Source organism: Pseudomonas piscis (assembly GCF_009380155.1).
GTDB classification, from domain to species: domain Bacteria; phylum Pseudomonadota; class Gammaproteobacteria; order Pseudomonadales; family Pseudomonadaceae; genus Aquipseudomonas; species Aquipseudomonas piscis.
Genome location: NZ_WHUV01000001.1, coordinates 1460183 through 1572200 on the forward strand (window position 1 = coordinate 1460183; position 112018 = coordinate 1572200).

At 62.5% G+C, this 112018-nt stretch carries 104 protein-coding genes, 6 tRNA genes and 5 pseudogenes (2 of these 115 cut by a window edge); 86 read left to right on the forward strand and 29 right to left on the reverse strand.

What is annotated here, in order from left to right:
* From odhB to GDH07_RS06975, 6 genes are all read left to right on the forward strand, one after another.
* Window positions 1–788, forward strand: the 3' portion of a protein-coding gene (gene odhB, locus GDH07_RS06950; protein ID WP_152896998.1) for a 2-oxoglutarate dehydrogenase complex dihydrolipoyllysine-residue succinyltransferase. 433 nt of this gene lie to the left of the window's left edge; only the last 788 of its 1221 coding nucleotides appear in the window; its start codon lies beyond the left edge, outside the window; it ends in the stop codon at window positions 786–788.
* A gap of 101 nt (window positions 789–889) precedes the next feature.
* Window positions 890–2326 (forward strand): dihydrolipoyl dehydrogenase, encoded by a 1437-nt coding sequence (lpdA, locus tag GDH07_RS06955; protein ID WP_053135009.1) that lies wholly within the window; start codon window positions 890–892, stop codon window positions 2324–2326.
* A 229-nt stretch (window positions 2327–2555) separates the two neighbouring features.
* Window positions 2556–3722: an ADP-forming succinate--CoA ligase subunit beta gene (gene sucC / locus GDH07_RS06960; protein WP_022643107.1), complete on the forward strand. Its 1167-nt coding sequence runs from the start codon at window positions 2556–2558 to the stop codon at window positions 3720–3722.
* Window positions 3722–4603 (forward strand): succinate--CoA ligase subunit alpha, encoded by an 882-nt coding sequence (gene sucD / locus GDH07_RS06965; RefSeq protein WP_022643108.1) that lies wholly within the window; start codon window positions 3722–3724, stop codon window positions 4601–4603. Before sucC ends, sucD begins: the two co-directional genes overlap by 1 nt.
* Window positions 4604–4955: 352 nt before the next feature.
* Complete coding sequence (brnQ, locus tag GDH07_RS06970; protein ID WP_031321214.1) at window positions 4956–6269, forward strand: branched-chain amino acid transport system II carrier protein; 1314 nt, start codon at window positions 4956–4958, stop codon at window positions 6267–6269.
* A 106-nt stretch (window positions 6270–6375) separates the two neighbouring features.
* A complete protein-coding gene (locus GDH07_RS06975) occupies window positions 6376–7008 on the forward strand; it encodes a TetR/AcrR family transcriptional regulator (RefSeq protein WP_152896999.1) in 633 nt (210 codons plus the stop codon).
* Between the two features lie 51 nt (window positions 7009–7059).
* Here the strand turns inward: GDH07_RS06975 and GDH07_RS06980 are convergent, their stop codons facing one another.
* The 8 genes from GDH07_RS06980 to GDH07_RS07015 all read right to left on the reverse strand — a co-directional run bounded on the left by GDH07_RS06980 (window position 7060) and on the right by GDH07_RS07015 (window position 17061).
* A complete protein-coding gene (locus GDH07_RS06980; RefSeq protein ID WP_152897000.1) occupies window positions 7060–7890 on the reverse strand; it encodes a class I SAM-dependent methyltransferase in 831 nt (276 codons plus the stop codon).
* A gap of 77 nt (window positions 7891–7967) precedes the next feature.
* A complete protein-coding gene (gene maiA / locus GDH07_RS06985; RefSeq protein ID WP_152897001.1) occupies window positions 7968–8609 on the reverse strand; it encodes a maleylacetoacetate isomerase in 642 nt (213 codons plus the stop codon).
* Window positions 8606–10504, reverse strand: a complete 1899-nt coding sequence (locus GDH07_RS06990) for an FAD/NAD(P)-binding protein (RefSeq protein WP_152897002.1) — start codon at window positions 10502–10504, stop codon at window positions 8606–8608. Before GDH07_RS06990 ends, maiA begins: the two co-directional genes overlap by 4 nt.
* 43 nt (window positions 10505–10547) lie before the next feature.
* Window positions 10548–11402 (reverse strand): N-acyl homoserine lactonase family protein, encoded by an 855-nt coding sequence (locus GDH07_RS06995; protein ID WP_152897003.1) that lies wholly within the window; start codon window positions 11400–11402, stop codon window positions 10548–10550.
* Complete coding sequence (locus GDH07_RS07000; protein ID WP_152897004.1) at window positions 11399–12772, reverse strand: KamA family radical SAM protein; 1374 nt, start codon at window positions 12770–12772, stop codon at window positions 11399–11401. Before GDH07_RS07000 ends, GDH07_RS06995 begins: the two co-directional genes overlap by 4 nt.
* A gap of 79 nt (window positions 12773–12851) precedes the next feature.
* Entirely contained in the window at window positions 12852–14705 is a 1854-nt protein-coding gene (gene asnB, locus GDH07_RS07005; RefSeq protein ID WP_152897005.1) for an asparagine synthase (glutamine-hydrolyzing), read from the reverse strand.
* A 114-nt stretch (window positions 14706–14819) separates the two neighbouring features.
* Window positions 14820–16334 (reverse strand): MFS transporter, encoded by a 1515-nt coding sequence (locus GDH07_RS07010; protein WP_343038187.1) that lies wholly within the window; start codon window positions 16332–16334, stop codon window positions 14820–14822.
* A 79-nt stretch (window positions 16335–16413) separates the two neighbouring features.
* Window positions 16414–17061, reverse strand: a complete 648-nt coding sequence (locus GDH07_RS07015; RefSeq protein ID WP_152897006.1) for a cytochrome b family protein — start codon at window positions 17059–17061, stop codon at window positions 16414–16416.
* Between the two features lie 349 nt (window positions 17062–17410).
* Between GDH07_RS07015 and GDH07_RS32800 the strand changes: the two are divergent.
* From GDH07_RS32800 to GDH07_RS07030, 3 genes and pseudogenes are all read left to right on the forward strand, one after another.
* Window positions 17411–18106, forward strand: a pseudogene (locus tag GDH07_RS32800) (transposase); the annotation flags it as partial.
* 106 nt (window positions 18107–18212) lie between these two features.
* Window positions 18213–18950, forward strand: a complete 738-nt coding sequence (locus GDH07_RS07025; protein WP_053135006.1) for a DUF599 domain-containing protein — start codon at window positions 18213–18215, stop codon at window positions 18948–18950.
* Window positions 18950–19351 (forward strand): MAPEG family protein, encoded by a 402-nt coding sequence (locus GDH07_RS07030; protein WP_053135004.1) that lies wholly within the window; start codon window positions 18950–18952, stop codon window positions 19349–19351. Before GDH07_RS07025 ends, GDH07_RS07030 begins: the two co-directional genes overlap by 1 nt.
* A gap of 66 nt (window positions 19352–19417) precedes the next feature.
* Here GDH07_RS07030 and GDH07_RS07035 read toward each other — a convergent pair whose 3' ends face one another.
* Entirely contained in the window at window positions 19418–19669 is a 252-nt protein-coding gene (locus tag GDH07_RS07035) for a hypothetical protein (RefSeq protein WP_011060058.1), read from the reverse strand.
* Between the two features lie 155 nt (window positions 19670–19824).
* Here GDH07_RS07035 and GDH07_RS07040 point away from each other — a divergent pair, with 155 nt between their 5' ends.
* The 4 genes from GDH07_RS07040 to GDH07_RS07055 all read left to right on the forward strand — a co-directional run bounded on the left by GDH07_RS07040 (window position 19825) and on the right by GDH07_RS07055 (window position 23539).
* Window positions 19825–20292 (forward strand): PaaI family thioesterase, encoded by a 468-nt coding sequence (locus tag GDH07_RS07040; RefSeq protein WP_152897007.1) that lies wholly within the window; start codon window positions 19825–19827, stop codon window positions 20290–20292.
* The gene (locus GDH07_RS07045) at window positions 20289–20741 is read left to right on the forward strand and encodes a PaaI family thioesterase (RefSeq protein ID WP_152897008.1); all 453 of its coding nucleotides are present in this window, start codon (window positions 20289–20291) and stop codon (window positions 20739–20741) included. The genes GDH07_RS07040 and GDH07_RS07045 overlap by 4 nt, the downstream gene beginning before the upstream one ends.
* Before the next feature lie 90 nt (window positions 20742–20831).
* A complete protein-coding gene (gene htpG / locus GDH07_RS07050; protein WP_152897009.1) occupies window positions 20832–22736 on the forward strand; it encodes a molecular chaperone HtpG in 1905 nt (634 codons plus the stop codon).
* Window positions 22737–22810: 74 nt separating this feature from the next.
* Window positions 22811–23539, forward strand: a complete 729-nt coding sequence (locus GDH07_RS07055) for a dienelactone hydrolase family protein (protein WP_152897010.1) — start codon at window positions 22811–22813, stop codon at window positions 23537–23539.
* Between the two features lie 55 nt (window positions 23540–23594).
* Here GDH07_RS07055 and GDH07_RS07060 read toward each other — a convergent pair whose 3' ends face one another.
* The gene (locus GDH07_RS07060) at window positions 23595–24467 is read right to left on the reverse strand and encodes a pirin family protein (protein WP_152897011.1); all 873 of its coding nucleotides are present in this window, start codon (window positions 24465–24467) and stop codon (window positions 23595–23597) included.
* A gap of 61 nt (window positions 24468–24528) precedes the next feature.
* A complete protein-coding gene (locus GDH07_RS07065; protein ID WP_053135001.1) occupies window positions 24529–24945 on the reverse strand; it encodes an OsmC family protein in 417 nt (138 codons plus the stop codon).
* 191 nt (window positions 24946–25136) lie between these two features.
* Here GDH07_RS07065 and GDH07_RS07070 point away from each other — a divergent pair, with 191 nt between their 5' ends.
* The 3 genes from GDH07_RS07070 to GDH07_RS07080 all read left to right on the forward strand — a co-directional run bounded on the left by GDH07_RS07070 (window position 25137) and on the right by GDH07_RS07080 (window position 28412).
* Window positions 25137–26105, forward strand: a complete 969-nt coding sequence (locus GDH07_RS07070; protein WP_152897349.1) for an amidohydrolase family protein — start codon at window positions 25137–25139, stop codon at window positions 26103–26105.
* Window positions 26106–26183: 78 nt separating this feature from the next.
* Window positions 26184–26648, forward strand: a complete 465-nt coding sequence (locus tag GDH07_RS07075; protein WP_152897012.1) for a DUF3859 domain-containing protein — start codon at window positions 26184–26186, stop codon at window positions 26646–26648.
* Window positions 26649–26786: 138 nt separating this feature from the next.
* Complete coding sequence (locus tag GDH07_RS07080; protein WP_152897013.1) at window positions 26787–28412, forward strand: methyl-accepting chemotaxis protein; 1626 nt, start codon at window positions 26787–26789, stop codon at window positions 28410–28412.
* A gap of 59 nt (window positions 28413–28471) precedes the next feature.
* Here GDH07_RS07080 and fabB read toward each other — a convergent pair whose 3' ends face one another.
* The 5 genes from fabB to GDH07_RS07105 all read right to left on the reverse strand — a co-directional run bounded on the left by fabB (window position 28472) and on the right by GDH07_RS07105 (window position 35357).
* Window positions 28472–29692 carry a beta-ketoacyl-ACP synthase I gene (fabB, locus tag GDH07_RS07085; protein WP_022643121.1) on the reverse strand — a complete coding sequence of 407 codons (1221 nt, stop codon included), beginning with the start codon at window positions 29690–29692 and terminating at the stop codon, window positions 28472–28474.
* Between the two features lie 11 nt (window positions 29693–29703).
* Window positions 29704–30219 carry a 3-hydroxyacyl-[acyl-carrier-protein] dehydratase FabA gene (gene fabA, locus GDH07_RS07090; RefSeq protein ID WP_022643122.1) on the reverse strand — a complete coding sequence of 172 codons (516 nt, stop codon included), beginning with the start codon at window positions 30217–30219 and terminating at the stop codon, window positions 29704–29706.
* Between the two features lie 248 nt (window positions 30220–30467).
* On the reverse strand, window positions 30468–32369 hold the full coding sequence (locus tag GDH07_RS07095) for an ATP-binding protein (protein WP_022643123.1): 1902 nt from the start codon (window positions 32367–32369) through the stop codon (window positions 30468–30470).
* Window positions 32366–33280, reverse strand: a complete 915-nt coding sequence (locus GDH07_RS07100) for an ABC transporter substrate-binding protein (protein WP_152897014.1) — start codon at window positions 33278–33280, stop codon at window positions 32366–32368. Before GDH07_RS07100 ends, GDH07_RS07095 begins: the two co-directional genes overlap by 4 nt.
* Before the next feature lies 1 nt (window position 33281).
* Complete coding sequence (locus GDH07_RS07105) at window positions 33282–35357, reverse strand: TonB-dependent receptor plug domain-containing protein (RefSeq protein WP_152897350.1); 2076 nt, start codon at window positions 35355–35357, stop codon at window positions 33282–33284.
* 240 nt (window positions 35358–35597) lie between these two features.
* On the opposite strand from GDH07_RS07105, the gene GDH07_RS07110 reads away from it, so the two are divergent.
* The 10 genes from GDH07_RS07110 (at window position 35598) to GDH07_RS07155 (ending at window position 44155) form a co-directional block, all read left to right on the forward strand.
* Window positions 35598–36623, forward strand: coding sequence for an NAD(P)H-dependent glycerol-3-phosphate dehydrogenase (locus tag GDH07_RS07110; protein WP_053134985.1), 1026 nt, complete (start codon window positions 35598–35600; stop codon window positions 36621–36623).
* Between the two features lie 18 nt (window positions 36624–36641).
* Window positions 36642–36989, forward strand: a complete 348-nt coding sequence (locus tag GDH07_RS07115; protein ID WP_022643127.1) for a DUF4389 domain-containing protein — start codon at window positions 36642–36644, stop codon at window positions 36987–36989.
* On the forward strand, window positions 36986–37435 hold the full coding sequence (gene sixA, locus GDH07_RS07120; protein WP_022643128.1) for a phosphohistidine phosphatase SixA: 450 nt from the start codon (window positions 36986–36988) through the stop codon (window positions 37433–37435). The genes GDH07_RS07115 and sixA overlap by 4 nt, the downstream gene beginning before the upstream one ends.
* A gap of 166 nt (window positions 37436–37601) precedes the next feature.
* Window positions 37602–39269, forward strand: coding sequence for an AMP-binding protein (locus GDH07_RS07125; protein WP_152897015.1), 1668 nt, complete (start codon window positions 37602–37604; stop codon window positions 39267–39269).
* 28 nt (window positions 39270–39297) lie between these two features.
* Window positions 39298–39741, forward strand: coding sequence for a hotdog fold thioesterase (locus GDH07_RS07130; RefSeq protein ID WP_022643130.1), 444 nt, complete (start codon window positions 39298–39300; stop codon window positions 39739–39741).
* A gap of 113 nt (window positions 39742–39854) precedes the next feature.
* Window positions 39855–40661 carry an alpha/beta fold hydrolase gene (locus GDH07_RS07135; RefSeq protein WP_152897016.1) on the forward strand — a complete coding sequence of 269 codons (807 nt, stop codon included), beginning with the start codon at window positions 39855–39857 and terminating at the stop codon, window positions 40659–40661.
* Window positions 40658–41512: an alpha/beta hydrolase gene (locus GDH07_RS07140; RefSeq protein WP_152897017.1), complete on the forward strand. Its 855-nt coding sequence runs from the start codon at window positions 40658–40660 to the stop codon at window positions 41510–41512. The genes GDH07_RS07135 and GDH07_RS07140 overlap by 4 nt, the downstream gene beginning before the upstream one ends.
* 50 nt (window positions 41513–41562) lie before the next feature.
* A complete protein-coding gene (locus tag GDH07_RS07145) occupies window positions 41563–42222 on the forward strand; it encodes a glutathione S-transferase family protein (RefSeq protein WP_022643133.1) in 660 nt (219 codons plus the stop codon).
* An 8-nt stretch (window positions 42223–42230) separates the two neighbouring features.
* Window positions 42231–43034 carry a DUF4892 domain-containing protein gene (locus GDH07_RS07150; protein ID WP_152897018.1) on the forward strand — a complete coding sequence of 268 codons (804 nt, stop codon included), beginning with the start codon at window positions 42231–42233 and terminating at the stop codon, window positions 43032–43034.
* 68 nt (window positions 43035–43102) lie between these two features.
* A complete protein-coding gene (locus GDH07_RS07155) occupies window positions 43103–44155 on the forward strand; it encodes an AI-2E family transporter (RefSeq protein WP_022643135.1) in 1053 nt (350 codons plus the stop codon).
* A 2-nt stretch (window positions 44156–44157) separates the two neighbouring features.
* Here GDH07_RS07155 and GDH07_RS07160 read toward each other — a convergent pair whose 3' ends face one another.
* Together GDH07_RS07160 and GDH07_RS07165 are read right to left on the reverse strand one after the other, a co-directional pair.
* Window positions 44158–45210 (reverse strand): sensor histidine kinase, encoded by a 1053-nt coding sequence (locus GDH07_RS07160; RefSeq protein ID WP_152897019.1) that lies wholly within the window; start codon window positions 45208–45210, stop codon window positions 44158–44160.
* Window positions 45210–45974 (reverse strand): response regulator, encoded by a 765-nt coding sequence (locus tag GDH07_RS07165; protein ID WP_022643137.1) that lies wholly within the window; start codon window positions 45972–45974, stop codon window positions 45210–45212. The genes GDH07_RS07160 and GDH07_RS07165 overlap by 1 nt, the downstream gene beginning before the upstream one ends.
* A gap of 293 nt (window positions 45975–46267) precedes the next feature.
* Between GDH07_RS07165 and pyrF the strand changes: the two genes are divergently transcribed.
* Window positions 46268–46969 (forward strand): orotidine-5'-phosphate decarboxylase, encoded by a 702-nt coding sequence (gene pyrF, locus GDH07_RS07170; protein ID WP_022643138.1) that lies wholly within the window; start codon window positions 46268–46270, stop codon window positions 46967–46969.
* Between the two features lie 46 nt (window positions 46970–47015).
* Here the strand turns inward: pyrF and GDH07_RS07175 are convergent, their stop codons facing one another.
* Window positions 47016–48020, reverse strand: coding sequence for an NADP-dependent oxidoreductase (locus GDH07_RS07175; RefSeq protein WP_022643139.1), 1005 nt, complete (start codon window positions 48018–48020; stop codon window positions 47016–47018).
* Between the two features lie 236 nt (window positions 48021–48256).
* Here GDH07_RS07175 and GDH07_RS07180 point away from each other — a divergent pair, with 236 nt between their 5' ends.
* The 3 genes and pseudogenes from GDH07_RS07180 to GDH07_RS32810 all read left to right on the forward strand — a co-directional run bounded on the left by GDH07_RS07180 (window position 48257) and on the right by GDH07_RS32810 (window position 51178).
* Entirely contained in the window at window positions 48257–49018 is a 762-nt protein-coding gene (locus tag GDH07_RS07180; RefSeq protein WP_152897020.1) for an SDR family oxidoreductase, read from the forward strand.
* 1074 nt (window positions 49019–50092) lie between these two features.
* Window positions 50093–50317: pseudogene (locus tag GDH07_RS32805) on the forward strand (HAMP domain-containing protein); the annotation flags it as partial.
* Window positions 50315–51178 carry a methyl-accepting chemotaxis protein gene (locus tag GDH07_RS32810; protein ID WP_371857877.1) on the forward strand — a complete coding sequence of 288 codons (864 nt, stop codon included), beginning with the start codon at window positions 50315–50317 and terminating at the stop codon, window positions 51176–51178. The pseudogene GDH07_RS32805 and the gene GDH07_RS32810, both read left to right, overlap by 3 nt.
* Before the next feature lie 63 nt (window positions 51179–51241).
* Here the strand turns inward: GDH07_RS32810 and GDH07_RS07190 are convergent, their stop codons facing one another.
* Complete coding sequence (locus tag GDH07_RS07190) at window positions 51242–52000, reverse strand: hypothetical protein (RefSeq protein WP_022643141.1); 759 nt, start codon at window positions 51998–52000, stop codon at window positions 51242–51244.
* A 395-nt stretch (window positions 52001–52395) separates the two neighbouring features.
* Here GDH07_RS07190 and GDH07_RS07195 point away from each other — a divergent pair.
* From GDH07_RS07195 to GDH07_RS07225, 7 genes and pseudogenes are all read left to right on the forward strand, one after another.
* Window positions 52396–52471 (forward strand) — tRNA-Glu (locus GDH07_RS07195).
* Between the two features lie 2 nt (window positions 52472–52473).
* Window positions 52474–52549: transfer RNA gene (locus GDH07_RS07200), tRNA-Gly, on the forward strand.
* A gap of 105 nt (window positions 52550–52654) precedes the next feature.
* A tRNA-Glu gene (locus GDH07_RS07205) sits at window positions 52655–52730 on the forward strand.
* A 3-nt stretch (window positions 52731–52733) separates the two neighbouring features.
* A tRNA-Gly gene (locus tag GDH07_RS07210) sits at window positions 52734–52809 on the forward strand.
* Window positions 52810–52914: 105 nt separating this feature from the next.
* Window positions 52915–52990 (forward strand) — tRNA-Glu (locus GDH07_RS07215).
* A 3-nt stretch (window positions 52991–52993) separates the two neighbouring features.
* A tRNA-Gly gene (locus tag GDH07_RS07220) sits at window positions 52994–53069 on the forward strand.
* Window positions 53070–53294: 225 nt separating this feature from the next.
* A pseudogene (locus tag GDH07_RS07225) lies at window positions 53295–53938 on the forward strand (tyrosine-type recombinase/integrase); the annotation flags it as partial.
* Here GDH07_RS07225 and GDH07_RS07230 read toward each other — a convergent pair.
* A pseudogene (locus GDH07_RS07230) lies at window positions 53918–54777 on the reverse strand (IS5 family transposase). The pseudogenes GDH07_RS07225 and GDH07_RS07230 sit on opposite strands and share 21 nt — an antisense overlap.
* Window positions 54778–55020: 243 nt before the next feature.
* Between GDH07_RS07230 and GDH07_RS07235 the strand changes: the two are divergent.
* Genes GDH07_RS07235 through GDH07_RS07260 form a run of 6 tightly spaced genes read left to right on the forward strand, consistent with a single transcriptional unit; the run spans window position 55021 to window position 60868 of the window.
* Complete coding sequence (locus tag GDH07_RS07235; RefSeq protein WP_218584727.1) at window positions 55021–55527, forward strand: Csu type fimbrial protein; 507 nt, start codon at window positions 55021–55023, stop codon at window positions 55525–55527.
* On the forward strand, window positions 55528–56088 hold the full coding sequence (locus tag GDH07_RS07240; RefSeq protein ID WP_152897023.1) for a Csu type fimbrial protein: 561 nt from the start codon (window positions 55528–55530) through the stop codon (window positions 56086–56088).
* Window positions 56088–56636, forward strand: coding sequence for a Csu type fimbrial protein (locus GDH07_RS07245; RefSeq protein ID WP_152897024.1), 549 nt, complete (start codon window positions 56088–56090; stop codon window positions 56634–56636). Before GDH07_RS07240 ends, GDH07_RS07245 begins: the two co-directional genes overlap by 1 nt.
* 10 nt (window positions 56637–56646) lie before the next feature.
* Window positions 56647–57444, forward strand: coding sequence for a fimbrial biogenesis chaperone (locus GDH07_RS07250; protein WP_152897025.1), 798 nt, complete (start codon window positions 56647–56649; stop codon window positions 57442–57444).
* Window positions 57441–59885 (forward strand): fimbria/pilus outer membrane usher protein, encoded by a 2445-nt coding sequence (locus GDH07_RS07255; protein WP_178124012.1) that lies wholly within the window; start codon window positions 57441–57443, stop codon window positions 59883–59885. Before GDH07_RS07250 ends, GDH07_RS07255 begins: the two co-directional genes overlap by 4 nt.
* Window positions 59876–60868: a Csu type fimbrial protein gene (locus GDH07_RS07260; RefSeq protein WP_152897027.1), complete on the forward strand. Its 993-nt coding sequence runs from the start codon at window positions 59876–59878 to the stop codon at window positions 60866–60868. The genes GDH07_RS07255 and GDH07_RS07260 overlap by 10 nt, the downstream gene beginning before the upstream one ends.
* A gap of 68 nt (window positions 60869–60936) precedes the next feature.
* Here GDH07_RS07260 and GDH07_RS32425 read toward each other — a convergent pair.
* A pseudogene (locus GDH07_RS32425) lies at window positions 60937–61602 on the reverse strand (IS66 family transposase); the annotation flags it as partial.
* 443 nt (window positions 61603–62045) lie between these two features.
* Here GDH07_RS32425 and GDH07_RS07270 point away from each other — a divergent pair.
* The 7 genes from GDH07_RS07270 to GDH07_RS07300 all read left to right on the forward strand — a co-directional run bounded on the left by GDH07_RS07270 (window position 62046) and on the right by GDH07_RS07300 (window position 70375).
* Window positions 62046–63539 (forward strand): purine-cytosine permease family protein, encoded by a 1494-nt coding sequence (locus tag GDH07_RS07270; protein WP_152897028.1) that lies wholly within the window; start codon window positions 62046–62048, stop codon window positions 63537–63539.
* Between the two features lie 36 nt (window positions 63540–63575).
* On the forward strand, window positions 63576–64340 hold the full coding sequence (locus GDH07_RS07275) for an SDR family NAD(P)-dependent oxidoreductase (RefSeq protein ID WP_152897029.1): 765 nt from the start codon (window positions 63576–63578) through the stop codon (window positions 64338–64340).
* A 4-nt stretch (window positions 64341–64344) separates the two neighbouring features.
* Window positions 64345–65406, forward strand: a complete 1062-nt coding sequence (locus GDH07_RS07280; protein ID WP_152897030.1) for an aldo/keto reductase — start codon at window positions 64345–64347, stop codon at window positions 65404–65406.
* Window positions 65407–65469: 63 nt separating this feature from the next.
* Window positions 65470–66354: a polysaccharide deacetylase family protein gene (locus tag GDH07_RS07285; RefSeq protein ID WP_152897031.1), complete on the forward strand. Its 885-nt coding sequence runs from the start codon at window positions 65470–65472 to the stop codon at window positions 66352–66354.
* A 58-nt stretch (window positions 66355–66412) separates the two neighbouring features.
* On the forward strand, window positions 66413–67468 hold the full coding sequence (locus tag GDH07_RS07290) for an AraC family transcriptional regulator (protein WP_152897032.1): 1056 nt from the start codon (window positions 66413–66415) through the stop codon (window positions 67466–67468).
* A gap of 110 nt (window positions 67469–67578) precedes the next feature.
* On the forward strand, window positions 67579–69336 hold the full coding sequence (locus tag GDH07_RS07295; RefSeq protein ID WP_152897033.1) for an amidohydrolase: 1758 nt from the start codon (window positions 67579–67581) through the stop codon (window positions 69334–69336).
* A 64-nt stretch (window positions 69337–69400) separates the two neighbouring features.
* On the forward strand, window positions 69401–70375 hold the full coding sequence (locus GDH07_RS07300) for a CobW family GTP-binding protein (RefSeq protein WP_152897034.1): 975 nt from the start codon (window positions 69401–69403) through the stop codon (window positions 70373–70375).
* 18 nt (window positions 70376–70393) lie between these two features.
* Here GDH07_RS07300 and GDH07_RS07305 read toward each other — a convergent pair whose 3' ends face one another.
* Together GDH07_RS07305 and GDH07_RS07310 are read right to left on the reverse strand one after the other, a co-directional pair.
* Entirely contained in the window at window positions 70394–71026 is a 633-nt protein-coding gene (locus GDH07_RS07305; RefSeq protein ID WP_053135761.1) for a LysE family translocator, read from the reverse strand.
* 38 nt (window positions 71027–71064) lie between these two features.
* Window positions 71065–71691 (reverse strand): alanyl-tRNA editing protein, encoded by a 627-nt coding sequence (locus tag GDH07_RS07310; protein WP_152897035.1) that lies wholly within the window; start codon window positions 71689–71691, stop codon window positions 71065–71067.
* 89 nt (window positions 71692–71780) lie between these two features.
* Between GDH07_RS07310 and GDH07_RS07315 the strand changes: the two genes are divergently transcribed.
* Window positions 71781–72725, forward strand: coding sequence for a LysR family transcriptional regulator (locus tag GDH07_RS07315; RefSeq protein ID WP_031321230.1), 945 nt, complete (start codon window positions 71781–71783; stop codon window positions 72723–72725).
* Window positions 72726–72800: 75 nt separating this feature from the next.
* Here the strand turns inward: GDH07_RS07315 and GDH07_RS07320 are convergent, their stop codons facing one another.
* Window positions 72801–73208: a PA2817 family protein gene (locus GDH07_RS07320; protein WP_053135767.1), complete on the reverse strand. Its 408-nt coding sequence runs from the start codon at window positions 73206–73208 to the stop codon at window positions 72801–72803.
* 227 nt (window positions 73209–73435) lie between these two features.
* On the reverse strand, window positions 73436–75883 hold the full coding sequence (locus GDH07_RS07325; RefSeq protein WP_152897036.1) for an acyl-CoA dehydrogenase: 2448 nt from the start codon (window positions 75881–75883) through the stop codon (window positions 73436–73438).
* Window positions 75884–76108: 225 nt separating this feature from the next.
* Between GDH07_RS07325 and GDH07_RS07330 the strand changes: the two genes are divergently transcribed.
* From GDH07_RS07330 to GDH07_RS07345, 4 genes are all read left to right on the forward strand, one after another.
* Entirely contained in the window at window positions 76109–76768 is a 660-nt protein-coding gene (locus GDH07_RS07330) for a transglutaminase-like domain-containing protein (RefSeq protein WP_053135772.1), read from the forward strand.
* Between the two features lie 42 nt (window positions 76769–76810).
* Window positions 76811–77434: a glutathione S-transferase family protein gene (locus tag GDH07_RS07335; protein WP_152897037.1), complete on the forward strand. Its 624-nt coding sequence runs from the start codon at window positions 76811–76813 to the stop codon at window positions 77432–77434.
* Window positions 77435–77566: 132 nt separating this feature from the next.
* Window positions 77567–78499 carry an ABC transporter ATP-binding protein gene (locus tag GDH07_RS07340; RefSeq protein WP_022643151.1) on the forward strand — a complete coding sequence of 311 codons (933 nt, stop codon included), beginning with the start codon at window positions 77567–77569 and terminating at the stop codon, window positions 78497–78499.
* Complete coding sequence (locus GDH07_RS07345) at window positions 78496–79275, forward strand: ABC transporter permease (protein WP_022643152.1); 780 nt, start codon at window positions 78496–78498, stop codon at window positions 79273–79275. Before GDH07_RS07340 ends, GDH07_RS07345 begins: the two co-directional genes overlap by 4 nt.
* Window positions 79276–79326: 51 nt before the next feature.
* Here GDH07_RS07345 and GDH07_RS07350 read toward each other — a convergent pair whose 3' ends face one another.
* Entirely contained in the window at window positions 79327–79842 is a 516-nt protein-coding gene (locus GDH07_RS07350) for a DUF2062 domain-containing protein (RefSeq protein WP_152897038.1), read from the reverse strand.
* Between the two features lie 140 nt (window positions 79843–79982).
* Between GDH07_RS07350 and GDH07_RS07355 the strand changes: the two genes are divergently transcribed.
* The 12 genes from GDH07_RS07355 (at window position 79983) to GDH07_RS07410 (ending at window position 91456) form a co-directional block, all read left to right on the forward strand.
* Window positions 79983–82214 (forward strand): DNA internalization-related competence protein ComEC/Rec2, encoded by a 2232-nt coding sequence (locus GDH07_RS07355; protein ID WP_152897039.1) that lies wholly within the window; start codon window positions 79983–79985, stop codon window positions 82212–82214.
* Between the two features lie 102 nt (window positions 82215–82316).
* On the forward strand, window positions 82317–82952 hold the full coding sequence (locus GDH07_RS07360) for a MotA/TolQ/ExbB proton channel family protein (RefSeq protein ID WP_022643155.1): 636 nt from the start codon (window positions 82317–82319) through the stop codon (window positions 82950–82952).
* Window positions 82949–83377 carry an ExbD/TolR family protein gene (locus tag GDH07_RS07365; RefSeq protein ID WP_022643156.1) on the forward strand — a complete coding sequence of 143 codons (429 nt, stop codon included), beginning with the start codon at window positions 82949–82951 and terminating at the stop codon, window positions 83375–83377. Before GDH07_RS07360 ends, GDH07_RS07365 begins: the two co-directional genes overlap by 4 nt.
* Entirely contained in the window at window positions 83377–84387 is a 1011-nt protein-coding gene (lpxK, locus tag GDH07_RS07370; protein WP_152897041.1) for a tetraacyldisaccharide 4'-kinase, read from the forward strand. The genes GDH07_RS07365 and lpxK overlap by 1 nt, the downstream gene beginning before the upstream one ends.
* A gap of 25 nt (window positions 84388–84412) precedes the next feature.
* Entirely contained in the window at window positions 84413–84598 is a 186-nt protein-coding gene (locus GDH07_RS07375) for a Trm112 family protein (RefSeq protein WP_011060103.1), read from the forward strand.
* Complete coding sequence (kdsB, locus tag GDH07_RS07380; protein ID WP_053135780.1) at window positions 84595–85359, forward strand: 3-deoxy-manno-octulosonate cytidylyltransferase; 765 nt, start codon at window positions 84595–84597, stop codon at window positions 85357–85359. Before GDH07_RS07375 ends, kdsB begins: the two co-directional genes overlap by 4 nt.
* Window positions 85359–85823, forward strand: a complete 465-nt coding sequence (locus tag GDH07_RS07385) for a low molecular weight protein-tyrosine-phosphatase (protein ID WP_152897042.1) — start codon at window positions 85359–85361, stop codon at window positions 85821–85823. Before kdsB ends, GDH07_RS07385 begins: the two co-directional genes overlap by 1 nt.
* On the forward strand, window positions 85820–86845 hold the full coding sequence (gene murB / locus GDH07_RS07390) for a UDP-N-acetylmuramate dehydrogenase (protein ID WP_152897043.1): 1026 nt from the start codon (window positions 85820–85822) through the stop codon (window positions 86843–86845). The genes GDH07_RS07385 and murB overlap by 4 nt, the downstream gene beginning before the upstream one ends.
* A 240-nt stretch (window positions 86846–87085) precedes the next feature.
* Window positions 87086–87556 (forward strand): (2Fe-2S)-binding protein, encoded by a 471-nt coding sequence (locus tag GDH07_RS07395; protein WP_152897044.1) that lies wholly within the window; start codon window positions 87086–87088, stop codon window positions 87554–87556.
* On the forward strand, window positions 87553–89868 hold the full coding sequence (locus GDH07_RS07400; RefSeq protein ID WP_152897045.1) for a xanthine dehydrogenase family protein molybdopterin-binding subunit: 2316 nt from the start codon (window positions 87553–87555) through the stop codon (window positions 89866–89868). The genes GDH07_RS07395 and GDH07_RS07400 overlap by 4 nt, the downstream gene beginning before the upstream one ends.
* A complete protein-coding gene (locus tag GDH07_RS07405) occupies window positions 89868–90863 on the forward strand; it encodes an XdhC family protein (protein ID WP_152897046.1) in 996 nt (331 codons plus the stop codon). Before GDH07_RS07400 ends, GDH07_RS07405 begins: the two co-directional genes overlap by 1 nt.
* Window positions 90860–91456, forward strand: a complete 597-nt coding sequence (locus GDH07_RS07410; RefSeq protein ID WP_152897047.1) for a nucleotidyltransferase family protein — start codon at window positions 90860–90862, stop codon at window positions 91454–91456. The genes GDH07_RS07405 and GDH07_RS07410 overlap by 4 nt, the downstream gene beginning before the upstream one ends.
* A 64-nt stretch (window positions 91457–91520) precedes the next feature.
* Here the strand turns inward: GDH07_RS07410 and rne are convergent, their stop codons facing one another.
* The gene (gene rne / locus GDH07_RS07415; protein WP_152897048.1) at window positions 91521–94733 is read right to left on the reverse strand and encodes a ribonuclease E; all 3213 of its coding nucleotides are present in this window, start codon (window positions 94731–94733) and stop codon (window positions 91521–91523) included.
* 713 nt (window positions 94734–95446) lie between these two features.
* Between rne and rluC the strand changes: the two genes are divergently transcribed.
* From rluC to sppA, 3 genes are read left to right on the forward strand one after another with little or no spacing between them, the layout of a single operon-like run.
* Window positions 95447–96403, forward strand: coding sequence for a 23S rRNA pseudouridine(955/2504/2580) synthase RluC (rluC, locus tag GDH07_RS07420; RefSeq protein WP_085597198.1), 957 nt, complete (start codon window positions 95447–95449; stop codon window positions 96401–96403).
* Window positions 96393–97055 carry an HAD-IA family hydrolase gene (locus tag GDH07_RS07425; protein ID WP_343038189.1) on the forward strand — a complete coding sequence of 221 codons (663 nt, stop codon included), beginning with the start codon at window positions 96393–96395 and terminating at the stop codon, window positions 97053–97055. The genes rluC and GDH07_RS07425 overlap by 11 nt, the downstream gene beginning before the upstream one ends.
* 21 nt (window positions 97056–97076) lie before the next feature.
* Entirely contained in the window at window positions 97077–98066 is a 990-nt protein-coding gene (gene sppA / locus GDH07_RS07430) for a signal peptide peptidase SppA (protein WP_103326503.1), read from the forward strand.
* Between the two features lie 50 nt (window positions 98067–98116).
* On the opposite strand, the gene GDH07_RS07435 is transcribed toward sppA, so the two are convergent.
* The gene (locus GDH07_RS07435; RefSeq protein ID WP_152897049.1) at window positions 98117–98695 is read right to left on the reverse strand and encodes a Maf family protein; all 579 of its coding nucleotides are present in this window, start codon (window positions 98693–98695) and stop codon (window positions 98117–98119) included.
* A 104-nt stretch (window positions 98696–98799) separates the two neighbouring features.
* On the opposite strand from GDH07_RS07435, the gene GDH07_RS07440 reads away from it, so the two are divergent.
* The 16 genes from GDH07_RS07440 to GDH07_RS07515 form a co-directional block, all read left to right on the forward strand.
* The gene (locus tag GDH07_RS07440; RefSeq protein ID WP_053135801.1) at window positions 98800–99327 is read left to right on the forward strand and encodes a YceD family protein; all 528 of its coding nucleotides are present in this window, start codon (window positions 98800–98802) and stop codon (window positions 99325–99327) included.
* A 13-nt stretch (window positions 99328–99340) separates the two neighbouring features.
* On the forward strand, window positions 99341–99523 hold the full coding sequence (gene rpmF / locus GDH07_RS07445) for a 50S ribosomal protein L32 (protein WP_003179396.1): 183 nt from the start codon (window positions 99341–99343) through the stop codon (window positions 99521–99523).
* A gap of 3 nt (window positions 99524–99526) precedes the next feature.
* Complete coding sequence (gene plsX, locus GDH07_RS07450; protein ID WP_085066058.1) at window positions 99527–100537, forward strand: phosphate acyltransferase PlsX; 1011 nt, start codon at window positions 99527–99529, stop codon at window positions 100535–100537.
* A 126-nt stretch (window positions 100538–100663) separates the two neighbouring features.
* Window positions 100664–101602: an ACP S-malonyltransferase gene (gene fabD / locus GDH07_RS07455; protein WP_152897050.1), complete on the forward strand. Its 939-nt coding sequence runs from the start codon at window positions 100664–100666 to the stop codon at window positions 101600–101602.
* Between the two features lie 16 nt (window positions 101603–101618).
* Window positions 101619–102359, forward strand: coding sequence for a 3-oxoacyl-ACP reductase FabG (fabG, locus tag GDH07_RS07460; RefSeq protein WP_152897051.1), 741 nt, complete (start codon window positions 101619–101621; stop codon window positions 102357–102359).
* A gap of 195 nt (window positions 102360–102554) precedes the next feature.
* Entirely contained in the window at window positions 102555–102791 is a 237-nt protein-coding gene (gene acpP, locus GDH07_RS07465; RefSeq protein ID WP_004884578.1) for an acyl carrier protein, read from the forward strand.
* A 113-nt stretch (window positions 102792–102904) separates the two neighbouring features.
* Entirely contained in the window at window positions 102905–104149 is a 1245-nt protein-coding gene (gene fabF, locus GDH07_RS07470) for a beta-ketoacyl-ACP synthase II (RefSeq protein WP_031321260.1), read from the forward strand.
* A complete protein-coding gene (pabC, locus tag GDH07_RS07475) occupies window positions 104149–104964 on the forward strand; it encodes an aminodeoxychorismate lyase (RefSeq protein WP_152897052.1) in 816 nt (271 codons plus the stop codon). The genes fabF and pabC overlap by 1 nt, the downstream gene beginning before the upstream one ends.
* 3 nt (window positions 104965–104967) lie before the next feature.
* Complete coding sequence (gene mltG, locus GDH07_RS07480; protein WP_343038190.1) at window positions 104968–106137, forward strand: endolytic transglycosylase MltG; 1170 nt, start codon at window positions 104968–104970, stop codon at window positions 106135–106137.
* A 19-nt stretch (window positions 106138–106156) separates the two neighbouring features.
* A complete protein-coding gene (gene tmk, locus GDH07_RS07485) occupies window positions 106157–106789 on the forward strand; it encodes a dTMP kinase (RefSeq protein ID WP_053135813.1) in 633 nt (210 codons plus the stop codon).
* On the forward strand, window positions 106782–107768 hold the full coding sequence (locus GDH07_RS07490) for a DNA polymerase III subunit delta' (protein ID WP_343038191.1): 987 nt from the start codon (window positions 106782–106784) through the stop codon (window positions 107766–107768). The genes tmk and GDH07_RS07490 overlap by 8 nt, the downstream gene beginning before the upstream one ends.
* Before the next feature lie 84 nt (window positions 107769–107852).
* Entirely contained in the window at window positions 107853–108644 is a 792-nt protein-coding gene (locus GDH07_RS07495) for a TatD family hydrolase (RefSeq protein ID WP_053135820.1), read from the forward strand.
* 738 nt (window positions 108645–109382) lie between these two features.
* Window positions 109383–110021, forward strand: a complete 639-nt coding sequence (locus GDH07_RS07500) for a TetR/AcrR family transcriptional regulator (RefSeq protein WP_085597189.1) — start codon at window positions 109383–109385, stop codon at window positions 110019–110021.
* A 138-nt stretch (window positions 110022–110159) separates the two neighbouring features.
* Window positions 110160–111128: a GTP 3',8-cyclase MoaA gene (locus tag GDH07_RS07505; protein ID WP_152897054.1), complete on the forward strand. Its 969-nt coding sequence runs from the start codon at window positions 110160–110162 to the stop codon at window positions 111126–111128.
* Window positions 111129–111229: 101 nt separating this feature from the next.
* A complete protein-coding gene (locus tag GDH07_RS07510; protein ID WP_152897055.1) occupies window positions 111230–111832 on the forward strand; it encodes a DUF4823 domain-containing protein in 603 nt (200 codons plus the stop codon).
* A 17-nt stretch (window positions 111833–111849) separates the two neighbouring features.
* On the forward strand, window positions 111850–112018 hold the 5' end (the start) of the coding sequence (locus tag GDH07_RS07515; RefSeq protein WP_152897056.1) for a DUF1285 domain-containing protein. Its footprint extends 395 nt past the window's final position; only the first 169 of its 564 coding nucleotides appear in the window; the start codon lies at window positions 111850–111852; its stop codon lies off the right edge, out of view.

Consider the following 112018-nt stretch of genomic DNA (forward strand, 5'->3'; position numbering starts at 1 on the left):
TCGCCGCCAAGAAAGCCGCTCCGGCTGCCGCGCCTGCCAAGGCTCCGGCTCCGGCCGCTGCTGCTCCGGTCTTCGCTGCCGGCGATCGCGTCGAGAAGCGCGTGCCTATGACCCGCCTGCGTGCCAAGGTTGCCGAGCGTCTGGTCGAAGCCCAGTCGAACATGGCGATGCTGACCACCTTCAACGAAGTCGACATGACCGAAGTCATGGCCCTGCGTTCGAAGTACAAGGACCTGTTCGAGAAGACCCATAACGGCGTGCGCCTGGGCTTCATGTCCTTCTTCGTGAAAGCTGCCACCGAAGCCCTGAAACGCTTCCCGGCGGTCAACGCGTCGATCGACGGTGCGGACATCGTCTACCACGGTTACTCGGACATCGGCGTCGCCGTTTCCAGCGATCGTGGCCTGGTGGTACCGGTGCTGCGCAACGCCGAGCTGATGAGCCTGGCCGAGATCGAGAACGGCATCGCCACCTTCGGCAAGAAGGCTCGCGACGGCAAGCTGTCGATGGAAGAGATGACTGGCGGTACTTTCACCATCACCAACGGTGGTACCTTCGGTTCGATGATGTCGACCCCGATCGTCAACCCGCCGCAAGCGGCCATCCTGGGCATGCACAACATCATCCAGCGTCCTATGGCGATCAACGGCCAAGTGGTCATTCGCCCGATGATGTACCTGGCACTGTCCTACGATCACCGCCTGATCGACGGTAAAGAAGCCGTGTCGTTCCTGGTGACCATCAAGAACCTGCTGGAAGATCCGGCGCGTCTGCTCCTGGACATCTAAAAAGCAGTTGCAGGCTGCAAGCGCCAAGCCACTAGCCCCTTGGGCGGTGGTTTGGAACTTGTGGCTTGCAGCTTCTAGCTTGCCGTTAAAAGGAACCTTTTATGACTCAGAAATTCGACGTGGTAGTGATTGGTGCGGGCCCAGGCGGTTACGTTGCCGCCATCAAGGCCGCACAGCTTGGTCTGACGACTGCCTGCATCGAGAAGTACACCGACAAGGAGGGCAAGCTGGCCCTCGGCGGTACTTGCCTGAACGTCGGTTGCATTCCTTCCAAGGCTCTGCTGGACAGTTCCTGGAAATTCCACGAAGCCCAGGACGGCTTTGCCATCCACGGTATCAGCCACTCCGGCGTGAGCATGGACGTACCGGCCATGGTCGGTCGCAAGGCCAACATCGTCAAAGGCCTGACCAGCGGTGTCGCCACCCTGTTCAAGGCCAACGGCGTCACTTCGATCCAGGGCCACGGCAAGCTGCTGGCCGGCAAGAAAGTCGAAGTCACCAAGCCTGACGGTTCGGTCGAAGTGATCGAAGCCGAAAACGTGATCCTGGCTCCAGGTTCGCGTCCGATCGACATTCCGCCGGCTCCGGTCGACCAGAACGTGATCGTGGACTCCACCGGCGCCCTGGAATTCCAGGCAGTGCCCAAGCGTCTGGGCGTGATCGGCGCTGGCGTCATCGGTCTGGAACTGGGTTCGGTCTGGTCGCGCCTGGGCGCGCAAGTGACCGTCCTGGAAGCCCTGGACACCTTCCTGATGGCCGCTGATACCGCGGTTTCCAAGGAAGCGCTGAAGACCCTGACCAAGCAAGGCCTGGACATCAAGCTGGGCGCTCGCGTGACCGGCTCCAAGGTCAATGGCGAAGAAGTCGCGGTGACCTACACCGACGCCAATGGTGAGCAGAACATCACCTTCGACAAGCTGATCGTTGCCGTTGGTCGTCGTCCGGTGACCACTGATCTGCTGGCTGCCGACTGCGGCGTGACCCTGGACGAGCGCGGTTTCGTGCACGTTGACGATCACTGCGCCACCACCGTACCGGGCGTGTACGCCATCGGTGACGTGGTTCGCGGCATGATGCTGGCGCACAAGGCCTCGGAAGAGGGCATCATGGTTGCCGAGCGCATCAAGGGCCACAAGGCTCAGATGAACTACGACCTGATCCCGTCGGTTATCTATACTCACCCGGAAATCGCGTGGGTCGGTAAAACCGAGCAGGCCTTGAAAGCTGAAGGCGTAGAAGTTAACGTCGGCACCTTCCCGTTTGCCGCCAGCGGCCGTGCCATGGCAGCCAACGACACCGGCGGTTTCGTCAAGGTCATCGCCGATGCCAAGACTGATCGCGTATTGGGCGTCCACGTGATTGGCCCAAGCGCTGCGGAACTGGTTCAGCAAGGTGCGATCGGTATGGAATTCGGCACCAGCGCCGAAGACCTGGGCATGATGGTTTTCTCCCATCCGACCCTGTCCGAAGCCCTGCACGAAGCAGCCCTGGCTGTGAATGGCACCGCCATCCACATTGCCAACCGCAAGAAACGCTAAGCAATAATAAGAAACCACGGCGGTTGGCCCGTCGTGAGCCTTGCGCGCAAGACTCACCGCGGAATATCCGCTGGACTCGACCTCTCAGGGTAGCGCCACACACTGGACCGGGGCCCAGGCTCCGGAACCCAGGTGTGGCGCTGGTTTGAGAGTAGCGGTCACAGGTGGTGCGGCACTCATCTGGAGTGCAGCGCCGAATGCGCAGTACCTAACGAAGACGGTAAAAAGCATGAATCTTCACGAGTATCAGGGTAAGCAGCTGTTCGCTGAATACGGCCTGCCAGTATCCAAAGGCTACGCGGTAGACACCCCGGAAGAAGCAGCAGAAGCTTGCGACAAGATTGGCGGCTCCGAGTGGGTTGTCAAAGCCCAGGTTCACGCCGGTGGTCGCGGTAAAGCGGGCGGCGTCAAGCTGGTTCGCAACAAGGAAGACGCCAAGGCATTCGCACAGCAGTGGCTGGGCAAGCGTCTGGTGACCTATCAGACTGACGCCAATGGCCAGCCTGTCACCAAGATCCTGGTTGAATCGTGCACTGATATCGCTAAAGAGCTGTACCTGGGCGCTGTCGTTGACCGTTCCAGCCGTCGTATCGTGTTCATGGCTTCCACCGAAGGTGGCGTGGACATCGAGAAGATCGCTCACGACACTCCAGAAAAAATTCTCAAGGCCACTATCGATCCACTGGTTGGCGCTCAGCCATTCCAGGGTCGCGAGCTGGCATTCCAACTGGGCCTGGAAGGCAAGCAAGTTGCCCAGTTCGCCAAGATCTTCGTAGGTCTGGCCAAACTGTTCCAGGATCACGATCTGGCCCTGCTGGAAGTGAACCCACTGGTAATCAAGGCCGACGGCGATCTGCACTGCCTGGACGCGAAGATCAACATCGACGCCAACGCCATGTACCGCCAGCCTAAGCTGAAGACCTTCCACGATCCGTCCCAGGACGATCCGCGCGAAGCTCACGCTGCCAAGTTCGAACTGAACTACGTAGCCCTGGACGGCAACATCGGTTGCATGGTCAACGGTGCTGGCCTGGCCATGGGTACCATGGACATCGTCAACCTGCACGGCGGCAAGCCAGCCAACTTCCTCGACGTAGGTGGTGGTGCTACCAAAGAGCGCGTGACCGAAGCCTTCAAGATCATCCTGTCCGACGCCAACGTCGCTGCAGTACTGGTCAACATCTTCGGCGGCATCGTTCGCTGCGACATGATTGCCGAAGGCATCATCGGCGCCGTGAAAGAAGTCGGCGTGAAAATCCCGGTTGTTGTTCGCCTCGAAGGCAACAACGCTGAACTGGGCGCTAAAGTACTGGCAGAAAGCGGTCTGAACATCATCGCTGCTACCAGCCTGACCGACGCTGCTCAACAAGTTGTCAAAGCTGCGGAGGGCAAATAATGAGCGTCCTGATCAATAAAGACACCAAGGTTATCTGCCAAGGTATCACCGGTTCGCAGGGTAGCTTCCACACTCAGCAAGCCATCGAATACGGCACCCAGATGGTGGGTGGCGTAACTCCAGGCAAAGGCGGCACCGAGCACCTGGGCCTGCCAGTGTTCAACACCGTCAAAGACGCTGTAGCTGCCACTGGCGCCACCGCCAGCGTGATCTACGTTCCAGCTCCTTTCTGCAAGGACTCGATCCTGGAAGCGGCTTTCGGCGGCATCAAGCTGATCGTCTGCATCACCGAAGGCATTCCTACCCTGGACATGCTGGACGCTAAAGTTAAGTGCGACGAGCTGGGCGTGACCCTGATCGGCCCTAACTGCCCAGGCGTGATCACTCCGGGCGAATGCAAGATCGGCATCATGCCAGGTCACATTCACTTGCCAGGCAAAGTCGGTATCGTTTCCCGTTCCGGCACCCTGACCTATGAAGCCGTCAAGCAGACCACTGACGCCGGTTTCGGCCAGTCCACCTGCGTCGGCATCGGTGGTGACCCGATCCCAGGCTCCAACTTCATCGACATCCTGAAGCTGTTCCAGGAAGACCCGAAGACCGAGGCGATCGTGATGATCGGCGAGATCGGCGGTTCGGCTGAAGAAGAAGCAGCTGCCTACATCAAGGCCAACGTGACCAAGCCGGTTGTTTCCTACATCGCTGGTGTGACTGCTCCTCCGGGTAAGCGCATGGGCCACGCAGGTGCAATCATCTCCGGCGGCAAAGGTACTGCGGATGAGAAGTTCGCTGCCCTGCAAGACGCTGGCGTGAAAACCGTGCGTTCGCTGGCAGACATCGGCAAGGCCCTGGCCGAGCTGACTGGCTGGACTGTCAAGTAAGCCCCGCGCTTAGCTTGCAGCCCTGCTGACAAAGGCCACCTTCGGGTGGCCTTTGTCCTTTCTGCGAGCCGCAAGCAGCCCAGGTCCAGAGCTGGAGCGAGGAGGGGATTAATACCCGCGGAAATATAGTTTCAAAAAAGCGACATTTGACATGTCGCATATAAGAAAATTCGCACCGTGGCGGTGCGTTCGTCTTACAGATTCGTTACGCTAGCCGCCTCTTTGATGTGTCTGCTACCCACAAGGCTGCGGCACGCTAAACGGGTCAGTCTTATACGGATTGACAGCATTTCCCTCACCCCAAAGGGAAATCCCTCTCTAAATTCCGATTCAGTAGTGTGGTATTTCCTTAATGAAAGTGTTGAAAGGCCAGGACATCCTGGCGCTCGGATTCATGACCTTTGCCCTCTTCGTCGGGGCAGGCAACATCATCTTCCCGCCTATCGTCGGCTTGCAGTCCGGACCCCATGTCTGGATGGCGGCGCTGGGCTTTCTGATCACCGCGGTCGGCCTGCCAGTGATCACCGTGGTGGCCCTGGCCAAGGTCGGTGGCGCCATGGACTCCCTGAGCAGCCCCATCGGCAAGGTTGCCGGCGGCCTGTTGGCTGCAGTGAGCTACCTGGCAGTGGGCCCGCTGTTCGCCACCCCGCGCACGGCCACCGTATCCTTTGAAGTAGGCTTGGCCCCGCTGACTGGCGAAAGCCCGCTGGCGCTGGCGCTCTACAGCACCGCCTACTTCCTGCTGGTGTTCTTCATCTCCCTGTACCCTGGCCGCCTGCTGGATACCGTCGGGCGTTTCCTGGCTCCGCTGAAGATCATCGCCCTGGCGGTCCTGGGCATCGCAGCCTTCGCCCTGCCGGCTGGTGACATCGGCCAGGCCACTCCGGAATACGTGGCGGCGCCGTTCTCCCAAGGTTTCATCAATGGCTACCTGACCATGGATACCCTGGGCGCGCTGGTGTTCGGCATCGTCATCGTCAACGCCATCCGTTCCCGTGGGGTGGAGTCGCCGCAGTTGATCACCCGTTACGCGGTGATCGCCGGCCTGGTCGCCGGTGTCGGCCTGGCGCTGGTCTACGTCAGCCTGTTCCGCCTGGGCTCCGGTAGCCATGAAGTGGCTGTCGGTGCGACCAACGGCGCGGCAGTGCTGCATGCCTACGTGCAGCACACCTTCGGCTCCCTGGGCAGTGGTTTCCTCGCGGTACTGATCTCACTGGCTTGCCTGGTGACCGCCGTAGGCCTGACTTGCGCCTGTGCGGAGTATTTCAGCCGGGTCTTGCCGCTGTCCTACAAGACCCTGGTAGTGATCCTCGCGGGCTTCTCGCTGGTGGTGTCGAACCTGGGCCTGACCAAGCTGATCGCGTTCTCGATCCCTGTGCTGACCGCCATCTATCCACCATGCATCGTCCTGGTGGCCCTGAGCTTCTGCAAGGACTTCTGGCAGGATCAGCGCCGCATCGTTGGTCCGGTGATGCTGGTATCGTTCATCTTCGGCCTGATCGATGCGATCAAGGGCACCGCGTTTGCCGGTCTCATCCCCAGCCAGCTGTCCCACCTGCCACTCAGCGAGCAGGGCCTGGCCTGGCTGGTGCCTTCGGTGATCGTCCTGGCCCTGGCCGTGGTCTGCGATCGCCTGTTGGGCAAGCCCAGCGAGGCTTTGGCCTGAGTCTTCGCCTGGCGATGGTTTGTCGATAGGTAAATGTGCTCCGTGTCGGATGCGATACGGGGCATTTTTTTGCCTTCCTGTGGCTCAGTCGATGTATTATTGCTGCATGTCTAATACTGATCCCTCCAAAAAGAACGCCACTGCTCCGGTGCGCGGACGCCCTCGAGAGTTTGATGTTGGTGCTATTTCCGAGGTTGTGGCCAATGTTTTTTGGGCGCGCGGGTATCGTGGCACCTCATTGGACGAGATTTGCAAAGCGACGGGCTTGATGCGTGGCAGCCTGTATGGTGCATTTGGCGATAAGCATGGGATGTTGCTGGCGGCCATCGAACATTACAGTGATGGTTCTATTGCGCAGTTGGCTGCTCGACTCAACTCCAGCGAGTCGGCTGATTGCTCACTACGCGCAGCGCTCATGCACTACACTCGTTCTGCTTCTGCCCTGGAAGGCTTGGACGGCTGCTTCATCGTCAACACTACTTTGGAAATGATGCCGGAAGATACGCAGTTATACTCGCGGATAGAGTCGTTCATAAGCCGAACCTTGACCTTGTTGACTGCTGCTGTCATTCGTGGTCAAGCTGAAGGGGTTTTCAATTCAGCCCTGGATGAAAAAGCGGTGGGTGACTTTCTGCTCTGCATGATTCAGGGGCTGCGTGTCTTCGGTAAGGTGGTGCACGACGAGGCCCGCTTGACGGCTATTGTCGATATGTCCATGACGACCATTATGAAGCAATGACCACGCCGGTTGGTGTGATCATCGCTGCAGTATCAGGCTCGACTCAACTTATCAGATCTTCTTGAATACGTACTGGTAGACGCTGCTCGATACTTTCAACTCTCCGTCTTGCAGGCAGTACTTCTTAATCAGTTCATGGGCGGTGTCCTTGAGGGAGTCATCGCCGATTTGCTGAGCGATATTCTTGTAGCGCAACGTGCGTGTGTAGAAGTTCAGTACGGCTTCTTCGTCCGGGAAGACCATGGTGCCATCGAACCAGGGTTTTTTGACGAGCGTCAGGGATGCTGGGGCGAATCTCATGATGTTGGCATCGCAGAAGCTATTGGTGCCCGGGCCGATTAAGGCTGGACCGTCGAATGGAAAACCCAATTTGACTAGGGCATGGTCCTGTAGCCGATTCAGCTCGTTCATCCAATCGAAGTCGGCTGTCAGCAGAGAGATATGCCCACCCGGTTTTACCAGTGTGGCAAGTTTTTCGAATGCGACCTTGATGTCTGGTACGTGATGCAGGACAAGATTGGCCAGGATCAGGTCAAAGCTCTCCTTTTCGAATGGAGCTTCTTCGATGGACGATTGAATGAAACGATGGTTGCCTGGCAGGGCTTCCACTCGTTCACGGGTCGCCCGCACCATTTCGGGGGAGATATCGATGGCCGTGATGTTGACATTCTTAGAGCGTGCGACCGCATCGCTGAATCGACCTAGGCCGGCACCTGCATCCAGTACTTCGGTGAACTTCAGCTCTTTGAGCTGTTCGGCATACCACTGGCTGATTGGGTGTTTGGCCAGTGTTTCCCAAGACTCGGATCGCTGCTTGTAGTCTTCTGTCGTTGCGTAGTGTGCTTCCAGGTGCTTGCGATCAAAGTATGTATTGAGACCCATCTTCCACTCTCCTTGCTGGTTATATTTGTAGATAAAGCGTGGTGTAGCCAGGTGTTGCAAAAATGATCAGGCAGACGTCAGGAAGTCCCTTCATGCAGGCTTTCTGGGTGAGCTCGGGCAAATGCGGGCTCAGCTAGACTGTTTTCGACGACTCTGAGCAGATTCGGCCATGGAGTGAGCTTCAACTCCAGGCGTTGGGCTGCGTAAGCCTGTGGAATCAGAGCAATGTCGGCGAGCGTCGGTTGGTTGCCATGGGCGAATCGACCAGGCGGACCGTTGAGCAGCCATGTCTCAACGGCAGTGAAGCTCTCTCGAAGCCAGTGGTGCTGCCACTCCCGGACACTTTGTTCATCCGCATCTAGTTGCGTGCGTAGGTAGATTCCTGCGCGCATGCTGGTGACATGATGAGTATCTGCCGCAATCAGCTGATACAGCGCTCTGACTCGTGCCCTTCCTTGGTGATCTGCTGGTAACAGCGGCGCATTCGGGTAGACCTCGTCCAGATACTCAATAATTGCCTGCGATTGCGTTAGTACCACTCCGTCTGTTTCCAGGGCTGGGACCAGCCCTTGAGGGTTAAGGTGCAGGTAATCAGGCAAGCGATGTTCACCCCGGGTGAGGTCATGTTCTATTGATACATACTCAAGCGCCTTGAGATTCAGGGCGATACGAACCCGGTAGGTTGCTGATGAGCGACGGAAACCATGTAGCTTGATCAAGACCTTCCCCCTGAGCGCAGGGTGGTAGGTATGTTGGAGTCATCATTGGCCGATGCCTGGATGGCAAGTACTTGGCGTTCGCTGATTGACTCCCACAATCCCTGGACGCAACGTTGTGCATCAAGGGTTTGGCGTGAGGCTATTGCGGGTCGAGGCAGTGCGTGAGTATAGAAATGGGCGCCTTCGACGGGATATCCGATGGCCCACAGGCGTTTTTCTGGTTTGCCATGCCGATTTACGGGATGCAGGTTTTCATCTATGTCGATGCCTCCTGGATGATACTCGCCGTTGCGATAGGGCTGAATCAGTCCGTGAGTCATGAGGTTTTTGGTTAGTTCGGATCCGTCGCTCAAGGGGGAATAAGTGTCCAGTCGCGCGATCACCAGCACGTCGGCATGGCGTTGTTCGGTATATTCGGCGTACTGGGTGTCGATCCGGAATCTGGCGCAGTCATGATCCATGAGCACTTGTGCCCCAGGACCTCCAGCAATGTCGATCAATCCCGCTTCGCGCAATGCCAGGTACTCGAAGGCGCGCCGTCTGGGAGGGCCGAAGGAGACGCGGTTCGTTATAGGATTGAAATGCTCCACGAAGTACTTGTGGGAAGAGGGCGTAAGGCCGCTGTATTCGATAGCCGTGCGCAAGGCTTCGCGAGTATCTCTGAGCACGTCGGTGGCTGCTTTTACCGGGCTATCGGTGTTGCCCTTCAGGGCTTGTTCAAGATCTTCGCGAACCAGCGATTCAAAAAAGAGCCCGAAATCTTCCTGGCTCGCGAACGATTGACCATTTAGCGGCCATAGGATCGCGTTGATCGCTGCCAGCTCTTGCGAGGTGGGGTTGAATCCCTCAGTAGCGACCGGTTGGCCTGTTGCGGCTATTCGATAGGCATAGGCCATTTCCTTGATTACCAGTGGCAGCACGTCAAGGCGAAAGTCCAGTTGTGGATTGCCAGTGCTGGACAGCACCTCTTCGCGTCGGCTCGACATGGCGGCTGGGGTAAAGAACTGGCCGATATGCTTGCCAGTCAGGCCTTTCTGGTTGATTCCCCGTGCGGCAAATGGCAAGCAGTTGCGCGAAAATAGTAGTAAGGCGGGTTCTTCGCCGGATGCAACGTACTTGAGTCCCCCTTCGTGTTCGATGTATCGCCCACCTCGTCCAAGGGTCAGAGATGAAATCACATCGTGTGCTGTCAAGCCGAAGCCCTGGATAGCGACGGTTGCAAGAGCAGGGATACGATCCAGGCATTGTGCGGGATAAGGGGTGGGAAAGTAGTCCAGGTATCGGTTTTTGACGACTTGCTGTTTAGCAAACGCCGAAAACTCCAGGTCCTGATCAGTTGGCTGACGATTGCCGTGTCCTGTGGTGATTACGGCGTAGTCCACCGTACAGGTTTCACCTTCTTTCAGGATCACATCGTAGCCCCGCTCCCTGGGGATCAAATCGATAACGTGATGCGGCCTCGCCACAAGTGTGATGTTTGAAGGCATCTGCCGGGCAAGATGGTTGTAGAACCATGACAGATACTCGCCCAGCAGGCTGCGTGGTAGATGATCTGCATCGGTAATGGGCTCGCCAGCATCGGCGTGCGCCCGGCAGTACAGTGCTCCTATCCGGCGATAGCCTTGCTGACGCGCCCACTCTACGAGAGACAGTTCCTGTTCTGCTCCAGCGATGCTCAATGGAGCGAACATCGTGACCTGAGACGACACGGTATTGATCAACAGGTGATCGGGTTGCAGTGAGTCATGAGCCCCCTCGCCGAGGGGGCGGGGGTCGAACATCTCAACCTGTAGCCGTACCCCTGTCGGTAACGTTGAGGCATTTTCCAGCATCCTTTCCAGCACAGTCAGGCCTCTTGGCCCCATGCCTATGATCGCTACTTTCACTGGCTGCATTATTCGAACCTCCAGGTTCGGTGGCCGGCTGCTATGAGCCCGCTCATTCATTTACCCAGGGAGCCGCCCCAAGTGCAGGGGTGGAAGCGGGGTGTTCGTGCAGGGCGACGATGTCCGGTTCATTCCGCCAGGCTGGAAACTTCAGGCGTACTGCCGGGTCGTGGCCAGGAATGATGTGGTTTGGTCCTTCGGCCAAATCCTCGATGCGCTGATGACCTTCGAGCATGTCGGCCACGTTGAGCACGATCGGGAATGGGCGACGTGAGCGCAGGTTGTCCCAGTAATGCGCAGCATCGCTGGCCAGCACGATGAAACCGCGAGCAGTGTGGACCCGGACCACTTGCAGGCCGGCAGTGTGCCCCCCCAGCAAGTGCACGCTGATGCCGGGGGCGATGTTTTTCTCCCCGTTGGCGAATACCATCCGCCCGGCATAGAGGCGCTCGATGGCAGAAGCCACATCGCGAGCTTCGAAGGGTTTTCGCAAGGGGGCGTGACACATGCATCGACCTGTGCAATAGGCCATCTCTGCTTCTTGTATATGCAGTCGGGCGTTGGCAAATGCGTCGATGTTCCCGGCGTGATCGTAGTGCATGTGCGTGATGATGATGTCTTGTACCGCGCTGGCTTCGATATCCAGCCGTTCCAGCAACTGAACTGGGGAGTGCAGGTAGTTGCGTTTACGACGCATGGCCATTTCAGCGCTGAATCCGGTATCCACCAGGATTGTGCGTTGTTCGTTGCGGATGACCCATACGTAGAAATCCAGCGGCATGGAAATATCATCGTGTGGGTCATCACCCAGGTAGTTTTCTGCGCTACGGCGTTCGCCATGGGTGGCGTAGCGCAATGCGAAGACTTCGTACCGGGGAAGGTTGGTATCAGCTGACGGGTGATTCATTCCGTGACTTCCAGCAGGAGTTGGTCTTCATCGATCAACTCCACCGGTATCACGGCGTCGTTGGCGGCAATCTGTTGTTCGAAGAAAAAGCGCTTCTCTCCAAAGGCCGGCACCAGTTCATCGAGCCAGGTGGCTTTGGAGTCGAACTTGGCGAAGAAGGGGCGACGAACCCAGAGGGGATTACGAGCCTGCAGGAACTGCAGGACGAAGACCTTTTCCCCGGCGATTTCGGTGATTCCGTCAATCATGACCTTGCCAGGAAAGGCGCTCATGGACGGTCCTCTCACCGTTCGGGCCAAGCCAGAGATGGTGCGATAAGCCTGGGTGAAAATTTCATAAGCACGCGCCAATGGCAGGTTGAAGTACTCACTGGGGCCCGTATCGCGCTCAACGAACATGTAGTAGGGAATCGCTCCTAACTGCACGCCAGTTTTCCATAGTTCAGCCCAGTCCTTAGGAGACTCGTTCACATGGCGAATCAGCGGGGCCTGGATACGCAGGGTTGCGCCGGTGGCGAGGATGTTGCGTACCGCAGTCTGTGCAATTGGATGCTTTATCTCGCGTGGATGATTGTAGTGCCCCATGATTGCCAGGTTTCGGCCGGAAGCGATGACACTTTTGAATACCCCCAGCAGGTCCTGGGAGTCCTTGTCGCTAATGAACCGCTGTGGCCAATAGGCCACTGACTTGGTACCAATGCGAATGTTCTGGATATGGGCCAGTTCCTCGACCAGCAACGGCTCGATGTAAGCCTTCAAGGCTCGCGCGCTCATGATCAGAGGGTCGCCACCTGTGATCAGGATATCGGTGACCTCGGGGTGTTGCTTCAGATACTCGACCAGCATCTCGGAGCTGCGGGCATTGAATTTCAGATCATCCATGCCGACAAACTGTGGCCAGCGGAAACAGAAGGTACAGTAGGCGTGGCAGGTCTGCCCGGCACTGGGGAAGAACAGTACGGTTTCCTGGTACTTGTGCTGGATCCCGGGCACGGGTTTGCCATGCAGACGAGGCACGTTGTGAGTCATTTGGCCGGCGGGGTGTGGGTTCATCCTCTGGCGAATGGTGTTGACCTGCGCATCTATATCCGCTTGTGGTGCACCGGCTGCGAGCAAATCGCGCAGCGCTGTGTATTCATGCTCGCGTAGCATGTTGCGATGAGGAAAGGTCAGTCGGTAGATGGGGTCATCGGGGATGTTGTCCCAATCGATCAGCTCGTCGAGTACGTAGTTATTGACTCGAAATGGCATGACCAGGGAGACGACCTCAATGACTTCTTTCTGATCTGCTGAGAAGTGTGCCCATTGCGGTGCGTTGCGAATGGTCTGTCGGGTGTAAGGTTTGAATGCCCACACTTGGTTGTCGTCCATGAACCCTCTCCTGAAGGGGAAATCGAAACTGAGTCCCGGTACAAATCGATGTCCGGGGAAGGCGATCCTGTCTTTGGTATCAAATGTCCAAAGTGACGTCGTACTCGTCCAGCCAGGTGTTTAGGCCAATGGCCATTTCCATGCCGATTCGGTTCTGGCGTGGAGACGATGTACCGATTTCCGTGTTCAGTACCTGTTGGATAAGCTTGGTATCTAGCAGCGGTTTGGCAGGTGAGTGCGGATCGTCGAGGATTTGCTTCATGGAAGCCCTCAGTTGTTTCTCGTAGGCGGGGTCCTGGGTCGCGGGGTAGGGGTTTTTGACGCGGTCAAGAATTGAGGTGGGTAGCAGGTCCTTCGCGGCGGCACGAAGAATGCTTTTTTCCCGACCGTCGAAGGCCTTCATTTCCCATGGAATATTGAAGGCATAGTCAATAAGTCGGTGATCGCAGAAGGGCACCCGAACCTCCAGGCCCACCGCCATGCTCATGCGGTCTTTACGGTCCAGCATGATCTGCATGCAGCGTGTCAGGTGCACATAGGTTTCCTGGCGCATACGCTGATTTATGGCACTTTCACCTGGCAGAACGGGAACTTCACTGATCGCCTGGGCGTAGCTGTCTTTAAGAAAGGTCTGTATGTCGAGTTTCTTGACCAGATCGGGAGCGAGCAGGGCCTTGCCGTCGAAGTACTTACCTGTTGCCGAAGTCATCCAGCCGAAGAAGTTTTCTGAGATGGCTTGTGGATCGTGGAACCAGCGATATCCGCCAAACAATTCGTCGGCAGCCTCTCCCGACAGGGCAACGGTGGAGTGCTTGCGTACTTCCTCGAAGAGCCGGTAAAGCGAAGGCCACATGTCGCCCCAGAATGCTGGTGGTAGGTCCAGTGCGCGGACTACCTTGGCATGGAGTTGCGGGTCGGCCATCAACGCGCTCTCGAGAATGACCTCTTCATGAGTAGAGTGGATCTGCTCCACCAAGGCTTTGACAAAAGGGGCGTCGGGGGTGAGGTTGAAGTTGTTGGCGACAAAGTCTTGTCCATGTTCGCGAAATTCGAGGGAAAAAGAACGAATGTTGCCTTTTCCACTTTGTAGCAGCTTCTTCGATGCGAGCGCAGTGATGATCGAAGAGTCCAGTCCACCGGACAACAGGCTGCACAGAGGAACATCAGCGACGACCTGACGACCGACGATGTCTTCCAGCAGGTCGCGCGTGTGGCTGATCGTCTGGTCAAGGTCGTGCTCGTGCTCGCGAGCCTCCAATTGCCAATAGCGGCGAGCGGTGAGCCCCTCCTGGGTTACTCGTATCCATTCACCGGGCAATACTTCACGCATGCCTTCAAAGATTGCATGTCCTGGTGTTTTGACCATTTCCAGAATCTCACGCAGGCCATCGGCTTTGACTCTGCGTGGTACATGCGGGTTGGCAAGCAGTGCTTTGGGTTCAGAACCGAATATCACACCATCACGGGTTGGGTAGTAAAACAGTGGTTTGACGCCTGCACGGTCACGAACCAGTAACAACTGTTGGGTGTGGATATTCCAGATAGCGAAGGCATAGATGCCGTTAAGATGCTCGACAAAAGCTTCACCCCATTCAAGATAGGCTGTCAGTACCACCTCGGTGTCGCTAAGCGTCAGGAAGCGGTGACCGCGCGACCGGAGCTCCGCACGCAACTCCTGGAAGTTGTAGACTTCGCCGCTGTAGGTGATGACTGCTGCTTCTTGCCCTCGCTTATCCTTGGCAAGCATTGGTTGGCGTCCACCTTCTAGATCAATGACCGAGAGGCGGCGGTGGCCGAAACCAACGGGCCCGCTGATCCAGAGGCCTTCAGCATCAGGACCGCGTAGCGCCATAGTGTTGGTCATGTCTTGCAGAACATGGCGTTGAAGACTCAAATCTTGGCCGTACGAAACCCAGCCTGTGATTCCACACATACTTTGCTCCCTAGTTTATTTTTGTTTTGCTTTTATTGTTTTAGCAGGCGCACTTAAAGCGTGCCTCCGCCCGTGGGGGAGGCATTTATTATTTTAATGATTAATTGTGAAGGTTTATTGATTGGTTGCCAGATAACGCTTCGATTGCGGTGCGAATATTACAAGGCTGAGAGTTGCCAGCAGCCAAACGCCAATTCCTCCATACAACATCAATACACCGAAGCCGTAACTGAGAGAGTCATGAATGGCTGCCGATGATACTACGGCGTTGGAAACGGTATTACCGGAAGAAATGGACTCGGCCAGTGTATGCAGTTGTGCATCGTCGATGTTACCGGCAAGGCTTTGCTTCAATTGCATATAGACGGCTTGAGCGAGAATAAGCCCCATCAGTGCAATGTTGATCGCCAGAGAAATCATTCGGGCGCTCATGTCTATGCCTGATGCCATGCCTGCACGACTGCTATCTACCGAACCAGTCGTTGTATTGGTAACCGGAGTGTTGGTGATACCCAGGCCAATACCTGCTATGAGACAGCCGGGAAGCATGGTTAACCAGCTGGCATGCTCCATGCTGCTGCCGTACTTCATCAACATGAAGCCCAGGCCTATGGTAAAGAGCCCGCAAGGGATGATGACGCCAGGACGGTAGCGCAGGGCCAGTCGTTCACCGACAGGTGGAAACACCAGGGTCGGCAAGGTGTAGGCGAGCAGTGCCAGGCCGGCGGTAATAGGGTCGTACCCCAGTCCGCTCTGAAAATAAATGGGCAGATAGATCATGAACGGCCAGAAGCTGAAGTTCATGCCGATCGATCCCAGTAGGGCGCCTGAGAAGTTGCGGATTTTGAATACCGAGAAATCGAACATCGGGTGGGAGTGTTTTTTTTCCGCGTAAAGAAACACCACGAAACTGGCGACTGTCGCGGCCAGAATGCTGAGCGCTTGTGTGCTGCCAAAACCAAGGTCTGGTCCCTGGGTGATGTAGTAGGCCAGGCCGAAAACTGTCAGTGACAAGGTTACGATGCCCAGACTGTCCAGTTTGCGTGCTTGTGGGTCGCGCGACTCCTCAACACCTGCAAAAACCAGAAAAAGGGTCACCACAGCAATCAGCACATGAACCAAGAACACCCACTGCCAACTGGAAACGGCTACGATCAGGCCTCCAATGATCGGGCCGAAGCCCAGGCCCATGCCGAACACGATTCCCCAGGCGCCAAAGGCTTTGCTTCGTTCGCGTCCTTCCTGGAACTGATGTGACAGGATGGCGACCTGCGCGATCAACATGGCACCGCCGGCCAGCCCCTGAAGAAATCGGCTGGCTATCAGCACTGATACATTCTGTGCTAGGCCGCAGATTAGAGAGGTAATGCCAAAGGCTACGATGCTGATGATGAAAACACGGCGGCGACCAAATCGATCAGCTAGGGTTCCAGTGGCCATCATGATGGTTGTGCAGGCAATGGTATAGGCGTTCATGATCCATTGCATTTGTTTGAAGTCAGCCTGCAATACTGTTTCCAGTCCGGGCAGGATAACCGGCACGCTTGATATCTCCAGGCCGAACATTAATGAGGCGAGGCAAATTGCTGCCAATGCAATTCTATTCTTTGAACTGTGAGAAAGAGGCACAGATAAGCTCCTTGCAATTGTTGAATAACGAAAACTAATCCATGGTGCGGGCGAAAACTTGACGGCAACAGGGTGCTATTCAGTGTGCAGCGGTGCCCTGTACTTTAAATTGTGAGCGTTTGATCCGGACGGCTATCCGCAAACCGTAGGCAATAAGTAGCAGTCCCACGCAGAGGATTACATGAAGTTCAATCGTGGGGCGGTGAAGTGTATAGATGGTGAATGCTGAAATGAACATCGACCATAAATAGTAGCTTCCTATCCAGTGAAGTAATTGCCAAAGTTTGCGACCTAGCAAGATGGCGGTGTAATCAAAGGATGTGGCGACCATTGCATACATGAACAAATAGCCAATAGCGCCAAGGATGCTGAAGATAAACGGTGGTTTTGCCGTGTCGAAGAGTGTTGGGGCTTCAATGGCAAAGGCAATTACTGCCGACAGATGCACGGTATGTGCTGTTGCGAAAGCTACCCCCAGATGACGGCGATTGCGTTTGAGCCAATGGGTCAGGGGGGCGGGCCATAGCGCATGAAGTGCGCCGGAGGCAAATGCTGTACAAAATAGAAACAGTGCGCAACGTGCCGAGAACACCGCTACATTGCGTATGCCTGTGATGTCAGGCTGGATAGCTAGGATTGCCAGGGCAGCAACCACTACTACCGTTGTTAGGCTGGCACAGAGATACCAGCCTTCGTGCCATTTTCCATAATAGCTCGAGGTCGTCATGTTGACTGCCTTCAACGAGTGCGCGTCCGTACTCCTTTGGCTAGTCTGCTCAGGGCAGTCAGGCCAAAGACTTTTTGAATCTTATATCCTTTATTTGGCCGATTATCTGACTGGTCATTCAATATGTCAATACGTTTTGAGGGTTGTCTGTACGGTAATGCCTCTGTCGTTTGACGCCGTCAGGTAGCGAAAATGCTCGAAAGTAAAATCTGCAGGTAAAAAGGCTCGCATTCACAGCCTGTATGAAACCTCGCAATCCATTGGTCGGTTAGAAAACACCCGTATCGTGAGATACGGGCATTTTTCTGGTTCTTCACGGAACCCTGGGAAAGGTAGAAAAAATATCGGTTTGATGGATGAGTTCGCGCTGTTCAGAGGGCAACGCTACGCTAGCGTGGTGCTGGATGCCGATACCCACCGGGTGCGGTGGAGTGGCGAAGGGCGTAGCCAAGTCGCTATCAGACGCTTTTTTTGAAGAGCTGGGACCGGAGGGCTGTGCACGGTTCGAAACAGTGGCAAGGAATATGAGCACTGCATTTGATCTGGAAGTGCTTCAACATTGCCCTCAGGCGCCCATGGTCCATGACCTGTTTCATGTGGTTGCCAAGTATGGGCGAGAGGTGATTGACCGGGTCCGGACCGATGAAGCCAGCCGCCTGTGCATGACAAGCTTGCTCGCAAGGTGATCAAGCAACTGCGGTGGCTTCTGCTGCGTAATCCAGAGAGTCTCAGGCGCGAAGATCAGCAAATGCATCTGCGGGATCTCCTGGCGGCTAAGTTGCTGATGATTTATCTGATGAGGACAGAGCTCAAACGCTGTGGCCCCCCCTTGCTACCGCCAGGCGATCATCCTTACGCCAGGATGATGAAGGCGCGATACCAAAGCTGAAACCGTTTGCTAAACACCGGAAAGGATACTGGCGCGGTATTGAGCAGGGTGAGATGGCCGATGCACACGGGACGGTTGGAAGGTATCAACAACCGGATGGCTTACGGCTATCGGAGCAGCGAATTCTTTTTCATGAAGATCAAGAACGACTTCCCGGCAATCTGTGAAGAACCATTTTTATGGGGGCTCGCGCGGTGTCTTTTTCTCTGGCGAGGCGTCGAAACATTGCTCCCAGCTTTCGCCAATGCCCACAGGAATTTGCATGTCGTTCATCCAAGCCAACCAGATCCACCTATTGGCCGCCCTCTGGTTCATCGTTTGCTGGGGCGGCTACACCCGCTATGCCACCTGGAAAGGCCGTGACACACCTTGCCTGGCCAGCGTCCTGCACCTGTATCGCGAAGACTGGATGCGCCGCATGCTGTTGCGGGACAACCGCATCGCCGATGCCAGTGTGATCGGTAACCTGGAGCGCAATGCTTCGTTCTTCGCCTCCAGTACCCTGATCATCCTGGCCGGCATCATCACTGTGCTGGGAGCATCGGAGCGCGCGGTCTCGCTGCTGGCCGACATCCCCATGGTCCAGCAGGCATCCCAGGGCATGTCGGAAATCAAGTTGCTGTGCCTGGCGCTGGTGTTCGTCTATGCCTTCTTCACCTTCAGTTGGTGCATGCGCCAATACAACTTCGCCGCGGTGCTGGTGGGTTCGGCGCCGATGATCGGTGAGCGGCATGTCTCCGAGCAGGAGCGCAAGGCCTTTGCCGCCCGCGCCGCGCGGGTGATTTCCATGGCGGCCAACCAGTTCAACTTTGGCCTGCGCTCGTATTACTTCGGCATGAGCATGCTGGCCTGGTTCGTCAGTCCCTGGTTGTTCATGTTGATGAGCAGTGGGGTGGTGCTGGTGCTCTATCGTCGCGAGTTCCATTCCGACGTTCTGGACGTCATGGTCTATACCCCTACAGAGGCGCCATTGCCCGAGGTGAACAAGGAGAGCAACTGATGACCATTCCGTTCTGGTGCGTGTTTATCAGTGCGTTGTTGATCTTCATTGCGCGGATGCCTGTGGCAAAGGCCATGAAGGAGCAGGGCGGCTACGACAACCATCTGCCGCGCCTGCAACAGGCCCGGTTGAGCGGGCGTGGTGCCCGGGCCCTGGCGGCGCACCAGAACAGTTTCGAAGCGTTCATCCTGTTCGCCGTGGGCGTGTTGATGGCACACACCACGCAGACCCAGGGTTGGTTGATCGATACGCTGGCGATCGTCTTCGTGGTTGCCCGTGTGCTTTATCTGGGGTGTTATCTGGCCGACCTGGCGTGGCAGCGGAGCCTGGCCTGGGGAGTTGGCCTGTCGTGTTCTCTGTTATTGATGCTTAGTCCAACTTTTCGTTGGTTGTTGGCGTAGAAGTTACGCCGAAAAAAATAAAGCCCGCACTTGGCGGGCTTTATTCTGTACTGCGCTAAAACCGACTTAGTTGGTTTTAGGTGCTGCTTCCTTGGCGCTTTCTTCAGCAGCGGCCTTGTTGGATTCAGCCTGATCTTTGGCAGCTTCGGCGTTTTCCTTGGCTGCGTCGTTCACCTTATCCTGAGCTTCGTTCATTTTCTGTTGGGCTTGCTCAGCATGTTGGTTGGCATCTTGAGCTTTGTCCTCGGATTTCTTGTCGCAGGCAGCCAGACCGAGGGAAGCGGTCAGCATCAGGGCAATAGCTAAAGTCTTACGCATGGGGTGTTTCTCCTGAGTGAAGATATCTACTGGCCTTTCGATCATGGCCTTGTGACTTAAGTTCCTTGGCTGCGCAGATATATTAAAGATTGATGTCACGGAACTTTTTTACTTTATCGAGCGCACATTCCAGACAATAACTAGAGGCATTCGCCATGGCGCAAGATCTAATCTTCGAACGAGCACAGCGCTTTATTTCCGCGCTGCGCCACTGCCAGGTGCTGGGTATCGGTGTCCATAGCGCCTCCCCGGAGGGGCTGACCCTGACCTTGCCCTATAGCCCGCAAATCGTGGGCGACCCCCAGAGCGGGGTCATCCATGGCGGGGCCCTGACCACGCTGATGGACACCGCCTGCGGCCTGGCCACCCTTTGCGTACTGCCGGAGTTCGAGGTGTGCCCGACCCTGGACCTACGCATAGACTATATGCACCCGGCGCAACCGCATCAGGCCGTGCACGGGTTTGCCCAGTGTTACAGGGTCACCACCGATGTGATTTTCACCCGAGGTTTTGCCTACCAGGACGATCCCGAGCGTCCGGTGGCCCATGTGGTAGGAACCTTCATGCGCATGGGCAAGGGCTTGCCGGGCGCTTCCGCTGCCAGCAAGGGAGAGCGGGCATGAGCGAGAATCTCAAGACCCTGCTGGAGCAGGCCCACCGCCAGGGCGAGTACGCAGCCTTGCTGCAGCGGATTCCCTACGCCGCGTTGATCGGTATCGAGTGTTCGCGCCTGGGCGACGAGTTGCTGTTTCGCCTGCCGGCCAACAAGGACAACATCGGCAATCCCTTGTTGCCGGCGCTGCATGGGGGGGTGATCGCCGGCTTCATGGAATTGGCGGCAGCCCTGCACTTGTTGGTCTTCACCGGTTCTCCCGAGGTGCCGAAGATCATCGACTTTTCCCTGGACTACCTGAGCGCCGGGCGTTTTCGCGACACCTTTGCCCGTTGCCAGGTATGCCGCCAGGGGCGGCGGGTGGCCAATGTCGCGATTACGGCGTGGCAGAGCACTGCCGACGAGCCGATCGCCACCGCTCGTGCACATTTCAAGATCCAGGATCGGATCGGCTCTTGAAATCTGCCGAGTGATCCCCACTTTCATGTCATCCCGCCGTTCACCGCTTCCGGAGTGCGGCCAATGCCATCTGATTGGAGTTTGATGACCATGAGTGTGGAAACTCAAAAGGAAACCCTGGGCTTCCAGACCGAGGTGAAGCAACTGCTGCACCTCATGATCCATTCGTTGTATTCCAACAAGGAAATCTTCCTGCGCGAGCTGATCTCGAACGCCTCCGACGCGGTCGACAAGTTGCGCTTCGAAGCCCTGTCCAAGCCCGAGTTGCTGGAAGGTGGCGCCGAGCTGAAAATCCGCGTGAGCTTCGACAAGGACGCCAAGACCGTCACTCTCGAAGACAACGGCATCGGCATGAGCCGTGAAGATGTGATCACCCACCTGGGGACCATCGCCAAGTCCGGCACCGCCGATTTCATGAAGAACCTCACCGGCGACCAGAAGAAGGATTCGCACCTGATCGGCCAGTTCGGCGTCGGGTTCTACTCCGCGTTTATCGTCGCCGACCAGGTCGAAGTGTTCAGCCGTCGTGCCGGCCTGGCCGCCAGCGAGGGCGTGCACTGGTCCTCCAAGGGTGAAGGCGAGTTCGAAGTCGCTACCATCGACAAGGCCGAGCGCGGTACCCGCATCGTCCTGCACCTGAAGTCCGGCGAAGACGAGTTCGCCGATGGCTGGCGCCTGCGCAACATCATCAAGAAGTACTCCGATCACATTGCCCTGCCGATCGAACTGCCCAAGGAAGCCGCGGCTGCCGAAGGCGAACAGCAGCCGGCGCTGGAGTGGGAAACCGTCAACCGTGCCAGTGCCCTGTGGACCCGTCCGCGTACCGAAATCAAGGACGAGGAATACCAGGAGTTCTACAAGCACATCGCCCATGACTTCGAAAACCCGCTGAGCTGGAGCCACAACAAGGTCGAAGGCAAGCTGGAATACAGCTCGCTGCTGTACGTACCGGCCCGCGCGCCGTTCGACCTGTACCAGCGTGAAGCACCGAAGGGCCTCAAGCTCTACGTGCAGCGCGTGTTCGTCATGGACCAGGCCGAATCCTTCCTGCCGCTGTACCTGCGCTTCATCAAGGGCGTGGTGGACTCCAACGACCTGTCGCTGAACGTCTCCCGCGAGATCCTGCAGAAAGACCCGATCATCGATTCGATGAAGTCGGCGCTGACCAAGCGCGTACTGGACATGCTGGAGAAGCTGGCCAAGAACGAGCCTGAGCAATACAAGGGTTTCTGGAAGAACTTCGGCCAAGTGATGAAGGAAGGCCCGGCCGAGGACTTCGCCAACAAGGAGAAGATCGCCGGCCTGCTGCGCTTCGCTTCCACCCAGGGCGAAGACGGCGAGCAGAACGTTTCCCTGGCCGAGTACCTGGCGCGTGCCAAGGAAGGCCAGGACAAGATCTACTTCCTCACCGGCGAATCCTACGCCCAGGTCAAGAACAGCCCGCACCTGGAAGTCTTCCGCAAGAAAGGCATCGAAGTGCTGCTGCTTACCGACCGGATCGACGAGTGGCTGATGAGCTACCTCAACGAGTTCGACGGCAAGAGCTTTGTCGACGTGGCACGTGGTGACCTGGACCTGGGCAACCTGGACTCCGAAGAGGACAAGAAGGCCGCCGAGGAAGTTGCCAAGAGCAAGGAAGGCCTGGTGGAGCGGATCAAGACCGCCCTGGGCGAGAACGTCAGCGAAGTGCGGGTTTCCCACCGCCTGACCGATTCGCCGGCGATCCTGGCCATCGGTGAACAGGACCTGGGCTTGCAGATGCGCCAGATCCTCGAAGCCAGCGGGCAGAAGGTGCCGGACTCCAAGCCGATCTTCGAGTTCAACCCAAGCCATCCGTTGATCGAGAAGCTCGACGGCGAGCAGAGCGAAGAGCGTTTTGGCGACCTGTCGCACATCCTCTTCGACCAGGCTGCCCTGGCAGCCGGTGATAGCTTGAAAGACCCAGCGGCTTATGTCCGCCGGTTGAACAAGCTCCTGGTCGAGCTGTCGGTTTAATCAAGTAGCAAGAAAAACCCGCCCTAACGGCGGGTTTTTTCATTCTGGTGTCCCTTTGCTGGAGGAGCTGAGTCATGAGTCAAATCACCGTGCGTTCCGTGGTGTATCAGGTCGACGGACAACCCTATGAGGGCCGTCTGGCCTTCGATGCCGCCCACAAGGGGCCCCGCCCGGGCTTGCTGATGGCGCCGAACTGGATGGGGGTTACCGCCGGCGCGCAGAAGATCGCCGAAGCGGTAGCCGCCCAGGGTTATGTGGTGCTGGTCGCCGATCTCTATGGGCAGGCGCTGAGGCCTCGTGACTTCAACGAAGCGGGGGCGGCGATGACTCCGTTGAAGGATGACCGCGCGCTGCTGCGCAAGCGCATGCAGGCCTCGTTCGCGGCCTTGCAGGCCCAAGGGGAGGCGCCAGTCGACACCTCGAAGCTGGCGACCTTCGGTTTCTGCTTCGGTGGCTGCTGTGCTCTGGAGCTGGCTCGCAGCGGCGCACCGGTGAAGGCGGCAGTGTCTTTCCACGGCACCCTGGATACTCCCGAGCCCGCCGATGCACGCAATATCAAGGGCGCGGTGCTGGTACTGCATGGTGCGGCCGATCCGTTCGTGGCCAAGGAGCAACTGCCGGCCTTCGAGGCGGAGATGGATGCCGCCGGGGTGGACTGGCAACTGGTGAGCTACGGTGGTGCGGTGCATTCCTTCACCGATACCCATGCCAATGTGCCGGGCAAGATGATGTACGACGCCAAGGTTTCCGGCCGGGCCTTCGCCACCATGCATCACCTGCTCGAGGAAGTGTTCCGGGGCTGACAACTGCTCCTGCGCCCGCCACGATCCATGCCACGGTCGTGGCGGGCGGGAGGGCTCAGCGTTTGCCCGCTGGCAGCTCGATCCGCTCGCTTTCTCCCGGGACCTGCGGCCAGTCCCCGGCCGCCCAGCGCCGGCGGGCCTCGTCGATCAGGGCCGGATCGCTGGCGACGAAGTTCCAGTTGATCCGGCGTGGCCCGTCCAGGGGCGCGCCACCGATCAACACCGCATGGCAATCGCTTTCGGCGAACAGGGTCGCGGTTTCGCCTTCCGGCAGGATCACCAACGTATTCAGCTCCACCGGCTGGCCATCCAGCTGGGCCTCGCCTGCCAGCACGTACAGTGCGCGTTCCTGATGCTCGGTAGGAATCAGCAGGCTGGTGGCGGTTTGCAGCTGCAGTTCGGCGTACAGCGTCGGGGACAGCACCGGCACTGGCGACTCCAGGCAGAAGCCATGGCCGGCGATCATGCGGATGCTCACGCCGAGGTTGTCGTTCACCGGCAGGCTGGCAGCGGGGTGATGGCTGTAGTGCCCCGGTCCCTGTTCCTGGTCCCGGGGCGAAGCCAGCCATACCTGTAGCCCATGCATGCGCCGCTCCCGGTCCAGTTGCGCCGATGGCGTGCGCTCGACGTGGGCGATGGCGCTGCCGGCGGTCATCCAGCTGACGTCCCCGGCCTCGACGACCTGGTCCGAACCCAGGCTGTCCTTGTGCTGGATCTGTCCGCTGAACAGGTAGGTCAGGGTGGACAGGCCGATATGCGGGTGTTGGCGGATGTTCATGCCCTTGCCCGCCGGATAGGTGGTTTCCAGCATGTGGTCGAAGAACACGAAAGGCCCGACGCTGCGACATTGCGCCGAGGGCAGGGGGCGGAGGATGGGCTGGCCTTCGACGTCCTCGGCACGGGGACGGATCACGAGGGGGGAATTCATGGCGGGCTCCAGGCTGGTCGGGTTATGCCCGGGAGCATAACCCGCTTGCCCAGGCCGCGCGCTACTGGCTGAAGGCGCCTTCGGAGAGGTGGGTCTCGATGCTCACTTCGCTGGTGGTCATCAGCTTGTGGATCGGGCAGCGATCGGCCACTCGATGCAGTTCTTCACGCTGGGCATCGGTGAGCACGCCCTTGAGGGTCAGCTTCACATGCAGGGCGTACTTGCCCTTGGTTTCTTCGCTGTTGTCATGCTTGATCTCCACCGTGACGCCGGTGAGCGGGATGTTCTTCTTCTGGGCATAGAGCTTGAGGGTCAGGGCCTTGCATGCCCCCAGCGCGGCGTCGAAGTAATCATGGGGCTCCGGAGCGGTACCTTCGCCACCTGCCGACTTGGGTAGGTCGGTGAAGAAGTGGTGGTCGTCCACCTGGATGCTGTGGCGGTAACCTTCGCTGGACTCGGTGTTGACGGTGATGGTCATGGCAAACCTCAGGCAGTGATTGATGGAATCAGGCATTAAAAGGTGCTGAAGTTATAGAGCATCGCACGACTCGTGTGTTCCCCATTTTCTGAACCTGCGACCTGGCGCCACGGTCTATCCTGCTTCGATACTCGGGAGCCTGAGCGGTGCACTGGAGCCATTTTCACGCAAGCTGCCTGTCTTTGCTGCTGATGCTGCCCCTGGCGGCAGCACAGGCGCGGGACTACATCTACAGCGATGCACACCTGCACTATGTCGATTTTTTCCAGGAAACCCAGGGCATGCAGGCCTTGCTCGAGGCCATGGCCGACAATCGGATCGAGCAGGCGATGATCTCCGGGATCCCGGTGGCCAAGAAATGGCACGAGGACGAACCCAAGCGTCCGCGCTACTACGCCGGGGACGATGCCGGTGCCTACTGGTACAGCGCCACCGATGTGCTGGTGGCCGCCGCGGTCAAGCAACTACCGGTCGAGCAACGCCGGCGCCTGCATCCGTTCCTTTCGGGGTTCAATCCCAACGACAAGAATTCCGCGGCCCATATCCAGCGCATGCTCGATCTCGATCCGGGGTTGTGGCAGGGCATCGGCGAGGTTTTCACTCGCCATGATGACCTCACCGCGTTGATCGACGGCGATACGCCACGGGCCAACAACGAGGCCATGGCCAAGGTCTATCGCCTGGCGGCGAAGCATGATCTGCCTGTGATGCTGCATTCGAACATCACCTCCAAGCGCGAGCGCAATCCCCTGTACCTGGCAGAGATAGAGGAGCCCCTGGGTCAGCATCCGCAGACCCGGTTCATCTGGGCCCACGCCGGCACCAGTGCCGAAATCCATCGTCACCAGGAGCGCCTGGAGTTCCTGCTGCCGACCCTGGAGCGGTTGCTGGAGCGCTACCCGAACCTCTACATAGACCTGTCCTGGAGCCTGCTCACTCCCTATCTGCTGGACGAGCAGGGCACCCCGCGCCGGGAATGGCTGCGCTTGGTGGAGCGCTATGCGGAGCGCTTCATGCTGGGCTCGGATGTGGTCGGGCGTTTCGACAAGCTGGGGCGGGAGTTGCACGGCTTCGATGGGTTCCTCGATGCCCTGCCGGCCGAGGTGGCCCGCAAGGTGGCCCATGACAATTTCCTGGCCGTGCTCCCGGCTTCTCGCTGAGCCGCTGTCCCGGCGGATTGTCATCAGCTTGTCACCCTTGGTTCATATGCTCGCGCCATCTCAATCAAGGAGCGCGATATGCATTTCACTCGTTCAAGCGTCCTGGCGGCGCTGATGATCGTCAGCGGCCTGGCCAGTGCCGAGGTCCGTGTCGAAGGCCCCGTGGAGTTCGGCGTGTTCGAAGGCCCCAAGGCCGAGCTGCAATCGGGGGAGCGGGTGCTGCGTCGCAGCAACGAGAAGATCCAGCAGACTGCCGTGGTACCGGCCCGATTGGGCACCAAGTTCGGCATGCGCTACCAACTGCTGGGCAAGGTCGCCGACGGCCAGCCGCTGACCCTGTTGTACCTGACGCCGGGTATTCGCACTCCTGATGGCTTGCGCCATGACAAGCTGGAAGTGACCCAGAAGCTGGTGCTCAATGCCCCTCAGGATGTGATGGCCTACGAGTTCACCGAAAGCCACGAAGTGGTGCCGGGTGAATGGCACTTCATGGTGTTCCAGGGCGACCGTTTGTTGGCAGAACAGCGATTTTCGGTGCGCTGAATCGTTTTATGCCCAGGTATCGAAGTACTTGGGCGTTTTGATATCACTTTTTCGTCTTACGCAAATTCCATCTGGCCCGATACCGTCTAAGAGCACCCTGCTGCAAGTCTTGCAGCGCTCTAGGAAGGAGCCAAAGGAATGAGCCTCAGAAGTCTGAATATTGCGCCACGGGCAAGCCTGGGTTTTGGCTTGCTGGCGCTCATGATGTTTATCCTCGGGGCATTCGCCCTGATGCAAATGGCCAACATGCGCCAGCAATCCGATGAGGTAGAGAGCAATTGGTTGCCCAGCGTCATGTCCGTTGGTGACATGAGCCAGGACCTGCTGCGGGTCCGCGCCTTGACCTTGCGCCTGCTGATCAATCGCGATCCTCAGGCGATCGCCCAGAACGAAGCCAAGATCAACGACATAAAGAAGGGCCTGGGCATCGCCCAGGGACGTTATGAGTCGCTGATCGTGCTGCCCCAGGAGCGTGTGCTGTTCGATCGCTTCAAGTCCATCGAGAAGCAGTACCTGGAGCGCCAGGCCCAGGTCATGCAGTACTCCAGCCAGAACCAGGTGGAGGCGGCGGCCAAGGTCGTCAACGGCGAGATGAACCAGTTGGCCGATGAAATGGCCGCCACCCTGCATGACCTGATCGACCTGAACAAGCAGAGCGCCACCCAGGCCACCGACCTGGCCCAGGAGGTGTTCAGCAGGTCGCGGATCTGGGTGGTGGTGATGATCGTGGCGGCGGCGCTGGTGACCGTTGGCCTGGCGTTGCTGCTGACCCGCAGCATCGTCCTGCCCCTGGCGCAATCGTTGAGCGTGGCCGAGGTGGTGGCCGGCGGCGACCTGACCGGCGATATCCGGGTGAGCGGCAAGGACGAGCCGGCGCGCTTGCTCCATGCGCTCAAGGCCATGCAGCACAGCCTGCGGGAAACCATCAAGCGGATCTCCGATTCTTCGAGCCAGCTGGCCTCGGCTTCTGAGGAGCTCAGTAGCGTCACCGAGGATGCGACCCGGGGCTTGTACCAGCAGAATCAGGAAATCGAACAGGCGGCCACGGCGGTGAACCAGATGACCGCGGCAGTGGAGGAGGTGGCCAGCAATGCCGTGGCCACGTCCCAGGCTTCCCGGGAGTCCGACCGGATCGCCAAGCACGGGCGCGAGCAGGTGCAGCAGACGGTGCTGTCCATCGAGTCGCTGGCGGAAGATGTGACGGCCAACGCCAATCAGGTGGAAGATCTGGCCCAGAAGGTCTACGGCATCAGCAAGGTGCTGGAGGTGATCCGTGCCATTGCCGAGCAGACCAACCTGCTGGCGCTGAATGCCGCCATCGAGGCGGCGCGGGCCGGGGATGCCGGACGCGGTTTCGCGGTGGTGGCCGACGAGGTGCGGGCCCTGGCCCATCGGACCCAGCAATCGACCCAGGAAATCGAACAGATGATCGGGGGCATCCAGCAAGGCACCGACCTGGCGGTCAACTCCATGCAGCAGAGTAACAGCCGCGCCCGCTCGACCCTGGAAGTGGCCAAGGCGGCCGGACAGGCCTTGGAGGAAATCGCCTCGGCCTTCACCGAGATCAACGAGCGCAACACCGTCATCGCCAGCGCCTCCGAGCAGCAGGCAGCGGTGGCGCGGGAGGTGGATCGCAATCTGATGAATATCCGCGACCTGGCCCACCAGACTTCGGCGGGGGCCAACCAGACCAGCGCCGCCAGCCAGGAGCTGTCACGCCTGGCGGTGGATCTCAACGCCATGGTGGCGCGTTTCTCGGTGTGAATCCCGGGCAAGAAAAAGCCCCGAACCAGTCGGGGCTTTTTTTCAGGCTACGGCGGGACTTACTTGCCCTGCCAGCGCTTGAGGACCAGGGTGGCATTGGTGCCGCCGAAGCCGAAGCTGTTGCTCATCACGGTGTTGAAGGCAACGTCTTCGCGGGTCTTGGTCAGGATCGGCATGTCGGCCACTTCCGGATCCAGCTCGTCGATGTTGGCCGAGCCGGCCATGAAGTTGCCTTCCATCATCAGCATGCAGTAGATCGCTTCGTGAACGCCGGCGGCGCCCAGGGAGTGACCCGACAGGCTCTTGGTGGAACTGATGGCCGGAGCCTTGGCGCCGAACACTTCACGCACGCCTTTCATTTCGGCGACGTCACCGACCGGAGTCGAAGTGCCGTGGGTGTTCAGGTAGTCGATCGGGGCGTCGACGGTGGACATGGCCATCTGCATGCAGCGGATGGCGCCTTCGCCGCTCGGAGCCACCATGTCGTAGCCATCGGAAGTGGCGCCGTAGCCGACGATTTCCGCGTAGATCTTGGCGCCACGGGCCAGGGCGTGTTCCAGCTCCTCGACCACCACCATGCCGCCACCGCCGGCGATGACGAAACCGTCACGCTGGGCGTCGTAGGCGCGGGAGGCTTTCTCCGGGGTCTCGTTGTACTGGGTGGACAGGGCGCCCATGGCGTCGAACAGGAACGACTGGGTCCAGTGCTCTTCTTCACCGCCGCCGGCGAACACGATGTCCTGCTTGCCCATCTGGATCTGCTCCATGGCGGTGCCGATGCAGTGGGCGCTGGTGGCGCAGGCCGAAGCGATGGAGTAGTTCAGGCCCTTGATCTTGAACGGCGTGGCCAGGCAGGCGGAAACGGTGCTGCTCATGGTCCGGGTGACGCGGTACGGACCAACGCGCTTGACGCCTTTCTCGCGCAGGATGTCCAGCGCTTCCATCTGGTTCAGGGTCGAGGCGCCGCCGGAGCCGGCGATCAGGCCGGTGCGCGGGTTGGATACCTGCTCTTCGGTCAGGCCGGAGTCGGCAATGGCGTCCTTCATGGCCAGGTAGGCATAGGCTGCCGCGTGGCCGACGAAACGGTAGATCTTGCGATCGATCAGTTCTTCGAGGTTCAGGTCAATGGAGCCGGAAACCTGGCTACGCAGACCCATTTCGGCATATTCCGGGTTGAAGCGGATGCCAGGGCGACTTGCACGCAGGTTAGCGGAGACGGTCTCTTTGTCATTGCCCAGGCACGAAACGATGCCCAGACCAGTGATAACGACGCGGCGCATGCGGATAACCCTTAAAAATTGTCAGTGGAGGTGAACACGCCGACCCGCAGGCCTTCGGCAGTGTAGATTTCCTTGCCGTCGACGCTGACCGAACCATCGGCGATGGCCAGGTTCAGCTTGCCCTTCAGGACGCGTTTGATATGGATGTTATAGGTGACCTTCTTGGCGCTTGGCAGCACCTGGCCGAAGAATTTGACTTCTCCCGAGCCCAGGGCGCGACCGCGGCCCGGGAGGCCTTGCCAGCCCAGGAAGAACCCCACCAGCTGCCACATGGCATCCAGGCCCAGGCAGCCTGGCATCACCGGGTCGCCTTCGAAATGGCAGGCGAAGAACCACAGGTCCGGAGTGATATCCAGCTCGGCGACCAACTCACCTTTGCCGTACTTGCCACCTTCGCCGCTGATGTGAGTGATGCGATCGATCATCAGCATGTTGCCGGCGGGCAGTTGCGCATTACCTGGGCCGAACAGCTCACCGCGACTGCAGCGCAGCAGATCTTCCCGAGTAAAGGCGTTTTGTTTGGTCATGCGAGCTCCTCAATAGTCCCGTGCGGCAGGGTTGGGCAAATCTTCCCGGCCGATCGAAGCGTTCATGCCTCGAGCCGGCAGCCTACTCATAGACTATTGCGTTGTAGTGAAAGTCACAGCGCAAAGGGCATGAATGTACACTTGTGCACTGAAATTTTTTTCGGAGGCCTTTTCAGGGCCCCATCGGGTGCCTAAGACTGCCGCACTTTCGCCCGCCACGCCAGTCGCAGATGTTTGAAAATAGCCCGCTATTGCACCCAACGTTGGAGAATTTGCTGTAGATCCGCCCGCTTGAAGGGCTTTGCCAGATAGTCGTTCATGCCGGCCGCAAGGCAGGCCTCACGGTCACCCTGGAGGGCATTGGCGGTCAGCGCGATGATGGGTAGATCGGCACAACCGGGCAGTTGCCGGATCTGCCGGGTGGCCTCGTAGCCGTCGACCAGCGGCAACCGGCAATCCATCAGGATCGCCTCGAAAATCAGGCTTTCGGCACTGCGTACCGCCTGGGCGCCATCGGTGACGATGCTCACGCTGAAGCCCAGGCTGCGCAACATGGCCTGGATCACGGTCTGGTTCACCGGGTTGTCCTCCACCAGCAGCACGTTGCGGCCTGCGCCCTGGTCCGCCGCAGTGCTGGCCCGTGGGGCCGCTACCGGCAGTGTCTGCTGGAACAGCGCCAGGGGGATTTCCAGGGTGAACACCGAGCCCCGGCCTTCCTCGCTCTGGGCCCGCAGGGTGCCGCCCATGCGCTCGGCCAGGGTCCGGGCGATGGGCAGGCCCAGGCCGGTGCCGCCATAGCGCCGAGAGATCGAGCTGTCGGCCTGCTGGAAGGCGTCGAACATCGATTCCAGGCTGGCCGGGTTGATGCCGATGCCACTGTCGCGTACCGCACAGGTGAACCACAGGAGCTCGTGGTCCAGGGCCTGCCACTGGGCTTCGATGGTCACGCTGCCCTGTTCGGTGAACTTCAGCGCGTTGCCGACCAGGTTGACCAGGATCTGGCGGATCCGCGTCGGATCGCCCTTGACCTGCAACGCCTCCAGTCCCGGCGCCAGCCGCAACTTCAGGTCCAGGCCCCGTTGCAGGGCACTGTGCTGGAAGGCCTGGGCCGAACTGGCGATCAGTTCGGCCAGGTTGAACGGAATGTGTTCCAGCTCCAGGGCCGAGCGCTCGATACGCGAGAAGTCGAGAATGTCGTTGATCACCTTGAGCAGGTGCTCGGTGGATTCCGAGGCCAGTGCCGCGTACTCGCGTTGCTCGCGGGTCATCTCGGTGGTTTCAAGCAACTGCAGCATGCCCAGCACACCGTTCATAGGCGTACGCAACTCATGGCTCATCATCGCCAGGAAGTCCGACTTGGCCCTGTTCGCCTGTTCCGCTTCTTCCCGGGTCTGGATCAACTGGGACATGGCCTGCTGCTGTTCGCGGCTGGCCAGTTCCAGGCCGGCCGCGAGGTTGTTGATGTGCCGCGCCAGGTTGCCCAACTCGCCATCGTCGACGATCGGCAACGGGGTCTTGAAGTCGCCTTCCTGGATCGCCTTGACCGCGTTGCTCATGGCCCTGATCGGCTGGGCCAGGCCGGCGGCCAGGCGTCGGGCCAGCAGGAAGGTGAAGAGCAGGGCGAACAGGGCGAGGATCCCGGCCTTGAGGACGATTTCCTGTTGGCGCTGGCTGAAGGCGTCGTTGGACATGCCGACCAGCACGCGCCCCAGGTAGCCGTCGCCCTGGCTGGCCAGGCTGCCCGGATCCTCTTGCAGGAAGTCGTTGTGCACCTGGATCCGCTGCAGCCGCACGGGAGCCTGGAACACTTTGATCTGTTTCGCATGGTCATGGCTGGCCGAAGGCTGCTCGACATACACCAGGATGTTGTTGGCGCTGTCCTGGACCTCCAGGAATTGCACGTGGGGCGTGCTCAGGGTCGCTTGCAACAGGCTTTCCAGGCCCTCGTTGTTGCCGGAGATCACCCCGTACTCGGTGGCCGGGGCCAGTTGGTTGGCGATCAGCTGGCCGGTGTGGTCCAGCTCCTGGTGCAGGTCCTGGATGCGCACGAAAGTGAAGAAGCTGATCAGCAACAGTGTCAGGAGCAGCGCGGGGCCGAGGCTGATCAGCTGAGTACGGGCCTGGATATCCCAACGGCGACGCAATGTCATGGGCGTTTCTCTCCTTCGCTCAACTGGCGGGCGACGGCCTCAGGATCGATTTCCTCGATGCCCAGGGAGCGTGCCACCTGTGGGTTGCTCAATACCTTGAAGGCCGCCGGGTACTGCGAACGGGGCCATTGGGCTGGTGGCCGGTCCAGCAGCTGGTCCAGGGTTTGCAGCCAGTCCTGCTGGTCGCTGTAGGTGCTGGCCAGGCTGCCAGCCCTGACGAAACCGGCGTTGGGCCCGATCAGGGCCTGTTGTCGGGCATAGCTGCTGAGCAGCAGGTTCTTGACGGTCTTGGGGTTGTACAGGCTGGGGTCGTCCAGGCCCAGCAAGACTTCGCTGTTGCGCAGCACTTCCTGCAATGGACGACTGTCGCCGATGTCGTCCCAGGCCTCGGCGACGATCTCCAGCCCCTGGGCGCGCGCCGCCTGGCGCAGTTCCTCGAGCAGGAACCGGCTGTCCTGGCTGTACAGCACGCCCACCCGGCGGACCTGGGGCAACACCTCGTGGATCAGGCGTAGCTGGCGGGTCCCGGGCGGGTCGCTCCACAGCAGGGTGAGCCTGGGCTGCGGCGTACCTGGCAGGCGTTGGGCGGCTTGCAGGCGACTGATGCGCAGCACCAGGGTCGCCGGGCCCTGCGCATCCTGCAGGCGCCAGTCGAGGCTTTGCGGGTCCAGCAGGATCAAGCGCGTGGCCGCCGGCAAGAGGCCCGGTGCGGGCAATTGCCCGAGCGGCTCGAAGCGCACCTGGTCCTGGGGGCGCAGGTCCGCCAGTTCCCGGGCGAAGCTGCGCACGCTGTCGCTGTCTTCGCTGGCGGTCAGCAGCACTTCGGCTGCGCGCAACGGCGCGCACAGCAGCCAGCCCAGCAGCACCAGGCTCCAGCCGAGTCGAGGCAGGCCCTTGCGCGAGCGAGCCATGCTAGAACTCCAGCTCCGCGCTGAAGTACAACGTGTGGCGGGAGTCGTAGCGGTTGTCGGCGAAGGTGACGGGCTGGTGGTCGAGCCGCTGTTGCAAGGTGCCGGCCAGCTCCAGGTCGGCCTTGCCCAGGGACAGGCGCTTGGCGACGCGGGTATCGACCCGCTGGAAACGGTAGCCGTTGAGGGCGCTGTCTCCATAGTAGAAGAGTGCGCTGGACCAGCCCTGGCCCCAGTTGCGCAGCCAGCCGGCCGAGCCGCTGTTGCTGGCGCTCAAGCGCTGGTCCAGGCGGTTGCTGGCCTGGGCATGGACATAGGCGTAGGTCAGGCGCAGGCGGTCGGCGCGGCTCAGTTGCCAATCCAGCTGGCTTTCGCTGCCGGTGAAACGCGCCGAGTTGCTGTTGCTGGCGATGTACTGGTTGTTGCGCAGCGGCTCGCTGACCATCCTGCTGATTTCGTCGTAGAACAGCTTGATATCCAGGTTCAGCCGCTGGTCGACGAAATAGCCGTTGTAGCCCAGCTCCCGGGAGCGCATGCGTTCCTGGTCGAGGTCGCCGGGGCCGCGGGTCTTGACGAAGTACTGGGCGCTGTTCTGGCCGTAGACCGGAGCGCTCAGGCCGGTGACCCGATAGCTCCAGTTGACGTTGTTCTCGAACATGTCCGGGGAACGTATGGCTTCGGAGTACACCGCCCGCAACCCGTGGCGCGGGTTGATCAGGTAGTTGACGGCGATCCGCGGGGTCAGGGAGTTCCCGGTGAGCCGGGCGTCTTCGTACATGGCCCCGCCCTGGATCAGCCAGTGTTCGCTGGCCCGCCATTCCAACTGGCCGAACAGGCGCCAGGTGGTGTCATCCAGCACGCCGTTGAAATAGGTCTCGGAGTCGGCGCGGTCGTAGCGGTAGTTCATGCCGCTGACCAGCCGCAGGTCGTCGGCGAGGCTCAGGGTGTCCTGTATTTCCAGGTCGTAGCGGGTTTCCCGGGTGCTCTGGTCGATATTGCCGCAGACGGGGTTCTTGCCGCCGGCGTTCCATTGACCGATGACCTGCCGCGCCAGTGCTTTTTCTTCCTCGGTTCCTGCCGGTGCCGCGCCGGGGTTATCAGGCATGTTGCGCGCCAGGCGCTCGGTGTAGTTCGGGTTGAGCTGCCACAGGCGCGCCAGTTCGGGACTGAAGGACAGGGCCGCATCGCAAGCCCTCCAGGTCTGCTGGCGATCCCAGTGCTGGGCCGAGCCCTGGACGTAGAGGCTGTGCCGTGGGTCCAGGTCCAGGTTCCAGCGCAGGGAGGTCGCATAGTCCTTGGCGATCACGTCGGAGTTGTAGCCTTTCTCGGCGTAGTCCTTGAACACCGGCCGATAGGTATAAGGCCGCTGGTTGCTGCCTTCCTTGGCATTGAACTGCCAATCGATGCTCTGGCGTTCGTCGAGCATCTGGCCGAGCGCCAGGCTGATGCGGTTCAGGCGCCGGCTGTCGCGATAGTCCGACCCGTCCTGGCGCTTGTCGAAGCCATCGTCCTCCTGGCCCGAAAGCGACAGGCGCAGGTCGCCGCCGTCCCAGCCGGTACCCTGGCTGGCGTACCAGTCGGCCACACCACGCTGGCCACGGGTCACCTTGATCCGCGTGCCATGGCTGTTGGCCGGCGAGCGGGTAATGATGTTGACCACCGCCATCAATGCGTTGGCGCCGTAGCTGACGGTATTGGGGCCGCGGAATACCTCGATGCGCTCGATATCCTCCATGGCCACCGGAATGTCGCTCCAGTCCACGGTGGCCAATCCGGCCCGATACACCGAGCGCCCGTCGATCAGGACCTGCATGCGCCGGGCTTCGCTGGCGCTGGTGCCGTGGTAGTTGACCGTGGCCTGGTTGCCGCTGATGGCGCCGACCATCATCCCCGGGACCAGGCGCAGCAGTTCGCTGATGTCCCGGGCGCCGCTGGCCTTGATCAATTCGTTGTCCAGCACGGTCATGCTGCCGGGCACTGCGGCGGGGGATTGTTTCAAGCGGGTGGCGGTCAATACCTGGGGCAGTGCGCCGTCGTCGACGAACAGATCTTCGGCCAGCGCCGGATGACCGGATAGCATGCCCAGCAGCAATGACAGGCGAAGGGGGGAGGGACCAGCGGGCACGGCGCAGCCTTGAAACGTGAAAGATGGCGCGCATGTTAACCGAGACGGTCGAGTTTTCCATTCGATGGGCCTGCATCTGCCGAGCGCCTGCGCGGGTTTCCGACAGATCGCCCGGACAGTTGACCGGGGCTGGTGGTCGGATGGCCGCCCCGTATAATGCCGCCATCGCCACTGCTATGGAAAAACGGATTGCATATGACACAACAGCGCCCTATTGCGGTCCTGGGAGGCGGAAGTTTCGGTACCGCCGTGGCCAACCTGCTGGCCGAGAACGGCCAGGCGGTGCGGCAGTGGATGCGTGATCCCGAGCAGGCCGAGGCCATTCGGCTCAATCGCGAGAATCCGCGTTATCTCAAGGGCATCAAGATCCACCCGGCGGTGGAGCCGGTCACCGACCTGCTGGCCACCCTCGAGGACAGCGACCTGTGTTTCGTCGCCTTGCCCTCCAGTGCCCTGCGCGCGGTGCTGGCACCCCATGCACAGCGACTCAGCGGCAAGATGCTGGTCAGCCTGACCAAGGGCATCGAGGCCCAGACCTTCAAGCTGATGAGCCAGATCCTCGAGGACATCGCGCCCCAGGCGCGGATCGGCGTGCTTTCTGGCCCCAACCTGGCCCGCGAAGTGGCCGAGCATGCCCTGACCGCCACGGTGGTGGCCAGTGAGGACGAGCAACTGTGCCAAGAAGTCCAGGCGGTGCTGCATGGCCGTACCTTCAGGGTCTACGCCAGTGCCGACCGCTTCGGCGTCGAGCTGGGCGGCGCCTTGAAGAACGTCTACGCAATCATCGCCGGCATGGCGGTGGCCCTGGGCATGGGGGAAAACACCAAGAGCATGTTGATCACCCGGGCCCTGGCGGAAATGACCCGCTTCGCCGTGAGCCAGGGGGCCAACCCCATGACCTTCCTTGGCCTGGCCGGGGTCGGCGACCTGATCGTCACTTGCTCCTCGCCCAAGAGCCGCAACTACCAGGTGGGCTTCGCCCTGGGCCAGGGCCTGAGCCTGGACGAGGCGGTGAGCCGCCTGGGCGAAGTGGCGGAAGGGGTCAACACCCTCAAGGTGCTCAAGGCCAAGGCCCAGGAGCTGGGGGTCTACATGCCGCTGGTAGCCGGGTTGCACGCGATCCTGTTCGAAGGCCGGACGCTCGCCCAGGTGATCGAGCTGTTGATGCGCGGCGAACCGAAAACCGATGTCGACTTTATCTCCACCAGCGGATTCAACTGAGCAGTACAGGAGCGAGACATGAACGATACGAATTCCGAGGCCAAGTACGAATCCATTCTCCTGCGGGTGTTGTGGATGCTGGTATTCGCCCTGGTGTGGCAGGTGGCGCAGTTCCTCCTGGGGGCGCTGGTGGTAGTGCAGCTCATCTACCGATTGGTCTACGGCGCCCCCAATGCCAGCCTGATGAACTTCGGCGACAGCCTGAGCCAGTTCCTGGCGCAGATCGGCCGCTTCGGCAGTTTCCACACCGAACAAAAGCCCTGGCCGTTCGCTGACTGGCCGGCGCCCCGGGCTCCGGAGGGCGAGGCGCCCCACAGCGTGCCCCCGGCGCCGCATCCGGTGCGTGACGAGGAGCCCAAGCTGTGAGGCTCTGGGTATTGCGCCATGGCCAGGCCGAAGCCCATGCGGCCACCGATGCCGAGCGCAACCTGACGGCCCATGGCCGGCAGCAGGTGCTGGCCAGCGCCGCGCAACTGATCGGCCAGCCCATCACCGGGATCCTTGCCAGTCCCTATGTCCGGGCCCAGCAAACTGCGCACCTGGTGCGCGAGGCCCTGGGCTTTGAGGGCGAGGTGCGTACCGTGTCCTGGCTCACCCCGGATACCAATCCACTGAGGGCGCTGGAGCAACTGGACAGCGCCGAGAACCTGTTGCTGGTCAGTCACCAACCCTTGGTGGGCAGCCTGATCGGCCTGTTGCAGCATGGTCACCTGCGTGACCCGCAAGCCATGGACACCGCCAGCCTGGCGGAGTTGGCAGGCGACTGGCCGCTGGCCGGGGCCATGACCCTGGTTCGCGTCGACCATCCCTGATGCCCTCGCCGCCGGGCCCATGGCTCCGGTGGTGGGTGTCGGCAAGGCTGATGCCGGCTACATTTCTTAACTTGCAGCGCTCCCTGGTGCGTGGAATAGTCGACCGAGCAAGTGCTTGGTTGGTTAGCGGCTGTTCCCGAACACAACAAGAACAAAGGAGCGCGTCATGTCTGCTGCTTTTCGTTTGCCGTTGCAAGTGTTCTACCAGCGTGAAGCAAGTCATCCCCAGCAACTTTTCCTGGTCCAGCCCTGCGCCGGTGGCCAGGTGCAGGAACTGAGCTGGGCCGAGGTCGCCCAGCAGGTCCGACGCGCCGCCCAGTGGCTGCGGGAGCGGCAACTGCCGGCGGGCAGCAATATCGCGATCATCGGCAAGAACTCCGCCCACTGGATCATCGCCGACCTGGCGATCTGGATGGCCGGGCATGTCTCGGTGCCGCTGTACCCCAACCTCACCGCCGAGTCGGTGGCCCAGGTGCTGGAGCATTCCGGGTCGGCCCTGGCGTTCATCGGCAAGCTCGATGCCTGGCCGGAAATGTCCCGGGGCATCAGGCCTGGTTTGCCCACCATCAGCCTGCCATTGGCACCGCAGGGCCGCTTCGATTTCAGCTGGGAGGCGCTGCAGCGTTGCCAGCCAATGACCGATAGCCCCTGCCCGGGGCCCGACCAACTGGCCACCATCATCTATACCTCCGGTACCACCGGATCGCCCAAGGGCGTGATGCACAGCTTCGGCAACCTCGGGTTCACCGCCAGCCATGGAGTTCAGATGTTCGGCCTGGGGCCCGGCGACCGGCTGCTGTCCTACCTGCCGTTGTGCCATGTGGCCGAGCGCGTATTCGTCGAGATGGGCGCGCTCTACACCGGACAGACGATCTTTTTTGCCGAGAGCCTCGATACCTTCCTGGCCGACCTGCGGCGTGCCCGGCCCACGGCGATGTTCGGCGTGCCACGGATCTGGACCAAGTTCCAGATGGGGGTCTACGCCAAGATGCCGGCCAGGCGCCTGGACCTGCTCCTGGGCCTGCCGCTGATTGGCAAGTGGGTCGGGCACAAGGTCCTGGCGGGGCTGGGGCTGGATGCGCTGCGCGTGGCCCTGTCCGGAGCCGCGCCAGTGTCTCAGGCCCTGTTGCACTGGTACCAGCGCCTGGGCCTGGATGTGCTGGAGGTCTACGGCATGACCGAGAACTGTGGTTACTCCCATCTGGGCCGCTCGGGAGAATACATCCCGGGTTGGATCGGCCGGCCCTGTCCCGAGGTCCAGGTGCGCATCGCCGTGGACGGCGAGGTCCAGGTCCGCAGCCAGGCGGTGATGCAGGGTTACTACAAGGACCCGCAGAAGACCGCCGAGACCATCACCGAGGATGGTTTTTTACGCACCGGCGACAAGGGCGAGCAGGATGCTGCCGGCAACCTGCGCCTGACCGGTCGGCTCAAGGAAATCTTCAAGACCAGCAAGGGCAAGTACGTGGCGCCGGCGCCCATCGAGATCCGCCTGGCCGAGCATGCGCACATCGAGCAGGTATGCGTGGTCGGCGATGGCCTGAGCGCGCCCTTGGGTTTGTGCGTGTTGTCGGCGGCCGGCCAGCGCGAGGCCGATGGCAGCGCTCGCGAAGGCTTGCACAGCAGCCTGGAAAACCTCCTGGCCCAGGTCAATGGCGGCCTGGACAAGCACGAGCGCCTGCATCGGCTGGTGGTGGTCAAGGGTAGCTGGGCGGTGGAAAACGGTTTCCTGACCCCGACCCTGAAGATCAAGCGCAATGTGATCGAGTCCGCTTATGGCGACAGCTTCCAGGCCTGGAGCGAGCGCGAGGAAGTCGTGCTGTGGCAGGATTGAGCGACCAACCTACAAGAAGGAAGTGGCGATGAGCCTGTGGCGTACCACCCCCAACCTCGAGCAACTGAACGCACTCCAGAAGAACACCATCGGCGAAGTGCTGGATATCCGCTTCGAGGCTTTCGACGAGCAGTCCCTGACCGCCAGCATGGTCATCGACCATCGTACCCACCAGCCCTACGGGCTGCTGCATGGCGGGGCTTCGGTGGTGCTGGCCGAGACCGTCGGCTCCATGGCCAGCTACCTGTGCATCGATGCCAGCAAGTTCTACTGCGTGGGGCTGGAGATCAATGCCAACCACCTGCGGGGCTTGCGCAGCGGGCGGGTCACGGCGGTGGCCAGGGCCATCCATCTCGGGCGCACCACCCATGTCTGGGACATCCGCCTGAGCAGCGACGAGGGCAAGGCCAGCTGTGTATCGCGCCTGACCATGGCGGTGGTGCCGCTGGGGCAGAACCCGCCGGCCGCCTGAACCCGCGGCCATAGGCCGGGCCGGGGTGTCAGTATTCCTGGCGGTTACGGTCATTGCCCTGGCGGCGGAGCTTGCGGAAAATCGCCGTTGATTTGGTAAATGGATGAGTCGGTATGTCGCAACAGGTGTTTTTCGCTCACGCCAATGGGTTTCCCTCCGGCACCTACGGCAAGTTGTTCGCCGCCCTGGCGCCGGAATTCACGGTGACTCATCTGCAACAGCATGCCCATGACCCGCGTTTTCCGGTGGACGATAACTGGCGCAGCCTGGTGGACGAATTGATCCACCACCTGCAACAGCAGTCCCAGCCGGTGTGGGGCGTCGGGCACTCGCTGGGCGGCGTGCTGCACCTGCATGCGGCCCTGCGCTGCCCGGAGCTGTACCGGGGCGTGGTGATGCTCGACTCACCGGTGCTGACCCGGGCCGACCAATGGGTGATCCGTGCGGCCAAACGCTTGGGTTTCATCGATCGACTGACCCCGGCCGGGCGCACCCTGGGGCGGCGCGAGGAGTTCAGCGATATCGAGTCGGCCCGCAGCTACTTTTCGCGCAAGACGCTGTTCCGCGCCTTCGACCCCGATTGCCTGGATGCCTACCTGGAGCATGGCCTGCAACAAGTGGGGGATCGCTTGCGGCTGCGCTTCGACCCGGCCACCGAGATCAGCATCTATCGTGGCGTGCCGCACACCAGCCCGGGCAGCGCCCATCAGCTCAAGGTGCCCCTGGCGGTGGTGCGAGGCCAGCAGAGCAGGGTGGTGATGCGCCATCACACCAGTGCCGTGGGACGCATGTCCCAGGGGGTGTCGCTGACCATGCCCGGCGGGCACATGTTCCCCCTTGAGCGACCCGAGGCCACTGCGCTCTTGCTCAAGGACCTGTTCAACCGCTGGCAGCTCGGCCAGCAGCGGAGCCTTGCATGAGCCAGGGTGTGGAGGAAGTGCGCCTGAGCCTGCCGCATATCGAGCTGGCGGCGCATTTGTTCGGTCCAGAGGATGGCTTGCCGGTGATCGCCCTGCATGGCTGGCTGGACAACGCCAACAGCTTCGCGCGCCTGGCGCCCAAGTTGCGCGGCCTGCGCATCCTGGCCCTGGACCTGGCCGGCCACGGGCACTCCGGGCATCGCCCGGCGGGAGCGGGATACGCCCTGTGGGACTACGTGTACGACGTATTGCAAGTGGCCGAGCAGCTGGGCTGGCGGCGCTTCGCCCTCATGGGCCACTCCCTGGGGGCCATCGTGTCCCTGGTATTGGCGGCGGCCATGCCCGAGCGAGTCAGCCAGCTGGCGCTGATCGACGGCGTCATCCCGCCCACGGCCAGTGGCGAGGGCGCAGCCGAGCGCCTGGGCATGGCCCTGCAAGCGCAACTGGCCTTGCAGGACAAGCGCAAGCCGGTCTACAGCAGCCTGGAGCGCGCCGTCGAGGCGCGGATGAAAGGCCTGGTGGCCGTCAGCCGGGAAGCCGCCGAGCTGTTGGCGCAACGAGGCCTGATGCCGGTGGCCGGTGGCTATACCTGGCGCAGCGACAGCCGCCTGACCCTGGCTTCGCCCCTGCGCCTGACCGAGGAGCAGGCCATGTCCTTCGTCCAGCGGGTGGCCTGCCCGACGCAGCTGGTGGTGGCGGCCGATGGCATGCTGGCCCGGCACCAGGGGTTGCTGCAGCGTCTACCCTTCAACCTTGAACAGCTGCCGGGCGGGCACCATCTGCATTTGAACGATGAAACCGGTGCCACCTTTGTCGCAGACTGTTTCAATCGGTTTTTCGCCGTTCCTTGACTTGACCTGGTCAACTGTCGAGGCTTGGCGGGTTGAAATGGGAGACAACCATGATAGATCTGTACACCGCTGCGACCCCCAATGGCCACAAGGTTTCCATCCTGCTTGAAGAGCTCGGCTTGCCTTATACAGTGCACGCCTTGAGCTTCGACAAGAAGGAACAGAAGGCGCCGGCGTTCCTCAAGATCAATCCCAATGGGCGTATTCCTGCCATCGTCGATCGCGACAATGGCGATTTCCCGGTATTCGAGTCCGGGGCGATCCTTATCTACCTGGCCGAGCGTACCGGTCGCCTGTTGCCTGCCGACGCCAAGGGGCGTTCGCAGGTCATGCAGTGGTTGATGTTCCAGATGGGCGGCATCGGCCCCATGCAAGGCCAGGCCAATGTGTTCTTCCGCTATTTCCCGGAGAAGCTGCAGGGCGCCATCGACCGCTACCAGCATGAGACCCGACGTTTGTACGAGGTGCTCGACACGCGCCTGCAGCAGGTCGACTACCTGGCCGGCGACTACAGCATCGCCGACATCGCCACCTTCCCCTGGGTGCGCGGCCATGACTGGTCGGGAGTTCCGGTCCAGGGGCTGGAAGCGCTACAGCGCTGGATGGCGGCCATGGAGGCGCGCCCCGCGGTCCAGCGCGGCTTGCAGGTTCCGCAACGCAGTGACGACGCCAGCGTCGTCAAGGGCGCCCAGGCCATGCTGATCCGATGAGGGCCCCGATGCGTTCACTCAGTTTCCTGGGCCTGTCCCTGGCCAGCGCACTGGCGGTTGCCGCCGACCTTCCCGGAAGCCAGGACCTGCCCCTGGTGCCCCGTTTGACCGATGCCCAGATCGTCGATTACCGCCCCGAGGTAGAACAGGAGCGGATCTACCCCATGGGCTCGATCCGCAAGATCAGCGGCCAGTTGCGTTTCGACGGCCAGGTCAATGCCCGGGGCAAGCTCACCGCCATCACCTACCAACTGCCGGCCGAGCGCAGCTCCAACGAAGCCTTCACCCTGGCCCGCGAGGCTTTGCAGAAACAGGGTGCCGAGCTGCTGTTCTGGTGCCAGGCGCGGGACTGCGGCGAAAGCAGCCTGTGGGCCAATGAGGTGTTCGGCAACGCCAAGCTGTACGGCGCCGACGAGCAGCAGGCCTACTTGTTGCTACGCCTGGCGGCCCCCCAGGACAACTCCCTGGTGGCCCTGTACAGCATCACCCGCGGCAATCGCCGGGCTTACCTGCATGTGGAGCAGTTCGCCGCCGGTGCTCCACTGGGCGAATTGCTGCCCACTTCCGCGACGTTGCTCCGGCAGTTGAAAGACACCGGCCGGCTGGACCTGGCCAAGCTGGCCGAGCCACAGCCATCCTGGCTCACCTTGCTGTCCCGGGGATTGAACCTGGACACCACGTTGCGGGTCAGTCTTTCCGGCCAGCACGCCGAAGCCTGGCGCCAGGCCCTGATCGGCCAGGGCGTGCGCGCTACGCGGTTGGAAACCGGCGATACCCAGGCCGCCGGCCTGCACTTCGAACTGCTGCGTTAAGCTTTGCAGGCGACCCGCCCTGGCGGGTTCGCCTACTCTTCACTGGTTACTCTTGCGCGAGACATTTCATGCCCAATAACGATCGCCTGCTGGTGCAGATCCTGCTCCTGGTGCTGTTCGGTGCCAGCTTCTGGGTGATGGCGCCCTTTTGGTCGGCCCTGTTCTGGGGGGCGGTTCTGGCCTTTGCCAGCTGGCCGCTGATGCGTTTGCTGACCCGCTGGCTGCATGGTCGCGAATCCCTGGCCGCAGGTCTGCTGACCCTGGGCTGGATGCTGCTGGTGGCGGCGCCGCTGGTCTGGCTGGGTCTCAACCTGGCGGACCATGTACGTGATGCCACTGCCTTCATCAAGGACGTCCAGGTCGATGGCCTGCCCGAGGCGCCAGCCTGGCTGGGCGGCTTGCCGTTGGTGGGCGAGCGCCTGGTGGGCGTCTGGAACAGCATCGACGAACAGGGCGCGGCGCTGATGGTGGCGGTCAAGCCGTACCTGGGGCAGGTGGGCAACTGGTTGCTGGCCCGTAGCGCCCAGGTGGGCGGGGGCATCCTGGAACTGACCCTGAGCCTGGTCTTCGTGTTCTTCTTCTACCGTGACGGCCCGCGCCTGGCGCTGTTCGTGCACAAGCTGCTGGAGCGGCTGATCGGCGATCGTGCCGGCTACTACATCGACCTGGTGGCCGGCACCGTGCAGCGCGTGGTCAACGGCGTGATAGGTACTGCGGCGGCCCAGGGCCTGCTGGCTTTGATCGGCTTCATCATCGCCGGGGTGCCCGGGGCGCTGGTACTGGGGATCGTCACCTTCCTGCTCAGCCTGATCCCCATGGGGCCACCGCTGGTGTGGATCCCGGCCACGGCCTGGCTGGCCTGGAAGGGCGAGTACGGCATGGCGGTGTTCCTGGGAATCTGGGGCACCTTCATCATCAGTGGGGTGGATAACGTGCTCAAGCCCTACCTGATCAGCCGTGGCGGCAACCTGCCACTGGTGATCGTCCTGCTCGGGGTGTTCGGTGGCTTGATCGCCTTCGGTTTCATCGGCTTGTTCATCGGCCCGACCCTGTTGGCAGTGGCCTACAGCCTGTTGCTGGACTGGAGTGCCAGCCAGGCCCGCAACCAGGAACCGCGCTGAGCTCAGGGGCGGGTCAGCCGCAGTACCGCAGTCAGGCCGCCGCCCGGGGTTTCCTCGAGCTGCAGGCTGGCGCCCATGCGCTCCGCGGCCTCGCGGGCTATGGTCATGCCCAGGCCGACCCCGCCGGAATTGCGGTTGCGTGAGCCCTCCAGGCGGAAGAACGGCTCGAACACCGCTTCACGCTGGTCGGCGGCGATGCCCGGGCCGTGGTCGATGACTCGGATCAGCAACTGCTCGCGATTGTCCTCCAGGGCCAGGGTCGCTTGGCCGGCATAGCGCAGGGCATTGTCCAGCAGGTTGTTCAGGCATGACTGCAGCGCCATGGGTTGCACCAGCAGCGGTGCGCAATGCCCCTGGGCCTGGACATCGGCGCCCCGGTCCTGGGCGTTCTCGCACATCGACTCCACCAGCGCTTGCACGTCCATCAGCTGCCAGATCTCGCTGGTGCGTTGCTCGTGCAGGTAGCTGAGGGTGGCGTCGAGCATCTTGATCATGTCGTCCAGGTCCTGGCGCATCTGGCTTTGCAACTTGCTGTCCTCGATCTGCTCCAGGCGCAGCTTGAGGCGCGACAGCGGCGTGCGCAGGTCGTGGGAAACCGCGCCGAGCATGCGCCCACGCTGCTGGACTTGCTCGCGAATGCGCTTTTGCATCTGGTTGAAAGTGTTGGCTGCCTGTCGTGCTTCATGGGGGCCGAGTTCTTCCAGGGGCGGGCTGTCGAGGTTTTCGCTCAGGCGTTCGGCGGCGGCGCTGAGGCGTCGGATGGGCCGCGACAGCAGCTTGGCGCCGTACCAGGCGGCGATGATCAGCGAGATGAACTGGAACGTCAGCGGCACCAGCGGGCCGTTGAACCAGTGGCGTGGCCGCCGGGGAAAATGCGGTGGCGGGCCCGCCGGTCGGCCGTCGTCCATTGCCGTTGCGGTCGGCGGTGGGGGCGGCGGCGGGCGTGGAGGGCCGTAGTGTTGGAACCAGAAGAATGCCAGCAGGTGGGCGAGTACGATCGCAATCAGCAAGACGCCGAACAGGCGGCCGAACAGCGTATCGAAGCGCCCACGCATCAGCCTATGTCCCGGGCGTCGAACAGGTAGCCTTCGCCACGCACGGTCTTGATCAGTTGCGGTGATTTCGGATCGTCGCCGAGCTTCTGCCGCAGGCGCGACACCAGCAAGTCGATGCTGCGATCGAAGGCCTCGATGGAGCGCCCACGGGCGGCATCCAGCAATTGCTCGCGACTCAGCACTCGGCGTGGGCGTTCGAGGAATACCCAGAGCAGGCGGAATTCGGCGTTGGACAGCGGCACCACCAGGCCATCGGCGGATATCAGCTGGCGCAGGACGCTGTTCAGGCGCCAGTTGTCGAAGCGGATGCTGCTCCGCTGCTCGCTGCGGTCGTCGCGTACCCGGCGCAGGATGGTCTGGATCCGCGCCACCAGTTCCCGGGGCTCAAAGGGCTTGGCCATGTAGTCGTCGGCCCCCAGTTCCAGGCCGATGATGCGGTCGGTGGGTTCGCAGCGGGCGGTGAGCATCAGGATCGGGATGTCCGATTCGTTACGTAGCCAGCGGCACAGGGACAGGCCGTCTTCACCCGGGAGCATGAGGTCGAGCACCACCACGTCGAAATGCTCGGTTTGCAAGGCCTGGCGCATTGCGGCGCCATCGGTGACGCCACTGGCGTGGATGTTGAAGCGTGCCAGGTAGCCGATCAGCAGTTCGCGGATCGGTACGTCGTCATCGACGATCAAGGCCCGGGTATTCCAGCGCTTGTCGTCGCCATTGAGCGGGGCTTTGCTGTCGTCGCTGAAGGGGGCTGGGGTGTTGTGCATGGGCGATCATCTGCCAGGTAGGCTGTCGTTGCCGGGCGGCGACGGCGAGGTTATGGCTTCAGCATAGGCGTCCGGCCCGGAGGCTGGAAGTGCTGTTCGAAGGTGTTGCGGCAGGCGAGGGTAGCGGCGGGGGATGTTGCCGACGTGTCGTCAGTGTATCGGGATTGATACACGGGCCGGCCTGATCGTCGGCCCGGCGCCTTGTCGCGGACGAATTAGCGCACAGCGGGTCCCGGAGCGACGCGGCTTGCGCTACAATCCGCGCCGATTTCGACTTGCCTGAGAGCCTTTTCATGTCCGCCTGCCAGACACCTATCATCGTCGCCCTGGATTTCCCCACCCGTGACGCCGCACTGAAACTGGCCGATCAACTGGACCCGAAACTGTGCCGGGTCAAGGTCGGCAAGGAGCTGTTCACCAGCTGCGCCGCCGAGATTGTCGGCACCCTGCGCGACAAGGGTTTCGAAGTGTTCCTGGACCTGAAGTTCCACGACATCCCCAACACCACCGCGATGGCCGTCAAGGCTGCTGCGGAAATGGGCGTCTGGATGGTCAACGTCCACTGCTCCGGCGGCCTGCGCATGATGGCCGCCTGCCGTGAGGAACTGGACAAGCGCAGTGGCCCGCAGCCGCTGCTGATCGGCGTCACCGTGCTCACCAGCATGGAGCGCGAGGACCTGGCTGGCATCGGCCTGGACATCGAGCCCCAGGAACAGGTGTTGCGCCTGGCCGCCCTGGCGCAGAAGGCCGGCATGGATGGCCTGGTGTGCTCGGCCCTGGAAGCCCAGGCGCTCAAGAGCGCCCACCCGTCCCTGCAACTGGTGACCCCGGGGATTCGCCCTGCGGGCAGCGCCCAGGACGACCAGCGGCGGATCCTCACTCCGCGCCAGGCCCTGGATGCCGGTTCCGATTACCTAGTCATCGGCCGTCCCATCAGCCAGGCAGCCGACCCGGCCAAGGCCCTGGCCGACGTCGTGGCCGAACTGGCCCTGTGACACTCACGGGAGCCGGCATGCCGGCTCCCGCAGCTTGACCCTGGGCTCAGACCTTGAGCACCAGCTTGCCGAAGTTCTCGCCGCTGAACAGCTTCGCCAGGGTTTCCGGGAAGGTTTCCAGGCCCTCGACGATGTCCTCCTTGCTCTTGAGCTGCCCCTTGGCCATCCAGCCGGCCATCTCCTGCCCGGCGGCGGCGAACTGCGCCGCATGGTCCATCACCACGAAGCCTTCCATGCGCGCCCGGTTGACCAGCAGCGACAGGTAGTTGGCCGGCCCCTTGACCGCCTCCTTGTTGTTGTACTGGCTGATGGCGCCGCAGATCACCACCCGGGCCTTGAGGTTCAGGCGAGTGAGCACGGCATCGAGGATCTGGCCGCCGACATTGTCGAAATACACGTCGACCCCCTTGGGGCATTCGCGCTTGAGGCCGGCCTGGACGTCTTCGCTCTTGTAGTCGATGGCCCCGTCGAAGCCCAGTTCCTCGACGAGGAAGCGGCACTTGTCCTGGCCGCCGGCGATGCCTATCACCCGGCAGCCCTTGAGCTTGGCGATCTGCCCGGCAATGCTGCCCACCGCGCCGGCGGCCCCGGACAGCACCACGGTTTCCCCGGCCTTGGGCGCACCGACCTCCAGAAGGGCGAAGTAGGCGGTCATGCCGGTCATCCCCAGCACCGACAGGTAGCGTGGCAGTGGCGCCAGCCGTGGGTCGATCTTGTAGAAACCACGGGGCTCGCCAACGAAGTAGTCCTGTACCCCCAGGGCGCCATTGACGTAGTCGCCGACGGCGAAATCCGGGTGCTTGGAGGCGGTCACCTGGCCCACGCCGAGGGCCCGCATCACCTCGCCGATCCCCACTGGTGGGATGTAGGACTTGCCTTCGTTCATCCAGCCACGCATGGCCGGGTCCAGGGACAGGTACTGGTTCTGCACCTGGATCTGGCCGGCACCGGGCTCGGTCACGGCCACTTGCTGGTAGGTGAAGGTATCGCGGCTGGCCGCGCCAACGGGACGCTTGGCGAGCAGGAACTGGCGGTTGGTCAGGCTGGTCATGGCAGGTCCTCGAGAACTGGATGAAACCCTAGTTGATAGACCCTCGGGCCGGCAGCCGCAAGGCGTGCCTGCCCGGCGAATGAGCCGCGATCCAGGGGCGTGATAAATGGCCCGGGGCCTTCATCACCGGGACGCATGGAGTGGCAAACGGATGCCTGATAGTGCTGCCGCGGCGTCTGTGCTCTATGGCTAGATGGGCCAGGGTATTGGGCCCGTACTGGATTGAGGAGCTTTGCATGAGCATGACGTTTTCCGGCCAGGTGGCCCTGGTGACCGGCGCGGCCAACGGGATCGGCCGGGCCACCGCCCAGGCGTTCGCCGCCCAAGGGCTGAAGGTGGTGGTGGCGGACCTGGATGCGGCCGGCGGCGAAGGCACCGTGGCGCTGATCCGCGAGGCCGGTGGCGAAGCGCTGTTCGTGTCCTGCGACGTCACTCGCGAGGCCGATGTACAGCAACTCATGGCCCGCACCATCGAGGCTTACGGTCGCCTGGACTACGCCTTCAACAATGCCGGGATCGAGATCGAGAAGGGCCGTCTGGCCGAGGGCTCGCTGGACGAGTTCGACGCCATCATGGGGGTCAACGTCAAGGGTGTGTGGCTGTGCATGAAGTACCAGCTGCCGCTGCTGCTGGCCCAGGGCGACGGGGCCATCGTCAACACCGCGTCGGTGGCGGGCCTGGGGGCGGCGCCGAAGATGAGCATCTACGCCGCTTCCAAGCATGCGGTGATCGGCCTGACCAAATCGGCGGCCATCGAGTACGCCAAGAAGAAGATCCGAGTCAACGCGGTGTGCCCGGCGGTGATCGACACCGACATGTTCCGCCGGGCCTACGAGGCAGACCCGAAGAAGGCCGAGTTCGCCGCGGCCATGCACCCGGTGGGGCGCATTGGCAAGGTCGAGGAAATCGCCAGCGCCGTGCTCTACCTGTGCAGCGATGGCGCCGCCTTCACCACCGGCCATGCACTGGCCGTCGACGGTGGCGCCACGGCCATCTGATCGATATCGCCGCCCCGGCGACCAAGGCGCCGGGGCGATGATGGAATCGACCTCCAGCGTCCTGAAAACGACCTCTAGCCTGGTTTTTGCCACTATTGCGACACCAGAGGCTTGTGCGTCGGTGCACGCCGTTGCCACCCTTCGAAAAAAAACCATGGCCTTGCAGCCATTGGGGACTTGAGGGGAGTTCGCAGCATGACGACGGCCGCAAGTGGACGCTTTGCCAACCTGGGCATGGCCAGGAAACTGGGGGTGGGCTTCGCCCTGGTGTTGCTGTTGACGGCCCTGGTGGCCGGCATCGGCCTCTGGTCCCTGCAAACCGTCAGCCAGCGCTTCGAGGGCCTCAAGCGCATGTCGCAGCTCAACAGTGGCGTGCTCAAGGTCCGGCTGCTGGAGCAGGGGTATGCGCTGCACGGTGACAACCAGAGCGTCGATAGCCTGCGCGAGAACCTGGATGCGCTGCTGGCCCTGGCCCGCCAACTCGAAGAGCCGGGCAACCCGGCGACCATGGGCCAGGTCGACGGGATGCTGGCGGACTATCGCCAGGCTTTCGATGGATTCGTCGAGCTGACCCAGGCCAAGGACCTGGCGCTGGAGATGGCCAGTTGGTCGGTATCCAGCGTGGCCAACAACCTCGACGTACTGCAAGCCGGCCTGGCGGACGACGGCGCCTATGGCTTGAAAGAGTCCCAGGGCAAGGAGGGCGCCGAGTTCATCGAGCAGGCCAACCAGATCAGCCAGGTCTCGCGCTTGATGCTGCAAGCCATGAACGAGGCCCGGGTGCGCCTGGACCAGAACCGCAAGGGCGGCGACCAGGAGGCGGCCGGGCAGGGCAAGATCGAACAGGCCGAGCAGGCCCTGGCCCTGGTGGAGCAGCTGAAGGCCAGCGTCAAGGATGCCGGTTACCAGACGGTCCTCAACGAGGTCTCGGGGCACATCGGCAATTTCAGCGAGAAACTCAACGAGTACACCGAGCTGCTGGTTCAGGAACAGCAGGTCTACCAGCGGTTGCACGAGCGGGCCGCCCAGGTGATGCAGCAGGTCGACCAGGCCTATGCCGCCCAGGACCAGGCGATGCAGGAGGAGCTTACGAAGAACTCGTTGCTGATCCTCGGTTCCTCGGCCCTGGCGCTATTGGCCGGGTTGCTGGCGGCGCTGGGTATCACCCGGTTGATCGTCCGGCCGCTGCGTAGTGTGATGCAGGTGGCCCAGCAGATTGCCGCCGGTGATCTCAGCGCCACGGTGAGCGTGACCCGGCGCGACGAGATCGGTCAGTTGATGCAAGCCATGCAGCAGATGGGCGGCGGCTTGAGCGGTATCGTCAGCGGCCTGCAATCCGGGATCGAACGCCTGGCCAGCTCGGCACAATCGCTGTCGGCGGTGACTGAGCAGACCAACCTCGAAGTCAGCACCCAGAAAGAAGAGACCGAGCAGGTGGCCACTGCCATGAACCAGATGACCGCCACGGTTCACGATGTGGCGCGCAATGCCGAGGAGGCGGCCCTGGCGGCCCAGGCGGCGGACGACAAGGTCGAGAGCGGCCAGCAGGTGGTGCGCCAGAGCATGCAGCGGATCGAGCAACTGGCCGACTCCGCGAACCAGGCCAGCAGCGGCATCCAGAGCCTGAGCGCGGAAATCGACAACATCGGCAGCGTGCTGGATGTGATCAAGAGCGTGGCCGAGCAGACCAACTTGCTGGCCCTGAATGCCGCCATCGAAGCGGCCAGGGCCGGTGAGCAGGGGCGTGGGTTCGCGGTGGTGGCCGACGAAGTCCGGGCGCTGGCCAAGCGGACCCAGCAGTCCACCGAGGAAATCACCCGCCTGGTGGCGACCCTGCACGCCGCGGCCGATGCTTCGGTGCGACAGATCCAGGGCAGTGGGGAGTTGGTCAAGCAGGCGGTCAGCGATGCGTTGCAGACCGAGAGCGCCCTGGGCAGCATCGCCGCGGCGGTGTCCCTGATCCAGCAGATGAACCAGCAGATCGCCGCGGCCGCCGAGCAGCAGAGTTCGGTGGCCGAAGAGATCAACCGCAGCGTGACCAGCATTCGCGCCAGTGCCGATCAGTCTTCGCAGGCGATGCAGGGCAGTGCGGCCTCGAGCATCGAGCTGGCGCAATTGGGGAGCGAGTTGAAATCCATGGTGGGGCATTTCCGCCTGTAGCGGCGGGGAGGGCGGTGTCGCGCTGCGCAGGTGCCCGGCGCGGGGCCGGGCACCTGCGGTCGATCAGTCGTAGATGACCTTCTTCTTCCAGTCGGCGTCGGCTTCCACTTCCTTCAGGCCCTGGGTCAACTCGTTGACCTCATCCTCGGCTGGCTCCAGGGTCGACAGCACCATGGCGTTGGCGCGGGCCAGGAGCTTGTCCAGGTACTCCAGCTGCTCGCTGTAGGCCTTGGGCTCCGGCTGCTTGCGCAGGTACTGGACGCCGCGTTCGAAGGCCAGGCGGGCCTGGCCGGGCTGGTTCTGCTGCAGTGCGTATTGCCCCAGGTTGTTGAAGAACTCGATGTGCAGCAGGACCAGGATATGGCGGATCTCCTTGATCCAGCGCTTGGCTTCGTTGGGCTGCAGGAAACCGTCGTGGGCGGCGCGGGTCACTTGGCCGTGCATGGCCTCCAGCAGAAAGCGCACGTCCTTGGCCTTGGCTTCGGTCTGGATCGGCGAGGGCGGGTTGTTCACCGGAATCGATTCGCCCTGGCCCACCAGGGTGTTGAGCTCGGCCAGGCGGGCCTTGAGCTTGGCGTCGGATTTGTCGAGGTTGAGCATGCGCTGCACGACGTTGAGTTCCAGGCGAGTCAGCAGCAGCTTGAGGCCTGGCGACATGAACTGACCGGGGAAGGTTTCGGTGATTTCGCCGCAGCGGCGCAGGCGGTCATTGAGTTCGACCTTGGTGCGGGCCTTTTCCAGTTTGTTGTTTTCCACCACATGGTTCATGTAGCCAATGGCGATCAATAGTGCGATCCCGGCTATTACCAGCAGGGTGATCATGAGTGGTGTCACCGTTAAAACCTCGTTATAGGATTTCGCGTGCGAGTGTAGTGGCTTGGCATTTGGGCGCATAGCGCCGCTCGACGAGCCGGGATGGATTGTGCGTGCGCCTTCTACTTCTATTAGGCATAGCAGGGCAGGGCCGGAGGTGGCCACTGGGTTCAAATTGATATCACCGGCTGCGAGGACTATAACGCCTTGGCGGGTGACAGAATATAGGCGTCAAAGCCCGGACGGCATAAAAGCCTGTGGCGACCTGAAAACAGCCTCGAAGTCATTGATTTAAATAAAGTTATATCTGGGGGTTGACGACCTTCCAAAGCATCCATAGAATGCGCGCCACTTTCAGCGGAAAGCAAAACGCGAAACGCTGAAGGGAGTGAATGTTGTAGCGTGTCCCCTTCGTCTAGTGGCCTAGGACACCGCCCTTTCACGGCGGTAACAGGGGTTCGAGTCCCCTAGGGGACGCCAATGCGGGAATAGCTCAGTTGGTAGAGCACGACCTTGCCAAGGTCGGGGTCGCGAGTTCGAGTCTCGTTTCCCGCTCCAATTTTAAACGGTCTGGCCTTCGGGCGAGGCTGAGTGAAACCAGGATCCAAGTCTTCGGATGCGGTTCTGGAGTCCGAAACACACACCATGTGTTCCGGGTAGCGTGTCCCCTTCGTCTAGTGGCCTAGGACACCGCCCTTTCACGGCGGTAACAGGGGTTCGAGTCCCCTAGGGGACGCCATTTGCGGGAATAGCTCAGTTGGTAGAGCACGACCTTGCCAAGGTCGGGGTCGCGAGTTCGAGTCTCGTTTCCCGCTCCAATTTTAAACGGTCTGGCTTTCGGGCGAGGCTGAGTGAAACCAGAATCCAAGTCTTCGGATGCGGTTCTGGAGTCCGAAACACACACCATGTGTTCCGGGTAGCGTGTCCCCTTCGTCTAGTGGCCTAGGACACCGCCCTTTCACGGCGGTAACAGGGGTTCGAGTCCCCTAGGGGACGCCATTTGCGGGAATAGCTCAGTTGGTAGAGCACGACCTTGCCAAGGTCGGGGTCGCGAGTTCGAGTCTCGTTTCCCGCTCCAAATTTTGATCCGCAGACATTTTGGCGATGTCTGCAAGTCATTGAAAAAGGGGCGAAAGCCCCTTTTTTCATTCCGGCAAGCGCCATTGGAATCCACTCACATCCGGGACTTTTTAGTCCAATTTTTAGTCCATCAATACGGTTGTGTGAGGCTCAGCATTCTTGCTGGGCGAAGGCGGCAGGCGAGACCAGGATCCAGTCCTAACTCACGTTAGGAGCTAGAACCATGGCACTTTCAGACATGGCCGCTCGCCAGGCCAAAGCAACCGGCAATCCTTATACCCTCGGTGACATCGACGGCCTATCTTTTGCTGTGAGCGAACAAGGCGGTCGTTCTTGGCACTTTCGCTACGTTTGGGTCGGCAAGCAAAAAGCGCATGTCGCTAGTCACTTATCCTGAAGTCAGCCTTACGCCCATACCACGGCGGAGAAAGTGCGGGCATGGCTCAATCAGTTGTTTCGCTTCGCCATGATCAAGATCGATGACCTTGATATCAATCCGGCCTCCGATCTGAACGTGGTGGCCTTGCCTAAGCCACCAGTACTGCATACCCCCCTTTCCTGCGCTTACCTGAACTGCTCGAATTGCTGCAAAAGGTTCGCCGCTATCGCGGTAAGCCCTCCACGCAACTTGGCATCCGCTTGCTGTTCCTGACTGGAGCCCGAACCGGGGAACTGCGTCTGGCCACGCCCGACCAGTTCGACCTAGATCGGGGCCTCTGGAATATCCCCTCAGAAGTGGTCAAGCAACTCCAGAACGATATGCGCAAGAAGGGTAAGCGGCCACAAGACATTCCGCCGTACATCGCACCGCTGTCCGTTCAGGCAATGGAGATCGTGCGCTACCTACTAGGTTCTGTACGAAAAGCATTGTCGCAAACACCGCATGGCACAGGTCAATGAAACCATCGCCGCAAAACTTGTCGCGAGCTTGTCGAAACGCGTAGCGATGCGGCGGTTTTCCTTCAGCCAGCCGAACATGCGCTCGATGATATTGCGCTGCTGGTATTTGGGCCGATCAAGCAACCTGGGCAGACCTGGTTTGGGCTTGCGCTTCATGTCGCGCAGCGGGATCACCGGTTGCATCCGATAGCGATCACAGTAGCGGTGCAGAGCTTCAGCATCGTATCCCTTGTCAGCCAGCAAGCATCGGCAGCGTCTGCGAGGACGGTCGTGCTGGCTGGGGATACAAGCCTTGTACAGCAGCGGTAGGGCATAGGCAGTATCGCTGGCTTGCCCGCCAGACAGCAGGAAGCGCAGCGGCACACCATTGGCATCTCACAGCATGTGGATTTTGCTCGTTAGGCCGCCCCGGCTGCGCCCGAGCGCATGATCTTGCGGTTCTTCAGGCCCCCCCTTTTTTTTCCGGCGGCTGATGAGGCTCGGGTGGCACTAACGGCAGTGGAGTCGATCAGCCAGGTTTCGAGGTCGATCAAGCCTTGCTCGCTCAATCGGATATGAAGGCGCTTGAGCATCTGATCGAAAGCGCCGCAATTACGCCAATCGCGAAACCGCTGATACACCGTTGACCAAGGGCCAAAACGCTCCGGCATGTTTCGCCAAGCCGCGCCGGGACAGAGTACCCAAAGGACGCCGCTGAGCATCAGGCGGTCATCGGCTCATGGGCACCCGCTGCGGCGGATTTCAGTGAAGAGATCGGCAACCAAATCCCAGGCTGCACCGGGGAGCTCATGCCGTTTTGCCGTCATGGTGTCCTGGCGTTAATGGCGGCGGATTCTACCCAAATCGATATTTCAAAGGATTTCGTACAGAGCCTAGCTGCGTAGCTGAGGTTTTCAGAATCGTCTGATTAAAACCTGCGGCCCCGCTGGGTGTAATACGACTCGCAAGCACAGGCGCAACAACCCAAGAGTTGGGGCGACCCTTGCAAGATCAATCAATCCTCTGAGGCAATCATGAAAAAATCGATAAAAGCGGTGACGATTATTGCGATGTTGAGCGGCGCAAGTTCGGTCTACGCGACAGGCCAGATCCAGGGCGACCTGGACATCCAGCTTGCCATTGGCGACGGCTGCGAAATCAGCAACGGTGCCTCCTCCGGCAGCAGCACCGGCAACTCGTTTGGCAAGATCGATTTCGGTACCCAGTCTTCGCTGGCGACCAGCGTGATCGACGCACAGTCCGTGGCGTCCACCGGCACCGGCACCATCCAGTTGAACTGCACCAAGGACGTGGCCTATACGATCAGCCTGGGCAACGGCCGCAACGCCACTAGCGGCCAGCGCAACATGAAGGCCTCCGGCACTGATCTGGTCGCCTACAACCTCTACCAGGATGCCGCCCGCAGCAAGGCCTGGGGCGACACTCCGAGCAACCAGCTCACCGGCAAGGGCACGGGCGCCCCAATCGACCTGACCGTGTACGGCCGCGTGCCCAAGGCCATGACGCCCCCCGCTGGCGTGTACACCGACTCTGTGCTGGTCACGGTGGCCTGGTAAATGCACCGCGCCTTCATGGGCGACGATCGCATTCGCCGCCCTGCCGCCACGGGAACTCTACTGATCCTCGTTCTCGCGTCGCTGCATGCCAGCGGCCCCGTGCAAGCCGCCAGTAAGAGCGCCACGATCGGCTTCAGGCTGACGGTGGCGCAGGCCTGCGAAGCCGGCGGCAAGACGGGTGCCGCGGCGGTCAACTTCGGTACGCTGGACATGGGCACCGTGCCGTCCCTGCGCAACCAGGTTGAAGCCGCCGGCACCCTGAGCAACGCGGGCGCGATACGGGTGAAGTGCGCGCCGGGCATCGCCTACAAGGTATTCCTCGGCAAGGGTCGCAACGACACCGGCACGCAGCGCCGGATGATCGGACCTCAAGGCGGACTGATCGAGTACGGGCTGTACCAGGACAGCGGCCACAGCCGTCCCTGGGACAGGACGAATGGGGTCAGCGGCCAGGGCTCGGGCGCCGACGCGCTGTTGCCGGTCTATTCCGTGGTCAAGCCGCAACGCACGCCCGTAGCGGGCGTCTATCGCGACACGGTCCAGGTCGTGGTGGAGTGGTGATGCGCATGCCCAGACTGCGCGCGGCCCTGCTTGTACTGGCCATCGCCGCCTCGCCCCTGCCTCGCGCGGCTCATTCCGGTTCAAAGCAACTGACCTTGACGGTCGCCGCCGCCATCACCCCCGGTTGCCGGCTGGGAAGCGGCCAGGCCGATGTCAGCACTTACGGCGTTCTCGACCTTGGCACGGTCGCCAATCTCGAGCAAGCCATATTCGCTTCTTCCAGCGTCGGAGCGGGCACCATCGTCGTCAACTGTACGCCGGGCACCGATTACCGGATTTCTCTCAACGATGGATTGTGGTCCGACAGTGCCGGCGGCGCTGGAAGGCGCTTGAAAAACAGCACGTCCAGCGGCAATGCATTCCTGCCCTACTACTTATTCCAGGACGCGGGCTACTCAAAGATCTGGGCGGACGGCACGTTCGCCAAGTCCGGCCTCGCCAAGGGCGGTCCGGAGGAATTTCCCGTTTACATCCTCGTGGAGGAGGCCAGCATCGCGATTCCGCCGGGCGTCTACACCGATACCGTACTTGTCACGGTCTCCTATTGAGTACCCACACATGAGCTTTCTTGCCCGGACGCTGGGCGTCCTGATCCTCGGCATGGCCTTGCCCGCGGCAACGCAGGCGCAATCGTCGCTGCTGGTCTGGCCTATCGATCCCACGATCGAACACGACCAGAACGGCACCGCCCTCTGGCTGGAAAACAACAGCAAGATGCCGTCTCGGCTGCAGGTCCGCGTGCTGGGCTGGAACCAGGCAGAGGGAGAGGAAGACTATACGCCGCAGGACATCATCGTCGTCAGTCCGCCCGCGGCCGAAGTGCAGCCGGGACAGCGCCAACTGCTGCGATTGATCCGCACCCAACCTGTTCCCGCCGGCACCGAGCGCGCCTTCCGCGTGCTGATCGACGAGATACCCGCTGCCCCATCTCCCGAGGCCGAAGGTCCGGCTGCGGCGCCCGGCAAGCGCTCCGTGGGGCTGGCCCTGCAGATGCGCTATTCGGTTCCGCTGTTCGTCAGCGGCGAAGGCGTCTGGACGCGCCAGGACTATCAGAAACCCCGCGACATGACGAAAGCCACGCAACCACAGCTCAAGTTCCGCGTGGAATCCCGCGACGGCGGCCAGTGGCTGGCCGTGCGCAACGATGGGCAGGCGCATGCGCGGCTGTCGGCGGTGACGTACCAGCAAGGCGGCCGCCCGACCTGGGAAGTGCCGGGCCTGCTGGGCTACGTGCTGGCGCATTCCGAAATGCGCTTCAAGCTCGCCGGCGTCGGCGCGGGCGGCGTATTGAAGGCCAAGGTCAACAGCAACCCGGACGCGCAAGCGATCCCCGCCTGCGGAACATGCCCGCCATGAAACGACGCCTCGCACGATTCCGCAACGTGCCTTGCACGCTGGCTTTCGCGCTGGTGATGGCCGCGAGCGCCCCCGCGCGGGCCAAGGACAAGCTCGGCGATTTCAAGCTGCCTGATTCCACGCTGTACCTGGAGCTGGTCGTCAACGGCAAGACGTCCGGCGAGATCCTGCCCGTGCCCTACCGCGACGGACACTACTATCTGCCGACGGAAAAGTTGCGCGCCATGGGCGTCTCGGTGAGCGCCGAGCAGGAATCGCTGGTGGCGGTGGATCTGATCCAGGGCGTCAAGGCGACGCACGACAACGCCAGGCAGCAATTGCTGATCGAGCTGCCGCCCGACTGGCTGCCCGACCAGATGTTCGGCGGCGAGAGCCAGCGCTACATGCAGGCCCGCAGCAGCGTCGGCCTGCTGATGAACTACGACATCTACGCCAACTTCAACCGCACGCGCGGCCTGCGCAACAACAACCGGCTGTCCGCCTGGAGCGAACAGCGCCTGTTCAGCCCCTACGGCATCTTCTCGAACACCGGCGTCTGGTATGGCGGCACCAGCATGGGCGACGACAACGACCGCTCGCGGTACCAGCGGTATGACACCGGCTGGTCCTACAGCGACCCCTTGTCGATGCGCAAGTACGCGGCGGGCGACCTCGTCACGGATGCCCTGGCGCCCTCCAGCTCGGTGCGCATGGCCGGGTTTCAGATCGGCAGGAACTTCGCCACGCGCCCCGATCTGGTGACCTACCCCCTGCCCAGTTTCGCCGGCCAGACGGCGGTGCCCAGCACGGTGGATCTGTTCATCAACAGCTACAAGATGGACTCCTACCGGGTGGACCCGGGCCCGTTCACCTTGCAGACCATGCCGTACATCAATGGCGCGGGCAGCGCCACGGTGGTGACGCGCGACGCGCTCGGCCGGGAAGTCAGCAAGGAAGTGTCGTTCTACGTCTCCAACGACCTGCTCAAGCCCGGCCTGACCGACTACAGCCTGTCCGCCGGCCTGCTGCGTCAGGACTACGGGCTGGCGTCCGGCCGGTATGCACATCCCGCGGCCTCGGGCGTGTTCCGCCACGGCGTGACGCCGGAGTGGACCGTGTTCGGCTGGGGAGAAGGCGCCAGTGGCCTGCACGATGGCGGGCTGGGCTCGAACGTGCAACTGGGCATGCTGGGAGTGCTGACCGGGTCCTGGGGCGCCAGCAAGACCGACCCGCGCGCCATCGGCCCGCAGCGCGCCTGGCGCAACTCGCGCTGGGACGACCGCTGGCCCTATCGCGACGAGGACATCGACCTGAAGCCCACGGAGGCCGACAGCGGCAGACAGCTTTCCTATGGCTACTCCTACAGCTCGTCGCAGTTCAGCCTGAACGCCAGGCGCACCCAGCGCAGCGCGCACTACGCCAATCTGGGCACGTACCGCAATACCGGTCGGCTGAGCCGGCGGGAAGACGTGGTCACCGCCAGCGTGGCGCTGGGCGACTACGGCACTGTGGGCGCCGGCTGGGTCGACACCCAGGACGCCACCGGACGACAGCTGCGCCTGATCAACCTGTCGCACAGCGTCAGCCTGTGGCGTAGTGCCTTCCTGTACACCAGCGTCAATCGCGAGGTGGGCGGCAACGACGTCAACGCGCAGGTCACCCTGTCCATCCCACTGGGCGAGCGTTCCACGACCAGCGTGTCGCTCATACGCGGCAACGACGGCCGGCGTTCGGGGCAGGTCAACTACAACCATTCCGCGCCGGCCAGCGGCGGCCTGGGCTACAGCCTGGGCCTGAGCGACGGTCAGGACATGGACCAGTACCGACGCGCGGACTTGTCATGGCGCGGCACCCAGTATGAAGTGCGCGGCGGCACCTATGGCACGCGCTCGTCCCAGAACGGCTGGGCGCAGCTCAGCGGTTCGCTGATCGGGCTGGACGGCCAGCTCTACGCCGCCAACAAGGTCAACGATGCCTTCGCGCTGGTGTCCACCGCCGGCTATCCCGACGTTCCTGTGCGCTACGAAAACCAGTACCTGGGCAAGACCAACAACAATGGCTATTTCCTGATCCCGTCCATGACGTCCTGGTACCCGGCGCGCATCCAGATCGATCCGATCGACCTGCCCGTCGACGTGAAGACTCCGGACGTCGAGACCCAGGTGGCGGTGCGCGCGGGCAGCGGCTACGTGGTGGACTTCAAGCTGGAAAAGCTGCGCGCCGCGCTGCTGCAACTGCGCGACAGCAACGGCGAGGCCCTGCCGCGCGGCAGCCAGGTGACCGACATCAGCTCGGGCGCGACTGGCTGGGTGGGCTGGGAAGGCGAGGTCTACCTGGAGAACGTGCGCGACGCGCTGCGTTTGAACGTCGTACGCGCCGACGATGGCAAGGCTTGCCAGGCTTCGGCCGCACTTCCGCCGATGGCTGGCATAACGCGTATCGGTCCTCAAACATGTCAATGATTAAAGTTTCAATCATGATCAGATTTTTTATTCATCGTTTCTCCTGGTTTTTGGCACTGGCTTTGCCGCTACTGACGAATATCGTCCAGGCTCAACCGAGAGCGGGCGAAAACTGTTCGGGGGGGCAGGTCTATATGGTCGATTTCGGACCGACCGACTCGATTCAACTATCCAATCAACGGATGGGACGAGAGTTCGACTCGAGCTTCCGATGCAACAAGTTCACGCTGACTTTCCTGACCCAATCCAAGCTCTGGATCAAGGTGAACAACACGAACGGCTACAAGCTGAACAACGCTGGCTCGGGCAGCATTCCGTATCGCATATTTCTTGACGGCAATATGTCGGACGAAATACGCAGTAACACCGAATTCGAGATTTCGAGCAAGATCAACATCATCCTCAACGGAGAGGCGTTATCGAACAGAAAGCTCTATATCCAGACGCAACCTGCCGGCCCAGGGCTTGTCGCCGGGCGCTACACGGACACCTTGTCCATCACGTACCGTTGGCGCATCTGCACGGTGGGCTTTGTCTTTTGCGCATGGTGGTACGAAGACTCGGCCACCGTAACGGTGAATCTGGCCCTCACCGTCGTCCCGACCTGCGAATTTCGCACCACGCAACCCCGCATCGACTTCGGCGCCCAACCTCTGGTATCCCAATTTGGCGATGCCCGCGCCGATATCGACTTCGTATGCACCAACCAGTCCGTCTACAACGTCCACATCAGCGACGGCGACAACCCATCGGGCTCCTGGCGCCGCATGAAAGGAACAGGCGTAGCCTCGAGCAACAGCTACATCGAGTACCAGTTGTTCGAGTCGGGCGGCAATTCACCGATCAGCGCCAGCAACCGCCAGCGCGGCCAGGGCACGGGCCAGATGCAACGGTTTTCGGTGACGGGCCGGGTAAACCTGAAACAAGCGGATGTCGCCGTCGGCAGCTACATCGACCGGCCAGTCGTCATAATCGAATATTGAACATGCCAGCGGCTGCCGGTCAGAAGAGCAGCAGTGGCTGGCATGGTTGTTCATAGATGCTGGCCCGCGCCCGGCTTGAGCATCTGCACTGGCGTCTCGTCGGCATGTAGCACGGATTTGCCCAGCGCTTCGGCAACCAGCGGTTGCAACCGCTGCCCGCACACGCCGACTCACTCGCCCAGCGTCGAGCGCGTCGGCGCCAGGCCGGAGCGCGTAAAGGTGCCTTCCTAGCGGTATATCGGCAGGTGGTCGGCGAACTTGGCCACCAGCACCTGCGCCAGCAGTACCGCCGTCGGGATACCCTTGTCGATGACCTACGCGGGCACTGGGCGCCTACGTGAGCGTCTCGCAGCGCTCACACACCCATTTTCCGCGGATGTGGCGCTCGACCGTAAAGACGCCCGGCAGGTAGTCCAGCTTCCCGCTGACGTCCTCGCCGATGCGCTTCAAGCCGCAGCGGCACGTCGTGGACTCCGGTTCGTGATGGATGTCGGTGCGTGGCAGTTCGACCGGCAGCCTCATGCGGCGCAGGCTTGGCGGATAACGCCTCGTGCAGCGCGTTGGCTTCCTCTTCGATAGCCGCCATGTCGGTCTTCCAAAGGGCTTGCCTGCGCGGGGGTCAACCGCTCGCTACGCTTGCCATAGCGCCAGCGCTTGTACAGCGACAGCTCCTGCATGAACGGGTCGATGTGCGTCTGTTTGATGTGCAGTACCCGATCTCGCTCGGCAACCACCGCATCGTGCGTTGCTATCTGGGCGTCACGCGTGGCTGAGGAAACAACCTATTGGAGCATCACACTTAGGTATCAGGACAGGCCGTGAAAAAGACTTGTTGTGAGGCAAGAGTTTGTTCGTAATACAGTTCTTCCTTACAGCAGGAATAGATAAAGTCCATTTATAAATCATATGTTTATGGACTTAATGCTAGCCTCGTTTCCCGCTCCAAACTCACAAAAACGCCGCTCATTCGAGCGGCGTTTTTGTTTGCGTTTCATAAAAGCCTCTTCACTACGTTGGTTTATCGCGTGCCCTTGTCCGGGGGGCTCCAGCGGCCTGCGGTTATGTCTGAAAATGATATTTGATTGATTGAATATGATATTGAATCCAATGGCGCCGGGACCTAGTTTCTCCATCGAAAGCAACTTGCCCCTACCTATAAGAATAAAGGTATGCGTCGATGACCCCCGGATCGCCTTCTGCCACCACCGTCGAAAGTCGTGGTGTCGACACTGTCCCGGTCGGTGAAAGAAACTACCGCCCTTGGCATGTGTTCACGGTTTTGTACGGCAGTAACCTGACCTACAGCGTCATCATCTTCGGATCCTTTCCCATCCTGTTCGGCCTGAGTTGGTGGGCTTCGGTCGCTTCCATCCTTTGCGGCTGCCTGATCGGTTCCCTGCTGCTGGCGCCCATGAGCCTGTTCGGCCCGCGCACCGGCACCAACAACGCGGTGTCCAGTGGCGCGCATTTTGGTGTCGCCGGACGTTTCATCGGCACCTGCCTGGCCTTGTTCTCGGCCCTGGGTTTCATCGCCATCACCATCTGGACCAGCGGCGATGCACTGGCGGCGGGTTTCGGCAGAATGATGGGGATCACTCCCGGGCCATTGCACCAGGCCGCCTGCTACGCCCTCATCGCGATCGTGGTGATAGTGGTGGCGGTACGCGGTTTTCATCTGTTGGTGCGTATCCAGGAGCGCCTGATGATGCCGTTGATGAGCGCGGTGCTGTTGCTCGGCTTGCTGGCATTCGGCGAGGGTTTCGATGCCGGTTACGCCGGCGGGGAATATGCCCTGGGCGATTTCTGGCGGACCTGGATCAGCAGCATGCTGATCAATGCCTCGGTGGTGCTGTCCTATGGCGTCTTCGTCGGTGACTGGACGCGCTATATCGATCCCCAGCGCCACTCCTGCCCGAGCATCATGGCCTGCACCTTTTTCGGCGGCGTCCTGGGCATGGGCGGGCCCATGCTCTGGGGTGTCTTCGTCTGCATCAGCTTCGCCGGCGAGGCGGCCAACTTCATCCCGGCGCTGATCTCCCATTCACCCTCCTGGTATGTCGCCGGCCTGCTGCTGCTGGGCCTGGTCGCCGGCATCGCCCAGGCGACGGTCGGCCTCTACGGCACCGGGCTGGACACCTCGTCGTTGATCCCGCGCCTGAATCGCCAGCAAGCCACGCTGGGAATCGCGATGGTCGCCGTGGCGCTGGTCTACCTGGGGGTGTTCGCCTGGAGTGCGGTCAGCGTGGTCAATGCCTTCCTGGTCTTGCTGCTAGTGATCACCGCGCCCTGGATCCTGATCATGACCATCGGCTATGCCCAGCGGCGTGGTCACTACTACTGCGATGACCTGCAGGTCTTCACCCGGGCACAGACCGGCGGGCGCTACTGGTATGTCCGCGGCATCAATTGGCGGGCCACGGGTGCCTGGCTGGCCGCCGCGCTACTGGGCCTGGCCTTCTGCGCGGCACCGCCGCTGTATACCGGGCCCTGGGCCCACCTGGCTGGAGGCCTGGATCTGAGCTTCGTCGTGGCTTTCGTCTGCGGCGGCCTGCTGTTCTATCTGTCGCTGCTGCTCTATCCCGAGCCGGCCTATGTCTTCGGGCCTTCGGGCCCCGGGCTGGGCACCCGGGAGGCGGCGGGGGCGGCGCCCCGTGAAATCCACTTGCACTGACTTTCCTTCCTTCGTCTGTCCAGGAGTATCCCGACCATGGCTTCAGGTCCCGCTGTTTTCGCAGATAGTTGCGTCATCGTCACCGGAGGTGCCCAGGGCATGGGCGCGGAACATGCGGCCGAGTTACTGCGGCGTGGTGCCCGGGTGGCGATTTTCGATATCGATGAAACCGCGCTGGAGCAGGCTAGGGCGCAACTCGCCGGCCTCGGACCGTTGCTGGCGCTGAAGGTCGACATGAGCGATCGCCCAGCGGTGGAGGCGGCGGTGGCCCGTACCGCACAACTGTTCGGCGGGATCGACGCCCTGGTCTCCAACGCTGGCACCGTGCACGCCCAGCAGGGCCTGCTCGACACCGACGATGCCGACTGGGACCGGACCATGGCGGTACATGTGGGTGGGGCCCGGAACCTGTGCCGGGCGGCGCTGCCCTGGTTGGAACAGAGCCGCCACCCACGGATCGTCATCATCTCCTCGATGTGGGCCCAGCGCGGTCCGGGCTTCGGCCATGCCTACTGCGCAGCCAAGGGCGCGTTGCTGGGCTTGGCGCGCAACCTAGCAGTGGAACTGGGGCCCAAGGGCATCCTGGTCAATACCGTGGCCCCGGGGAGCGTAGCCACGCGGATGGCCGCCGACTACGGCCCCGAGGCGATCGCCGAGGATTGCAAGAGCATCCCCCTGGGACGCTGGGGCGATGCCTGGGAAATCACCCGGCTGGTGTGTTTCCTGGCATCCGCCGAAGCCGCCTACCTGACCGGCCAGACCATCGCCATCAACGGCGGCCAGATCATCGCGGGGTATTGACGCCATGGCTCCACAAGCATGTGGCACGACGGTGGCCACGGCCCTGGGGGCACGGCGGGTGCTGGGGCGCACGGGGCTGCGGGTATCGCCGGTGGCCCTGGGCACGATGCAGTTCGGCTGGACCGCCAGTGACGTGCAATCGATGCGCATCCTCGACGCCTACCGCGCAGCGGGCGGCAACCTGATCGATACCGCCAACATGTATGGCGGTGACCAGAGCACCGAGCAGTTCGCTGCCAACCGGGCCCATGTCGGCATGAGCGAAGACATCATCGGCCGCTGGTTGCAAACCCGGGGCGGGCGCGATGACCTGGTGCTGACCACCAAGGTGCGGGCGCGCATGTGGGAGGGGGCCGACGGCGAAGGGTTGACCCGGGCCCACATCATGCGTGCGGTGGAGGACAGCCTGCGGCGCCTGCGTACCGAGTGCATCGATGTGTTGTATGCCCATTGGCCCGATCCCCAGGCCCATCCCGAGGAGTGGCTGGAGGCCTTCGGCGACTTGATTCGCCAGGGCAAGGTCGGGGTGGCTGGCACATCCAACTTCTGCGGTTTCGAGACGTTCGGCGACTTGCTCACACCGCTGCTGGACCTGGCCCGGCGCGGCAGCGGGTATCCGGCGATCCAGGTGGAGCAGCCACGTTTCAACCTGCTCAACCGTGGCGAGTACGAGCCGGCACTGCAACGCATCGCCCTGGACCATGGGCTGGGCATCGTCACCTACTCCAGCCTGGCCAGCGGTTTTCTGGCCGGAGCGGTGCCGCTGCGCCAGGCACCTTGCGGATCGCGGGCGCGCTTCCTGGCGCAGTACTGCGTGGAGGAGGGTTGGCAACTGCTCGAAGCCCTGCAGCAGATCGCCCGGGACCTGCAGGTCCCGATGGCCGCCGTGGCCCTGGCCTGGACCCAGGCGCAGCCGGGCGTCACCTCGACCCTCATCGGTCCGGACCGGCTCGAGCAACTGGCCGAGGCCTCCTGGTCGCCTGCCATCCGCCTGGACCAGGAGCAACTGGCCTGCCTGGACCGCCTGTCCTGGCGGTTGTCCCGGCCCGAATTCGTGCAGTGGTGAACGGCCGCCGGAGTACCGGCCCCGACACCCTGTCTCCATCGATATTTTCTTGAGGACCCTCATATGTCCGGATCACTTCCCGATCTGCCGCGCTTTCCCTGGCCCCATGGCAAGCAGGCCGCCGTGGCCTGGAGCTTCGACGTCGACGCCGAAGCCGCGATCCTGAGCAACGATCCCGTGGCCCGGTATCGCCTGGCGATGATGACCCACCAGATGTTCGGGCCCGAGGTCGGGGTGCCGCGGATTCTCGATGTCCTGCGGCGTTATGGCTTGCGCAGCACTTTCTTCATCCCCGGCTATACCGCCGAGCGTTATCCCGATATGGTGCGCGCCATCGTCGATGGCGGGCACGAGATCGGCCACCACGGCTACCTGCATGAGCCTTTGCGGGACATGAGCGCGCAACAGGAAGCGGATGTACTCGATCGCGGCCTGGAGGCCCTGGAGCGGGTCGCCGGGATGCGTCCCCGGGCCTTTCGCGCACCCTTGGGTGAAATGTCCTTCCTCACGCCGCCATTGCTGGCCGATCGCGGTTTTCACTACGACAGCTCGCTGATGGACAGCGACGCTCCGTACCTGCTGGATGTCGGCGATGGCAGCGGGCGGACCCTGGTGGAATTGCCGTTCCACTGGTCCAGCGACGATTGGGAGCAATACAACTGGATTCCCGGTTTCGACGATGGCCGCCCCATCGAGACTCCGGGCAAGGTACACGAGCTGTGGTGGACGGAGATCGAGGCCCAGGTGCGTTATGGCGGCCTGTTCAACCTGGTCAACCATCCCTTCGTCAGCGGACGTGCGTCGCGCATCCACGCCATGGAGCAGATGATCGAGCGCCTGTTGGACGACGAGCGCATCTGGTTCGCTTCGCTGGGGGACATCGCCGAGCATGTCCACTCGCTGGAGCTGGCGCCACGGGTGCATGCGCCTTACCACTGGCCTTATTGAATGACGCTTATGGGGCTAGCCTGCTGTGAGCACAGGTTGCCGGGAGGAGAGCAGGAACATGGTGCGCTTGATCGCCACGCAGGAAACCAATCGTATCGCCGCCAACTTCCTGCGGCATCTGCGTCGCTGCCTGCGGGACTTTGCCCCGCCGTTCGACTTGTCGGCGGCGCTGCACCAGGTGGGTGTCGACGCCAAGGCCGTGCTGGCCGGCGACGAACACGGCCTGAGTTTCCGGCAGTACTACCAGTTGCTCGAGCAAATCCCCGAAACCATGGCCGAGCAGGGCTTCTACCTGCGCCTGGGAGCGCTCTACGACATCACCGATATCGGCCTCTTGGGGTATGCCTGCCTGAGTGCGGAAAACCTGCGCAAGTCCTGGGATCTGACCTTCGGCAGCACGCCGTTGCTGCCCCATCCGTTGAACGGCACCAGGCAGGTGTGCGACGGGCGGGTCGAGGTGATCCTCGATTCGCCCCTGCACCCGAGCAATATCCGGGGCTTGCAGGAGGAATGGATGGCCTCCACCTGGCACTGGATCTGCCAGCGCCTGCCTGCAGTCAGCGGGAGTCGGGAGCTGCGCCTTGAACTGGATTACCCGGCGCCGGCCTACAAGGCGCTCTATGGCGAGATCTTTCCTGGGCGGATCGAGTTTTCCCGGCCCTGCACCCGATTGTCGTTTCCCGAAGCCTGGTACGAATTGCCGTTTCCGGCGGCCAACCCCTCTACGTCGCGCCTGTGTCATGAACAATGCCTGCTGGTCATGGCCCAGCTCGATGGCAACAAGAGCGATCTGATCGATGAGGTGCGGCGTCGCTTGTTGATGAATCCCCAGCGCGAGTTTCCCAGCCTCGAGGCCATGGCCGAACGGTTCAGGATGACCCCGGTGACTTTCTACCGGCACCTGGCCAGGGCCGGAGTCAATTACCGCACGGTGGTCCTCGAGGTGCGCATGGGGCTGGCCAGGGAGTACCTGGAGAAGACTCGTATTCCCTTGCAGGAAGTTAGTTACACCCTGGGTTATGACTATCCGCCGAACTTCTACCGAGCGTTCAAGAAATGGTTCGGCATGACCGCCCAGGAGTGTCGTTTCGGCCTGGAACAAGTCGCTCGGTGATCAACTTGCCGGTTGCCGCCTAATGATATTCGAATGCCGGGAGATGATATTGAGGGCACGTTGGGGTTGATGGATCTTGTTCGCTAGATATCCCTGGCGAAGGTGTTCACATGAACAGCAACAAGAACAACAACTTCAAGTCGAGCCACACCGGGCATGGCACCGCAAAATCCGACACGGTATTCATCAACGGCAGCATCTACACCGTTGATGAACGACAACCCTGGGCCGAGGCGGTGGCGATAAAGGACGGGGTCTTCGTCGCGGTAGGCAGCAATGCCCAGATCCAGGCGCATGTCGATGAACACACCCGGGTGGTGGACCTGGAAGGTGCGTTCGCCATGCCGGGTATCTATGACATGCATACCCACCCCGACCTGGCCCTGGCGCCAGGCTACTCGGGCTACCTGGAGGTCGGCCTGGACAGCCCCACGCCGCAAGACATCGAGGCCAGCATCCTCAGGTACGCCAGCGAGCATCCGGGCGACGGCTGGATCTACGGGCAATACTTCGTCCACTTCGAGTTTCGCAAGGCCGGGATCGAGCCTGGCCGTGCCTGGCTGGACCGGATCATCGCCGATCGCCCGGTGGCGATCCTCGACCGCTCCTGGGGTTCGATCATGGTCAACTCCAAGGCCCTGGAGCTGGCCGGCATCGATGCGCAGACCAAGGACCCGGCCAACGGCTACATCGTCCGCGACTCGGTGACCGGCGAGCCCAGCGGCATCCTGGTGGACGGTGGCTACGCCATGATCCATGCGGCGATGCCGCCCACCCCGATGCACGCCCTGGTCCGTGCCTATGGCGAAGGCGTGCAGTACCAGACCGGTCGCGGGGTGGTCGGAACCAAGTACGTGCACGTCTGCGAGCATCGCCTCAATGCCCTCAAGACCCTGGACGATGCCGGGGACCTGACGCTGCGGGTCGAGGCGGCGATCAGTTGGCAAGACGATATCTTCCCGGTCAGGCGGCGTTGGGAGTTGCTCGCCGGCGAGCGGCACTTCTATCGCAGTGCCCGCTTGAATGCCGGCGCGGTGAAGTTCCACTTCGACGGCACCCACGAGACCCAGTCCTCGTATTTCGCCACGCCCTACAGCGGCGCCGGGCAGTGGCGCGGCAGCCTGAACCTGACCCCGGAGCACATCACCGACCTGGTGGTGGACCTGGACCGCCAGGGCATCCGCGTGATCGCCCACTGCACCGGCGATGCGGCGTCGGATATTTTCCTCGACGCGGTGGCCGAGGCCCGGCGGCGCAATGGGCCCGACGGCGTACGCCATCACTGTGCGCATTCATCGGTACTGCTGAACGAGAACCTGCCGCGTTTCAAGGAGCTGCAGGTCACCGCCGACTTCTCCCCGGTAGCCTGGTATCCCTATCCGTTCTCCATGGCCCGGGCCCAGGCCAATGGCGAGGAGCGCTCCCAGCGCCTGTTCAACTTCAAGGGCGTGCTCGAGGCCGGCGGGGTGGCGGTGATGGGCACCGACTGGCCGGTATCCAACATCAACCCGTGGATCGGCTTCGAGACCATGATCACCCGCCAGAACCCCTGGGATCAGAGCGACGAGCGTTACTACGGCAGCCCCATTTCCCTGGAGCAGGCGATCCGCGTGATGACCATCAATGGCGCCTGGTGCATGGAGCTTGAGCATCGTTGCGGAAGCATCGAGGTGGGCAAGTCGGCGGACCTGATCGTGCTCGACCGCAACCTGTTCGAGCTCGAGCCCCGGGGCAATATCCACAACACCCAGGTCGAGCTCACCGTCCTGGAGGGCAGCGTGGTCTGGGATCGGCACGATCGTTTCGGCGGCACGTCCTGGCAGGCGCGCTGGCGCAAGGACCTGCCGCGGTTCTACGACAAGATGTAGCTGGTTGCGGGTGTGCCAGTCATTCGCGCGCTGAGCGCTCTGAACTTTCAAGGGTGAGAAAACAATGTCATCGATACTTCCAACCATTCATGTGAGTGTCATCTCCGGCTTTCTCGGCTCCGGAAAAACCACTTTGTTGAACCGTATCCTCAATGGCGACCATGGATTGAAGATCGCCGTCATGGTCAATGATTTCGGTGAGATAAACATCGATGCCGGTTTGATCGTAAGTGCCACGCAAAACATCACCAGCCTGGCCAATGGCTGTATTTGCTGCACGGTGGAAAGCGATCTCATCGAGCAACTCGAGAAGTTGTGCAGCATGGTCGAGGGGCGGCCCGAGCATATCCTGATCGAAACCAGTGGCGTCTCCGATCCCGGGCGGGTGGTGCACACCTTGAAGTACCCGCAGTTTCGCCAGCGGCTGGCCCTGGACACCGTGGTGGTACTGCTCGATGCCGAACGCCAGGGCGAACTGCCGCAGGAAGTCAGACCCCTGGCCCAGGAACAACTGGCTGCCGCCGACATCGTGGTGATCAACAAGGTCGACCTGGTGAGCCCCGAGCGCCTGCAGGCACTCAAGCACCAGTGGCTGTTTCCCCGGGCCAAGGTCCATGAGGCGGTGTTTGCCGATATCCCCCTGCCGTTCATTTTCGATATCCGCCCCCATCGCCTGGTGCCGCTTGCCCGCCATGACGGCCAGCCGGCCTCCCGCCGGCACGACCAGTTGTTCAGCAGCTTCAGCTGGCAGAGTGCGGCGCCCTTGTCCCTGCAAGAGCTGCGCAAGGTCCTGGGGGAGTTTCCGGAGCATGTCTATCGCGCCAAGGGTTTTGTCCAGCTGGAGGACTATCCCGGGCAGCGCTTCATCCTGCACCTGGTGGGCTCGCGCCTGGATATCCAGCCCGCCGGGGCCTGGCCGGAGCAAGACGCGCCGGGCAGCCATTTGGTGGTGATCGGTTCCAGACAGCTGGATGCCGATGCATTGCGCGCTTGCCTTGAGCGTTGCGTCGGCCGCCGGGCATTGGCGGCCGTCAGCTAGCACGGCGGTCCGGGCGGCTCAGAGCGAGAGCAGCAAGCGCCCGGCGAACAGCAGCAGGACCAGGCCCATGCCGCGTTCGAACCAGTGTCCCAGGCGCATGAACAACGAGCGCACCCGGGCGCTGGAAAAGAACAGCGCGACGATGACGAACCACACTCCGTTCACCAGGCACATCCAGGCGCCATACAGCGCCTGGATAGCCAAGGGCGTGGTGGCGCTGACCAGGGTGGTGAAGATCGCCAGGAAGAACAGGGTCGCCTTGGGATTGGTGGCGTTGGTCAGGAAACCGGTGACGAAGGCCCGGGCCGCCGTCGGTTGCGGCTCCTGGTCGGGCGAGTCGCCGGGTAGGGCGGACTTAGCCTTGCTGCGCAGCAGGCTGATGCCCAGGTACAGGATGTAGGCGGCGCCCAGCAGCTTGGCGCCGCCCAGCAGCCAGGGCGTGGCGTGCATCAGGGCGCCGACCCCCAGCAAGGTATAGAGCACGTGGACCGAGATGCCGGCGCCGATCCCCAGGGCGGTGCAGGTGCCGACCAGCCGGCCGAAGCGCACGCTCTGGCGGATGGTGACGGCGAAGTCCGGCCCGGGAGCGAGCACGGCGAGAAAGTGAACCAGCGCCAGGGTGGCGAATTCACCCAGATAGGTGGACAACATGGAGACTCCGCAAAGCAGGTGGGCGAGCGAGGGCGGGTTCAGGCCAGGTCGTAGCTGACCGAGAGCACGCCCTTTTTTTCCGTTACCGATTCAATTCGTACCTGGCCCAGTTCTCGCAGCCGAGACACGTGGGTACCACCGCAACCGAAGGTGGGCAACGGGCCGAAGCCGACCTGGCGCATGCCGTCCTGCAGCTCGATGCGGCGTTGCAAGTCCGCGCTTATCCATTGCTCGATGGCGCTGTGCACCAGGTCGGCATCGATGGCCTGGGCTGCCGGCCCCGGCTTGAACGACACCCGGCCTTCGCCCGGCCAGTGGTGGGCCTTGACCGGTATCCAGCCCTGGCTCTGGCCGAAGTGGCCGATCAGGTGTCCGGCCGAGTGCATACGGCTGTTGAACAGGCGTTGGTCCGGGTCCACCCGGGTGATGAAAGAACCAGGCTCCAGGGGCTGGGACAGGTGGTGCAGGATCTGTTCACCCTCCTGCAGCACCCGCAATACCCGGGCCTCGCCAATCCAGCCGGTGTCGCTGGGTTGGCCGCCGCCCTGGGGGTGGAAGGGCGTGGCGTCGAGGATGGCGATGAACGAGTCGTCCACCCTGGTGCAGTCCAGGACTTGCACCGGGACATTCAATTCATCGTCTTGGAAATACAGGCGCAGCGTCATGGTCGAGACCTTGCAAGTGAGTGTTTTTTTATTATGTGGCGGCCTCGATTGCGTGATAATCCGTTCGAAACTCAATGGACTATTGCGTCATGAGCATAAATCTACCCCTGCCTTTGCTGGCCGAAATGGCCATTTTCGTCCGCGTGGTGGAGACCGGCAGCTTCTCCGAGGCCGCGCGCCAGCTGGGCTCTTCGCCTTCGGCGGTGAGTCGCAGCGTTTCGCGCCTGGAGAAGGCCCTGGCCACCCGCTTGCTGCAACGCACCACTCGCAAGCTGCGCTTGAGCGATGGTGGCGAGGAAGTGTTCAAGCGCTGTTGCGAGATGGTCAGCGCGGCGCGTTCGGTGATGGAGATCAGCGGCCAGTTCACCCACGAGGCCCAGGGCGTGGTGCGGGTCAGCGTGCCCAAGGCGGTGGGGCGTTTTGTGGTGCACCCGCACATGCCCGAGTTCCTGCGGCGTTACCCGAAGGTGGATGTGGAGTTGCTGCACGAAGATCGGGACGTCGACCTGATCGACGATCATGTCGACCTGGCGATCCGCATCACCGACCGGCCGCCGCCAGGGTTGATCGGCCGCCAGTTGTTGCGCATCGACCATTTGCTGTGTGCCACGCCGCAGTACCTGGCGGAGCACGGTACGCCGGTCCATCCCCAGGACCTGCGCCAGCACAGTTGCATCTACTTGGGCGAGACGCCCAGCGACGCGCGCTGGAAGTTCACCCAGGGCAGCAAGGCGGTCACCGTGGCGGTGCGTGGGCGCTATGCCGCCAACCACACCGGCGTACGCCTGGATGCGGTGCTGCAGCACCTGGGGATCGGCAGCCTGCCGTACTTCACCGCGCGCCATGCCCTGGAGCAGGGTTTGATCGTGCAGGTGCTGCCGGAGTGGACCTTCCTGGCCTCCTACCATGGCGGCGCCTGGCTGCTGCACTCGCCGACCCGCTACCTGCCGCCCAAGTTGCGGGTGTTCATCGATTACCTGGTGGAGTGCCTGGCCAAGGAGCCGACCTTGGGCCGGCCGGGCAGGGCGCCCTAGTCGCCGGCAAACGGCGCCCATGAAAAAGGCCCGCCGGTGCAACCGTGCGGGCCTTGGTGACGCCAGGCGTATCGATCAGTGCTTGCTGTCCTGGTCGGAGAGCGCCAGCAGCTGTTTTTCCTGGTTCCAGTCGAAGGGCTCGTCGTTCTGCTCGGCCTCGTAGCGCCGTTCCTCGAGGGCCTGGAACAGGTCGATTTCCTCGTCGGGCATGTAGTGCAGGCAGTCGCCGGCGAAGTACCACAGCAGGTCGCGCGGCACCAGGTGGGCGATCTGTGGGTAGCGTTGCATGATCTGGCACAGCAGGTCCTGGCCCAGGTACTGGCTTTCGATCGGATCGATTGGCAGCGAGGCGCGCAGTTCATCGAAGCGCTCCAGGAACAGCGCGTGGCTTTCTTCGGGAACCTGTTCGGCTTCTCCCACGGCCACCAGGATGCTGCGCAGGTGGTCCAGCAGGACGAGATGATCGGCGACGGCGTTGGACATGACAGGGTCCTCAAGAGCAAAACGGGCGCGGGAGTATATAGCTCCCGCGCCCGGTTTCATAATCGACCAGCCCAAGGGCGGTCGCCTGGCAGGCCATCGAAAAACTACCTGCGTTGCCATCGCTGCGTTAAAGCCCGGTCAAAATGCTCATTTACCACTCGTAAACTGCGCTTTTTCGCCTGTTTTGCCTTGCGCTGGCTGTCTCGCTTACCTCTTTCAACGGCCTGCTAGCGGATCTTGCCTTCGCTCAAGGTCAACTCTTCCTTGGCGAAGTCATCCACATCGATGACTTTGCGCCGCGCTGCTTCGGCCGCGTGCAGGCTTTGCGCCTCGGCTGCCTGCAGGACACCGGCCTCCAGCGCGGCGTCGATGATCGACTCGCCGGCAGCAGGCTTGAACTGGCCGCTTTTCAACGCCTCGTGCAGGCGCTTGTACTGCGGGTGCGCGGCGCTGAGCAGTTCGCTGGCATGCTGCAGGGCACCTACCGGATCGTCCGCCGCTTGTGGGCGGTAGCAGCCGGCCAGCACCGCTTCCAGGGCAGGGTCGCCCTTGGCCCGGCCGACGATCGCCGCCACTTCGGCGTCCAGTTGGTCCGAAGGGCCGGTATGGCGCCGGCCGAAGGGAAACACCAGGACCCGCAGCAGGCAGCCGAAGGTGCGGCTGGGGAAGTTGCGCAGCAGTTCGTCCAGGGCTCGTTCCGAGTGGCCAAGGCTTTCTTCCATGGCCCAGGCCAGCAGCGGTTGCAGGTACTCCGGCGAGTCCAGGTCGTGGTAGCGCTTGAGCGCCGCCGAACCCAGGTACAGGTGGCTCAGCACATCGCCCAGGCGTGCGGACAGGCGCTCGCGGCGCTTGAGTTCGCCACCCAGGAGCATCATCGACAGGTCGGCGAGCAGGGCGAAGGCCGCGGCCTGGCGGTTCAAGGCGCGGAAGTAGCCCTGGCTGAGGCTGTCCCCCGGGGCTTTTTCAAAGCGGCCCAGGCCCAGGTTCAGCACCAGGGTGCTGGCGGCGTTACTCACGGCGAAGCCGATGTGCTTGAGCAGCAGGGCATCGAACTCCTTCAGGGCCTGGTCATGGTCCTCGCGCCCGGCCAGGGCCATTTCCTTGAGCACGAAGGGATGGCAGCGGATCGCTCCCTGGCCGAAGATCATCAGGTTGCGCGACAGGATGTTGGCGCCTTCCACGGTGATGAAGATCGGCGCGCCCTGCCAGTTGCGGCCCAGGTAGTTGTTGGGCCCCATGATGATGCCCTTGCCGCCGTGCACGTCCATGGCGTGGCCGATGCATTCGCGGCCGCGCTCGGTGAGGTGGTACTTGAGGATCGCCGACAGCACCGAGGGTTTTTCCCCCAGGTCCACGGCATTGGCGGTGAGCATGCGCGCGCTGTCCATCAGCCAGGCATTGCCGCCGATGCGCGCCAGGGCTTCCTGGATGCCTTCGAAGGCCGCCAGCGGCACGTTGAACTGCTCACGTACCTGAGCGTACTGGCCGGTGACCAGGCTGGTGAACTTGGCGGCGCCGGTGCCCACTGCCGGTAGCGAGATGGAGCGTCCCACCGACAGGCAGTTCATCAGCATCATCCAGCCCTTGCCGAGCATCTCCTGGCCGCCGATGAGGAAGTCCAGGGGGATGAACACGTCTTTGCCGGAGTTGGGGCCATTCATGAAGGCGGCGCCCAGGGGCAGATGGCGGCGGCCGATTTCCACCCCGGGGGTGTCGGTGGGGATCAAGGCCAGGCTGATGCCCAGGTCCTCTTCGTCGCCCAGCAGGTGGTCCGGGTCATGGGCCTTGAAGGCCAGGCCCAGCAGGGTGGCGACCGGCCCCAGGGTGATGTAGCGCTTTTCCCAGTTCAGGCGCAGGCCGAGGGTTTCCTGTCCTTGCCACTGGCCCTTGCAGATGATCCCGGTGTCCGGCATGGCGCCGGCGTCGGAGCCGGCCAGGGGGCCGGTCAGGGCGAAGCAGGGAATGTCGTCGCCCCGGGCCAGGCGCGGCAGGTAGTGGTTGCGCTGTTCGTCGGTGCCGTAGTGCAGCAGCAGTTCGGCCGGGCCCAGGGAGTTGGGGACCATGACCGTGGAGGCCAGGTCGCCGCTACGGGTCGCCAGCTTCATTGCCACCTGGGAGTGGGCGTAGGCCGAGAAGCCCTTGCCGCCGTACTCCTTGGGAATGATCAGGGCGAAGAAACCATGCTCCTTGATATGTGCCCAGGCCTCCGCAGGCAGGTCCATCTGCTGGCCGATCTGCCAGTCGCTGACCATGGCGCAGAGCTCTTCGGTGGGACCATCGATGAAGGCTTGTTCTTCCTCGGTGAGCTGGACCTTGGGGTAGGCCAGCAGGGTGTTCCAGTCAGGACGCCCGCTGAACAGCTCGCCATCCCACCATACGGTGCCGGCGTCGATGGCGTCGCGCTCGGTTTGCGACATCGGCGGCAGGACTTTCTGGAACCAGTTGAACAGCGGGGCGCTGAAATGCTTGCGCCGCAGGTCGGGTAGCAACAGGGGCGCGGCCACCGCCGCCAAGAGCACCCAGCACACCAGTAGCAACCAGCCGGGAGCGTGGCTGAAGATGCCCATGGCCAGCAGGTAGATGGCGACTGCGCCCAGGGCGGGCAACGGAGCGGTGCGGCGGTGTGCCAGGTAGGCGATGCCTGCCAACAGAACCAGTATCCACAACAACAGCATATTCAATCCTCCATGAGGCCAGGGACCCAAAGCACCTTCAGAGCTTAGCCGGCGTGCGGCCAAGCGGGTGCCCGGGGCGGTGCGGGGCAGGCTGGCCCTGGCCGGTGAACGTCGGCTGCACATTCCGTCCGGCTGGGTGAAGCAGGCCATGATCTTTGGCCGAAACGTCGTTATCTCTGTGCTGGATGCCTCTATAGACTCAGGGTTCACCTGGAGGTTATGCCCATGCACGAGTACCTGCGTCCCAGCCGCTTCATCGATAGTGACCACCCTGCGGTGGTGGAGTTCGCCGAATCTCATCGCGGTGTCGATCGTGATCCCCGGCAGCAGGCGATGAGCCTCTACTACGCGGTGCGCGAGGCCGTGCGCTACAACCCCTATACCTTCAGCCTCGATCCCGGAACCCTGCGCGGCAGCCATGCCCTGGCCACGGGGGAAAGCTATTGCGTGCCCAAGGCCACCTTGCTGGCCGGTTGTGCCCGGCACTGCGGGATTGCGGCACGCATCGGCCTGGCCGATGTGCGTAATCACTTGTCGCCCCCGCACCTGCTGGAGTTGTTGCGCAGCGACGTGTTCGCCATGCACGGCTACACCGAGTTGTACCTGGATGGGCGCTGGGTCAAGGCCACGCCGGCGTTCAACCAGGACCTGTGCGAGCTGTTCGATGTGGCACCGCTGGATTTCGACGGTGTGCAGGACAGCGTGTTCCAGCCCTTCAACCGCCAGGGCGAGCAGGCGATGGAGTACCTGGTGGACCATGGGCAGTTCGCCGATGTCCCGGAGCACTTCTTTTTCGACCACCTGAAAAAATGCTATCCGCATCTGATCGGCCAGCCGCAATTCACGGGACTTGGTGATATGCACAGCGATTTGAGTCGCGACTGATCAGGCGTAGACTGCCCCGGCATTCATTACCGAGGGATGGTCATGCTGAAGATCTGGGGACGCAAGAATTCATCGAATGTCAGGAAGGCGCTGTGGTGCGCCGAAGAGCTGGGGCTGGCCTATGAGTCCCTGGATGCCGGCGGCGCCTTCGGCGTGGTGGACACCCCGGAGTACCGGGCGCTGAACCCCAACGGGCGGATCCCGATGATCGAGGACGAAGGCTTCGTGCTCTGGGAGTCCAACACCATCGTGCGCTACCTGCTGGCCCGGCATGCCGCCGGCACGCCCTGGTATCCGACCGACGTGCAGGCCCGGGCCAGCGCCGAGAAGTGGATGGACTGGACCACCTCGACCTTCGCTGATGTATTCCGTCCCCTGTTCTGGGGGGTGCTGCGCACCCCTTCGGCCGAGCAGGACTGGGTGCGAATCGACGCCGCCAGGAACACCTGTGCCCAGTTGCTGGAGCGGGTCGACCAGGCCCTGGCGAACCAGCCTTACTTGTCCGGCCAGGAGATCGGCATGGGCGATATTCCCCTGGGCAGCTTCATCTACGCCTGGTTCGAGATGCCCATCGAGCGCCCGGCGCTACCCCACCTGCAGGCCTGGTACCAGCGGCTGGCGGCACGGCCGGCCTACCGTCGAGCGGTGATGACCGCTTTGACTTAATACCCACTATCGATACGCATGACTGTACTTGCAGGGCGCCGGCCCGCAACATGGCGGGCGTCCGGCAATGTTGCAATCGACCCGGCCTGCCCTTACCTATAAAACTTCCCCTTCTTGGTGCATGAATCCGATATGAGTTCCGCTCTGTCCATCCGGCAGCTAACCAAAACCTACGGCAACGGTTTCCAGGCCCTGAGTGGTATCGATCTGGACGTCGCCGAGGGTGATTTCTTTGCCTTGCTCGGTCCCAACGGGGCCGGTAAATCCACCACCATCGGCATCCTCTCGACCCTGGTGAACAAGACCAGCGGCACGGTGAATGTCTTCGGCCATGACCTGGACCGCCAGCCGGCCGCGCTCAAGCGCAGCATTGGCGTGGTGCCCCAGGAGTTCAACTTCAACCAGTTCGAGAAGACCTTCGACATCGTCGTGACCCAGGCCGGCTACTACGGCATCCCGGCGAAGATCGCCAAGGAGCGGGCCGAGCAGTACCTGACCCAGCTCGGCCTGTGGGACAAGCGCGATGTACCTTCGCGCTCGCTGTCCGGCGGCATGAAGCGCCGGTTGATGATCGCCCGGGCCCTGGTCCACGAGCCGCGCCTGCTGATCCTCGACGAGCCGACCGCCGGGGTCGACATCGAGCTGCGCCGTTCGATGTGGAGCTTCCTCACCGAGCTCAACCAGAAGGGCATCACCATCATCCTCACCACCCATTACCTGGAAGAGGCCGAGCAGCTGTGCCGCAACATCGGCATCATCGACCACGGCACCATCGTCGAGAACACCAGCATGCGCCAGTTGCTCAGCCAGCTGCATGTGGAAACCTTCCTGCTCGACCTCAAGCATGACTTGCACGTGGTTCCGCAACTGGCCGGCTATCCGACCCGCCTGGTGGATAGCCATACCCTGGAGGTCCAGGTGGACAAGGCCGTGGGCATCACGGCCCTGTTCAGCCAGCTGGCGCTGCAGAACATCGAGGTGCTGAGCCTGCGTAACAAGACCAACCGACTTGAGGAGCTGTTCGTGTCCCTGGTGGAGAAAAACCTGTCGAAGGTGGCGGTATGAGTTCGGAGTTCAAGCCCAACCTGGTAGCGCTCAACACCATCGTCTACCGCGAGGTCCGGCGCTTCACCCGGATCTGGCCGCAGACCCTGCTGCCGCCGGCCATCACCATGGTCCTGTACTTCGTCATCTTCGGTAACCTGATCGGCCGGCAGATCGGCGACATGGGTGGCTTCACCTACATGGAGTACATCGTGCCGGGGCTGATCATGATGTCGGTGATCACCAACTCCTACGGCAACGTGGTGTCGAGCTTCTTCGGCAGCAAGTTCCAGCGCTCCATCGAGGAATTGATGGTGTCGCCGGTCTCGCCCCACACCATCCTCATCGGCTATACCCTGGGCGGCGTGTTGCGCGGGCTGATGGTGGGGATCATCGTGACCTTGCTGTCGCTGTTCTTCACCAAGCTGCAGGTGCACCACCTGGGTGTCACTGTGCTGGTGGTGGTGCTGACGGCCACGATCTTCTCGTTGCTGGGCTTCATCAACGCGGTATTCGCGCGCAACTTCGACGATATCTCGATCATCCCGACCTTCGTGCTGACGCCGCTGACCTACCTGGGCGGAGTGTTCTACTCGATCAACCTGCTGCCGCCGTTCTGGCAGACCGTGTCCCTGGCCAACCCGGTGTTGCACATGGTCAACTCGTTCCGCTACGGCATCCTCGGGGTTTCGGATATCAGTATCGGCACGGCGATCACGTTCATGCTGGTGGCCACCGCGGTGCTCTACATAGGCTGTGCCAGGTTGCTGGTCAGCGGGCGCGGCATGCGCCAGTAGGCAACTGCCCCATCAACGACAACGGCCTCCCTCGGGAGGCCGTTGTCGTTTCTAGCGCCGCTGCAGCTTGCGGCGTTGCCATTGGCGGCCGACCCACCAGCGCCAGTAGAACATGGTCAGGCAGTAGGCCAGGGCGCCCAGGGCCAGGCCAGCCACCACCGAACCGAGCAGGAAGGGTTGCCAGAGGGTGGCCAGCTGGCTGCTGATCCATTCCCAGGTGAGGCTGTCGGGCAGGGTGCGCGGCGGCACGTTCATTAGCCAGGCGCCTAGCTGATAGGTGCAGAAGAACACCGGGGGCATGGTGATGGGATTGGTCAGCCATACCAGGCTGACGCTGATGGGCATGTTGCCCCGCAACCAGATGGCCAGCACCGCGGCCAGCAACATCTGCATCGGGATCGGGATGAAGGCGGCGAACAGGCCCACGGCCATGGCGCGGGCCACGGAGTGCCGGTTGAGGTGCCAGAGGTTGGCGTCATGCAGCAAGGTGCCGAGAAAGCGTAAGGACTTGTGTTCCCGGATGCTGGTGGGATCTGGCATGTAACGTTTGAATAAGCGCCGGGGCATAAGGCTTCTCGGTCGGGTCAAGCGGTAATTATGACTGGATTGTAAACAGGGCAAATTCAGACATTGTGACAAATGATAAAGCCATGTCCGGCCGTCCTCGGCTAAGCCAAGGGTAGGGCTCGTCATGGATGGATTGGCTGATGCGAACAGGGATGCTGGGCTTGGCCGCGGGGCTTCTGGCGCTGGGTTTTCTGCCGGCCTTGCCGCCGCTCTGGTGGTTGTTGCCGGTATTGGTGCTGGCCTTGCTGCTGTTGCCGTTTCGTACACATCCGGTGGCATTTTTCCTATTCGGCTTCAGTTGGGCCTGTGCCTGTGCGCAGTGGGCGCTCGACGATCGGTTGGCGTCGCGCCTGGACGGCCAGACTCGCTGGCTGGAAGGACGGATCACCGGTTTGCCGGAGGCTGGGGCGCAGGTGGTGCGGTTCGAGTTGCAAGATGCCCAGGCCCGACGCGAGCGCCTGCCACAGCGAATTCGCGTGAGCTGGCGTGACGGGCCGCCGGTCAAGAGCGGCGAGCGCTGGCGCCTGGCGGTGACGCTGCGCCGCCCCGTGGGATTGCTCAACGTACAGGGGTTCGACTACGAGGCGTGGCTGCTGGCGCGGCGTATCGGCGCCGTCGGTACGGTCAAGGATGGCCAGTTGCTGGCGCCGGCCCAGGGCGCCTGGCGCGACCGCTTGCGCCAGCGTTTGCTGGGGGTGGAGGCCCATGGTCGGGGCGGAGGGCTGGCCGCGTTGGTGATGGGGGATGGTTCCGGGCTGACGCGAGAGGACTGGCAGCTGTTGCAAGACACCGGCACCGTGCACCTGATGGTCATTTCCGGGCAGCACATCAGCCTCTTGGCGGGGGTGATCTATCTCGTCGTGGCGGGGCTGGCGCGGCTCGGCGCCTGGCCCGCGCGCTGGCCATGGCTGCCGTGGGCCTGCGTCCTGGGCTTTCTCGGGGCGTTGGGCTACGGGTTGCTCGCGGGGTTCGACGTGCCGGTGCAGCGCGCCTGCGTGATGGTGGCCCTGGTCCTGCTCTGGCGCTTGCGCTTTCGTCACCTGGGCACTTGGTGGCCGCTGCTGCTGGCGCTGGATGCGGTGCTGTTGCTCGAACCCCTGGCCAGCTTGCAACCGGGCTTCTGGCTGTCGTTCGCGGCGGTGGCGATCCTGATCTTCACCTTCGCCGGGCGGCTGGGGGCCTGGCGCTGGTGGCAGAGCTGGACCCGCGCCCAATGGCTGATAGCGATCGGCCTGCTGCCGCCGATGCTGGCCCTGGGCCTGCCCATCAGTCTCAGCGGTCCGCTGGCCAACCTGCTGGCGGTGCCTTGGGTCAGCCTGCTGGTGTTGCCGCCGGCTTTGCTGGGAAGCCTGTTGTTGCCCCTGCCAGTGGTGGGCGAAGGCTTGTTGTGGCTGGCCGGTGGGCTGCTGGAGGGACTGTTCCGTGTGCTGGGGCTGATCGCCGGATGGTGGCCGGCCTGGGTCGCGCCGCTGTTGCCCGGCTGGATCTGGAGCCTCGCCAGTCTGGGGGCGTTGTTGCTGTTGCTGCCGTCCGGCGTGCCGCTGCGGATTCTCGGCTGGCCGCTGTTGCTGTTGGTGGCCTGGCCGCCGCAGCCTCGAGTGCCCTTCGGCGAGGCCGAAGTCTGGCAGCTGGATGTGGGCCAGGGGCTGTCGTTCGTCCTGCGTACCCGTAACCACGCGATGCTGTACGACGCGGGCGCCCGTAGCGGCGATTTCGACCTCGGCGAGCGGGTAGTGGTGCCGACCCTGCAGCGCTTGGGCATCCACCAGCTGGACCTGATGTTGCTCAGCCATGCCGATAACGATCATGCCGGTGGCGCCCTGGCGGTGCAGCGGGCGTTGCCGGTTCGCCTGGTGCGTAGTGGCGAGCCCGAGGCATTGCCGGCCATCCTGCAGGCCATGCCGTGCGAGTCCGGGGCGAGCTGGCAATGGGATGGCGTGCGTTTCCGCCAGTGGCAATGGGCCGGGGCGCGCGATGGCAACCAGGCTTCCTGTGTGTTGCAGGTCGAGGCCCGGGGTGAGCGCCTGCTGCTCACTGGCGACATCGATATCCATGCGGAGCGGGCTTTGCTCCAGGGCCCGCTGGCGCAGCGGACCCATTGGTTGCAGGCGCCGCACCATGGCAGCCGGACCTCTTCGTCCATGGCCCTGCTACAACGGTTGGCGCCCGACGCGGTACTGGTTTCCCGGGGCCGGGGCAATGCCTTCGGTCACCCGCACCCGCAGGTGGTGGCGCGTTATCGGAGCCTGGGCATGGCGCTTTATGACAGTGCCGAGCAGGGCGCTTTGAGGTTGCGCCTGGGGGCTTTTGCGACGCCCTACAGCGTGCGCGAGCAACGGCGGTTCTGGCGTGAGCCGGTAACAATGCCTTAAATAACCGTGGGTTATTAAAGCCTGGAAACATGCGACATCACGGTCTTCGGTGCGTCCGGCCCCTATGTTAGAGTGGCGCACTTTTTCGAGGGGGCTGTCACTGTGTGGGAATTGGTCAAATCCGGCGGTTGGATGATGCTGCCGATCATCCTGAGTTCCATCGCGGCCGTGGGCATCATCGCCGAGCGCTTGTGGACCCTGCGGGCCAGCCGTGTGACCCCGCCCCACCTCCTGGGCCAGGTCTGGCGCTGGATCAAGGACAAGCAGCTGAACAAGGACAAGCTCAAGGAACTGCGTGCCGATTCGCCCCTGGGCGAGATCCTGGCCGCGGGCCTGGCCAACTCCAAGCATGGCCGCGAGATCATGAAGGAATGCATCGAGGAAGCGGCGGCCCGGGTCATCCACGAGCTGGAGCGCTACCTCAACGCCCTGGGCACCATCGCCGCCATGGCGCCGCTGCTGGGCCTGCTGGGCACCGTGCTGGGCATGATCGATATCTTCAGCTCGTTCATGGGCTCGGGCATGACCACCAACGCCCATGTGCTGGCCGGAGGTATCTCCAAGGCCCTGATCACCACCGCTGCGGGCCTGATGGTGGGGATCCCCTCGGTGTTCTTCCACCGTTTCCTGCAACGCCGGGTCGATGAGCTGGTGGTGGGCATGGAGCAGGAGGCGATCAAGCTGGTGGAAGTGATCCAGGGCGACCGCGATGTCGACCTGGCCGAGGGCGCAGCGTGAAATTCCGTCGCAAACCCCGGGAAACCGTGGACATCAACCTCGCGTCGCTGATCGATGTGGTGTTCATCCTGCTGTTGTTCTTCGTGGTCACCACCACCTTCACCCGGGAAACCGAATTGCGTGTCGACCTGCCCGAAGCCGTCAGCGGCTCGCCGGCCGAGGACCAGCAGATCAAGCAGCTGGATATCGCCATCAGCGCCGACGGGGTGTTCTCGGTGAACAACCAGGTATTGCCCAAGAACGACCTGGCGACCCTGATCGAGGCCTTGCAGAAGGAGTCCGCTGGCGATACCAACCTGCCGCTGTCCATCAGCGCCGATGGCAAGACCCAGCATCAAGCGGTGATCACTGCCATGGACGCGGCCGGCAAGCTCGGTTTCAGCCATCTGCGCATGACCACCGTCGAGGCGGCGCCGGCTCCCTGATGGCACTTTTCGATCGTTTGCTCGCCGCCTGGTACCAGGGCCATCGCGCACTGAAACTGCTGCAGCCACTGGAATGGCTGTACCGCCGTGTCGTGGTGGGCAAGCGCCAGCGCTTCCTGGCCGGCGAGGGCGAGATCTACCAGCCGCCGGTGCCCCTGGTGGTGGTGGGCAACATCACGGTCGGTGGTACCGGCAAGACTCCGTTGATCCTGTGGTTGGTGGAGCATTGCCAGCGCCTCGGCCTGCGCGTCGGCGTGGTCAGCCGTGGTTATGGCGCCAAGCCAGCCCAGTTGCCCTGGCGGGTCACGGCCACGGACAGCGCCGAGGTGGCGGGCGACGAACCGCTGCTGATCGTCCAGCGCTGCGGCGTGCCATTGATGATCGATCCCGATCGTAGCCGCGCGGTGCAAGCCCTGCTCGCCGCCGAGCCGCTGGACCTGATCCTCTCCGACGATGGCCTGCAGCATTACCGCCTGGCTCGCGACCTGGAGCTGGTGCTGATCGACGCGGCCCGCGGCCTGGGCAATCGCCGTTGCCTGCCGGCCGGTCCGCTGCGCGAGCCGGTGGAGCGCCTGCACAGTGTGGATGCCGTGCTGTACAACGGTGCCGCCGCCGATCGCGACGATGGTTTCGCCTTTGAGCTCCAGCCTTCGGCGCTGATCAACCTGCAAAGCGGCGAGCGTCGTCCGCTGGCGCATTTCACCCCGGGGCAAGCGGTGCACGCGGTGGCCGGCATCGGCAACCCCCAGCGTTTCTTCAATACCCTTGAAACGCTACACTTGCGACCTGTCCCCCATGCATTTGCCGACCATGCCCAATACAGTGCGCAGGCCTTGGCCTTCACCCCGTCGTTGCCGCTGGTCATGACCGAGAAAGATGCGGTCAAGTGCCGCGAATTCGCGGCGGCCGACTGGTGGTACCTGGCGGTCGACGCGGTGCCATCGCCAGCCTTCGTCGCCTGGTTCGACACCCAGTTGATGCGCCTGCTGCCTGACCGTCTATTGCCTTAAACCGCTTCTATCCAGGGAAACCCTCATGGACACCAAACTGCTCGACATCCTGGCCTGCCCGATCTGCAAGGGCCCTCTCAAACTCAGCGCCGACAAGACCGAGCTGATCAGCAAGGGCGCCGGCCTGGCCTATCCGATCCGCGACGGCATCCCGGTGATGCTGGAAAGCGAGGCTCGCACCCTGACCACCGAGGAGCGCCTGGACAAATGACCAGCGCCTTCACCGTTGTCATCCCGGCGCGTTTCGCCTCCACCCGCTTGCCGGGCAAGCCGCTGCAGATGATCGCCGGCAAGCCGATGGTCCAGTGGGTCTGGGAGCAGGCCCGCAAGAGCCGCGCCGAGCGCGTGGTGGTGGCTACCGACGACCAGCGTATCGTCGATGCGTGCCAGGGCTTTGGCGCCGAAGCGCTGCTGACCCGTGAAGACCACAACTCCGGCACCGACCGCCTGGCCGAGGTCGCCACCCAGCTGGGGCTGGCGGCGGACGCCATCGTGGTCAACGTCCAGGGTGACGAGCCGCTGATCCCGCCGGCGGTGATCGACCAGGTGGCGGCCAACCTGGCGGCCCATCCCGAAGCGCGCATGGCCACCCTGGCCGAGCCGATCGAAGATGCACAGACCCTGTTCAACCCCAACGTGGTCAAGGTGGTCAGCGACCTCAACGGCCTGGCGCTGACCTTCAGTCGCTCGACCCTGCCTTGGGCCCGTGACGCCTTTGCCCGCAATCGTGACGAACTGCCCGCCGGCGTGCCTTACCGCCGCCATATCGGCATCTACGCCTACCGTGCCGGTTTCCTCCATGACTTCGTCAACTGGGGGCCTTGCTGGCTGGAGAACACCGAGTCCCTGGAGCAGCTGCGGGCCTTGTGGCACGGCGTGCGCATCCATGTGGCCGATGCCCTCGAAGCCCCGCCCACCGGCGTGGATACCGCCGAAGACCTCGAGCGCGTCCGACGCCTGCTGGAGGCCTGATGCAGGTCCTGTTCGTCTGCCTGGGCAACATCTGTCGCTCACCCACCGCCGAAGGCGTGTTGCGCCACAAACTGCGTGCAGCCGGTCTTGCCGAGCAGGTACAAGTGGCTTCCGCCGGCACCAGCGACTGGCACGTCGGCAAGGCGCCGGACTCCCGCAGCCAGCGGGCGGCGTTGCAGCGCGGCTACGACCTGTCGGCGCAACGGGCGCAGCAGGTCAGCAGCGCCGACTTCTCGCGCTATGACCTGATCTTCGCCATGGACCAGAGCAACCTGCGCAACCTCGAGGCCCTGCAACCGGCCAATGGCAAGGCCGAGCTGGACCTGTTCCTGCGCCGCTACGAGGCGGTGCTCGACGAGGTGCCGGACCCGTACTACGACGGTGAAAAGGGTTTCGAGCAAGTGCTGGACCTGATCGAAGCGGCCTGTGATCGCCTGGTGATCGAATTGAAGGGGCGCCTATGAGCCTGGTCATCCAGTCCGATGTGTCGCTCAAGCCGTTCAACAGCTTCGGGGTCGAGGTCAAGGCCCGGCTGTTCGCCCTGGCCCATGATGACGCCGAAGTCCGTGAGGCCCTGGACTACAGTCGCGAGCACCAGTTGCCATTGCTGGTGATCGGTGGCGGCAGCAACCTGCTGCTGGCCGGGGATATCCAGGCCCTGGTGCTGCGCATGGCCAGCCGCGGTACCCGCCTGCTCGAGGACGATGGGCAGCGGGTGGTGGTGGAAGCCGAAGCCGGGGAGCCCTGGCACCCCTTCGTCCAGTGGACCCTGGGGCAGGGCTTGTCCGGGTTGGAGAACCTCAGCCTGATTCCCGGCACCGTCGGTGCCGCGCCGATGCAGAACATCGGTGCCTATGGTGTCGAGATCAAGGATGTGTTCGCCGGTCTCACCGCCCTCGATCGGCAGACCGGCGAGTTGCGCGAGTTCGACCTGGAGCAGTGCCGGTTCGCCTACCGCGACAGCCTGTTCAAGCAGGAGGTTGGTCGTTGGCTGATCCTGCGGGTGCGTTTTGCCCTGAGTCGGGCCGAGCATCTGCACCTTGAGTACGGCCCGGTACGCCAGCGCCTGGCGGAGCAGGGCATCGAGCGGCCCACTGCCGGCGATGTCAGCCAGGCGATTTGCAGCATTCGCAGCGAAAAACTCCCGGACCCGGCGGTGCTGGGCAACGCCGGCAGCTTCTTCAAGAACCCGGTGGTGCCGGCGGCGCTGGCGGAGCGCATTCGCCAGGCGCACCCAGGCCTGGTGGCCTACCCCCAGGCGGATGGGCAGATGAAGCTGGCGGCCGGTTGGCTGATCGAGCAGGCAGGCTGGAAGGGCTTTCGCGAGGCCGATGCCGGGGTCCATCGTTTGCAGTCGCTAGTGCTGGTCAACTACGGCAACGCCAGCGGACGGCAGTTGTTGGCGTTGGCCCAGAGGATCCAGCGCGACATCGCCGAGCGTTTCGGCGTCGAGCTGGAGATGGAGCCCAACCTCTACGGAGCATGACCGTTCGCCGCCCCTGGCCCAAAAAAGCCTTGCCCGAATGACGTTCGGACAAGGCTTTTTGCTTAATTAGGGCTTAACTTAGCAGGCTAAGAATGTGCTTCTTGCTGTTCCCAAGGGCCCGGTGAAGCTCGAGCTTCACAAGAGAGCCCGATTAGCCTGAGCCGATCTGCGTGCCCCGCAGTCGCGGTACCGCGCGACAGATGGTTCGACCCCATCCCTCCATAGAATGCGGGCGTGCCCATGATTACCCTGAAACTCAACGGACAAGACCACCCACTGGACGTCAGCGAGGATATGCCCCTGTTGTGGGCGATCCGCGACGTGATCGGCTACAACGGCACCAAGTTCGGCTGCGGCATGGGCTTGTGTGGTGCCTGCACCATCCATATCGACGGCGATCCTGCCCGCAGTTGCATCACCCCGGTTGGCTCGGTGCTGGGCAAGAACGTCAGCACCATCGACAACCTGCACAACGATCCGGTGGGCCAACTGGTGCAGCAGGCCTGGCTGGACACCGCGGTAGCCCAGTGCGGCTATTGCCAGGGCGGGCAGATCATGTCCGCCACGGCGCTGCTCAAGATCCACCCCAACCCCAGTGACGAACAGATCGAGGAGGCGATGCTCGGCAATATCTGCCGCTGCGGCACCTACAACCGGATCAAGGCCGCGATCCGTCGCGCCTCCGGCCAATTGCAGGAGGCCAAGGCATGAGTCCTCTACCCACTGATTTCACCCTGGCCAACCTGAGTCGCCGGGGCTTTCTCAAGGGCGTGGGCGCCACCGGTGCCCTGGTGCTGGCCGCCAGTTGGGGTTGGCAGGACGCCTTTGCCGAGGACAAGAAGTTCGGCGCCGACGGCATGCCCCACGGCTGGGTCGACGATCCCAAGGTCTATGTCAGCATCGATGCCGACGGTACTGTGACGGTGATCTGCAATCGCTCGGAAATGGGCCAGGGCGTGCGCACCAGTCTGAGCATGGTGGTGGCCGACGAGCTGGAAGCCGACTGGGACCTGGTCAAGGTCAGGCAGGCGCCGGGTGACGAGGCGCGTTATGGCAACCAGGACACCGATGGCTCGCGCAGCATGCGCCATTGGTACGAGCCCATGCGCCGTTGCGGCGCGGCAGCGCGGACCATGCTCGAGCAAGCGGCCGCCGCCCAGTGGCAGGTGCCGCTGGCGGAGTGCCGGGCACAGTTGCACAAGGTGGTCCACCAGCCCAGCGGGCGTGAACTGGGCTACGGCGCCCTGGCCGTCGCTGCCGGGGCCCTGGCGGTACCGCCGCGGGACAGCCTGCGGCTGAAGCCAGCTTCGCAGTTCCGCTACATCGGCAAGGAAGCGACCCGGGCGATCGACGGCCAGGACATCGTCAATGGTCGTGCGGTGTACGGCGCCGACGTGCATTTCGAAGGCATGCTGTTCGCCGTGGTGGCCCGGCCCCGGGTCTATGGCGGCAAGCTCAAGTCCGTCGATGACAGCGCCGCGCTGAAGGTGCCCGGGGTGATCAAGGTGATCCCGATCGAAAGCCGTCCCTTGCCCTCGGAGTTCCAGCCCCTGGGCGGGGTCGCGGTGGTGGCGAGCAATACCTGGGCGGCGATCAAGGGCCGCGAGGCGTTGAAGCTCGAGTGGGAGGATGGGGTCAACGCCGGCTACAACTCCATCGACTACCGCAAGGAGCTGGAGGCGGCCGCGCACCAGCCAGGCAAGGTAGTGCGCAGCACCGGCAACCTAGAGCAGGCCCTGGGGAGCGCCGACGGCAGCCTGGAGGCCACCTACTACTTGCCGCACCTGGCCCAGGCGCCGATGGAGCCGATGGTGGCCGTGGCCCGCTTCCAGGACGGTCGCTGCGAAGCCTGGGCGCCGAGCCAGGCGCCCCAGGTGACTCGCGAGCGCATCGCCGAGCGGCTGGGGATTGGTTTCGACCAGGTCACGGTGAACGTCACCCTGCTGGGCGGCGGCTTCGGTCGCAAGTCCAAGCCCGATTTCATCATCGAGGCGGCGATCCTGGCCAAGGCCTTTCCCGGCAAGGCGGTGCGGGTGCAGTGGACCCGCGAGGACGATATCCACAACTCGTATTTCCACACCGTGTCGGCCGAATACCTCAAGGCCGGGTTGAACAAGGACGGCATGCCTGCGGCGTGGCTGCACCGCACCGTGGCGCCGAGCATCACGGCCTTGTTCGCCCCGGGCATGAACCATGAGGCGGCTTTCGAGCTGGGCATGGGTTTTACCAACATGGCCTATGCCATTCCCAACGTGCGCCTGGAGAACCCCGAGGCGGCTGCCCACACCCGGGTCGGCTGGTATCGCTCGGTGTCCAACATTCCCCATGGCTTCGCGATCCAGAGCTTCGTCGACGAGCTGGCCCACAAGGCCGGTGAAGATCCGTTGCGCTACCAGTTGCGCCTGCTGGGGCCTGATCGGCAGATCGATCCGCGGACCTTGAGCGAGGAGTGGAACTATGGCGAATCCCCCGAGCGCTATCCCATCGACACCGGTCGCCTGCGCACGGTGCTGGAAACCGCCGCCAAGGCCGCCGGTTGGGGACGGGAGCTGCCCAAGGGGCGCGGCCTGGGGCTGGCGGTGCACTACAGCTTCGTGACCTACGTCGCAGCGGTGATCGAGGTGGAGGTCAAGGGCGATGGCACCCTGATCGTGCACAAGGCCGATATCGCCGTGGATTGTGGTCCGCAGATCAACCCCGAGCGTATCCGTTCGCAGTTCGAGGGGGCTTGTGTCATGGGCCTGGGCAACGCGGTGCTGGGGGAAATCAGCTTCAAGGACGGCAAGGTCCAGCAGGACAACTTCCACATGTACGAAGTGGCGCGCATGTCCCTGGCGCCCAAGGAGGTGCAGGTGCACCTGGTGACGCCGCCCGGGGAGGTGCCGCTGGGTGGCGTCGGCGAGCCCGGAGTGCCGCCGATTGCGCCGGCCTTGTGCAATGCGATCTTCGCCGCTACCGGCAAGCGCATCCGCAACTTGCCGGTACGCTACCAGCTGCAGGGCTGGCAGCAGGCGAGCGCCTGATGGACAGCGTCGACCTGAATGTCCTGCGCAGTGTCCTGGAGTGGCGGCGCGCCGGTCGGGCGGTGGTGCTGTACAGCGTGGTCCAGACCTGGGGCAGTGCACCGCGACCGCCAGGTGCCATGCTGGCGCTGCGCGATGACGGGGTGGTGATCGGCTCGGTGTCCGGTGGCTGCATCGAAGATGACCTGATCGCGCGTCTGGCAGATGGGCGCCTGGCGATGCAGGGGCCGCCGGTCCAGTTGGTGACCTATGGCGTGACCCTGGAGGAGGCGGCGCGTTTCGGCTTGCCGTGTGGCGGCACCCTGCGCCTGACCGAGGAGCGGGTCGGCGATCCGGCCTGGGTCGCCGAACTGCTCGAGCGGTGCCAGGCTCACCAGATCGTGGCCCGGGAACTGAACCTGGCCACCGGCGCGGTGCGGCTCGAGCCGGCGCGCAAGAGCGATGAGCTGGCGTTCGACGGAGCCATCTTGCGGGCGATCTACGGGCCGCGCTGGCGCTTGCTGTTGATCGGCGCCGGGCAGCTGTCCCGATACGTGGCGCAAATGGCCCGCCTGCTGGACTTCGAGGTGCTGGTCTGCGATCCACGGCGGGAGTTCGTGCATGGCTGGGACGCGGAGGACGGACGGTTTGTCGCCGGCATGCCCGACGATGCGGTTTCGAGTATCGAGCCCGATGAGCGTACTGCCGTGGTGGCCCTGACCCATGATCCGCGCTTGGACGACATGGCCTTGCTCACGGCGCTCGACTCCCGGGCCTTCTACGTCGGTGCGTTGGGCTCCCGGGTCAACAGTCGCAAGCGCCGGGACAACTTGGCACTGCTGGGGTTGTCGGCCCAGGCTATCGGGCGTCTGCACGGGCCGGTGGGCCTGCATATCGGCAGCCATACCCCGGCGGAGATCGCCTTGTCGCTGATGGCCGAGATCGTGGCACTGAAGAACGGCGTCGAAACCGTGCAGAAAAAGCCCGCGTCCCACGCCAGCCAGGTGGCCGTATGAGCCTGCTGCCCTGTGCGCTGATCCTGGCGGCGGGGCAGGGCAGGCGTTATCAGGATGTGGCGGGGCATGGCCAGGACAAGCTGCTGGCGCCCTGCCTGGGGCGTGACGGGGTGTTGCGGCCGGTCCTGGAGCAGGCGTTGGTGAATCTGCCGGGGGAGATTGTGCATCGAGTCCTGGTGACCACTGCGCACCGACCGCAGGTCCTGGCATTGGGCCGGGCCCATGGCTGTGAAGTGCTGCAGTTGGAGTCCGCCGGCATGGGCCATAGCCTGGCAGCAGTGGTGAGCGCCGCGGCAGAGGCCAAGGGTTGGCTGGTGGTGTTGGGGGATATGCCCTTCATTCAGGCCGACACTATCCGGCAAGTGGTCGAGGCCATGCAGCCAGGGCGGATTTGCGTGCCAAGGCATGGGGACGAGCTGGGACATCCGGTGGGTTTTGGCCGGGCTTATGGCCAAGCGCTGCTCGGGTTGGCCGGTGATCGCGGGGGCAGGTCGTTGTTTGCTTCCGGGACGGTGGTCGAGGTACCGGTGAGTGATCCGGGTGTCCTGTGGGACGTGGACGTGCCGCAGGCGCTGGACTATCGGCAGGGCTGAAACACGGGTATGAAAAAAGCCCCGCCCGGAGGTCCGGAGCGGGGCTTTTTATCAGCCGATGGAATCAGACGAGAGGTTTGGTCTCGTGCTCTTTCTCTTCGGCGTGGGCTACGTGCTCAGGGCTGTGCTCGACAGCGCGTGGCGCTTCTTCGACCACTGGGCCAGGTTGCTGCGCCTCAGGCTCGGCAACTGGCGCAGGAGCTGCGGCAGGTGCTTCGACAGGTGCAGGAGCTGCCTCGACGATCGCAGGGGCTTCAACTACCGGTGCAGCTTCGACAGCGACCACGGCTTCGGCCGGAGCAGCAGCGGCAGCCAGTTCGGCTTCCTTCTGCAGGCGCTCGGCTTCACGCTTGCGGCGACGCACTTCGCGCGGGTCGTTGGGTGCGCGGCCGTTGCTGGTCAGGGCGCTGGCTGGAGCCGTTTCGGCTACCGGAGCTGGAGCCTCGACCGCTACTGGAGCGACAACCGGAGCAGGCTCCACTACCGGGGCTGGCTGCTCGATCACCGGTTCAGCTACTGGAGCGGCTACCGGGGCTGGCTCGGCGGCTGGTTCTTCGAACGCTGGAGCTGGGGCTACAGGTTCTACGACAGGCTGCTCGGCAACCACCGGCTGGGTCTCGACGACCACGGCGGGTTCGACAGCGATCTCGACCGGCTGTTCAGCGGCTGGTGCGACTTCGGCTGCTGGAGCCACTTCCACGGCTGGTGCGGCTGGAGCCTCTACCGCAGTGGTGGCCTCGACCACCGGTGCTTCAGGGGTCGGTTCGGCAACAGCGGCGGTAGCGCGTTCGGCTTGCTGATGAGCCTCGGCTTCGGCATTGGCGCTGATCACGGTGCTGGCAACGGCAGCGGTGACTGCCAGGCCGGCGGCCAGGTCGTCGCTGCTTGGCTCTTCGGTGTTTTCTTCCGAGCCTTCGATCAGGTTGCCGTTGGCGTCACGTTGACGCTCGCGACGGTTGCTGCGACGACGCTGGCCGCGGGAGCGACGACGTGGACGCTCGCCTTCGGCGTTGTCCTGGCCTTCTTCCAGCAGTTGCTCTTCGTTAGGCAGCGCTTCTTCTTCGCTGACGGCTGCGGCCTGGGCCTGTTCGGCACGTGGTTGGCGCTCTTCACGTGGCGGACGTGGCTGGCGCTCTTCGCGTGGCTGGCGAGCCGGACGCTCTTCGGCCACGGCTGCAGTAGCGGCGGCAGCGGCTACCGCTGGAGCGGCATCCAGGGGTTCGCGCAGTTCGCGTACGCGCTCTTCACGCTCGCCGCGAGGCTTGCGATCTTCGCGCGGGGCGCGTGGCTGGCGTTCTTCACGCGGTGCACGCGGCTGGCGCTCTTCGCGAGCAGTGGCCTGGCCTTCATCACGAGCTTCGCGCAGTTCACGCGGCTGACGCTCTTCCCGTGGTGCGCGTTCCTCACGCGGAGCACGTTCTTCGCGCGGCTTGCGATCTTCGTCACGACGACCGTTGCGGCTACGGCTCTGCTGGCGACCGTTACGACGTTCTTCGTTACGGGCAGGACGCTCGGGAGCCGGCTTCTCGGCAACCACTGGTGCGGCAGGCTCCTCCTTGCTGGCGAACAGGCTGACCAGGGACTTGACCAGGCCCTTGAACAGGCTTGGCTCGGCCACCGGAGTCGGTGCCGGAGCAGGCGCTGGGGCGGCGGCTTCGGTAGGAACCGGAGCGTTGGCACGCGCTGGAGCTGTCTTCACCGCGGCTTCCTGGCGAACCAGGGTGCGAGTGCCGGCGGCCGGTTGTGGCTCTTCGGCCTCGGCTGCGGCAGCGGCGATTTCGTAGCTGGACTGGTTGTTGTTGGCGTCCGGGTTGTCATCACGCAGGCGCTGGACTTCGAAGTGCGGCGTCTCCAGGTGATCGTTCGGCAGGATGATGATACGGGCGCGGGTACGCAGTTCGATCTTGGTGATCGAGTTGCGTTTTTCGTTGAGCAGGAACGCGGCGACCGGGATCGGTACCTGGGCACGGACTTCGGCGGTGCGGTCCTTCAGGGCTTCTTCTTCGATCAGGCGCAGGATGGCCAGGGACAGCGACTCGACGTCACGGATGATGCCGGTGCCGCTGCAGCGTGGGCAGACGATCCCGCTGCTCTCGCCCAAGGATGGACGCAGGCGCTGGCGGGACATTTCCAGCAGGCCGAAGCGCGAAATGCGGCCGATCTGCACGCGGGCGCGGTCGGCTTCCAGGCATTCGCGGACTTTTTCTTCCACGGCACGCTGGTTCTTGGCAGGGGTCATGTCGATGAAGTCGATGACGATCAGGCCGCCGATATCACGCAGGCGCAGTTGGCGGGCGATTTCTTCCGCCGCTTCCAGGTTGGTCTGCAGGGCGGTTTCTTCGATGTCGCTGCCTTTGGTGGCGCGAGCCGAGTTGATGTCGATGGACACCAGGGCTTCGGTCGGGTCGATGACGATGGAGCCGCCGGAAGGCAGTTCGACCACGCGCTGGAAGGCGGTCTCGATCTGACTTTCGATCTGGAAGCGGTTGAACAGCGGCACGCTGTCTTCGTACAGCTTGATCTTGCTGGCGTACTGCGGCATCACCTGGCGGATGAAGGTCAGGGCTTCGTCCTGCGCTTCGACACTGTCGATCAGCACTTCGCCGATATCCTGGCGCAGGTAGTCGCGGATCGCGCGGATGATGACGTTGCTTTCCTGGTAGATCAGGAATGGCGCGGAACGGTCCTGGGACGCTTCCTTGATGGCGGTCCAGAGTTGCAGCAGGTAGTCCAGGTCCCACTGCATTTCTTCGCTGCTGCGGCCCAGGCCGGCAGTGCGGACGATCAGGCCCATGTCGGCAGGTGCCACCAGGCCGTTCAGCGCTTCGCGCAGTTCGTTGCGCTCTTCGCCTTCGATACGGCGCGAGATGCCACCGGCGCGAGGGTTGTTCGGCATCAGGACCAGGTAGCGACCGGCCAGACTGATGAAAGTGGTCAGGGCTGCGCCCTTGTTGCCACGTTCTTCTTTCTCGACCTGGACGATGACTTCCTGGCCTTCGCTCAGGACGTCCTTGATGTTGACGCGGCCTTCAGGGGCTTTCTTGAAGTATTCGCGGGAGATTTCTTTGAGAGGCAGGAAGCCGTGGCGCTCAGAGCCGAAATCGACAAAGGCAGCCTCGAGGCTAGGTTCGATACGAGTGATGCGGCCTTTATAGATGTTGGCCTTTTTCTGCTCGCGTGCACCGGACTCGATGTCCAGGTCGTAGAGGCGCTGGCCGTCTACCAGGGCAACACGCAACTCTTCGGGTTGAGTTGCGTTAATCAGCATTCTTTTCATGTAGTACCGTCGGTTTCCGGGCTGCCGGAAACGGCGTTCGGCACACACGACTTCTCACGGTCGGTGTCAGGTGCGTCAGGAGTGGTTGACCACTCGAGTGTCTAGCGAGGTTCGTCCCTGTCAACCGGGAACGAAGTCGCGACTCACGCGTCCTGCTTGCTGTGGTGACTAAAGCACCGCTTAAGCAAAAGTCTGTCAGGAGGAGGAATCAACCGGCGACTGTGGACGAGATGAAGCGTCTTGATAAAGCCTAATGCTACACAGTCCGACGGTTGTGCATCTCCACCCTACACGTATCCCTGATAATTCGGGTGCTGCCGCGCGCAGAATCCGCAGCGGGTTGGCATTTACCGTGAACTCCGAAAGGGGAGGTCACGCATCATGGCTAAGGCGTTGTTTCCACAACTTCCGCCTGGGTGTCGTCAGTCGCTGACTGCACTTTGTGAACTGGCCGTTAATCGCTGCGTAAGAGGCGAGTGGAACTCTGCTTCCTACGGGTTTCAGGCCTCATGTCACCTGCGCTTGTTACAGCGTCCAACTCGTCCGTTATGTGGCGAGAGCTGCGTAGGACGGCCTTGCGTCCTCATGAATTGCGTTGGTCAGGGCCGGCTGTTGGCCGCTGTTCCTCTGTCCAGCCGCTTTTGGCGGCGTTCGCGACTATAGCAGTAATCATTAAGTGCTTCAAATCCATAAAAATTGTTATTATCCGCGACATGACGACTACCGCCCCCTCGACTCCAGGCGTTCAACTGCTTGAGGTCACGCCGGAATATGCCGGCCAACGTATTGATAATTTCCTTCTCGCTCGACTCAAAGGCGTGCCCAAGACCTTGATTTATCGCATTTTGCGCAAAGGCGAAGTGCGGGTGAACAAGGGGCGGATCAAGCCCGAGTACAAGTTGCAGGAGGGCGATGTTGTGCGCGTGCCTCCGGTGCGCGTGCCCGAGCGCGATGAGCCTGTGCCTCTGGCCCAGGGGTTGCTGCAGCGTCTGGAGTCTTCCATCGTCTTCGAAGACAAGGCGCTGATCGTGATCAACAAGCCGGCCGGCATTGCCGTGCATGGCGGCAGCGGCCTGAATTTCGGCGTGATCGAAGCCTTTCGTCAGTTGCGGCCGGATGCCAAGGAGCTGGAGTTGGTGCATCGCCTCGATCGCGACACTTCCGGTCTCCTGATGATCGCCAAGAAGCGCAGCATGTTGCGTCATTTGCATGCTGCATTGCGTGGCGACGGTGTGGATAAACGCTACATGGCGTTGGTGCGTGGCCATTGGGCGACCGCCTTGAAGCAAGTGCGGGCCCCGTTGCTCAAGAGCAACCTGCGCTCTGGGGAGCGCATGGTGGAGGTCAACGAAGAGGGCAAGGAGGCCTTGACGGTGTTCAAGGTTCTGCGTCGCTTCGGTGATTTTGCCACCATGGTCGAAGCCAAGCCGGTAACTGGGCGTACGCATCAGATTCGGGTGCACACCCTGCATGCCGGGCATTGCATCGCCGGTGACAGCAAGTACGGCGACGATGATTTCACTCGGGAAATCCGCGATCTGGGCGGTAAACGCCTGTTCCTGCACGCCTACATGTTGACGGTGCCGCTGCCCGATGGTGGCGAGCTGAAATTGCAGGCCCCGGTGGACGAGATGTGGGCCAGGACCGTGGAGCGCCTGAGTGCACCCTGATTACAAGCTGCTGATCTTCGATTGGGATGGCACCCTGGCGGATTCCATTGGTCGGATTGTCGAATCGATGCATGTGTCCGCCGACCGTTCCGGCTTTTCCCGGTGCGATGACTCCGCCGTCAAGGGCATCATCGGCCTGGGCCTGCCGGAGGCGATCCGGACCCTGTATCCGGAAATCGATGATGAGCAGTTGGTGACGTTTCGTCAGCACTACGCGGATCACTACATCGCGCTCGATGCCGAGCCCTCGCCGCTATTTGACGGGGTGGTGCAGTCGCTCGAGAGCTTTCGGGCCGAGGGGTATCGGTTGGCAGTCGCGACCGGCAAGGCGCGGCGTGGCCTTGATCGGGTGCTGAAGGCTCATGGTTGGGGGGAGTACTTCGATATCACCCGGGCCGCGGATGAGACTGCCAGCAAACCGCACCCCTTGATGCTGGAAGAAATCCTTGCGCATTGTGGGGTTGGAGCCAGGCAGGCGCTGATGGTTGGGGATTCTTCCTTCGACCTGTTGATGGCGCGCAATGCGGGCATGGATTCGGTCGCCGTAAGCTACGGTGCCCAGCCTATCGAGGCGTTGCAAATGCTGGGGCCGCGCTTGTCCATCGATCATTTTCCTCAATTGCATGCCTGGCTCAATCGGGCTGCGAGTTAATTTTTGGCTGAGGTAGTAGGCATGACCGACGAATGGAAGGCACCACGCGCATCGGGCGCCGAAGGCCCTGACGACAGAAGCTGGAAACTCTTGGAAAAGACCCTGTTGGCCGGTGTCCAGGAACAGCGGCGGTCGCGGCGTTGGGGGATCTTCTTCAAGTTGCTGACCTTTGTGTATCTGTTCGTGGCATTGCTCGTGTTCACTCCGTTGATGAGCATCGAGAAGAGCGCCACCCGTGGTGGCAGCTACACCGCGGTAATCGATGTGGCCGGGGTGATCGCGGACAAGGAATCTGCCAGTGCGGACAATATCGTCGGCAGTCTGCGCACCGCTTTCGACGATCCGAAGGTCAAGGGTATCGTGCTGCGAATCAACAGTCCGGGTGGCAGCCCGGTGCAGTCCGGGTATGTCTATGACGAGATCCGCCGTCTGCGGGCCTTGCACAAGGACACCAAGGTCTATGCGGTGATTTCCGATCTTGGAGCTTCGGGCGCTTACTACATCGCCAGTGCTGCTGATCAGATTTATGCCGACAAGGCCAGCCTCGTGGGGTCCATCGGCGTCACTGCAGCTGGATATGGCTTTGTCGGGACCATGGAGAAGCTGGGGGTCGAGCGTCGTACCTATACCTCTGGTGAGCACAAGTCGTTCCTCGATCCCTTCCAGCCGCAAAAGCCCGAGGAGACTCAGTTCTGGCAGGGTGTGCTGGACACCACTCATCGTCAGTTCATCGCCAGCGTCAAGCAGGGGCGTGGCGAGCGGTTGAAGGACAAGGAGCACCCCGAGCTGTTTTCCGGCCTGGTGTGGTCCGGCGAGCAGGCGTTGCAGTTGGGGTTGATCGACGGGCTGGGCAATACCAGTTCGGTTGCGCGTGACGTGATCGGCGAGAAGGAAGTGGTGGACTTCACCGTCCAGGAGTCGCCCTTCGATCGCTTCTCGAAGAAGCTTGGCGCCAGCGTCGCCGAGCAGATCGCCATGTGGATGGGCTTCCAGGGGCCGACCTTGCGTTGAGCCTCTGGCGTCCAATGAAAGCCGGCCTTATGGCCGGCTTTTTCGTGGTCTCAAGGTATGTCCACGCCTTCGGCTAGCAGCATGTCCACCAGGCGGATCAGTGGCAGTCCGACCAGGCTGGTGGCGTCGCTGCCGTCAGTGCTTTTGAACAGGCTGACCCCGAGGCCCTCGGCCTTGAAGCTGCCGGCGCAATCGAAGGGGCGCTCGGCATTCAGATAGCGCTCGATGCGCTGGTCGTCCAGGGTGCGCATGTGCACTGTGAAGGGAATGCAGTCGACCTGGCATTGGCCGGTCTGGTTGTTGAGCAGGGCCAGGCCGGTGAGGAAGGTCACGCTGGCGCCGCTGGCGTCCAGCAGTTGCTGGCGGGCCTTGTCGAAGGTGTGGGGCTTGCCGATGATTCGTTCACCCAATACTGCGACTTGATCCGAGCCGATGATCAGGTGGCCTGGGTGGCTGGGGGCGAGGGCGCGAGCCTTTTCCTCGGCCAGGCGTTTGACCAGTTCCACGGCGCTTTCGCCTGGGCGATGGCTTTCGTCTATGTCGGGGGAGCTGCAGGTGAATGGCAGTTGCAGGCGGGACAGTAATTCCCGGCGGTAGGTCGAGCTTGAGGCGAGTAGTAAAGGCAGCATGCGCATCTCCTGGGCGGGCCGGGAATTCTAGCGGGGCGGGCAAGTGACGGACAGGGCTGAATTTCCTTTGACATGGCCGGGGGCATCCCTATAATGCTGCGCCTATGTTGAATGACCCGATTCCACCTCACGTTGACCCGCGCAAATTGGCTGACCGTGGTACCACCCTCCAGGGGGAAGTGCTGCTGGCCGATTTGGAGAGACTCTGCGACCCGCTTGCCGACGATGTCGGTACGGTGCAGGCTAAATTCGTTTTCGAGCGTGACGAGCGTAAAGCTGTAGTTATCCACAGCTCCATCGACGTCGAAGTCAAAATGGTTTGCCAGCGTTGTCTTGAGCTGGTCACCCTGCCGATCCACAGCGAATGCAGTTACGCGGTGGTGAAGGAGGGTGCGAATACCCAGTCGTTGCCGAAAGGTTATGACGTGCTGGAACTGGGCGAAGATCCTTTGGATCTGCAGGCGTTGATCGAGGATGAGCTGTTGCTCGCCTTGCCCATCGTGCCTGCTCATCATCCGGAAGAATGCCAGCAGCCGGCGGGGCTCGATGAGCCCGAACCGAGCGAGGACGAGGTAACGCGGTCCAACCCGTTCAGTGTATTGGCGCAGTTAAAGCGTGACCCAAACGTTTAGGAGTTAATCAATTATGGCTGTTCAGCAGAACAAAAAATCCCGCTCTGCCCGTGACATGCGTCGTTCCCACGATGCTCTCGAGGCTAGCACCCTGTCCGTAGAAAAGACCACCGGTGAAGTTCACCTGCGTCACCACGTATCGCCAGAAGGCGTATACCGTGGTCGTAAAGTGATCGACAAGGGCGCTGACGAGTAATCCTTGTCCGCTCAAGTCATCGCGATTGACGCAATGGGCGGGGACTTCGGTCCCCGCAGCATTGTTCAGGCCAGTATTGCGTGCCTGTCTGCTACCCCCTCGCTGCACCTGACCCTGGTGGGTCAACCCTCCCTCCTTGAAGAACTGATTTCCAGCCATTCGGCCGTGGATCGCGCGCGCCTGTCGATCGCCCCTGCGAGCGAGGTGATCACCATGGACGAAAAGCCTTCCCAGGCCTTGCGCGGCAAGCCTGATTCTTCGATGCGGGTGGCGCTTGAGCTGTTGCGCGAGGAAAAGGTCCAGGCTTGTGTCAGTGCCGGTAATACCGGGGCGCTCATGGCGCTGTCGCGTTACGTACTCAAGACCTTGCCCGGTATCGATCGCCCGGCGATGGTGGCTGCCATTCCCACCCAGCGCGGCTACTGCCAGTTGCTCGACCTGGGGGCCAACGTCGATTGCAGTGCCGAGCATTTGCTGCAGTTCGCCATCATGGGTTCGGTTGCGGCGGAGAGCCTGGGCATCGCTCGTCCCCGGGTGGCCTTGCTGAACATCGGCACCGAGGACATCAAGGGCAATCAGCAGGTCAAGCTGGCGGCGAATCTCCTGCAGCAGGCCCGGGGCTTGAACTATATCGGCTTTGTCGAGGGAGACGGTCTGTATCGTGGCGAAGCGGACGTGGTGGTGTGTGACGGCTTCGTCGGCAATATCCTGCTCAAGTCCAGTGAAGGCCTGGCGACCATGATCGCATCCCGCATCGAGGCGCTGTTCAAGCAGGGCATGCTTTCTCGGGCGGTAGGGGCCTTGGCCTTGCCTTTGATGCGGCGACTGCAGGCGGACCTGGCGCCGGCCCGGCACAATGGCGCGAGCTTCCTGGGGTTGCAGGGGATTGTGGTCAAGAGCCATGGCTCGGCGGGAGTTCAGGGCTTCCAGAGTGCGATTCAGCGCGCGCTGATCGAGATCCAGGAAGATCTGCCGCGACGCTTGCACGGGCGCCTCGAAGACCTGCTGCCTTAGGCATTTTCCCGGCGGGATGCTTAAATGTGACCGCTCGGTACGATTGGCCATCCAACTGTCAGTTTCTTGCGTCCACTACGGTGTGACGTCAATTCTCCGACGACAAGATCATTAGGGGCTCGTTACATGTCTGCATCCCTCGCATTCGTCTTTCCAGGACAGGGCTCGCAGTCCCTCGGCATGTTGGCCGAGCTGGGCGCGCAGTACCCGTTGATCCTCGATACTTTCAAGGAAGCCTCCGATGCCCTGGGCTACGATCTCTGGGCTCTGACCCAGGAAGGTCCGGCGGAGCTGCTGAATCAGACCGACAAGACTCAACCCGCGATTCTCACCGCGTCCATCGCTCTGTGGCGCCTGTGGTTGGCCGAGGGCGGTGCGCGCCCGGCATTCGTTGCCGGCCACAGCTTGGGCGAGTACAGCGCCCTGGTCGCTGCCGGCAGCCTGACCCTGGCCGAGGCGGTCAAGCTGGTGGAGCGTCGTGGCCAGCTGATGCAGGAAGCGGTGCCGGCAGGGCAGGGCGCCATGGCGGCGGTCCTTGGCCTGGACGATGCCGACGTGGTGGCTGCGTGTGAAGAAGCGGCGCAAGGTGAAGTGGTCAGCGCGGTGAACTATAACTCCCCGGGCCAGGTGGTGATCGCCGGTGCCAAGGCTGCCGTGGACCGTGCCATCGAAGGTTGCAAGGCCCGTGGCGCCAAGCGTGCCATGCCGTTGCCGGTCAGCGTGCCATCCCACTGCGAGCTGATGCGCCCTGCGGCCGAGCGTTTTGCCGAGTCGATCGCCGCGATCGACTGGCAGGCTCCGCAGATCCCTCTAGTGCAGAACGTCAGCGCTGCAGTGGCGGTTGATCTGGATAGCCTCAAGCGCGATCTGCTGGAACAGCTGTACAAGCCTGTGCGTTGGGTCGAATCGGTGCAAACCCTGGCTGCCGGCGGTGCTACCGAGCTGGTTGAGTGCGGTCCGGGCAAGGTCCTGGCTGGCCTCAACAAGCGCTGCGCCGAAGGCGTTTCGACCTCTAACCTGAATACCCCGGATGCTTTCGCTGCCGCTCGCGCAGCGTTGGCCTGAACTAGGAGAAGCTTGCATGAGTCTGCAAGGTAAAGTTGCACTGGTGACCGGCGCCAGCCGTGGGATCGGCCAGGCCATCGCCCTCGAACTGGGGCGCATGGGTGCCATCGTGGTGGGTACCGCCACTTCCGCCTCGGGTGCCGAGCGTATCGCTGCCACCCTCAAGGAAAACGGCGTTCAAGGCACTGGCCTGGAACTCAATGTCACCAGCGACGAGTCCGTGGCTGCGGTCCTGGCCAGCATCACCGAGCAGTTCGGTGCGCCGGCGATCCTGGTGAACAACGCCGGTATCACCCGCGACAACCTGATGATGCGCATGAAAGATGACGAGTGGTACGACGTGGTCGATACCAACCTCAATAGCCTGTATCGCCTGTCCAAGGGCGTCCTGCGCGGCATGACCAAGGCTCGTTGGGGTCGAATTATCAATATTGGCTCGGTTGTGGGTGCCATGGGCAACGCAGGCCAAGTAAACTACGCCGCCGCCAAGGCCGGCCTCGAAGGTTTCAGCCGTGCCCTGGCGCGGGAAGTAGGTTCGCGGTCGATCACTGTGAACTCGGTCGCTCCTGGTTTCATCGATACCGATATGACCCGCGAGCTGCCGGAAGCACAGCGTGAAGCCCTGCGGGCACAGATTCCGCTGGGCCGTCTGGGTCAGGCCCAAGAGATCGCGCAAGTGGTCGCTTTCCTGGCATCCGACGGTGCGGCATACGTTACTGGGGCTACAATCCCGGTCAACGGCGGGATGTACATGTGAGGCAAATGTGACGGATTGCTTCAAAAAAGTGTCATACGAGCTGTCTAAAATCCGTTATAAAGCTGCAATCTATTTATAGGCAGATGGCCAAAGGGTTGAGTGGTAAAGCTTTCGGTTGAAAAGCTGAAAAGCCTTTCTATACACTTACCCACTGGCCAGCTGCCTGAATTTGTCCATTAGGAGTGAAAACAAGGTATGAGCACCATCGAAGAGCGCGTCAAGAAAATCGTTGCTGAGCAACTGGGCGTTAAAGAAGAAGAAGTTGTTAACACCGCTTCCTTCGTTGAAGACCTGGGTGCCGACTCCCTTGACACCGTTGAGCTGGTGATGGCTCTGGAAGAGGAATTCGAGACCGAAATCCCTGACGAAGAAGCTGAGAAGATCACTACCGTTCAAGCAGCTATCGACTACGTTAACAGCCACCAGGCTTAATCGTTTGTAGTCGTATTTTGCTGTCATGGAAAAAACCGCACTGCCGTCACGGCGTGCGGTTTTTTCTTTAGGCCTGATGCAAAGAGTGTCGTCATTAGAAAAAGGAGAGTGCTGTGTCGCGTAGACGCGTCGTAGTCACCGGTATGGGTATGTTGTCGCCGCTGGGTACGGATGTACCGACTAGCTGGCAGGGCATTCTGGCTGGCCAAAGTGGCATCGGTCTGATCGAGCACACCGACCTTTCTGCCTATTCCACCCGTTTTGGCGGCTCGGTAAAGGGCTTCAATGTCGAGGAATACCTGTCGGCCAAAGAGGCCCGCAAGCTCGACCTGTTCATTCAATACGGCCTGGCGGCCGGTTTCCAGGCAGTACGCAATGCCGGCCTGGAAGTCACCGATGCCAACCGTGATCGCATCGGCGTGGCCATGGGTTCGGGCATTGGCGGTCTGACCAATATCGAAGAAACCAGCCGCACCCTGCACGACTCCGGCCCGCGACGGATTTCTCCGTTCTTCGTGCCCGGTTCGATCATCAACATGATTTCCGGTTTCCTGTCCATTCACCTTGGGCTCCAGGGACCGAACTACGCCATTTCCACGGCGTGCACCACGGGCACCCACTGCATCGGCATGGCTGCGCGCAACATTGCCTACGGCGAAGCCGACGTGATGATTGCCGGTGGCGCCGAGATGGCCGCTTGCGGCCTGGGCATGGGTGGTTTTGGCGCCTCCCGTGCGCTGTCGACCCGCAACGACGAACCGACCCGCGCCAGCCGGCCGTGGGACAAGGGGCGTGATGGCTTCGTGCTGTCCGATGGTTCCGGCGCCCTGGTCCTGGAAGAGCTGGAGCATGCCAAGGCGCGTGGTGCCACCATCTATGCCGAGCTGATCGGTTTTGGCATGAGCGGTGACGCCTACCACATGACTTCGCCACCCGCCGATGGCGCCGGCGCTGCCCGTTGCATCGCCAACGCCTTGCGCGACGCGAAGATCAATGCCGACCAGGTGCAGTACATCAATGCCCATGGCACTTCGACGCCAGCTGGCGACCTGGCGGAAGCCGAAGCGATCAAGAGTGTGTTCGGCGACCACGCCTACAAGCTCGCGGTCAGCTCCACCAAGTCCATGACTGGCCACCTGTTGGGTGCCGCCGGGGCGATCGAGGCGATCTTCAGCGTGCTGGCGATCAACAGCCAGGTCGCGCCGCCCACCATCAACCTGGATGAGCCCGATGAAGGCTGCGACCTGGATTTCGTGCCGCACACTGCGCGCAGCATGGATATCGATGTCGTGCTGTCCAACTCCTTCGGTTTTGGCGGTACCAACGGCTCCCTGGTATTCCGTCGGTTTTCCGAGTGATGCACAGCTGGGTCGACGGTCGTCCGGCTGACGCTCTGTCGCTCAAGGACCGTGGCCTGGCCTACGGCGATGGTCTGTTCGAGACCATCGCCGTCAGATCCGGCAAGCCGCTGCTGCTCGAGCGGCACTTGCAGCGCCTGGCCGAAGGCTGCCGGCGCCTGGCCCTGGTGACGGATCCGGAGCTGGTGCGCAGCGAAGTGCTGGCCTACGCCCAGGCCCTGGATGAAGGGGTACTCAAGCTGATCCTGACCCGGGGCGATAGCCTGCGCGGCTACGCCGCCGATCCTGCGGCGCCGGCGCGGCGGATCCTCCAGGGCGGCGCCTTGCCGGCCTACCCGGCGGCCCATGCCGCACAAGGGATTCAGCTGTTTCCTTGTGCCACGCGCCTGTCCGAGCAGCCCTTGCTGGCTGGCCTCAAGCACCTCAACCGCCTGGAGCAGGTCCTGGCCCGTGCCGAATGGCGCGATAGCGAGCATGCCGAAGGCCTGATGCTCGATGGCGCCGGGCGCGTGATCGAGGGGGTGTTCAGCAATCTGTTCCTGGTCGCTGGAGGACAGCTGCTGACGGCGGACCTGAGCCGGTGTGGCGTGGCCGGGGTGATGCGCGGCGAAATCCTCGCCCAGGCCCAGCTGCAAGGCATTCCCGTGGCGATCACCGATATCAGTCTCGAGCAGTTGCGGCAGGCTGATGAAGTCTTCGTGTGCAACAGCGTCTATGGCATCTGGCCGGTACTGTGCTGCGCCGGGATGCGCTGGTCGGCGGGACCGCTCACCCGTAAACTGCAGGACATTACCCGCGCACTACTGGATGCTTGATTCGTGAGACGTAAATTACTGCTCCTGCTGGAAACCGGACTGGTCCTGGCAGGGCTGCTGCTGGGTGTCAGTGCCTGGAAACTGAACTCGGCCCTGGAGCAACCGTTGAACCTGAGCCAGGAACAACTGCTCGATGTTCCCGCCGGCTCCACCCCCACCGGAACCTTCAATCGCCTGCAAGCCGACGGTGTGATCCAGGATGCTTTCTGGCTGCGCCTGTATTGGCGTTTCAACCTGCCGGGCCAGCCCCTGCATAGTGGTGAGTACCGCATGACCCCGGGCATGACGGCCCAGGGCCTGATCGGTGCCTGGCAGCGCGGCGAGGTGGTGCAATACAGCCTGACTCTGGTGGAGGGCTGGAACTTCCGCCAGGTCCGCAATGCCCTGGCCAAGAGCGACAAGTTGCAACAAACCCTGGCCGGCCTCAGCGACGCCCAGGTGATGGAAAAACTCGGCCACGGCGGGGTGTTTCCCGAGGGGCGGTTCTTTCCCGATACCTATCGCTTCGTCCGGGGCATGAGCGATGCCGAGCTCCTGGCCAAGGCCTACGACCGCCTGGACAGCGTGCTGGCCAAGGAGTGGGACAAGCGCGCCGAGGATGCTCCCTATGCCGACCCCTACCAGGCGCTGATCATGGCCTCCCTGGTGGAGAAGGAAACCGGCGTGCCCCAGGAACGTGGGCAGATTGCCGGTGTGTTCGTGCGCCGGATGCAGATCGGCATGCTGCTGCAGACCGATCCCACAGTGATCTACGGCCTGGGTGAGCGCTACACCGGCAAGTTGACCCGGGCTCACCTGAAGGAGGCGACGCCCTACAACACCTATGTGAACGCCGGCCTGCCACCGACGCCGATTGCCATGGTGGGGCGCGAGGCGATCCACGCCGCGCTCAACCCGGTGCCGGGCAAGAGCCTGTACTTCGTCGCTCGCGGAGATGGCAGCCATGTGTTCTCCGATGACCTGGACGCCCACAACAGCGCCGTGCGCGAGTTCCAAATCAAGCGCCGTGCCGACTATCGTTCCAGCCCGGCTCCGACCGCCAGCCCGGCGGCTCCCGAGGCGCCGAGTCCGAGCGCCGCGCCGGAGCGGGCACCGGCCGAGGTTGAGCCGACTCCAACGGCGCCAGCGTCCGTTCCTGCCGAGCCTGGGCAAACGCCGAAAAGCCCGCAATGAATTTGATCAAGGACTGCCCGTGACTGGTTTGTTTATTACCCTGGAAGGCCCGGAAGGCGCCGGCAAGAGCACCAACCGCGAATACCTCGCCGAGCGCCTGCGCGCAGCGGGCATCGAGGTGGTGCTGACCCGCGAACCGGGTGGCACGCCCCTGGCCGAGCGGATTCGCGAGGTGCTGTTGACTCCGGCCGACGAGATCATGAATGCCGACACCGAGCTGTTGCTGGTATTCGCTGCCCGGGCCCAGCACCTGGCAACGGTGATCCGCCCGGCGCTGGAGCGCGGTGCGGTGGTGCTCTGCGATCGCTTCACCGATTCGACCTATGCCTACCAGGGCGCCGGTCGCGGCTTGAGCCTGGCACGGATCGAGGCCCTGGAAGACTTCGTCCAGGGCCCGCTGCGCCCGGACCTGACCCTGGTCTTCGACCTGCCAGTGGAAGTCGGCCTGGCGCGTGCCAGTGCCCGCGGTCGACTGGATCGTTTCGAGCAGGAAGGCCGGGAGTTCTTCCAGAAGGTTCGCCAAGCCTTCCTCAAGCGTGCCCAAGCCGCTCCCGAGCGTTATTTCCTGGTGGATGCGTCCCAGCCCCTGGCCGAGGTCCAGCGCTCCCTGGATGGCTTGCTGCCGCAGTTGCTGGAGCGCGCCCGTGGCTGACGTCTTCCCTTGGCAGGATGGCCTTTGGCAGCAACTGGCGGGGCGTACCCAGCATGCCCATGCCTACCTCCTGCATGGCCCGGTGGGTATCGGCAAGCGGGCCCTGGCCGAGCGCCTGATGGCCCGGCTGCTGTGCCAGCGCCCGGAGGGCCTGGAGGCCTGTGGCCAGTGCAAGTCTTGCCTGCTGTTGCAGGCCGGCAGCCATCCGGACAACTACATCTTGGAGCCCGAGGAAGCCGACAAACCGATCAAGGTCGACCAGGTTCGCGACCTGGTGAGCTTCGTGGTCCAGACCGCGCAGTTGGGCGGGCGCAAGGTGGTGCTGATCGAGCCGGTGGAGGCGATGAACATCAATGCCGCCAACGCCCTCTTGAAGAGCCTCGAAGAACCTTCAGGGGACACCGTGCTGTTGCTGGTCAGCCACCAGCCCAGCCGATTGCTGCCGACCATCAAGAGCCGCTGCGTGCAGCAGGCGTGCCCGTTGCCCAGCGAGGCCATGAGCATGCACTGGCTGGCCGCTGCCTTGCCCGAATGCAGCGACGAGGAGCGGGTAGAGTTGCTGACCCTGGCCGCCGGTTCGCCCCTGGCCGCCGTCAGCCTGCACACCCAGGGCGCGCGCGAGCAGCGGGCGCAGGTGGTGGAAGGGGTGAAGAAGCTGCTCAAGCAGCAGCAATCGCCGACCCAACTGGCCGAGTCCTGGAACGCCGTGCCGTTGTTGTTGCTGTTCGACTGGTTCTGCGACTGGTCGAACCTGATCCTGCGCTACCAACTGACCCAGGATGAGCAAGGCCTGGGGCTGGCGGACATGCGCAAGGTAGTGCAGTACCTGGCGCAGAAGTCCGCCCAGGCCAAGGTGCTGGCCATGCAGGACTGGATCCTGGCCCAGCGGCAGAAGGTGCTGAACAAGGCCAATCTCAACCGGGTGCTGCTGCTCGAGGCGCTGCTGGTGCAATGGGCGGCGTTGCCTACCCAGAACTGACGCCCGGCGCCTAGAATCAGTTCTTTCCCTGGTCGGATGCAGTCATCCGGCCTTTTCATTTATCGGATGCAAGTTGTCGCCCCTATGCTCGTAGATTCCCATTGCCACCTTGATCGCCTCGACCTGGCCGCCCATGACGGCTCCCTGGATGCCGCGCTGGCGGCGGCCCGCGAGCGCGGCGTCGGACACTTCCTGTGCATCGGCGTCAGCGCCGACAATGCCGCGGACGTGAGGGCCCTGGCCGATCGTTATGACGATGTCGACTGTTCGGTGGGGGTGCATCCTTTGGATGTGCAGCCTGGAGCCGCGCCGGCGCTGGACTGGCTGCTGGACGAACTGAACCATCCACGGGTGGTGGCCATCGGCGAGACCGGCCTGGACTATCACTACGAGCCCGAGGCGGCCGAGCTGCAGCAGGCGTCCTTCCGCCTGCATCTGCAGGCGGCCCGGCAGACCGGCAAGCCGGTGGTGGTGCATACCCGTGGCGCGCGGGCCGATACCCTGGCCTTGCTGCGTGAAGCGGCGCTGCCCAATGCCGGGGTCTTGCACTGCTTCACCGAGGACTGGGACATGGCCAAGGCGGCCCTGGACCTGGGGTTCTATATTTCCCTGTCGGGGATCGTCACCTTCCGCAATGCCGACGCCTTGCGTGATGTGGCCCGGCAAGTACCGGCCGATCGGCTGCTGGTGGAAACCGATTCCCCCTACCTGGCGCCGATTCCCTATCGCGGCAAACCCAACCTGCCGCAGTACGTGCGTGAAGTGGCGGAGTTCCTGGCGATGTTGCGCGGCGAGTCCTACGAGGCCTTTGCCGCACAGACCACGGCGAACTTCAAGCGGCTGTTCCCCCTGGCGCGGGTCAAGGAGCAGGCCTGATCCTGCCCTGGCCTGGAGGAATTCCAGGCAAAAAAAACCCGGGTTCTGGGGGGTGAATCCGGGTTAAGACCATTAGGAGTAAAACTTAGGCGCGCGGTCCTTCGGCACCTAGATCGGCGTTTCACTTGGGGGAGATGTCCCGCCGACAGTTCAAGTATTGATCAGGATCGGGTTCAGTCCAGTTTGCCTTGTCCGTTTCTTAAACAAATTTGGAATACGGGCGCTTCGCTTGAGTTCTCACTTTCGGCGCAAGCCGGATCTTGCTCGATAATTTGCCGAAATTTCCTGGATATTCCTCGGTTTTCCACGAAATAATCACTCCTCGCCTTTTTTCTTGAGCATCACTGGGCATAGGCTGTTCCCCTGTTGGGCATCGATGCTGTTGATGTAATTGGCTTGTGGCCAGGGCAGGGCATGCTGTCGTGGCTGATTGAGAACGCGACTCGTTGCCTGGTTTTCGTCAAGGACCAGCCCTGGCCAGGGGTGGCGGTTCCCGTTGCGGGGGAGTGAGGACTTCGTGGTCTGTTCCGGGGCTTGGAGTTGCCTGGTGTTTTTTCCTGGAACCGGTTGCCGACCCCGTATTCATGGCCTATACCGGCTTTTCCAGGCCTTCCGGGGCGCTGGCGGTGAGTTGGGTTTTATGCCTGAAGCAGCAGCAACGATGGATGATCCGTGCATTTTGGCGCAAGTTAGGCATAATACGCGGCTTCGATTTTGACCCCGAACAGATCTTTTCTTATGCAGAAAGAACCTCGTAAGGTCCGTGAGTTTCGCCGCCGCGAGCAAGAAATTCTCGATACCGCGCTCAAGCTGTTCCTCGAACAAGGTGAAGACAGCGTCACTGTCGAGATGATTGCGGATGCCGTGGGTATCGGCAAAGGGACCATCTACAAGCATTTCAAGTCCAAGGCGGAGATCTACCTGCGCCTGATGCTCGACTACGAGCGCGACCTGAACGAGTTGCTGCACTCTGCCGATGTCGACAAGGACAAGGAAGCCCTGTCCCGGGCCTACTTCGAGTTCCGCATGCGTGACCCGCAGCGCTATCGGCTGTTCGACCGCCTGGAAGAAAAGGTGGTCAAGGGCAACCAGGTACCGGAGATGGTCGAGGAGCTGCACAAGATCCGTGCTTCCAACTTCGAACGCCTGACCCTGCTGATCAAGGGCCGCATCAGCGAAGGCAAGCTGGAAGACGTACCGCCGTACTTCCACTACTGCGCTTCCTGGGCATTGGTGCATGGCGCGGTGGCGCTGTATCACTCGCCGTTCTGGAGCAATGTCCTGGAGGACCAGGAAGGCTTCTTCCAGTTCCTGATGGACATCGGCGTGCGCATGGGCAACAAGCGCAAGCGCGACCCCGACACCTCCGGCAGCTGAGCCCGCCCGCCTTGGGATTGCGCCATCAGGACCTGTATGGCGCAGTGCCCGAGGAATATACTCAGGCATGGGACTTGTCAAAACCTGATTTTTGAGTCAGGTTTTGCGCGCCTTTCCCTTCCTTCGCCGGAGTCATCCATGATCGTTGACCGTCAAGGCAGGCGCTTTCGCAATCTGCGGATCAGCCTGACGTCAGCCTGCAATTACGCCTGTACCTACTGCGTGCCCAACGGCAAGCGGCTGGTGGCCGCCCAGGACGAGTTGTCGGCCGAGGCGATGGCCCGCGGCGTGGCCTACCTGATCGAGGCGGCGGGCATCGAGCGCCTGCGTATCACCGGTGGCGAACCCCTGGTCAGTCCCAAGCTGGAAGCCTTTATGGGCGCGGTGGGGCGCATGGGCCTGGAAGACATCAGTCTGACCACCAATGGCCAGCTACTGGCCCGCAAGCTGCCGCTGCTGGTGGATGCCGGTATCTGCCGCATCAACGTTTCCCTCGACACCCTGGACGCCGCGGCCTTTCGCGGTATCGCCCGTGGCGGCGACCTGGCCACGGTGCTCGACGGCCTGGGGCAGGCGCGGGCCGCGGGATTGAAGATCAAGGTCAACATGGTGCCGTTGCGCGGGCAGAACCTGGACCAGGTTATGCCGTTGCTCGATTACTGCCTCGAGCAGGGGTATGAGCTGCGCTTCATCGAGTTGATGCGCATGGGCCACCTGGCCAGCGACAACAACGCCTTCCTGCAGCAATTCGTCAGCCTGCGGCAATTGCTGGACCTGATCGGCCAGCGCTACGAGTACCTCCAGGCCGACGCGCCGGTGGATGCCACGGCCGTGCGCTACCAGATTCCCGGCCTTGGCCACTTCGGCGTGATCGCCAACGAAAGCGTGCCGTTCTGCCGGACCTGCTCGCGCCTGCGGCTGTCGTCCACCGGCTGGTTGCACGGTTGCCTGTCGTCGAGCAATCGCCACTATGTCGGCGACCTGCTGGACAAGCCACGGCACCAGGCCTTGCCAGCCTTGCAACGGCTGCTGGTCAAGGCCCTGGGCGACAAGCAGGATGTGGCCTTCTCAGGTGGTGCCACGGTGATGAAGATCATCGGTGGTTGATCCTCTTGCGCAAACGCTGCCCTGCAAGTGCGGAGCTGGCGCGGAAGCTGCATCTCGTGGCCATTCGCCGGTTTTCCGTCACCGGATCTTGGAGGGGTAGGATGCGTAGCCTGGTTTTGCTGCTGGCCTTTTTGGCGCTCGGCGGCTGCATGAATGTCAGTGATATGGGCGAAGGGGTGCGCTACCACCTGAGCGACGCGGGTGTGCTCGATCACAGCGATACCCGTCGCACCAGCTCGTTCCGCATTCAGCCTGATTCGTACATTTTCATCGCCCAGGGGCATTTCGTGCCGCCTGGCAATGCCTATCCACGGCCCAACGTAGTGGCCGAAGAGGCCTTCAACGGTTTCGTCGAGTATTTCCCCATGGTTCGCCGGGCCCGCGCTCCGGAAGGTCTCAACGAGGCCATGGCCGAGGCCCGCAGCCAGGGTGCGCACTACCTGCTCTATGCGCGTTTCGCCAAGGCCGACGATCGCATCGGCAACTCCGATGAGTGGCTGGACCAGGAAGCGGTGGGCCGTCTTGGCATCGACACCAGCACCATCCAGATCATGTTGATCGAAACCAGCACCCAGTATCTGATCGATTCGGCGCGGATTCGCAGTCGCGGCGGTTTACTGACGTTCCACGATAACAAGCCACAAGACTTGCTCGGCCCGCCCTTGCAGCAATACGCTCGTAGCCTGTTGGGTCTGAGCGACTGATTGACGAGGAGGGTGGCATGAGTGGTCCAGGCAAAGCCAATGATCTGCTGGCGCAGATTCCCAAGGCCGAAAAAGGCCTGCCGCCGGTCCATTCATGGAACCCCGATTTCTGCGGCGATATCGACATGCGTATCGCCCGCGACGGCACCTGGTACTACCTGGGCACTCCCATCGGCCGCAAGCCCA

Excerpts from the sequence above, each read along its gene's own strand:
- GDH07_RS07395 (WP_152897044.1), top strand. The coding sequence starts at position 87,086 with ATGATTACCCTGAAACTCAACGGACAAGACCACCCACTGGACGTCAGC.
- GDH07_RS07160 (WP_152897019.1), bottom strand. The coding sequence starts at position 45,210 with ATGCGTGGGCGCTTCGATACGCTGTTCGGCCGCCTGTTCGGCGTCTTG.
- GDH07_RS07235 (WP_218584727.1), top strand. The coding sequence starts at position 55,021 with ATGTTGAGCGGCGCAAGTTCGGTCTACGCGACAGGCCAGATCCAGGGC.
- GDH07_RS07385 (WP_152897042.1), top strand. The coding sequence starts at position 85,359 with ATGCAGGTCCTGTTCGTCTGCCTGGGCAACATCTGTCGCTCACCCACC.
- GDH07_RS07440 (WP_053135801.1), top strand. The coding sequence starts at position 98,800 with ATGTTGAATGACCCGATTCCACCTCACGTTGACCCGCGCAAATTGGCT.
- GDH07_RS07270 (WP_152897028.1), top strand. The coding sequence starts at position 62,046 with ATGACCCCCGGATCGCCTTCTGCCACCACCGTCGAAAGTCGTGGTGTC.
- GDH07_RS07375 (WP_011060103.1), top strand. The coding sequence starts at position 84,413 with ATGGACACCAAACTGCTCGACATCCTGGCCTGCCCGATCTGCAAGGGC.
- GDH07_RS07410 (WP_152897047.1), top strand. The coding sequence starts at position 90,860 with ATGAGCCTGCTGCCCTGTGCGCTGATCCTGGCGGCGGGGCAGGGCAGG.
- GDH07_RS07285 (WP_152897031.1), top strand. The coding sequence starts at position 65,470 with ATGTCCGGATCACTTCCCGATCTGCCGCGCTTTCCCTGGCCCCATGGC.
- GDH07_RS07040 (WP_152897007.1), top strand. The coding sequence starts at position 19,825 with ATGGCGCAAGATCTAATCTTCGAACGAGCACAGCGCTTTATTTCCGCG.
- brnQ (WP_031321214.1), top strand. The coding sequence starts at position 4,956 with ATGAAAGTGTTGAAAGGCCAGGACATCCTGGCGCTCGGATTCATGACC.
- GDH07_RS07140 (WP_152897017.1), top strand. The coding sequence starts at position 40,658 with ATGAGCCAGGGTGTGGAGGAAGTGCGCCTGAGCCTGCCGCATATCGAG.
- GDH07_RS07495 (WP_053135820.1), top strand. The coding sequence starts at position 107,853 with ATGCTCGTAGATTCCCATTGCCACCTTGATCGCCTCGACCTGGCCGCC.
- GDH07_RS07155 (WP_022643135.1), top strand. The coding sequence starts at position 43,103 with ATGCCCAATAACGATCGCCTGCTGGTGCAGATCCTGCTCCTGGTGCTG.
- GDH07_RS07350 (WP_152897038.1), bottom strand. The coding sequence starts at position 79,842 with ATGCCCCGGCGCTTATTCAAACGTTACATGCCAGATCCCACCAGCATC.
- sucC (WP_022643107.1), top strand. The coding sequence starts at position 2,556 with ATGAATCTTCACGAGTATCAGGGTAAGCAGCTGTTCGCTGAATACGGC.
- acpP (WP_004884578.1), top strand. The coding sequence starts at position 102,555 with ATGAGCACCATCGAAGAGCGCGTCAAGAAAATCGTTGCTGAGCAACTG.
- GDH07_RS07070 (WP_152897349.1), top strand. The coding sequence starts at position 25,137 with ATGCTGCCCCTGGCGGCAGCACAGGCGCGGGACTACATCTACAGCGAT.
- GDH07_RS07510 (WP_152897055.1), top strand. The coding sequence starts at position 111,230 with ATGCGTAGCCTGGTTTTGCTGCTGGCCTTTTTGGCGCTCGGCGGCTGC.
- fabA (WP_022643122.1), bottom strand. The coding sequence starts at position 30,219 with ATGACCAAACAAAACGCCTTTACTCGGGAAGATCTGCTGCGCTGCAGT.
- GDH07_RS07080 (WP_152897013.1), top strand. The coding sequence starts at position 26,787 with ATGAGCCTCAGAAGTCTGAATATTGCGCCACGGGCAAGCCTGGGTTTT.
- GDH07_RS07310 (WP_152897035.1), bottom strand. The coding sequence starts at position 71,691 with ATGACGCTGCGCCTGTATTTCCAAGACGATGAATTGAATGTCCCGGTG.
- GDH07_RS07315 (WP_031321230.1), top strand. The coding sequence starts at position 71,781 with ATGAGCATAAATCTACCCCTGCCTTTGCTGGCCGAAATGGCCATTTTC.
- GDH07_RS07115 (WP_022643127.1), top strand. The coding sequence starts at position 36,642 with ATGAACGATACGAATTCCGAGGCCAAGTACGAATCCATTCTCCTGCGG.
- GDH07_RS07330 (WP_053135772.1), top strand. The coding sequence starts at position 76,109 with ATGCACGAGTACCTGCGTCCCAGCCGCTTCATCGATAGTGACCACCCT.
- GDH07_RS07105 (WP_152897350.1), bottom strand. The coding sequence starts at position 35,357 with ATGCTATCCGGTCATCCGGCGCTGGCCGAAGATCTGTTCGTCGACGAC.
- GDH07_RS07295 (WP_152897033.1), top strand. The coding sequence starts at position 67,579 with ATGAACAGCAACAAGAACAACAACTTCAAGTCGAGCCACACCGGGCAT.
- GDH07_RS07305 (WP_053135761.1), bottom strand. The coding sequence starts at position 71,026 with ATGTTGTCCACCTATCTGGGTGAATTCGCCACCCTGGCGCTGGTTCAC.
- GDH07_RS07135 (WP_152897016.1), top strand. The coding sequence starts at position 39,855 with ATGTCGCAACAGGTGTTTTTCGCTCACGCCAATGGGTTTCCCTCCGGC.
- GDH07_RS07035 (WP_011060058.1), bottom strand. The coding sequence starts at position 19,669 with ATGCGTAAGACTTTAGCTATTGCCCTGATGCTGACCGCTTCCCTCGGT.
- GDH07_RS07095 (WP_022643123.1), bottom strand. The coding sequence starts at position 32,369 with ATGACATTGCGTCGCCGTTGGGATATCCAGGCCCGTACTCAGCTGATC.
- GDH07_RS07345 (WP_022643152.1), top strand. The coding sequence starts at position 78,496 with ATGAGTTCGGAGTTCAAGCCCAACCTGGTAGCGCTCAACACCATCGTC.
- GDH07_RS07015 (WP_152897006.1), bottom strand. The coding sequence starts at position 17,061 with ATGACGACCTCGAGCTATTATGGAAAATGGCACGAAGGCTGGTATCTC.
- GDH07_RS07290 (WP_152897032.1), top strand. The coding sequence starts at position 66,413 with ATGGTGCGCTTGATCGCCACGCAGGAAACCAATCGTATCGCCGCCAAC.
- GDH07_RS07280 (WP_152897030.1), top strand. The coding sequence starts at position 64,345 with ATGGCTCCACAAGCATGTGGCACGACGGTGGCCACGGCCCTGGGGGCA.
- GDH07_RS07240 (WP_152897023.1), top strand. The coding sequence starts at position 55,528 with ATGCACCGCGCCTTCATGGGCGACGATCGCATTCGCCGCCCTGCCGCC.
- GDH07_RS07145 (WP_022643133.1), top strand. The coding sequence starts at position 41,563 with ATGATAGATCTGTACACCGCTGCGACCCCCAATGGCCACAAGGTTTCC.
- GDH07_RS07165 (WP_022643137.1), bottom strand. The coding sequence starts at position 45,974 with ATGCACAACACCCCAGCCCCCTTCAGCGACGACAGCAAAGCCCCGCTC.
- GDH07_RS07320 (WP_053135767.1), bottom strand. The coding sequence starts at position 73,208 with ATGTCCAACGCCGTCGCCGATCATCTCGTCCTGCTGGACCACCTGCGC.
- GDH07_RS07405 (WP_152897046.1), top strand. The coding sequence starts at position 89,868 with ATGGACAGCGTCGACCTGAATGTCCTGCGCAGTGTCCTGGAGTGGCGG.
- GDH07_RS07150 (WP_152897018.1), top strand. The coding sequence starts at position 42,231 with ATGCGTTCACTCAGTTTCCTGGGCCTGTCCCTGGCCAGCGCACTGGCG.
- GDH07_RS07190 (WP_022643141.1), bottom strand. The coding sequence starts at position 52,000 with ATGATCACCCTGCTGGTAATAGCCGGGATCGCACTATTGATCGCCATT.
- GDH07_RS07025 (WP_053135006.1), top strand. The coding sequence starts at position 18,213 with ATGTCGTTCATCCAAGCCAACCAGATCCACCTATTGGCCGCCCTCTGG.
- pyrF (WP_022643138.1), top strand. The coding sequence starts at position 46,268 with ATGTCCGCCTGCCAGACACCTATCATCGTCGCCCTGGATTTCCCCACC.
- GDH07_RS07110 (WP_053134985.1), top strand. The coding sequence starts at position 35,598 with ATGACACAACAGCGCCCTATTGCGGTCCTGGGAGGCGGAAGTTTCGGT.
- GDH07_RS07180 (WP_152897020.1), top strand. The coding sequence starts at position 48,257 with ATGAGCATGACGTTTTCCGGCCAGGTGGCCCTGGTGACCGGCGCGGCC.
- GDH07_RS07000 (WP_152897004.1), bottom strand. The coding sequence starts at position 12,772 with ATGGACGACAACCAAGTGTGGGCATTCAAACCTTACACCCGACAGACC.
- GDH07_RS32810 (WP_371857877.1), top strand. The coding sequence starts at position 50,315 with ATGGGCGGCGGCTTGAGCGGTATCGTCAGCGGCCTGCAATCCGGGATC.
- murB (WP_152897043.1), top strand. The coding sequence starts at position 85,820 with ATGAGCCTGGTCATCCAGTCCGATGTGTCGCTCAAGCCGTTCAACAGC.
- kdsB (WP_053135780.1), top strand. The coding sequence starts at position 84,595 with ATGACCAGCGCCTTCACCGTTGTCATCCCGGCGCGTTTCGCCTCCACC.
- lpxK (WP_152897041.1), top strand. The coding sequence starts at position 83,377 with ATGGCACTTTTCGATCGTTTGCTCGCCGCCTGGTACCAGGGCCATCGC.
- GDH07_RS07245 (WP_152897024.1), top strand. The coding sequence starts at position 56,088 with ATGCGCATGCCCAGACTGCGCGCGGCCCTGCTTGTACTGGCCATCGCC.
- fabD (WP_152897050.1), top strand. The coding sequence starts at position 100,664 with ATGTCTGCATCCCTCGCATTCGTCTTTCCAGGACAGGGCTCGCAGTCC.
- asnB (WP_152897005.1), bottom strand. The coding sequence starts at position 14,705 with ATGTGTGGAATCACAGGCTGGGTTTCGTACGGCCAAGATTTGAGTCTT.
- GDH07_RS07435 (WP_152897049.1), bottom strand. The coding sequence starts at position 98,695 with ATGCTGCCTTTACTACTCGCCTCAAGCTCGACCTACCGCCGGGAATTA.
- GDH07_RS07255 (WP_178124012.1), top strand. The coding sequence starts at position 57,441 with ATGAAACGACGCCTCGCACGATTCCGCAACGTGCCTTGCACGCTGGCT.
- sucD (WP_022643108.1), top strand. The coding sequence starts at position 3,722 with ATGAGCGTCCTGATCAATAAAGACACCAAGGTTATCTGCCAAGGTATC.
- GDH07_RS07030 (WP_053135004.1), top strand. The coding sequence starts at position 18,950 with ATGACCATTCCGTTCTGGTGCGTGTTTATCAGTGCGTTGTTGATCTTC.
- rluC (WP_085597198.1), top strand. The coding sequence starts at position 95,447 with ATGACGACTACCGCCCCCTCGACTCCAGGCGTTCAACTGCTTGAGGTC.
- rpmF (WP_003179396.1), top strand. The coding sequence starts at position 99,341 with ATGGCTGTTCAGCAGAACAAAAAATCCCGCTCTGCCCGTGACATGCGT.
- GDH07_RS07125 (WP_152897015.1), top strand. The coding sequence starts at position 37,602 with ATGTCTGCTGCTTTTCGTTTGCCGTTGCAAGTGTTCTACCAGCGTGAA.
- GDH07_RS07175 (WP_022643139.1), bottom strand. The coding sequence starts at position 48,020 with ATGACCAGCCTGACCAACCGCCAGTTCCTGCTCGCCAAGCGTCCCGTT.
- rne (WP_152897048.1), bottom strand. The coding sequence starts at position 94,733 with ATGAAAAGAATGCTGATTAACGCAACTCAACCCGAAGAGTTGCGTGTT.
- GDH07_RS07060 (WP_152897011.1), bottom strand. The coding sequence starts at position 24,467 with ATGAATTCCCCCCTCGTGATCCGTCCCCGTGCCGAGGACGTCGAAGGC.
- htpG (WP_152897009.1), top strand. The coding sequence starts at position 20,832 with ATGAGTGTGGAAACTCAAAAGGAAACCCTGGGCTTCCAGACCGAGGTG.
- GDH07_RS06990 (WP_152897002.1), bottom strand. The coding sequence starts at position 10,504 with ATGCAGCCAGTGAAAGTAGCGATCATAGGCATGGGGCCAAGAGGCCTG.
- GDH07_RS07250 (WP_152897025.1), top strand. The coding sequence starts at position 56,647 with ATGAGCTTTCTTGCCCGGACGCTGGGCGTCCTGATCCTCGGCATGGCC.
- GDH07_RS07400 (WP_152897045.1), top strand. The coding sequence starts at position 87,553 with ATGAGTCCTCTACCCACTGATTTCACCCTGGCCAACCTGAGTCGCCGG.
- GDH07_RS07325 (WP_152897036.1), bottom strand. The coding sequence starts at position 75,883 with ATGCTGTTGTTGTGGATACTGGTTCTGTTGGCAGGCATCGCCTACCTG.
- GDH07_RS07340 (WP_022643151.1), top strand. The coding sequence starts at position 77,567 with ATGAGTTCCGCTCTGTCCATCCGGCAGCTAACCAAAACCTACGGCAAC.
- sppA (WP_103326503.1), top strand. The coding sequence starts at position 97,077 with ATGACCGACGAATGGAAGGCACCACGCGCATCGGGCGCCGAAGGCCCT.
- fabB (WP_022643121.1), bottom strand. The coding sequence starts at position 29,692 with ATGCGCCGCGTCGTTATCACTGGTCTGGGCATCGTTTCGTGCCTGGGC.
- fabG (WP_152897051.1), top strand. The coding sequence starts at position 101,619 with ATGAGTCTGCAAGGTAAAGTTGCACTGGTGACCGGCGCCAGCCGTGGG.
- GDH07_RS07055 (WP_152897010.1), top strand. The coding sequence starts at position 22,811 with ATGAGTCAAATCACCGTGCGTTCCGTGGTGTATCAGGTCGACGGACAA.
- GDH07_RS07100 (WP_152897014.1), bottom strand. The coding sequence starts at position 33,280 with ATGGCTCGCTCGCGCAAGGGCCTGCCTCGACTCGGCTGGAGCCTGGTG.
- lpdA (WP_053135009.1), top strand. The coding sequence starts at position 890 with ATGACTCAGAAATTCGACGTGGTAGTGATTGGTGCGGGCCCAGGCGGT.
- GDH07_RS07260 (WP_152897027.1), top strand. The coding sequence starts at position 59,876 with ATGTCAATGATTAAAGTTTCAATCATGATCAGATTTTTTATTCATCGT.
- GDH07_RS07335 (WP_152897037.1), top strand. The coding sequence starts at position 76,811 with ATGCTGAAGATCTGGGGACGCAAGAATTCATCGAATGTCAGGAAGGCG.
- GDH07_RS07130 (WP_022643130.1), top strand. The coding sequence starts at position 39,298 with ATGAGCCTGTGGCGTACCACCCCCAACCTCGAGCAACTGAACGCACTC.
- GDH07_RS07075 (WP_152897012.1), top strand. The coding sequence starts at position 26,184 with ATGCATTTCACTCGTTCAAGCGTCCTGGCGGCGCTGATGATCGTCAGC.
- GDH07_RS06995 (WP_152897003.1), bottom strand. The coding sequence starts at position 11,402 with ATGAATCACCCGTCAGCTGATACCAACCTTCCCCGGTACGAAGTCTTC.
- GDH07_RS07275 (WP_152897029.1), top strand. The coding sequence starts at position 63,576 with ATGGCTTCAGGTCCCGCTGTTTTCGCAGATAGTTGCGTCATCGTCACC.
- GDH07_RS07045 (WP_152897008.1), top strand. The coding sequence starts at position 20,289 with ATGAGCGAGAATCTCAAGACCCTGCTGGAGCAGGCCCACCGCCAGGGC.
- GDH07_RS07500 (WP_085597189.1), top strand. The coding sequence starts at position 109,383 with ATGCAGAAAGAACCTCGTAAGGTCCGTGAGTTTCGCCGCCGCGAGCAA.
- pabC (WP_152897052.1), top strand. The coding sequence starts at position 104,149 with ATGCACAGCTGGGTCGACGGTCGTCCGGCTGACGCTCTGTCGCTCAAG.
- GDH07_RS07300 (WP_152897034.1), top strand. The coding sequence starts at position 69,401 with ATGTCATCGATACTTCCAACCATTCATGTGAGTGTCATCTCCGGCTTT.
- GDH07_RS06980 (WP_152897000.1), bottom strand. The coding sequence starts at position 7,890 with ATGGGTCTCAATACATACTTTGATCGCAAGCACCTGGAAGCACACTAC.
- GDH07_RS07505 (WP_152897054.1), top strand. The coding sequence starts at position 110,160 with ATGATCGTTGACCGTCAAGGCAGGCGCTTTCGCAATCTGCGGATCAGC.
- GDH07_RS07065 (WP_053135001.1), bottom strand. The coding sequence starts at position 24,945 with ATGACCATCACCGTCAACACCGAGTCCAGCGAAGGTTACCGCCACAGC.
- GDH07_RS06975 (WP_152896999.1), top strand. The coding sequence starts at position 6,376 with ATGTCTAATACTGATCCCTCCAAAAAGAACGCCACTGCTCCGGTGCGC.
- GDH07_RS07355 (WP_152897039.1), top strand. The coding sequence starts at position 79,983 with ATGCGAACAGGGATGCTGGGCTTGGCCGCGGGGCTTCTGGCGCTGGGT.